The sequence below is a fragment of the Paenibacillus sp. FSL H3-0310 genome (assembly GCF_038002785.1).
Classification (GTDB): domain Bacteria; phylum Bacillota; class Bacilli; order Paenibacillales; family Paenibacillaceae; genus Paenibacillus_AQ; species Paenibacillus_AQ odorifer.
In genome coordinates this window covers 56,964-172,306 of record NZ_JBBODC010000001.1, presented here as the reverse complement: position 1 = coordinate 172,306, position 115,343 = coordinate 56,964, and the positions used below count along the sequence as shown (strand labels likewise).

Genomic DNA, 115,343 nt, shown 5'->3' with positions numbered 1-115,343 from the left:
CACCATAGATGCTCTGTTCGTTACTAAAAAGAATTCTTCCATCATAAGGACCCGCCGCGTAGGATAACTTATCTCCGATGGATTCATACGAATAATTATCTCGTGTTACGGCAGCTGGATCAACATTTACTGGGTAGCCATAGACTCCTTTTTGTCCCCCAATATATATCCTGTCCCCAATGATCCAGGCTCTGCCTCCGCTAGTCATATATTCTTCTTCTGGTTTCGGATGATTAGGATCTATATGAGCGGGGTTATACTCTACAGCCTTTACAAGCTTACCTGTCTTCACATCCAAATGATCGAGTGTCGTCAAAGGAAGAGGGTCTACCAATGTAGCTTCCCGTTGTGAGATAAGCGTAGTCCCCTCTGCTGCAATCGGAAGACTATGATTACCACTATTCCAAAGCTCTTTACCTGTTGTTCGATCAAACGCATGTAAAATGTCATAAGTATATGCTCCGGATTCTGAGTTTTGAGCTAGCACCAGATTCCCCTCAACCATAAATGGTTCAAACAGCATTTCGCTGAAATTATCGCGCCACTGCAACTTGCCATCTTTCAGATTGTAGGCTTGAATATCGCCATTAGCAGCGAATAGCTGCTCTTTATCAATTAACAATTTACTGACACCTTTACTGGTTGCCGATGAGCTCCATTTATTTTTGCCCGTAGCCGCGTTAACTGCATAGATCGTACCTGCCTCCGAAGTGACGTAAGCCACGCCATCCTGATAGAGCAGCGGCGTTGTTAATTTGGAGCCGTATTTCCACATTACTTTTCCAGTCTGGACGTTAATCGCTAAAAGCTGACCCTTTTGAAGGATAAAAGCTTTGCCCGCTCCGACTGCAACAACACCCTTACCCATGATATAATCCGACGGCACATCTTTCAAAGCTGGCAAATCCATTGTTGTTGACCATTCAACCTTCGCAGCAGGCAGGTTTGCATAGTAATCATCACCATTCGAGCCTATAAAAGAGGTGTGTGGATCAACCGCAGCTGCTTGTACCGGATTTACCATAAGCAATACCCCTAAACCAATAACTGCAGTACGAAGATAAGATTTCAATATTGTTCCTCTCACCACCAAACTCCTCCTCATATAAGTAACTGCCTCATTTGGATAGCTTGTTAAAATCAAATATAATAATATTGGACGAGCAGGACACAATCCTTATGGATTATTATTCCATTTTGTCAAAAACAACAGAAGAAATCAAAACATTTACTCACAAACTTACATTTTGTAAGTCATTGTGTTATAATAATCACATTCCTCCATACACGGACAGGCTTTAGCAAATATATGAATAACAAGGGGTTTGTGAGCATGAGTAACGAAGCAACCGCAGCACCAGCATCCGATTTTGAATTTGGTATCTATACCTTAGGAGACATCGTAGCGGATTGTCATACAGGGAAGAAGATCAGTCCAAAACAACGTCTCGACGAAGTTGTAGCTGCAGCTAAGCTGGCAGATGAGGCGGGACTTGATGTATTTGGTGTAGGTGAGCATCATCGTCTTGATTTTGTAATTTCTTCGGTGCCAGTGGTGCTGGCTGCCATTTCTCAGGTTACTAACAGAATTAAACTAACGAGCGCAACAACCGTATTAAGCACCATTGATCCTGTACGGGTGTTCGAGGATTTCGCCACACTTGATTTGCTGTCGAATGGACGTGCAGAGATTATTGCGGGGCGTGGTGCTTTTGTGGAGTCTTTTCCGCTCTTCGGGTATGAGCTTGAAGATTATCACCGTCTATTTTCCGAGAACATCAATTTACTCTTGGAGCTTAACAAACATGAAGTTATGAACTGGGAGGGCGCCTTCCGTTCATCGCTGAAGAATTCGGAGATTGCTCCACGTCCATTACAGGAGAATCTTCCGCTCTGGATTGGTGTAGGCGGTTCTCCAGAAAGCGCGGAGAAGGCCGGGATGCTCGGGACCGGAATGGCTATCGCCATCCTAAGCGGCAGTCCAGAGCCTTTTCAAGAGCTTGCCGCAACCTATCGGCGTGCCGGAATTCAAGCAGGACATCCACCTGAGGATCTAAAGATTGCGATCACTAGCCACGGTTACATTGCTGAAACCTCACAGCAGGCTTTGGATGAATATTACCCTTACTACTATAGTTACCGTAACTCTATCAGTCCAAAACCGGGTCAAGAGTACAAGGTGTCTCGTGATGACTTTGGGCGATATGTATCTGCTGATAACACGATGGCTGTGGGCAGCCCGCAGCAAATTATCGAAAAAATTCTCTATCAGCATGAGCTGTTCGGTCATAGCCGCTTTATGACTCAGCTCGATATCGGCGGCCTTCCTTACGCTCAGGTAGCCAAAGCCATTGAACTTTTGGCAACAGAGGTTGCACCTGTAGTACGGCGTGAGATCGCCAAGAAGAACAGCCGTTAGAATGGAATACCAAAAAGGGGCCCTCAAGCCAACGGCTGAGGCCCCCTTTTTATAAAAAAAATCACGCAAAGGATGGTTTATTATTATCTACTTTTCCGCTGATAAGCTTCTTATATTCGTCGTCTCCGCCGTCCAAAGAAGGTGCAGTATAAATCTGAGCTGAAGCTGGCTGCTGAGCAGAATGACTCGAGCCCGCTTTTCTTTTGGTGCTTTTGTCATCGCCGCCTGCACTCCTGCTCCCACCACTCGCAGATCGGAGAACAGCATCGGATAAGCTGTTAATACCTTTTATTCTCTTCATGCTGAATCCTCTCCTACTAAATGATTGATGGTACGGAATAAATCCTGATTATTCCCAACTACCGCCTTAAGATCATCTGCAGATAATCCATCACTTCCTGAGAAATGAACGGAAAGAACATACTTCTTACCTAGAGGATAGCATAGGATATATACCTCTGCAACTTCCGTGCGTTGAAAAAAAGTCCATTTACTCGATAAAAATGCATCTACCACACTAGGCTGCTTCTCATTCCCTTTCGTTACAGACAAGGGATAGGAGTGACCGCGTCCGACATTCCCCCCCACCTGAACAAGTTGTTCCTTCTCTTGTGCCTGCCAGATGGCTGCACCGATTACACGACAATGCTTCGGAGGTAAAAAGGAATTGCGTATCGCCTCACTAAGTGCGTGATATTTATCTCCATTCTCGGAGATGGTCACATTACTATTATATTGCCAAAAAAAATGAAGGATACTTTCCTTGCGCCTTAAATCCATCTTTAGCTGCTCTAAATCTTTAAGCGGGTCACGGAATCTTCCACGTTCTTGAATACTATCAATAATCTTACCACAGCTCACATCCACAGCAGCCGTAGGATTATCGTGATGCACTTCATACTCTAAAGATGTAATTCCCGCTAAATCAGATAGCAGATGATATTCTTCTACATTTTCTCCAGGGATGAGATCATCACGCGCAGTTACCTGATCAGGCACTAGACAAAAAACACGGCTGCGCCGTAATCTAGCCCAAAACAAACCCATTTCAAACCCCGTATTATCGCGGGTCACATAATAATATTTACCACGGATTTTGGCGACATCATCTGGCGAGAACACAAATACGGCAAAATCGCTCTCATCCAAATTTCGCTCCAACGCCTCCATAGTGTATTCATTCGCCCGAAAAGCGTTGGCATACCAAGGATGCACTTCAGCATCCCTCTTCAGCTGCTCATGAATCGCTCTTGCATAACGTATAGACTCCCTGGAAGATCCAATGAATAGCTTTGGTTTAGTCACGGCAATGCTCCTTCATCCTCTTTCCCGATATGTAATAATTATACAAGTCTTTAGACCACCAGAAAAGAGGCCATATTCTCAAAAAATATTATTCTAAACCTCGTAAATTGGGTAAGGAATTACGACTACTCTCAAAAAGCGAGGATACTATGAACAAAATGATAGGTGTCACCCTGCTCACAGCTTGCCTTTTGGGTATAGCAGCGCCACAGTCTGCTGAAGCAAAGACAGCAGCGGGAAGTTATACCGCACAGGTATATGCGAGTTCTTTAAATGTACGCGATGAACCGGCTAAGAATGCAACTGTTGTAGGATCAATTAAGAATGGGGCTCGGGTTACTGTGACTGATGAGCAGCACGGATGGTTAATGGTTAAGGCGGGGAGCACCTCTGGCTGGGTAGCGGGTTATTACCTAAAAAAGGTGAACAGCAACTCCCTGCAATCCAGCGCTTCTGGAACGTCTATTGCTACTAAAACCAATACTGCCTCGTCAACATCAGCCAATACTTCTAGTAGAACTTCAAAGGCTACAGTCACGGCTGATTCTCTGCGCATCCGAAGTGGCCCAGGAACTCACTATAAGGTGCTCGGTTCTTTAAAAGCCAAGGATACAGTCACTCTCCTTCTTCATCAGAACGGCTGGGCTCGAATTCGCACAGTCAGCGGTGAAACTGGTTGGGTGGCAGAGCAGTATATCCGAAGTGGAAGCACATCAAGCAGTACAAGCAGTACAAGCAGCATAAGCACCGTCCAGCATAAAGGCGGACTACGAGGAAAGCTGATCGTCATCGATCCTGGTCATGGCGGCAGTGATCCGGGCATGCTTGGCACTACATATAACACCATGGAAAAAGATTTGAATCTGCATACTGCACTTTATGTCCGCGATGCTCTTGTTGCTAAAGGAGCACGGGTAGAGATGACGCGCACCCGAGACGATCAGAAGCCGACGTTAGCTCGTCGTGTTCAGATGAGCCAAGCCCTGCGTGCTGATGCTTTTGTAAGCGTTCATTATAATTCTTCACCTAAAAATGTGTCCGGAACGTTGACCTTCTTTTATTCAGAAGCGGATGATTTGAAGCTGGCGCGGGCGATTGAAACCCGGCTGGGGCAAGGCATCGGTCTGAAAAGCAACGGGTTGTCCTTTGGCGATTATCACATCCTAAGGGAGAATCGGATTCCAGCTACCTTGGTTGAGCTTGGATTCCTTACCAATCCTACAGACGAGTCCATTGTCCGCAAGGCCTCCTATCAGAAAAAAGCGGCTAAAGCCATCGCTGAAGGCGTTGCGGATTATTTTAAATAACTGGCTGGAACAACACTCCAAAAAAAGCCCGACCCATGTATCTCTCAGGTATGATCTGAGGAGATCTGTGGGTCGGGCTCTTTTGACTGCTTCCTTATACGAGCATTTGATAGACCAAGAACAAGTTCAACGATACAACCAGACCAGAGATAATCCAGCCCAGAGTGGCTGTCATTTTGCGATTCACTAACCCGCCCATAATCTGGCGATTGCTTGTAAACACAACCAGCGGAATCAACGCGAACGCAATCCCAAAGGACAGGATCACCTGACTGATCACGAGTGCTTTGGTTGGATTCACACCAAAACCAATGATCGCTAGTGGCGGAATGATGGTAATCGCACGGCGCAAGTACAGGTTAATTCTTTTGTTGATGAAGCCTTGCATAACCACATCGCCAGCCATAGTCCCTACGGAGGAACTCGACAGTCCCGCAATGAGTAGTCCCAACCCAAACGAGATCGCCGTTACTGGCCCAGCTAAGTGACCAAATTGTTGAAACGCGACATCCAGATCCTCAACCACGAGACCATTTTTGAAAAACAATGCCGCGGAGACAATAACCATAGCCAGATTTACTGCACCTGCGATAATCATCGCAATAATAATATCTATAAATTCCAATTTGAAAATCTGTTTTTTCTCCGATTCATTCACCCCGACGATACGGTTCTGTGTAAGTGATGAATGCAGGTAAATCGCATGTGGCATCACGGTTGCACCTAGAATTCCTGCGGCCAATAGGATGCTGTCCACCCCTTCAAACTTAGGTGTAAACATGCCTACGGCAACTGCTCCCATATCCGGTTTAGCTACAATAACTTGAAAAGCGAAGGCTAATACGACTATAAGGATCATCGCGGCAATCCCTGCCTCTAAGGAGCGGTATCCCCGGCGTTGCAGCTCTAAGATAGCAAATGAGCCCACCGCAGTAATCAGTGCTGCTGGCAGCATCGGAATATCAAATAAGAGATATAGTCCTAATGCCGCCCCGATAAACTCTGCCAGATCCGTAGCTATAATCACTAGCTCACTTTGAATCCATAAGAAGATCGATACACTCTTCGGAAAACGATCATGGGCGATCTCAGGCAAGTTCTTGCCTGTCGCAATCCCCAGCTTGGCGGATAACGCTTGGATTAGCACAGCCATTAGATTAGAGGCCACGATCACCCACAATAAGAGATATCCATATTTGGAGCCCGCCGTAATATTGGTGGCAAAATTACCTGGATCCAGATAAGCAACAGCAGCGATAAAAGCTGGGCCTAGAAAAGGAAGTAATCGTTTAATCCCTTTGATCTCCCCGTTAAGTACGGCTTGTGCTGAAATCGAGTTCTTATGTTGTTTTATATGTGGTTGTTCTACTAAAGTTTGTTCGAGCATTTCAATTCCTCCTCTTGCCCTGAAAAAGTTGTCTATATACACGAAAGTTTCCCCTGTGCAACTTATATTTAAAGTATATGCTTATTTCTGAAAAATGTAAACATGTTTCATATGGAATTTTCATTTGCTTGTTCACCAACGACTAGGCACAAAAAAAGCTGGACGATGATCAGGAATTACCCGATCTTCGCCCAGCTTAAGCTGCTTATGAATTTTTCTTCCATGTGTCCTTCAGCGGTACTATCCGGTTCAGCACCAGCTTATCTGCCGTGGTATACTTCTTATCCACGCAGAAAAATCCATGCCGGATCAATTGAAACTTATCCTCTGGTCTTGCGTTGCCCATCGATGGCTCCAGCAAACAATCCTTCAGGACCGTTAAGGAATCCGGATTAAGATACGCGTCCCAGCGCTCACCGTCTTCTTTAGGACCATCGTTATCTTTTAGCAGCCGCTCATATAGATGAACATCAGCCTTGATAGCCTGGTCTGCCGATACCCAGTGAATGGTTGCCTTAACCTTCCGTTCATTAAACCCGCTTCCGCTCTTCGTTCTCGGATCATAGGTGCAGCGAAGCTCTAGGATTTCTCCTGTAACTTCATCCTTGATTACTTCATTGCACTTTATGAAATAAGCACCCTTCAGCCTTACTTCGTTCCCCATAGTCAGCCTGTGATACCCTTTTGGCGGCTCCTCCATGAAATCTTCTTGTTCAATATAAAGGATCCGTGAAAAAGGAACCTCTCTTTCTCCCAGTGACTTATCTTCACTGTTATTCTCAATCGTCAGCCCTTCGTTATGATCTTCAGGATAATTAGTAATGACCACTTTTAAAGGCTTAAGAACAGCCATCACACTTGGAACCTTTGCCTTCAAATCTTGTCTAAGCGCATGCTCTAACATGGCAATATCCACAATGGTGCTATTTCTGACAAAGCCAATTTCCTTCACAAAATTCCGGATACTCTCCGGCGTAAAACCTCTTCTGCGTAAACCGCGAAGCGTAGGAAGTCTCGGGTCATCCCAGCCATCCACATAATGGCCTGTAACCAGTTGTCTGATATACCGTTTACTCGTCACAACTCCGGTGATGTTCACCCGTCCAAACTCTCTTTGCTTAGGAGCCTCAGGGATATCCAGCTCCTTCAATACCCACTCATAGAGCGGCCGATGATCCTTAAATTCAATCGAGCATAAGGAATACGTAATCCCTTCGATAGCATCTTGTATAGGATGGGCAAAATCATACATCGGATAGATACACCATTCGTTACCCGTTCTATAATGCTCCGCATGAATGATTCTGTAAATCACCGGATCACGTAAGTTGATATTAGGTGAGCTCATATCTATTTTAGCCCGCAACACTCTGGCTCCCGTTGGATAATCTCCAGCTTTCATCTCCGTAAATAACCGCAAATTCTCTTCCACAGAACGCTCCCGGAACGGGCTGTTTTTTCCCGGCTCCGTAAGCGTCCCTCTATAGGCTGTCACCTCTTCAGGTGATAAATCACAGACATACGCCTTTCCTTTTCGGATTAACGTAACTGCGCTATTGTATATTTTCTCAGAATAGTCTGATCCATAAAAAATATAGTCCGGTGGATAGCCCATCCATTGAATATCTTCGATGATGGCATTTACATACTCCAGATCCTCTTTTAAAGGATTGGTGTCATCAAAGCGCAAATGGAACTTCCCGCCATACTTTTTCGCAGTCGTATAGTTCGTATGAATAGCATACGCACTGCCAATATGCAGATACCCGTTAGGCTCCGGTGGGAATCTCGTGCAAATATCTCTACTGTAAGTCCCTGCTTCCAGCTCTTCTTGAATCAATCTGTCGATGTAACTCTCTGCTAATACTTCCGGTTCCTCGTTCATTGGTGTTACCTCCTGTTTATAAGTGATATCCGCCTGCTTAATCTGCAAAATAAAAAGAACCTCACCTCCAAGACTTATGGTCTTGGGGACGAAATTCTCGCGGTACCACCCCAGGTTCATTAATATGTCGCCATATTAATCTCATCAAGTACGGCAAAACATCTTACGCAGTGCTTATACTCTAGCTCTATAACAGGAGCTCCCGTCATACCATCCCCTTAATCCGGTTCCGATATGCCGCTCAGAGGCTTGTTTCGATAAAATCCCCCTTACCCTGTTCTCATCATCCAGGGCTCTCTGTGAAGGAATGATTTCATGTACTCTTCTCGTCATCGCGTTTGATTATTTTGTATAGGATACCAAAAAGATAACCCTATGTAAATGTGCTTATTCCCCGCTCAGCGCCGCTAGAAGTTCCAATACTACTTCATTGTCAGGCTCTGCAGCCAAAGCTCTACGCGCGTATTCCAATGCAGCAGCTTCAGCTCCTAGCTCGTAGTTACAAATTGCCATGCTATAAAGCACTGATGCCAATGGTTCTTCCGTGATCGCATGCATGGAGCGTTCTAAGTAACCCAATGCTTCCGCGAATTTATCCATTTCATACAGCAGCAACCCCGCATCTAGCGACAGATCATAACTCTGTTCCATCGGATAATAGCCCGTCCACATCAACTGTATACCTCGCTGTAGATCCAGCATTTCTTCATCACTGGCACCCGGCAGCAGCTCCGAAATTTGTTCAGCGCTATGGATAAACCATTCAGCATCATACCCACCCAAACGCCAAAAGGCCAAAATTTGCTGCAGCCCCATCGTATCTAATTGCTGATCCATCCATTCCTTCATACTAAAGAAATCATCCGGGCCAAAACGTTCTATAAACCGCTTGTAACCCAGCCGAGTGTTTGTATAGCTCAGCGGTGTTGGTAGCATAAGAATACAGCCGATGTTCAGGTTTTTATAATGATGACTGGTGAATATTGAATGCGCCCCTTTTTGTTTCAGCACATGCTCTATCGCATGATAATTCGCGGTCAAAGAGAAGCTTCCGTGATGAATCAGCAATGGAGGTTCTGCAAATTCCCAGTTCTCTAAGCGATGGTCACCCTTATCCGCTGTAAGCAGCACGAATCCCTCTGTAGAGAGCCGCGCAAGCCGCTCCAGACAAGTAAGCCCCACCACCGGAAAGAGTATATGTGAATCCTCCAGCTTCTGCTGATAAAGCGTTATAACGTCATGATAGGGATAAGTCTCCTCTTCATAACTAGCCGCACGCCGATAATGGTACTGCGGGATGATTTTGCCGAGCGCATCGGAGGGGTTATCCGGATCAACTTCCGCCGAATACTGGATCGAAACCTCACATTCATATATTTTTCCTTCATCCACATAAATTAATTCTTGCGGAATGCTGTCAAAAAAGTAATTTGCCACAATCACCAATGGCTGCTGTAAATCACCCGGCCGAATGCTGAGCTTAGCGTGTACTAAATGTAGTTCTACATCCTGCACAGCATCAAAACGAGCGAAGTCCAAAATACCCTGCTCTACGTAAGGAAGTAGGCTCGGGTGCTGCTGCCAGCTGGATATATTTTTGGAAGGCAAATCACTCATCACATAACGAAAAGGAGGAAGAGGAATATCTGCGTAGTCTACGATTTCACATAACTTTTTAAGCACATGGAAGGCTAACCGGCCTGCTCCCGCTCCAAGTTCTAGAATCGTAACGGTCTCTGAGAGATGCCCTTGTCCAGCCCGGTCTTGCAGAAATCCAAAGATCATCTCTGCGTATGCTGTCGCAATCATAGGGTTACTCGTGATGTACTGCGGGACCTGATCATTATTCCAAGCCTTTAATCCCTGCTCTTCATAATATGTTCGTTGCAATTCCCAAATCGGTGCTTCGCTGAAGCGATATTGCTGCTCTTTGTTACCTGTCATCTGTTTCTTTACCCGCTCTCTGTCTAGCTTGTTGGAATAATCTATAGCAATTGCCTTATTGCGCTCTCAATGTGCGTGACCTGAAAATGACGTATTCAGCCTCTGTTGGAATGGTAACGGAAAATGATAATAATGCCGCCTTGGAGGTTGAGGAATCAGGTCCTTTCAACGTTTGATAAAAAGAATTCCCTTTACTGTCCACACTCACCAGCTCTAATTCCGCGTTTCCTTTAGGGATGATGAATCCGGAGGTATTTTGCACGCCTAAGGTCAATCTATATTCTTTCCCGGATTGAGCCTGCGTTAGCATAGTAGGATATAACGGATACGGATGTGCTGTCGTTTCGAGTGGATAAGGAGCAAGCGCACGATCTGCCTCAGGCTTCACCCATTCCTCCCCTTTTCTGGCTCCAATGCCAAGGGTTAATTTATTCACATTATTAAATTGCAATTCCCAGCGAAAAGACTTAAGCCCTTCTAAAATGGGGGACGCCGGAACAAACAGAGTGCCATCCTTTATCTCTGGAGCAACGCCTAATGAATCTACGGTCTCCCCATTAAAATCTGCCTCTAGCTGCCCTGCTTTAATATTTCCTACCGATCGGTCCAGCAGTGAAACAGTAATACTCTTGCTCAGAGCGTCATAGAGCAAATCTGCGCCAATCGCATTGGAGAAGGCTCGAATCGGCACCATTAATTTACCTGCTTTGAAATAAGGGGCGAGTTTACCTGGAAAAAGCACGTAATATCCCCCGTATGACAGTGGCATTACCTGTGTCCCTAACTGGACAGCTGCCGACACCGATGTAGGTGTAACCGCAGATCCCGCGGCGAACATAATCACTAATAGACCTATTACGTAAGCTTTTATTTTCCCTAATCGTTGTAAGGACTCCTTGATGTGAATCATCACAAACCCCTCTCCAGTTCATCTAGAACCTTAGCCTCTATTAGTAATAATCAATGATGACCCTACACATGTCAACTTGTACCACTTCTGCTATCCATCATAAAAGACAGCATTCCGCATATATTTTCATTGAACTCTTAAGGAACAAGAAAGGAGAACATCTTATGACTTCTGCTGGACAGGATTCGGCAAACAAAACAAACATCCCCCAGCCCATCCGAAGCGATGGCACAGGGGGATTAGATAAAGGACCCCGCGATGTTATGCGGGATCTTGAGAATCCGGATATGTTCGTACCTCCGGTGACTGATGCGGGCCTGGTTCCCAATTTGAAATTTTCTTTCTCCGACGCGCATATGCAGCTTAATCATGGTGGCTGGTCCAGAGAAGTAACCGTCAGAGAACTCCCTATCGCAACTACACTGGCAGGTGTGAATATGAGCCTGACCCCCGGTGGAGTACGAGAGCTTCACTGGCATCAGCAAGCGGAATGGTCTTATATGCTGTTAGGCCGCGCCCGGATTACTGCTGTGGATCAGAATGGACGGAACTTTATAGCAGATGTAGGACCTGGTGATCTATGGTATTTTCCGCCGGGTATTCCTCACTCTATACAAGGTCTTGAAGAAGGCTGCGAATTTCTCCTTGTCTTCGACGACGGAAGCTTCTCTGATCTGAATACCTTGTCTATTTCCGATTGGTTCGCCCATACGCCCAAAGAGGTACTTTCAGCTAACTTTGGAATACCTGCCGAGGCCTTCGACTCCATCCCCACTGAACAGGTTTACATTTATCAGGATCAAGTTCCCGGCTCATTACAAAGCCAAAAGGTGCAATCGCCATATGGAGAAATTCCACAGAGCTTCAAACATTCGCTGTTGGCACAGCCTCCATTAAAGACTCCTGGCGGGAGCGTCAGAATCGTTGACTCCAGCAACTTTCCGGTCTCCAAGACCGTGGCTGCTGCACTGGTAGAGATTGAACCTGGAGGAATGAGAGAACTCCACTGGCACCCCAACAACGATGAGTGGCAATATTATCTTACCGGAAAAGGACGGATGACTGTGTTTGCCGGAAACGGTGCAGCACGTACCTTTAATTACAGGGCTGGCGATGTTGGGTATGTTCCTTTTGCATTTGGACATTATATTCAGAATACAGGAGAAGAATCGTTGTGGTTCCTCGAAATGTTCAAAAGTGACCGTTTTGCCGACGTCTCTCTGAACCAATGGATGGCTCTCACTCCCCATGAATTGGTTCAAAGTAATTTGAACGTTGGGCCCGAAGTGATCAATGCCTTACGGAAAGTGAAATGGCCAGTGGTGAAATACCCTAAGTTAAAGGAATAGGTTACTTTCTCCCTTTGCTTATTCACCAGTCTCCGCAAATTGTTTGATTCTTTCACCAATCTGGTCACGCACATGCTGGAACACTGCCCACTTCTCTTCATCACTCCCTTGCGCTTTTGCCGGATCATCGAAGCCCCAGTGTTCCCGTTTGACCTGCGGAGGGGTCATTGGACATTTATCCGCAGCATCTCCACATAAGGTAATGACCAGATTCGCATTATTCAGCAGATTAGCATCAATAATATCCGAAGTATGGCCGGAAATATCTATGCCTACTTCGCTCATCGCTTGTACAGCTTTTGGATTTAGACCGTGAGCTTCAATACCTGCACTGTACACACTCCATTCTTCTCCTAGATATTGCTTAGCCCAGCCTTCAGCCATCTGACTTCTGCAGGAATTCCCTGTACATAAAAAATATATCGTTCTCTTGTTCATCTTGATCTTCCCCTGTCCAAATTAGTTAATCAACAACCACATATAAAGACCTAAAAGCGTAATAAATAACGTTGGAATGGTTAAAATAATACCTGTCTTAAAATACGTTCCCCAAGAAATCTTCACGCCTTTAGCCGAAAGTACATGTAGCCACAGTAGTGTGGCGAGTGAGCCAATTGGAGTGATCTTCGGTCCTAAGTCCGAACCTATAACATTCGCATATATTAAAGCCTCTCTAATGATTCCAGTGGTATGCGTCGCATCAATGGCAAGCGCGTCAATCAGAACGGTAGGCAGATTATTCATCAGCGATGAGATCAATGCAGCTATGAAGCCCATACCCATCGTTGCGGCAAATAAGCCCTGATCAGCAATAGACCCAATCATCTTAGCAAGTAAATCCGTCAGCCCAACATTTCGAAGTCCATATACTACGACATACATTCCGATAGAAAAGAACACAATCGCCCAAGGCGCTCCGGTAATCACTTCTTTCACCTTGACGTAAGGGCTTCTTCTCGCGAGAAGCAGGAACAAAATAGCTATGATCCCCGCAACCACAGATACCGGAATACCCAAAAATTCGCTGACAAAATACCCTACCAAAAGAACAGCCAATACAATCCATGACAGCTGGAACATTTTTTTGTCTTTAATCGCCTCATGCGGATCTTTTAGCTGTGAATCGTTAAAATGCTTGGGAATACTTTTGCGAAAAAAGAAATAGAGCACCACGATGCTCGCAACAAGGGAGAACAACGTAGGTATAATCATCTTGCCTGCATACTCCATAAACGTAATTCCGAAAAAATCCGCTGATACGATATTGACCAGATTGCTGACCACGAGCGGCAGTGAGGTGGTATCGGCAATAAAACCGCTGGCGATAATAAACGGAAAGACTTTTTTCTCATCAAAATGCAATGCCCTTACCATCGCAAGCACAATAGGCGTAAGAATCAGAGCCGCTCCATCATTCGCAAAAAATGCAGACACTAACGCACCAAGAACGATGACATACACAAACATTCGTCTGCCATTCCCGCGGGCAGCCCGCGCCATATGTAAAGCAGCCCATTCAAAAAATCCGATTCGATCCAGAATTAAAGAAATCAGAATAATAGCCACAAACGCTAAAGTAGCATTCCACACGATCTGCGTTACATCCAGAACATCATTAAAGCTGACTACCCCAGCTAGCAAAGCTATGATCGCGCCACCGCAGGCTGACCATCCAATCGATAAATTACGGGGCTGCCAGATTACAAGGATTAAAGTTACTAAAAATATAAGGATAGCTACAATAGCCAAAGTGCCATCCTCCTTTTACTGCAAATCCACATCTTTTTCAACACTCCTATATAAGCATGTGACTTCAATCCAACATCATTATATAACTATATGATTATATATAAATCAAAAAAATCCTTACCTGAAATTTAGTCGCAGCATGGCTCTTTAGCCTCTTTATTCAGTTCAGCCAATATCGATTTGGAACTAGGCATCTGTTGAAGAACAGCTTTAAGATGTGGTTTATCCTCGACATTTAACGAATAATGTACCCACTGTCCCCGCTTGCTTTCCCTAACGATTCCTCTACTTTTCAATTTCCGTAAATGCTGGCTAATCGCCGGCTGGGAAATGTCAAAGATATCAACGAATTCACACACGCACCATTCCCGCTCTTTCAGAAGAGAAAGCATTGCCAATCGTGTCTTATCTCCGAACAGCTTCAAGTCTTCAGCAATTTCCATTAGTGTCTGCATTTCCTTCTCTCCTCCTCTCGAAAGTATATAAGCTAATACTTATATTCTAGTGAACTTACCAATCGGAAGCAAGAGTTAATTTTTAGCGGGCTACCGTCCACTCATGCTCCAACATACTGAACATCAAAGAATCCCGCCATCCATCTTTAATAAGCAAAGCATCTCTTAATCTTCCCTCATAAGTCATACCTATCTTGGTGAGTACCTTGGATGATCCGCTATTTCTAGGGTCACAGGTCGCATATATTCGATGTAGTTGCAGTTCTTCAAAGCCAAATTTCAACATTCGTCTGGCCGCTGCTGTAGCGACTCCCTGTCCCCAGGCATCAGGATGGACAATATAGCCGATTTCGCCGCTTCTGTCCGTATGGCTTCTAATATTTAATTCAATCATGCCGATCAAATGTTCAGTTCCTACTGCAACTATGGCTTGCGCGAACCGAGTTCTGGGAACTTTTTGAGAGTCTTCTATTGCTTGGTTCACAAATGAAAGGGTCTGCGTTTGCCTTAAGCTTCAGCCCGTTAACTATTCATAGGGTTGAGAGACAGGGATCCAGACGATAAACTGGGTTCCTTCCCCAACCTTGCTCTCCACTTCTATTTTACAATCATGCATTTTTAGAATTTTTAAAACAATGGATAATCCAAGTCCATTCCCTTTATGAACGCTGCTCCGCGCTTTATCCACCATATAAAAACGATCAAAAATGCGGGGCAATGCTGCCTCTGGTATGCCTTGACCAGAATCTTTAATAGAAACCTTCACAAACGCTATAGAACGCTCGATTTCGACATGAATGATACCCTCTTGGCTTGTATATTTTATAGCATTATTGATAAGGTTTTGCCAGACTTGATCAAACAAATCTTTATCCACCGTAATTTCGCAGGGCAATAAATCTAATTCTATCTGAATGTTTTTCTGTGCCCATTGTGGCTCCGCCAGAACGATCGCTCTTCTTAACTGTTCATCCAGCTGAAAAGTGGTGAGATTAACCGGATGATGTTCTGAATCAAGCGAGGCTAATCTAAGCAGATTGTCACTTAGGCGGGATAAGCGCAGCGTTTCCTGATAAATAATATCCAGATGTTCTTTTTGCTCTTCTACTGGAACGACACCATCTTGCAGCGCTCTAGTAAACCCTCTAATGGACGTAAGCGGAGACTGCATTTCATGAGAGACATTGCTGACAAAATCATCACGAACAGAGTCTATCTTTTGCAGCTCACTAGCCATATGATTAAAGCTTTCCATCAGTTCCCCGAACTCATCTTGATTTTTATGCGTCAAGCGCACAGATAAATCGCCTGATGCCATTTTTTTAGCTGCTTCCGTCAGACGTTTGATAGGCTTAACAATGAATCCGGACATCAAGAGAATCAGTAAACTTCCAATGACTAAAACCGTTAGAAGTGTAAAAAACACGTTGCGTCTGAATGTGATCAAGCTCGACGAAAAATCAATTTTAATGATGAGCGCAGCTTTCTCCTTATCTACGATGGGAATGCCAACAATAGCAACACCAGACTTATCATTAAGCATCACTGCGTCTGTGGAATCTGGCTTAAATAGAGCGGCAACCTTCTCCTTATCCACTGAAAAAACAGCATCACTCCACTCATTCACTCTCACTTTCGCAATATCGACCCCATATTTATTGAGCAGTTTAGTAAATGCCTGTGCTTTTTCCGGATCATCGATTAGGGTAAGCACTTTGGCTACGTCTCCAGCTACTCTAATGAAGATATGGTTTGGGGTCACATTATTTTCGGAAAACCGTACATTTAGCAAAAAAGAGATCATTAAGCTGACGATCACAATCCCAATGAACGTAATGACAATACGCAGACGCAGGCTTTTTTTCAACATTTAGGCCAACTCCAGACGGTATCCAAGTCCTCTTACCGTAGAAATAATTAGCTCGGGAATCGATTCAAGTTTTTCTCTCAGACGTTTGATATGCACATCTACCGTACGCTCGTCGCCTTCATAATCGACACCCCAAATATTTTCTATGAGCTGAGAACGCGTGAATATTTGCCCTGGCGAACCCGCCAGAGCAAATAACAACTCACATTCCTTTTTCTTCAACTCCACCGTTCTCTGAGCCGTAACAACGTTCAAATTCCCCAGATCAATCATCACTGCGCCTAGTTGAATCACACTCGAGGAGGTTAAATGATATCTTTTTAATAGTGATTTTACCCTCAGGACCAATTCAATGGGATCAAACGGTTTGACTAAATAATCATCTGATCCGGCATTAAATCCTCTGACTTTGTCCTTAGATTCTCCTCTAGCTGTAACCATCAGAATTGGAATATCGATATAAGATCGGATATCTTCGGTCAATTCAATACCATCTACATTTGGCATCATCACATCTACAATCACCAAATCGATCTTTGTATGCGCTAGAATGTCTAATGCCTCTTGACCGTCTGCTGCTTCCACTACGTAAAATTGGTTTTTTTCAAGATATAATCGTATTAATCTACGGATATGAGAATCATCATCCGCCACTAGAATCGTGTTCATCTCTCAATTTTCCTCTCCGCTAACCTATTTATTCATATCGTAGAGATTCCATTGGATCCAGTTTGGCAGCCTTAGAGGATGGCATCAAACCGGCGATAATACTAATCAGGGTACTCACAACGATCCCAAATAACACATAATAACCGGATAGATTAATAAGTTTCACTCCAAAAGCATTGTCCAAGAGAATATTTAACACATAACTAATGACAATGGCAAAGAGTACCGCAAAGATACCGCTGAATACACCTAATAAAGCTGATTCAGAAAAGAATATACGTTTGATATCTTTTTTCCTTGCGCCAATTGCCCGAAGAATCCCAATTTCCTTAGTCCGTTCCACTACACTGATATATAGCACAACCAATATCATGATCCCTGATACGAGAAGTGAAATCCCGGCAATACCAGAGAGAACTATAGTAGCCATATTCACATAAGTTGTGATTCGCTCCATGATTTTTGCCGATTGAGAACCTGAGAATCCAGCATCAACAGCGGCTGCATTAATATCATTCACATATTTCATATCGGTTGCAAAAGCATTAACTTGAATTGGACCTATTGTAATCCCCTTGTCAACATACATTTGCTCCAAAGTCTGCGCTGGAAGATAACCCGTGGGTTGCATTTGCGCTCTTGGATCAGTGCTTTCATAAATACCAGAGATAGTGACTTCTTGTTCCAATGTGATCGGTTTATGCTTAGCATCCATTTCATTAATATATAGATAAATCGATTTCCCTACTAAAGACTCTGGACTGTCATTTCCGCTTAATTTACTTGCCGTTTTCACGGGTAATAATATCTCTTTGCCCTCTGGAAAAGCCCCTGCGGTAATCGTCTCTTTAGCAAAAGCATCCGTTAAGGTTGTTAATTGTGTAAGACTAACCGTCTGATCTGCATAAACCATAGTAGATTTGCCCGAAATGGAAGTGATGGTTTCTACATAATCAACATTTGGAATATTTCGGATGGTTTCAATATCGGCAGCCGTAAACGTTTCGCCGGGCAACATCATTGCCTCTGGACCTTGCATGCCTTTAGCTTCTTCACTGGGTTTAGTTATATCCACGAGTAAAGGATCCATACTTGAATTAATTTCGTCATTCATATAGTTCGTAATTCCATTCCCTAAGGAAAGCATCAACAGTACGCTTAAAATACCAATAGACCCACCCAAAGCTACCAATACATTACGTTTGGCGTTGAGTTTCATGTTCTGCAGAGCCATTTTAAAAGATGCAAATAAACTGAGATTCCGGGATGACCCCTCTCCTCCATCGTAACTAATCAAAGAGCGGTCCTTTAACTGAATATCATCTTTAATCCGTCCTTCTTCCACCTTTACGATACGGGTACCAGAGTCGGCTACTTTCTGTGAGTGGGTCACGGTAATGACCAATATCCCTCTTTTGGCTATGCTGTCCAATAAGGCTAAAATTTGATCGCCGGTATCCTTGTCCAAGGCCCCTGTAGGTTCATCTGCCAAAATAATATCAGGATTATTCGCTAGCGCGCGGGCGATGGACACTCTTTGCTTCTGTCCACCGGACAGCTGATTGGGACGTTTTTTCAGGTGCTCTTTCAAGCCTACCTCAGTCAAAATATCTATAGCACGTTTATTACGGTCCTTCTCACTGGTATCCGTCATCTGCATCGCCACTGTAACATTCTCCAAAACTGATAGATGCGGGATCAGATTGAAATTTTGAAAAACGAAACCAATATTGTTCTTACGATAATCATCCATTTCCTTTTCGGTCATCGTGCTTAAATTCTTTCCGCGGACAAGGACCTCGCCCTCATAATCGGAGTCCATTCCCCCAATGATGTTCATCAGTGTGGACTTTCCGCAGCCAGACTCACCTAGAATAGAGACGAATTCACCTGTCTCAAAGCTTAGATTCACATCATGGAGTACTGGTACCTTTTCTTTACCATACAAAGTATATGATTTCTTTACATGTTTAACTTCTAATATTTTCATTTGTTTCTCTTCCTCTCCTGGTCATGCTCTATATCTCTTTTGATGTTTCATATCCTAACAAATTTGTGTGAACTGATAATGAACTGGATAGCCACATGGAAGAGTCAGAGCTACAGCAAATATTTAGGTTAAGCAATATAAAAAGGCGAATTCACACTCAAAATGAGTGGAACTCGCCTTTTCTATTCGACTTATTTTCAAAAGAAATTAGTGCATGAGGTGATAAGCTAATCCTCCAACTTGTTTTCCGGCGTAATAAACGATGTCTATAATCACCACTGTTAATATAAATTTCGAGAGCAGCGGATATTTCTTAAATAAAGGCTTTATATTTTTCTCTATGTACTCCATTCGCGCGCGCCTCCTTTCTTAAGCTAGTGCTCTTTTTCGGATCAGCCTAATCTGGCCTCTATGATTGATTTCATCCTCAAAAACGTGAAACCACATAAAATAGTAGTTCGCAGGTTTGTTATGCCAGAATTCCTCTTCAGTATATAACCAATTATCATCGACGGTTGCGAATAATTCATAAGTCTTTTGTCTAACTTCATTTAGGCGATCTAAATAATAGCTCAGGTCATTCCCCTTAATATTGGCTCGTCCTTCGTCTCCTAAATTTAATGCTGGCCCCCATCTCGTTAGCTCTTCTTCAGACAAATCTCTTTGCTCAAACGTTGCCACTTGATATGCATATTCTACAGCAGCGTAGTGCAATAATAACGCTCCAATAGAGTTACTCTGAGCATCCAATAAATAATCCAGTTGTTCCACAGTTAGACCCTTAACGGCTTCTAATGTTGTATATCTTGCATAGTTCATCATGGATAAAAGTCGGCTGATTTGCGGGGAGTAACCTGGGATATCTGTAATCAAAAATATTTGGTTCATGTCAATCATATGGATGTTCCTCCTTAATTTCTTCAGAATAATACTCTAAATACCTGAATGGTTCAGAATTATGAATTACAGGTAATGACGATCAAGATGCAAAAGTGAGGTGCTTAACACCATGAATAAAACTAACAAAACTATGTATTGGGTTGTATGGGCTTCAACTTAGAAAGTCTCCATCCTAACAAGACCTAGTCGCTTCCCTTCCACTATAGCTTCGGATCTGGAATGTACACTAAGCTTCTCAAAGATTCTCGTCAGGTTATACTCTACAGTCCTTTGTGACATTAAAAGCTTGCTGGCTATGTCTTTATTGCTTTTTCCACTAGCTACTTCTTGGAGTATTTCCTGTTCTCTTTGATTAATGGACACTTCTTCAAACAGCCGATTATCCCGGTGATTAGAAATCTTGATATCATTTCTTCGTAGCTGTTTAAGTAAAGACACCGGAATGACCGCCTCATTCCTTAGTGCACAACGAATGGTATTTAACAACTGTTCTCGGGAAGCTGTTTTAGAGATAAATCCTATGACCCCTGACTCCATCAAAAGATTATAATGAGCACTGATCTCATATCCGGTATAAATCACCACTTTAGATTCAGGATCACGTTGAACGGCTCTTTTGGCGAATTCAAGTCCGCTGATCGTAGGCATGTTGAGGTCGCATAAGATCACATCAAATTCTTGTTGCTCCAGCCTATCCAAAGCTTCCATCGCTGACAAAACAAAAGTAACCTCCATATCCGCGTCCTGCTCAATCATAGTTTTGGTTCCTTCTCCGACAGAAGGATGATCATCAACCAACAAGATACGTATCATCGTCATCGCCTCCTCTGTGCTTTTCTTCTACAAAAGCCATTGTCGGTAAATAAATAATAACCTCCAGTCCCTTCCCTTTCTCCGAGTTAAAAGTGCATTGCCCCTCTAAGCTCGCAACACGTTCTTTGATGCCGGACAGGCCCATATGCTGAAAAGATTCCCTGATATCAACTATATTCATGCCAATCCCATCATCCTTATATCGAAAATAGAGATGCTCTTGCTGGTCCAGCTCAATTTCAATCTGATTCGCCTTGGCATGTTTCCCGGCATTCCGCAGGAGCTCCTGTACTATTCGATACAACGCAATCACCAGGTCATCACTTAGCTCACCAATCGGACTGGATGTAAAAGTGATAATGTAGTTGGACTGCAGCTGGGCATACTCAAACAATAGTTCCAGTGCCTTCACAATTCCGGTCTCTCTTAGCAGCGGTGGACGCAGTTCATTGCAGGTCTCCCTAATCTGATATATCACATCCAGAAGTCCCTCTTTAATCTGAAGCAGCTCTGGCAAAATATCCGCCTCAATATCATGATCGGAGATCAGTGTTTCCAGCTTGCGAAGCCAAATAAGCTGATCCTGAAGAGCAGAATCATGTAAATCCGCCGCCAGCTTTCTGCGTTCTTTCTCTGATAAGTTAAAGATCAGGCGTAGAACCCATGGTGCTGCATGTAGCTCTTTTTTCATCTCTGCTTCAAGGTCTTCAATCAAGCCTTCAATAAGATATAAATTCTCATAGACAATACTCGCATAATTTGCGAGGGTATTTAACCAGTTAAGCTCATCCGAATTAAGCTTTGTATGGTTCTTCTTATGATCAATCCAGAGGAGATGAAATTTTTTTTGGTGACGTCCGATTACGAGTAAGATCCCCTGTTTGAGTTGAACTACTTCTCCTACCTTAAAAACTGGAGATTTCGATACAAATTCTATGTTGATCTCTTGGCCCGAATTGTCGACTATTTGTTCGAGGTTACTCATATCCTCATCTCTCTCAAAAAAAGCAGACCGACTAACCGGTAAAATCTCATTGATTTCCTTGTGAATTGCAGCCTCCAAATCAGCCCGCTTCATAACCTTGGAGATTTGCTTCGAGAATCGCTCCAGACTACCTTGATAATGATAAAGCTCACGGAACAGTTTAGGCCGGAAATAATAATCTATTTTCTCCTTAAAGAATAAAAAGATTGTAATAGATAAATATACAACCAAAAACATCTGAATCCATTTGATCCAATCATACTCTTGCCTGCTCTGAATGATCGCAAGTACGGCTACAATCATTAGTGCGGGAAAAAAAGCAATTAATAAATAATATTTAAACCGATTAAAAGCGAAATCAATATCAAATAGTTGCCTAGCCGTCAGCAGATAAAAATAAGTAACTGGCATCAAAAACAAAAAGATCGTAGTAATTTCGTAAGGAATCAGGTTGACCCCAACAGCAATGGGTGCAGCTGAGAAGAGAACAAACGGTGTAAATGCAAGGATTTGTCCGGTAAGCATAATTTTAAACATCGATTTAAGCGCTGTGCTTCGATAAGTAATGTATAAATATAGCAGCTTAAATATGCTGTAAAAAATCCCGAAAACAAAGAACCCAATAATAATTAACCTTACAAAGGAATACAAGGATCTATCCCAGGAGTAAACCATTAGACTGGAGGTGGAAAATAGGCTTAGTAAAATGACCAGGCCATAGTATATTTTGATTACAGTAGTAGATAGAACTAATACATCAAATCGTTTCAGATATATTTGGAGAAAGTGAATAAAAACCAGTGGAATTAAAGGCAACACGCAACCCATCGCGATTCTACCAATAAGATCAGATCTACTTGAGGCATATCCCGCAAAGTAAGTTATTCCGACTAATAAAAAGAATAAAATCAGCAGCTCTACTGAGCGATCCCCACTTCTCCTGCGGTATAATAGAAGGCTTAACACTGCCAGAAAAACAAATGTCGCTCCAGGGACTACAAGCTGGGTAAACGTATGATAGATGGAGGATTTATTCTCAATATCATAATGCAAAGCAAGTGAAGTCCCCCCTTTGGAGTTACGAAGAAGGTCAACGGATTGAACCTGAGTTAAGCTTCCATATCTCACAGCTTCATCCACTTTATCAATCGGTTTCCCATTAACCCGTAATAAGATATCCCCTTCCCTTAGATTCTGTTTATACCCTTCGCTTGAAACGTCTGCCTCAGCAATATAATATTGCCCTTCTTCATTCTGCTCCAGACCAACGCCAAGCAAGATGTTAGAGTGAATGACCCACACAAAATGAATAATAAGAAAAACAAAAAGGCAAAGTAACCCTGATATGAATAACTGGCGGAGTTTTACTGTCATTTCAAATCCCCCGAACGAACAAAATTATACATATCTCTATTCTTATTTGGTATTCCCCTACCATTTTATATGAATCACACAGGAAATTATATACTTTTATGCATGATATTCCTTCTCCCCTAAATATCCGCATTGAATTATAGCTCTATCCTGGCTTTTTGCTGGTTCACTCTGTGGTTTCGATTCAGAATCCATATAGCTGCGCAGCCATATAAAATCACTGGAACCCAACCACTCTCCCCGCCTACATACTCCAACATAGGTGAAGAACTGACAGTAATATTGTGCAAAACACTATCTACAGCATTATTAGTTCCGTGTAAAAGCACTGCCGGCCAAATACTACCGGAGATCAGACGCAGTTCATTTATAATGATGCCCGCAAACATAACAGATAAGGTAAAGAGCACCACCACGAGCCAGCGGCTTCCAGAGGAATGATAAGCACGCGGCCCAAGAATCGCCGGATAATGCCATATAGCCCAGATTAAGCCCATTGTTACACTAGAACTTACTCTTCCCATCCATTGAAAACGCGGGAGCAGCCAACCCCTCCAACCGATCTCTTCCCCCAAAGCAGATAATGAACCAAGAACAATGTAAACGAGCAAATATATAGCAGTCTTGATCCATGAATCTGGAGAAATTAAGCTTGAGTTCCATCCCATCCAATAGACAGCATATCCAGCTCCCAGTGAACCTAAGGGAATAACTAAAGCCAATATGTATTCTTTGCCTCCCCTAAATTTGAAGCCCAACCTTCTCCATCCCTCAGCACTGTATCCATCTCTCACAATCAGAAACATCATGATACATACTGTGAAAAAAGGAGTAAATCCATACAGACCTTGCGCCGATTCCGGAAGCAGCAACATCCCTAACGCCATTGCCCATACGATAATAATAAATAGAAGAGATTGTTTCTTGTCTGAGAGCAATATTATCACCTACCCTTTTTAGATATAAGGAACTATATCTTCCTATTTAATCCAATTGTATATAACCAGGCAGGACGTTTCACCGAAAACAACGTTCGTTAAAACCACAATTCTTTTGCGGTACTACTTATCTGTATGCCGCAAAGTCTTCAGTAAGGTTGTCCTAAAAATAGTGAAATGGTGAGCGATGTGCGATGTGCGATGTGCGATGTGCGATGTGCGATGTGCAGCGTAAGTGTAAACTAATTAGGGAAATACTCCCTGAAAATAGCCGATTTTGGCTCTAAAAGGACGGAATCAGGGAATTCCTCCCTAATAATCAGGGGGATTTCTTTATTAGTTACTGAATCGGCCAAAATTAAGGGAAGTTTTCCCTAATTATAAGTCTGATGAACAGAAATCTCTGAATTTTAGGGAGAAATTCCCCAATTGCTGTATAAGTGCTTCACTTATTGCATCCTTTGGAGCATCAATAGGTACGCCCCTTGATTCAATTGGTTATCAAATAAAGGATGCTCCACCGTAACATTAGAGATCAGGTGGCTTTACTTTTGCCCCTAATCTACTGAAACAAACAGTAGTTGACCAAAAATGCAAAACAGCGATTCTCCAATATTAGGAGAATCGCTGTTCTGTTTGACTTTTATGGTTTTGGGCATGAACGTTTTGGGGACAGCCTTTTTCTAACTATACGTTATCTTAATAGGTCCACCAGTTACCAGACATAACGATCATCGAAAACAGCTTGATGCTGTCTTCATAGTAATCTTCTGCAGCACTGCTTGCTGTGTGGCTCCAGAGAGAATTCAACCAGCTTTGGTAAGTTGATGAGGTCATCGCACTGACTCCAAATGGAGCATAGAAGGCACCGCTATTGTAACTTCCAAATACGGTTCCGTTTAGCTTATACCCATCTTTTATACTACCAGGTGTACTGCTTACTTTAGTCTTAATCCAGCTATTCATCTTATTGAGCTGCGTAAGCGCCCTGCTGTCTCCAGTAATCAAATAATCTGTTGCGATCCGCCATGGGGTACGACAAGAATTGTAATTGTAATTCCCGTCATTGGCATCCTCAAGGAAATTCGCCGCAGCAGGTTTATACACACCCCCAGAGTAAACTACGAAATCAGGCAACAGCCCAGTGCTAGAGCTATAACCCGTATAAAGGCTATTTATAATCGTGTACGTTTTATCGATAACATTCGTCCAGCGGGTATCTCCTGTAGCCTGTTGGAATGCTTTTAAATGATTTAGCATGAAATCAGAAGGTCTAGTTGCCGTATTATACGAGCCGCTATTCGCCCAGTCACCTAGACGGATCGTCCACTGTGTCTGGTTAATCTCATTGTCCATAATCGCATTAATGATATCTTTTGCAGCTTGTAAATAATTGATCGTACCACTACTTCCCCACTGCTTGTCCGCAAGCAGCAATGAGAACGCTATATCCATATCTCCATCTGTAGCAGAGTCCTCGCCTTCAATATTTTGAAAGCTGCTGTTTTGCTTCCAGGACATCAAATAAGGGTTAATTGCACTTGGGTGAGCCTTGTAATAATTATATAAGCCGTCAAAATAAGTCTGAGCATTGCTGTCATAACCAGCCATCAAAACTGTGAACAACATCCCGTAACCATGTGCTTCAGATACCGTTTCTCCATCTGAATTATACTTAACGTAATATTTGCCAGTGCCAGCTGGTTTGAGATAGGCCGTTTTCCACGCATCCCATTTGGTCTTCACTGAATTATCCATACTGGTCTGGGTTACATTGTTTGGCTTGATAGATCCACTCGTGTAGGTGGAATGTTGCGGAAAAGGTTTGTTCACTGCTGCAAACGCGGAACCGGCAGGAAGAATACTAATTACCAAGCATACGACAATAAGGCTTTTCCAACTCAACCTAAGCTTTGCATCCTTCTTCATCATTCATTGCCTCCTCTTCAATTGTGGTAATAAATTTGAAAGAAAACAGCAAGCTAATTCGTATTCGCTATCATTGTAATACAGAATATGGAATTAATATATAAGCAATTCCATTAATAGATCATTAGTACTATATACCTGAGACTTAGATTTGTTCTCACTCCTCAACTAAAAAAAGGATGGTTCCACAACCAACTTCATTCATGGCTGTGCAAACATCCTTTAGATAAAAATCCATTCGCTATTCTCGTAATTTATTCAATTTGAATCGATACGCAATGTATGGAAGACCCGGAAAGACCAACATACAAAGTGTGACCACTACTAACACCAGGCTGATATTCCTCACGATCTCAGGTAACCATCCATTAACGCCCAAGATCGCTAGGAAGATAAAAGCAATCAAAGCTATAAGCAATGGCAAGGCTACTTTGCCCATCGTTTTCTTTTCACGTTCATATTTGTCAATGAGGGTCCCTGTGTCCGAGTAGATAGGCGCCGTACCTGCAGCTGCCCGAAAGATATGAAACCCATTTCCGGCAGAACAGACATAAGTCCATCCGGCATCTTCAAAAATCAAATAATACTCCTCATCGACATTTGTGTGATAATCTACACTGTACTCAAGATTCTGGGGATCTCCCTTTCTTAACTTATAACCCAAAGGTGCAAAGCTCTCCAGGAGCCAGCCCCCTTTGGCATACTTACTCAATTTCTGCATATCTCCTTTTTCAGTAAAAGCTAAGCCCCCGCTGGTCACATATTTTGTATTCTTCATGCCTATTCCCCACCTTTTATTTGAGAATTTGTTCTGCATGTCTAATCATTTCTTTTCGGCGCTCTACTTCTTTTCTTAGCAATCCAATTCCTTTTTCCGTTGCAATATACGTTTTTCGTTTGTCGTCCTCTTCTTCTTTATACAGCTCAATAAATTCAGCCGCTAACAGCTTCTTAATGGTTGTATACATGGAAGCAGGCCCAATTGAAAATTGATTGTTCGTCATCGTTTCGATTGATTTCATAATCAGATATCCGTGTTTGGCTTCGACTAAAGACAAGAGAATATAAAATGCAGTGTCTGTGAGCTCTCCCATTTCCAATGAGTCCGTTCTTGACACTTAATCACCTCCTCATATGTATCATTAAAAGATATATCATTAAATGAACTATATCTTTTAATGATACACTTGTCAACTGCTGGCATAAAATTCAAACTACCTTCTCATACTAGGTGAAGAATATGGAGGTGAATGTCATGCCCAAAAATAGTGCCAATCCCAAAGAAGCTCCAGGAAAACATCAACCAAGTAAGAAAAACAATGCGGAGAATAACAACAATTTCAATGAAGCCGCTCAGATGGTGAACATCGATAAGGCTGCTGATTATGTGCCCAGCTTAAACGGTGTCTCCAAAACTGATGTTTAAGCTATACCGCTAATAACTTCTTCAATCAAAAAACACTCCTCAGAATTTTCTGAAGGAGTGTTTCAATCCGTGGCAGCTTCATTTCAAGTTCTCTAACTCAGCAGTCACTTTTTCAATTAAGTTCACGAAGGAAGCCAGCTCTTGAGAGCTTTTGACCTGATCCTTGGAATACATGGAGTTATGTTCCGATTCTTTTTTCACCTTGGAAAGGGTGGCATTGATATTGTCGAGTTTCTGGTCAATGGTTACCAGTGAATCCTTTGAGCGACGGGCTAGCTTACGAACTTCATTAGCCACAACTTCAAAACCTCTTCCAAACTCCCCAGCTCTGGCTGCTTCAATAGCCGCATTCAGGCCTAAAAGATGCGTATGATCAGCCACTTCTCTAATCATCGTACCCACTTGATGAATAGACTCCACCTCTTTGTCCAAATATAATACCGTTTGATGCGTTTTCTCTTGATAATCAGCATTTTTACTAGCTAAACTTTCTATCGATTCACTGCTATCCTTTAATTGAACCATCAAAGATACCAGCTCCTGAACGGCTGAACTCACTCCTGTAAGCAGGTGATTTTGCTTCTCCAGCAAGTTTTCTATTTTTGCTTTTTCATCCACTTCATAGGCTTCAAGAACGAGCTGTGAATCGAGATTAAACATCTTGGTTAAGGCATGGATAACAGGCTTCCATTCGTTTGGTAATATCCGTTCAAAATAAGCAGTAGCCAAATCCAGATATAATATGTACGTCCCCAAATACCAATTCGTTGTTAATCCAATACGGGAATGGATTTTCCCGATAAGCAAACGTCTTTCAATAAATGCTTCATCGATCACACCAGCGGCCATAGATAAAAAATACCACTGCTGTGTTTCTTTCAATCGATCCAGTGTACTGTGCTGCTCAATGATGTGGAGCAGCTCTGGCTCCATCGTCATCTGTTTATACAGCTCCTCAACCAATGAGCTAACGATTAAGTTGAATTCTTTCTCCTTGCTTTTTAATAATTCTAAATCAGCCTCAGTAATCCCTATATAGCTAACTTGCTGGAGTCGTTCTGGACTAAGATTGATCATACCGTCGTTAACATCCCTCTCATAACTGTTTATTTTTCTCAGCCATCCCCTATGGCATCTATATCTCTTGATTATAAAGGTATTATTTCAATAAATTTTAACACTATATTTACCTATATTGCTTAATAATTTTACAAAACCTCACTAGTTGCCCTTAGATTTGGCTTCCTATTCATGAATAAAGGGCTGCCGCAGCAGCCCTTTCAGTTTCAAGCTTTAAATTACGCCGCCATTTCACGGCAAACTTTTGCACAAGCTAAGCAAGCTTCTGCACATTGCTGGCAATGTTCATGATCATGCTTTTGGCATTCGTTGCCGCAGGCTTCACAAGCTTCTGCACAAGCTAAACAAATCTCTTTTGCATATTTACTGTTCATCGACATGGCATGAGCTGCAAACTCGCATATATCTGCACATTCACGATCCAGGCGAATGCACTCCTTCATCATCCCCACATGATCCTCATCCAAACAAGCTGAGTAACAGTGATTGCAAGCTATCATACATTTTAAACACTCATCGATACACTCTTTGTAGTTTTGATGTGCCATAACACATTCTCCTCTCAATTCATTAATTAGGATAGTCCCCTACTCTATATATACCCAATTTGAGCAAATAAAAAAGGATTCCGGGGAATCCTTCCGATTGATCAATTATCTAATTAATTTATTGATGGTAACTAATAGTTCATCCAGTACCTCGTTCTCACCTTCCTGGATACGTTCCACTACACAACTTTTCATATGATGCTCCAGCAAAAGCTTGCCCACGCCGTTCAATGCAGATTGGACCGAGGAGATTTGATGCAGCACATCATCACAATAGGTGTCTTTTTCAATTAACCCTTTTAGCCCTCTAACTTGACCTTCAATTCTATTGAGCCGGCTAATCAAATTCTTTTTAGTTTTATCTGAGTGATGACTTTTCCGCTCATCCGTACTGCATGATTCATGCTCGTGAGTCAGATTATCCATGCACCGATCACCCCTTTCCTCGTATTTTTATTATACTATAGCCCCCCTATTCTATTCAAAAAATAAATCATTGATTAGATTTTCAATTCTTCATGAACTATAGCTGAAGTTTCAACCTGAATGGTTGTATGTTGAATTTTGAAATGATCGGCAATTAACCGAATCGCTTGCTGCAAAATGCGTTGGTCATCTGCTTCCTCTTCAATTAAGATATGACAGCTGAGTGAATCTAATCCCGAAGTTATGGTCCAGATATGCAGGTCATGGACATTTTTAACCCCCTCAATGCTTTCGAGGATTTCCTTTACTTCAGCTGGATTAATTGTAATCGGGGTGCCTTCCATAAGGACGTGAACGGTATGTTTGATAATTCCCCATGCCCCTCTAAGAATCAATAGAGCAACCAGTACGCTTATGATTGGATCAGCAACATACCAGCCAAAAATCATCATGATTAAACCGGCAATAATTGCCCCTACTGAACCTAAAGCATCACCAAGCACATGGAGATAAGCACTACGGAGATTAATGTTATTTTTCACATCCCCTTTTCTCATAAGCGACCATGCACTAGCCACATTGGCTAAAAGACCAATACTTGCGATCAGCATCATAGATCCGCTGGCAACTGTCGGCGGCTCAAAAAACCGCCCATAAGCTTCTACAATGATAAATCCAGCAACTACAAATAAAGTAACTCCGTTTAAGAGTGCCGCCAAAATTTCAAATCGATGAAAACCATACGTTTTGTTCGGAGAAGCAGGTTTAGTTGCAAACCAGACCGCTACTAGGCTTAATGCTAGAGAGCTTGCATCGTTTAGCATATGCCCACTGTCCGATAACAGGGCTAAGCTGTTAGTAATCAACCCACCAAAAAACTCCAAAAACATAATTCCAACCGTAATGATCAACGCAATCAAAAGCCCTTTTTTATTTCCACTAGGATCAAAATGTTGATGCCCGTGAGAGCCATGGGAGTGACTGTGTCCTTCATGAGCGTGACTGTGTCCTTCATGAGCGTGGTCGTGGTTACTGTGATCGTGATTGGACTGTTGCCCGTGTACATTCTCGACCTGATGATTGCGTTTGTTCTTCTTGTTCATCATGCTTAACCTCCTATTACCTTCAGCTAGATAGTATTCGTAGCCCTGCGCAGTTACATTCAAAAGCTCCAGTTAATAATAACATATGAGCATGTGTTCATATGTTATTATTAACTGGATTTTTCTTCTTGTCAATAAAAAAGCAACAAATGATTGTCTCTGACCTAATAAAATAAAGAGGACCCTCCGCAGCTCTTCCTGCATGAAGGATCCTCTCGAATCAGAACCGTGTATTAAATCAAATCTGATTGTTGCAGCAATCTTTGGATGATAGCCGCAACTTCTGCTCTCGTAATGAAGGCTTGTGGGGCAAGTACATTTCCGCTTCTGCCCGTGATGATTCCTGCTTGCAGGCTGTCTGCGATGCCACTCTTCGCCCAGTCTGATGCTTCATTCGCATCCGTGTAAATGCTCAGCAGCTCGCTTGCTTCTTTGGCCGGAAGATTTGTCTTCAAATCGGTAATCACCATAGCTTTAGCAATAATACTCATCGCCTGTTCCCGAGTAATCTTGTCTGTTGGATGGAACGTTCCATCTTCAAAACCGTTGATTAGCTTATAGGAGTAAGCTGTCTGCACAGCATCATTATACCAATCTGAGACCTTTACATCCGTAAAGGATGTTGTCCCGCTTTCCAACTTCAATCCCAATCCACGTACGATAATCGCCGCAAATTCTGCACGTGTAATCTCCAGATTAGGGTTAAACAAATCGTCGCCGACTCCATTAATAACCTTACGGGAAGCCATCTCATTGACAATGTCCTTAGCCCAGTGGGTGGCGACATCCTTGAAGTTCTGTGGATCTTGAACTACAAAATACGTACTGTTCGTTAAACTGTGTATTTTCGCAAAGTGTTTGCCATCAATGGCAACAATCTGTGTGGGTACATGGCGGAACGTCCCCCCCGCTTCAAGCACTAGCCCAGTCGTGATCTTCTTAAGGTCTACACCATCTGCTAGAGGAATAGTTCTTTCCACATAGGTATTAAACTTAGTGAGTTCAACAGTTTTCCCAGCGTAAGTAACCTTCACCGTGAAATCTAATGGCTGAGCTACCAACGTTAGCTTTTCATTGGCTGCCAACATTTCTATTCTTTTCAGTGCATCCGCAGTCGGAACAGAAATTGAAATTTGCACCTTCACATCTTGTAGAGCAATGTCTGTGCCAAACTGTTTTGAAATTGCACTGATATCAATCTGTGCTGCTGATATTGTATAAGTACCTTTTGGAGTACGAATGATTAGCAGCGCCTGCTTCTGCTCCATATCTTTGATGATTTGGCCATTAAGCTCGCCAATAATCACATCTGAAGTCGCAGTCACAGGGATAGTTATAATTGCATTCTGGTCTTCCTTTTCGATACGTTGCTCTATTTTTGCCTGATCTACAACAATCGTGGTAACCGTCTGCCCGTTATACTCAGATATCGTTGCTGTTCCGGCATTTTCAACCTTACCGTTCACCAATACCTCAACCATGCTGCTAGATGGTGTAGCTGTAGCTGTAGCAGTGGATCCTGCTGTTGCAGTTGGTGCAGTTGTTGAAGGTGGTGCAGTCGGTGTTGATGTCGGTGATTCTGTTGGCGTTGGCGTTGGTGTTGGCGGTGTAGGTGTAACCTCAACCTCCGTTGATGACTTCGGTGTCACGGAGTTCGAAACTTCAGAAGCTACACTACTACCAGCGCTATTAATCGCTTTAACTGTAAACGAATAAGTGGTTCCATTCGCTAGACCAGTTACCTTTATTGGACTTGTTGCCCCAACCGTTACGATATTACCCGGAGAAGCAGTTACCTCATAATTCGTAATTGGAGTTCCCCCGTTCGAATCAGGAACTGCAAATGTCACAGTCACCTCGCCATCTCCCGCTACCGCTATTAAGTCCGTAGGTGCAGATGGTGATGTTCTTGGTTTCGTGCTGACTTCGTTAGAAGCTGCACTCTCCCCGCCCGGATTAGATGCCTTAACTACGAAATAATAAGATTGGCCATTAGTTAACCCTGTCACATCATAGTTGTAGACAGATTCGCTTACTGTAGCCACTTGGGTCTCATAGATTCCAGAAGTGATACCTTGATATATAGTGTATCCAATCGCACCCTTCACCGGATCCCATGTTAAGCCGATGAGGCCATTACTTGCCACAGGTGAATGAAGTATTGGCGCGCCCGGCGCTGGAACCTGAGGCGTTCTAGTTACTTCATTGGAAGCCGCACTGATACCATCAGGATTAACAGCTTTAACAATAAAATAATAAGCAGTTCCATTAATTAATCCTACAGCATCGTAACTGTTCTCAGAGCCACTTATAGTAGCTACCTCAGCTCCATAAACACCTGAAGCTGTAGACTGATATACAGCGTAACTATCGGTACCATATACGGGACTCCAAGTAATACGAATATGTCCGTTTCCTGCTGTTACAGACTCAATACTTGGCGCAGCAAGTTCAGGCCAGGTAAGGTCAATAACTGCACTAGTGATCTCTGTAAGACCTGTCGCATCAAATACCAGTTGCGCTCCGGTGATTCCAGCTGCATTCGTAGCTCCCAGATCCGTAAAGGAAATGACACCCGCTACTGCCATCAACATCGTATTCCCCGTCAACGTCCAGCTTCCAGTGTCCTTCTTCGACACAGTAACAACCGTACTGTTGTCGCCAAGGTTTACATTCCCAAACTGATCCAGCAAAGTAATTACTGGCTGCTGCGCGAAGCTACCGCCATTGGCTTGCGGGGCACTTACGCCCGTGGTCAGCTTCATTATCGCTGTGCTACCTGCGACAGGTGTAACGTTCAGCGCCGTTGCCGCTGGCGTGGCTATGCCTGCTTGGCTGAACACAACCGCTTGCGCGCCAGCTTTGTTCAGCTTCAGGTTCACCTGTGCTACACCCTCAACGAAATCAACGTTGATCTTGCTCGGTGAAGCTGCCAAAGCGGTACTTCCTAAGCTTCCGTACGTTCCGTCCGGCGCAACATCATAACCCGCTACCGTCACTTCTTTCGTTCCGGTGAACGTTGCATCCGTATCGCCCAGCGAATTTTTCACAGTCAGCGTAATGCCATTATCTACACCTACGACAGGTGTCAACGTCGCCGCTGAGGCAGTGATGCTTTGCGCTCCCTGTGGCTCTGGAAGATTCAACGCTACACTAGTGATCTGTGGAAGTCCTGTCGCATCAAATGCCAGTTGGGCTCCGGTGATTCCAGTGGCATTCGTAGCTCCTAGATCCGTAAAGGAAATGACACCTGCTACTGCCGTCAACGTCGTATTCCCCGTCAACGTCCAGCTTCCTGTGTCCTTCTTCGACACAGTAACAACCGTACTGTTGTCGCCAATGTTTACATTCCCAAACTGATCCAGCAAAGTAATTACTGGTTGCTGCGCGAAGCTGCCGCCATTAGCTTGCGGAGCACTTACGCCTGTGGTCAGCTTCATTGTCGCTGTGCTGCCTGCGACAGGTGTAATGTTCAGCGCTGTTGCTGCTGGCGTGGCTACGCCTGCTTGGCTGAACACAACCGCTTGCGCGCCAGCTTTGTTCAGCTTCAGGTTCACCTGAGCTACACCCGCAACGAAATCAACGTTGATCTTGCTCGGTGAAGCTACCAAAGCGTTGATTCCTAAGCTTCCGTACGTTCCGTCCGGCGCAACATCATAACCCGCTACCGTCACTTCTTTCGTTCCGGTGAACGTTGCATCCGTATCGCCCAGCGAATTTTTCACGGTCAGCGTAATGCCATTATCTACACCTACGACAGGTGTCAACGTCGCCGCTGAGGCGGTGATGATTTGGGCTCCCTGTGGCTCTGGAAGATTCAACGCTACACTAGTGATCTGTGGAAGTCCTGTCGCATCAAATGCCAGTTGGGCTCCGGTGATTCCAGCTGCATTCGTAGCTCCCAGATCCGTAAAGGAAATGACACCCGCTACTGCCGTCAACGTCGTATTCCCCGTCAACATCCAGCTTCCTGCATCCTTCTTCGAAACAGTAACAATCGTACTGTTGTCGCCAAGGTTTACATTCCCAAACTGATCCAGTAAAGCAATTACTGGCTGCTGCGCGAAGCTGCCGCCATTGGCTTGCGGGGCACTTACGCCCGTGGTCAGCTTCATTGTCGCTGTGCTGCCTGCGACAGGTGTAATGTTCAGCGCTGTTGCTGCTGGCGTGGCTACGCCTGCTTGGCTGAACACAACCGCTTGCGCGCCAGCTTTGTTCAGCTTCAGGTTCACCTGAGCTACACCCGCAACGAAATCAACGTTGATCTTGCTCGCTGAAGCCGCTAAAGCGGTACTTCCTAAGCTTCCGTACGTTCCGTCCGGCGCAACACCATAACCCGTTACCGTCACTTCTTTTGATCCGGTGAACGTTGTATCCGTATCGCCCAGCGAATTTTTCACGGTCAGCGTAATCCCATTATCTACACCTACGACAGGTGTCAACGTCGCCGCTGAGGCGGTGATGCTTTGTGCTCCCTGTGGCTGTGGAAGATTCACGGTAGCGCTAGTGATCTGTGGAAGACCTGTCGCATCAAATGCCAGTTGCGCTCCGGTGATTCCAGTGGCATTCGTTGCTCCCAGATCCGTAAAGGAAATAAAGCCCGCTACTGCCGTCAACGTCGTATTCCCCGTCAACGTCCAGCTTCCAGTGTCCTTCTTCGACACAGTAACAACCGTACTGTTGTCGCCAAGGTTTACATTCCCAAACTGATCCAGCAAAGTAATTACTGGTTGCTGCGCGAAGCTGCCGCCGTTAGCCTGCGGCGCACTTACGCCCGTAGTCAGCTTCATTGTCGCTGTGCTACCTGCGACAGGTGCAATGTTCAGCGCCGTTGCCGCTGGCGTGGCTATGCCTGCTTGGCTGAACACAACCGCTTGCGCGCCAGCTTTGTTCAGCTTCAGGTTCACCTGTACTACACCCGCAACGAAATCAACGTTGATCTTGCTCGCTGAAGCCGCTAAAGCGGTACTTCCTAAGCTTCCGTACGTTCCGTCCGGCGCAACATCATAACCCGCTACCGTCACTTCTTTCGTTCCGGTGAACGTTGCATCCGTATCGCCCAGCGAGTTCTTCACAGTCAGCGTAATGCCATTATCTACACCTACGACAGGTGTCAACGTCGCCGCTGAAGCGGTGATGCTATATGCAAGAGTAGGTCCTAGGTTCAGGGTCATTTTAGTGAAATAATCCCCCACGACCTTAAAGTTAGTACCATCGTAAATAATGCCATTAAGATTAGAGGTAAGATCAGATGTTTCCTGAGTCCACGTGGATCCGTCTGCCGAAGAGAATAACTCCCCCTTCAATCCAACAGCCAGAAAACTCCCATTACCAAAGCTGATATTATTTAGTGCGCTAGCTGATATTGTAACCTTCGTAAAAGTTACCAAATCTTCTGTGGTTAGAATTACTGCCTGCTGGCTAAGTGTATCTTCTCCAACCAGAATATAAGCTCTACCATCATAGGCAATTCCCTTTAAAGAAGTATTGGGGAACCCAATCTCTAAGGGCACATTCCACTGTATTCCATCTGATGATTTTGCGATAACAACGCTCTCTTGCTCATAAGTAGTACTATTGTATTTCATCCCAAGAGCTACAAATTGATTATTCAAGTAAGCTACTGTATTAAATGCAAAATCCCCATTTTTAAATCTCTCTGTCCATGAGGTTCCGTTAACTGAAGAATAAATTCCGCCATAATCGGAAACAGCAACGTACTGATTTGTGCCAAAAGCAACGCCAGTCAGATTGTCCTGCACTCCGGTATCTGTCATAGTCCAAGTATCACCGTTGGTCGAGGTCACCACTTTGGCGTTAAGATTGTAGTTTTCTTTATCTGTAACCGCAATAAACTTCCCTGCTCCATAAGTGACCGCATTCATTCCCGGCAGCTTGGAGGGTGTGACATCGTTCCATACTGCGGAGCTATTAGATTTGTAAATAGAGCCATATTCCCCGGATGAGACGGCAACATAATTGCCATTACCATCCTTAGCAATACTTTTCAGATTACCGCTGACATTACTCCACGCCGATAGGTCAGAAGAAACCAGTAAGCCGTTGCCCCCTGAAGCAACATATTTTCCAATTCCGTAAACCATATTGTTCATCATCATTGTTGTATGGGTATCCGAAGATGTCCACTGGGTGCTGTCCAGCGGAGCCGCAGAAGATTTATAAATTACACCCTGCCCAAACAACAAATAGCTCCCATTTAAAGAACCTCCCCCATAAAATTGCTTGTTATCCCATGAGGCATCAACGGTCCAATTAGCACCGTCTGTAGAGGTGAATACTTTTTTAGCATACGGAGTCACGATATAACTAAAGAAACGATTATTTAAATAGATTACATTCGTAACATAAGGCCAACTAGAGTTATAGTGGTTGATCACAAGATCGGTTAAGGTGACCGTTGTCCAATTGATCAGATTCGTTGAGGTATAATAGACAGCATTGTTAGCAGAGACGACATATTTGTTGTTGCCATAAGCAATATCCGTTAAGCTTTGCATTCCGAATATTGCATTGGTAGAAGTGATTCCTGTGTCTGTCCAGTTAATGCCATCCGAGGATTGTAGTAGAGTTACATCATAAGAAGGTGGATTGGTGCCAGGTTTATATACTGACTGCCATACAAAGAACTTTTCATTGACCGCTTTCAACCTTTCCGGTGTGATAGCTAACGTTTTTTTTGTCCAATTTTCACCATCGAGTGAATTGTAAACTGCCTTTTCGCTACCATCAATAGCTAAGAACAGCCCATTAGCGAACACAATAGAAGTTAGTTTGGGGTTCCCCGCCTTTTTTGAGATAGACCAATCTACGCCATTTGATGATGTAGATATCCCTCCTTGGCCCACCGCTACAAAAACATTGTTACCAAAAGCAACACTGCTCAAATTTCCAGCTGATGTGGAGCTTTGATCTATGATATTGCTATTGCTATTGCTGGGTGCTGCATAAATTACTGCAGGCATAAACAGAGAACTGACGATAGAGAATACTAAACTTATTGCTAATAAAAGATTGCCACTCCGCTTAATCACAATTTTCCCCCTTTGGCATTACACCAAAATATAAATACTTCCACCATATGGAGATTAGATGTCTTTTCTAAGATTTGTAGCCATTTGGTTTGATTTTTATATCGGTATAATCCGAGAGAATTATTACGAATTTAACATTAAATTTTGATTAAAAACAACAATAATTTACACGCTTCACCTATCCATTTCCACAACCTTACAAATGAGAAAAAAACCTATTAAATATCAGGACTTAATCCTGAATTTAATAGGCTTTCAAGCTTTTTCTCGTAGAACTTTTTAAGCTGCTTAATCTTTTTTATTAAATAGAAATCGCTGCTTCTAAAGCTACTTCCATCATGCCGTTGAAAGAATTTTGTCTTTCTTCTGCCGTGGTTACAGCATGAGTAACTAACGAATCGGAAATGGTAAGAATACATGCAGCTTGTTTACCTAACACTTTCGCATTATGGAACAACGCATAACTCTCCATTTCTACACAAACACAGCCATGTTCATTGTAAAATTCATTAACTCCAGGCACATTGTCTTCATGATAGAATACATCGCTGGAATGAATTCTCGCCGTCAGAACTGGCTTGTTAATACGTGTAGCCGCTGCTTCAATGACTTCGTTCAATTCTTTACTTGGCAGCTGGATATCTCCTTCTACACCGCTTTGCACATAGGCATATGTAGATTCACTCCACGCGCTATCCGCCAACACCACGTCAAATAAATTCAATTTATCAGTATATGCTCCAGCACTACCGATACGAATGATGTTTTCCACACCATAGTTTTTGTATAGTTCATAAGAATAAATACCGATACTTGGCATTCCCATTCCCGAACCCATTACCGAAACCTCTTTGCCTTTATAAGTTCCTGTATATCCAAACATATTACGTACCGTATTAAATTGGGTTGGGTTCTCCAAATAGGTTTCTGCAATATACTTCGCTCTCAAAGGATCTCCTGGCATTAATACTGTTTTGGCGATTTCACCATTTTGTGCTGCATTGTGCGGCGTTGACATAATTTATTCCTCCTATGTTGATTACTCATTACTATCTTACTATACCATTCATGATTTTAAATATACGTTTAAAATTTTCTTTTATTGCGACAAAAATACTGCTACTGAATCTCTTTTTATAATTTATTAGCAAACTCGTTAAGTTTTTGGGACATTATCTTTATTTCCTCAATAAATGTAGAAGTATGCTGAACAGATGCCGCCTGTTCTTGGCCGATAGCTGCTATCTTCTCTATCGAATTAGCCATTTGATTCGTAATTCCCTTAATCTGTAACATGGTTTTATTTATGTTTTGCGTCGAGGCGACGGTTTCCCTTGAAAATTTCCGGATTTCCTTGGCTACGACTTCAAAACTTCTACCTTTCTCACCTGCATGCGCTGCTTCTATTGCAGCATTCAGCCCAAGTAAATTCGTTTGATCAGCAACCCTGTTTATAATGGATAGGACTTCTGTTGTATTCTCCACATCTTTTCCAGCCTGCTGAGATTGAATGAGTAGTTCCTGAGAGTGATCGGAAAGTGAACTTACGCCATAGGAAATATTATTAATTTGCTCATTGGCTTGGGATAATGATTCCGAGATTTGTTCTACAATGGCTTTTAATTCACTTTGTCTTCGAATCTGAACTGCAATCCCGCCAATGACTTGTCCCGTTTGATCGTGAAGAGGTGTTGCTGTACCTGTAAACTCAAATCCATAAAAGTGGGCTGGAACATCGGACTTCAAGGTACGATTCTCTTGTATCGCTAAGTAAAGTGGTTCTTCTTTGTGTAAAGGTTGTCCTTCGTTAATGTTTAAATTTATGGTGTCGCCAGGAAAATAAGCAACGAACCGTTCCAAATCACATATCGCTATTGATAAATCAGCGGGGATAGATAATTTTATAATTGGTATAAGTGAGATAAATTTGTCTAACGATTCAATGTTGTTAATCACAGAAATATAGTCTCCATTCCAGCAAAACGTTATTTATAGCGCACCAAGTCTAACCAGATCATGCCTTACATACATGCATTTAATCTAAACCCTTAATTTTGCTTAATTCATATTTTAGATATGTATTCGCGAAAATCTTCATAAAATCCTCCAAAAAAGTTTACAAACACCCATTTCTCTCTCACAAAAGATAAAAAAAGCCCCCACTTTGTGAAAAGTGAGGGCTTTCGTTCTCTTGCTGTTACTAACAATATCGATTAGTTACGGATCAGATAATCAAATGCTCCTAGCGCTGCAGTTGCACCGGATCCCATCGAGATAATGATTTGTTTATAAGCACTATTAGTGCAGTCACCAGCAGCAAATACTCCTGGTAAGCTAGTAGCACCATGGCTATCTACAACAATCTCACCTACGCGAGTACGTTCAACTGTGTCACCTAGCCATTCTGTATTTGGAACCAGACCAATCTGTACAAATACACCCTGCAATTCAACATGGTGAGTCTCTTCTGTCGCACGATCAACATAAGAAATACCATTTACCTTATCAGTTCCGGTAATCTCTTTAGTTTGCACGTTTTTAAGAACAGTAACGTTAGGAAGGCTATAGAGACGATCTTGCAGTACAGCATCAGCTTTGAGCTCTGGAGCAAATTCCAGAACCGTTACATGCTTCACTATACCTGCAAGGTCAATAGCTGCCTCAATACCTGAGTTACCGCCGCCAACAACTGCAACATCTTTGCCTGCAAACAAAGGACCATCACAGTGTGGGCAGTAGGCTACACCTTTGTTCTTGAATTCAGCTTCACCAGGCACGCCCATATTCCGCCAACGAGCACCTGTAGACAGAATGACCGTCTTACTCTTTAGAACAGCACCGTTCTCAAGTTCAACTTCAATTAAGTCATTTTTGTCTAGACGTCTGACACGCTGCAATTTCATCACATCAATGCCATACTCTTTTACTTGCTCTTCAAGTTTAGCTACGAGTTGAGGACCTTCAGTGTACTTCACACTAATAAAGTTCTCGATACCAAGCGTGTCGTTAACCTGTCCGCCAAAGCGTTCAGCAACAATACCTGTACGAATACCTTTACGTGCCGCATAAATGGCTGCACTTGCACCAGCTGGGCCGCTGCCGACAACAAGCACATCATATGGAGCTTTATTGTCAAACTCAGATGCGTCCACACTGCTGCCCATTTTAGCTAAAATTTCTTCAACCGTCATACGACCACTTTCGAAAAATTCACCATTAAGGTAGACGCTTGGAACAGACATAATTTCTTTGCTTTCTACCTCTTCTTTGAATACTCCACCGTCAATCATCGTATGGGTAATGCCCGGATTAAAGATACTCATAAGATTCAGTGCTTGTACAACATCAGGGCAATTATGACAGCTCAGGCTAACATAAGTTTCAAACTTATATTCACCACTAATGCCTTTGATCTGATCAATTACACTTTGCTCAACCTTAGGAGCTCTTCCGCTAACCTGCAACAGAGCCAATACTAATGAAGTAAATTCGTGTCCAAGCGGAGTTCCGGCAAAGGTTACGCCTGTATCTTCACCCACACGATTTACACTAAAGCTTGGGGTTCTAGACAGTTCGGTTCTTTCCACCGTAATCCTAGGTGACATTTTGGCAATTTCATCAACTAGTTCGGTCATCTCTTGTGATGCCTCGTCAGCGCCTGCACTGAGTTTCAGTACTACATCGCCTTCCAAGAGTTCTAGGTATTGCGCTAGTTGAGCTTTTATTTCTTGATCTAGTTTCATTTAGCTTTCGCTCCTTAAATCTTACCTACAAGATCGAGACTTGGTTTAAGAGTTTCTGCACCTTCCGACCATTTCGCTGGGCAAACTTCACCTGGATGATTGCGTACATATTGCGCTGCTTTAATTTTGTTAACAAGAGCGCTAGCATCACGGCCGATACCACCAGCATTAATCTCAACAGTTTGAATAACACCGTCTGGATCAATGATGAATGTACCACGATCAGCAAGACCGTCAGCTTCGATCAATACATCAAAGTTGCGGGAAACCACATGGGAAGGATCGCCGATCATAATGTATTTCACCTTGCCAATTGCTGCGGAGCTTTCATGCCATGCTTTATGTGTAAAGTGTGTGTCAGTAGAAACGGAATATACTTCAACACCTAGTTGTTTGAGGGTTTCATATTGGTTCTGCAAATCTTCTAGTTCAGTTGGGCATACGAATGTGAAGTCAGCTGGGTAAAAGCAAACTACACTCCATTTACCTTTGAAGTTTTCTTCTGTAACATCGATAAATTTCCCATCTTGAAATGCGCTTGCTTTGAATGGTAGTACTTCTGTTCCGATTAATGACATATTGTTTAATCTCCTTTGGGTTTAATTTATGAATAGAGTGGATACTATTTATAATTATTATAATTAACCAAATTAAGGCCTGTCAAGTTATTTATAATAATTCTAATATGATAATCGTTGTCAGTCGCTAAATGTTCATACAAATTCCTTTCTTTCGGATTTAAATACAACACTTTATCATCTGACTGATGCTCATTCGTGCTTATTGACTATTATGGTTTAGTTTACATGTTTTATGTAGTTCAATTTCTACAATTCGATGTCTTCTACTATTAGATTGATAATATTCAAGGATTCTTCCGCTACTGTTGGGTTAGAATAATATCGATTTCCATTATAGGTGATCAGTGCTTTCCATAAAGCCCACCCTCTTGCTCTATTCCACGTTTGTGCATCCATGTTTAATACCTTTTTAAAGATCCTTCTACTAGCCTGATCAAAAAAAGTCCACGCCATTGCAGCATCACAAGCAGGATCACCCACCCCTAATATGCCAAAATCAATGACTGCACAAAGCTGTCCGTCTTTGACTAATATATTTCCAGGTGCGACATCACCATGAACCCAAACTGGTTCTGACTCCCATTCAGAGTCTAATGCCAGTTCCCAGATCTTTTTCAATAGACCTTCATTAAAAATATCTTTATTATGCTCAATCGCATTTCTAGATTCCTCATCATATACAGCTAAGGACCCACATCTATAAAAATTATGCTCTCCGGCTAAAGGTCCCCCACTAGCATCAATAGACTGTAATTCAATTAAAAAGCTTCCCAAGTCTCTCGCAAATTGATTGAGATCATTAATGTTCTCATGGGATAAAGTCTCTCCCTTTAGCCAATTATTAATAGACCAAGGCCAGGGATATTCTTTGGTAGGTGTCCCTTTCGCTAATGGTGTTGAAATAGGTAACGTCAGTCCTTTCTTTAAAAAAGGTAACCATTGTTGTTCTTTCTCCACTTGAGGAACATAAGCGACTGCACTTGGTAATCGCACACTCATCTGTTCACCTAAATGAAAAGTCCGATTATCATGCCCACTGAATTTCACAGGTCTGATCTCTAAATCGGACCATTCAGGAAATTGTTCATTTATTAATCTTGCTACTAAATCGACGTCTATAGTATTCATAAATATCTCCAATCATGATTTACAAGCATTATTTGGTTGTCTTAAATATTTTCTAGTGACATATGGTATGTGTAAGCTTTATATATTAGTTATAAAGTACAAAGAGAATATACTTTTTTTATAGCTCGATATATATCAGAAGGAGATCTTTGTATATGGAATATGATAGCCTTATCAATGAAATTAAACACTCCTATCAAATAAATATAGAGAATATCAGCCTTCATCGTGAGATGATCGGTAGGGTGTATTTTTTGCAGAACCAAGAGAAAAAGTATATGTTCAAAATATTTCGTAGCTTTAAAACGGATGATGCTCTGCAGACGGTTCGCATCCTCGATTATTTATAAGCTAACTCATATCCAGCAGTTTCTGTGATTAGAACTGTACAGAATGATAGCCACATTATACTCAGTAGTCAGGCTGGCAGCTGCGTTGGAATACTATACGATTATGTCGAGGGAGCAACACCCGATGGTAAAATCGAGGCGAAGAGCATCGGGACACAGATCGGGAAACTCCATAACTTAATGGAGCGATACCCCGAGAAGCTTATCCGTAGAACAAAATTCGATTACATCGATGGTTATATCTCCAATATGCAAGATCTCCAATTTGACCCAGGAAAAATCCTTGAACTAAATCATTACGGCAATGAATTATGGGAACGTATCACAAGGCTTCCCAAAAGCTTTTGTCACGGTGACCTTCACACAGGAAATATGCTCAGAAATGAGTGCGGTGAATATATTCTTTTGGACTTCGATGATGCTTCGGGTGATTATCCGAGTATGGATGTTGCATACATGTGTGATGCTACCGATTTTAATCACTCAAATGAATCGATGTATGATCAAACCATGCGTTTGTACGAACGTTTCTATTCGGGTTATAGTACAACACGTACAATAAGCAGTAATGAGTTTAAGGCTCTTTTCGATTTTATTGCGATCAGACATTTTCAAATCATCTCAAGAATAGTGCAGTGTCAAGGATTGCAAAGTATATCCAAAGAATTCTGCGATGAACAATATAGTTGGCTTATGAAATGGCAAGAACTTTGCATTAAACACGGGTAAAAATACTGACGTTTCAATCTGTACTATATAAAAACAACCTCAGTACGGGTTCATCCCGAACTGAGGCTATTTCTGTTAACTTATATAGGTCCTACTTCAAATAGGTTCCTGACTCTCCGATTCCACCACTACCGTTCAATACATACACCCGTGCATTTCCTTTACCGGAGCAGTTGATTGTGATCACACCGTTGGTAACGGTTTTGGTATCACCAGTCACTGCATCCACATAAGTTCCGTTAGGAATTCCAGTGAATGTTGCATTTCCTGAGATTGTAACCAAAGCAAAGCTATCGATTCCTTTGCTACTATCAGTGTATCTTCTTTTAAATGCCAAATCACCTGATACATTTTCTGTAGAATATTGGCCTTTTTGCAAAGCAGGAACAGCTCTTCTAATTAAATTAAGTTGTCTGATATGTTTCGCCAGAGGATAATTTAACGAGTCTGCAAGTGTGCCAGTAGCATTGGTATATTTACCGTAATCTTGAACAGTAACACTACCCTCAATATGATCGCCAAAGTAAGCACGGCCTGTTGTACTTAACGGGGCATTTGGACCTACATCGATGACTGATCCTTTTTTGAACTCAATTTCAGAACCATAATAGATCGCAGGTATTCCTCGGAAGGTGAACATCAGCGCGAGATTCTCAGCCCAAGTGTCCTGTGTGCCGGCAAATCTTTGATTTTCTGGTGCTTGGTCAGGTGCATAGTCATGAGAGTCAATATAAGTTACATTCCAGGTAGCATCATTATAGAATTGATCACCGCTTCTCATACTAAATGCTTCCTGAGCAGTCTTGAAGGCCCAGTGCATTGGAAAATCAATAACATCCATACCCGATTTCTTCGAATAATCAGGCGTATGATAAGTATTTCCTGTTAAAAAAGCATTGTTCGAGGTAGGTTGTCCTGCTGTAGTAGAGTTATCTGCCCACTCTTGTTCCACCGATAGCTTATTGGAAGCGTAGTCATTTTGACCGTCACCTGGATAGGGTTTTGAGCTTTTCCAAGTATAAAATGGTGTTGATATCGCCGGAATTCCACTGTTCCACACATCTCTGTACCGAGTAGCCACTTCCCCAAAGACAAAGAAGTCTGAGCCCCCTCTTGTTTTCCATGCCGGCACAAAATATTTGTTAAAAATATACCGGCTTACATGCTTTACAGTATCGACCCGGAAAGCATCCACACCCATATCAATATATTGATTATAGCTGTCGATTAGATACTGATTCACTAGAGGATTCTCTGTGTTTAAGTCCACACAGTCTCCCGCAATCTGTCCTGTCTGGACGGTGTAAGACTCCCAAGAAAGACTTTTTTCCGTATGGTAAATATTATTGTTAGTCTCCGCAGTCTTCATTAAGGCAAGTCTTGCCTGATATTGCTGATCCGGGGTCATGGAATCATAGTTAGCTGGCAGCTTATCCGTAATTTTGAGCATGTTACTCACGGTGTCCGCCGCCGTTGGATCTTTTTTGAACATCGGGAACAGATTTTCTTCTCCAAAATTACCGGTATGATTGACGACAATATCTTGAATAACCTTTATCCCTCTAGCGTGTGCTGCATTGATCAAATCCTGATAAGATGCCCCTGCGGATTCATATCTTGGATCTACTTTTGCAAAATTTATTGCATGGTACCCATGATAATCATAACCGCTGGCATTCTGCACCACAGGTGTAATCCAGATGGCACTGAAGCCTAGTGCTTTAATGTAATCGAGCTTTTGAATCAGTCCTTTAAAATCCCCTCGCCAAGCTGGATCAGAGTCCGGATTTCCTGCCTTGGCATCCTCCCATGCATGTTCGTTGTTACTCGGATCACCGTCATAAAACCGGGAAGTGATTACAAAATAAATCGTATCTTCACGAAAATCGCCCTTATTACCAATGTTATAAACAAAACTCTGTTTAGTTTCATTTCCGGCACCATCGATCACAAGGAATTTTAAGGTTGTCGTCTTGTTAATCAAGATAGACGGTCCGGTAAGAGATGTCAGTGCATTGCCTGAAATATAGACTTTTGAACTCGTTGTTGGTTCCGTACCATTATCTGTGTAATATGCTGTGGTCGTTGCCGCCTTGTTGTCTTTTATATTAAAAGATACGGAAACCGCTGAGCTCGAATTCCCAACAGGCAGATTCGCAGTGATAATCGGAGCTTGCAAATCGGCATTCAGATCAATCACATAAGCAAAAGAGCCTACATTACCCGCTTGCCCTATAGAGTTAACGCCGAATGCTTTGATAGTCAAAGAAGAAGGTACTTGGATTGGAGTCGTATACAATGTTGAGGTTGTCGTAGGTGTTGATCCGTCGGTCGTATAATAAATTTTATCGCCGCTATTTGTACTGGATAGGGTCACCGTTTGGGCAGAATCATAGGTTTTGGGCACAGGAGAGACGGATATCACCGGAACCTTAGGAACGTCTGGATTGGCGTCATACCATACGTTATCTGAGTTATACCAGCCCTCTTTTACGCTGCGAGATAAGTCAGCCGTCTGTTTGCCATTGCCGTCATTAAAGATCAGGCTTGCCCCTGTAGCATTTGGAACAGTATAGCTATACCAATCGTTCCCGTCCGATTTCATCAGTATCCCCGGCCATGCTCCACTAGTCGGAACGGTTGCCGGATTCAGATTCCAGTAATGGATGCGGATCGCTGCATTCCAGCTTGCTGGTTTCTTAAAGTGAACGGTTAGCCCCGCTGAAGTAGGTGTAGGTGTTGGCGTCACTGTTGGCGTTGGTGTGGGTGTTATGGTAGGTGTTGGCGTCACTGTTGGTGTAGGAGTTACCGTAGGTGTTGGCGTCACTGTTGGTGTAGGAGTTACCGTAGGTGTTGGCGTCACTGTTGGGGTAGGAGTTACCGTAGGTGTTGGTGTCACTGTTGGGGTAGGAGTTATCGTTGGTGTTGGTGTAGCTCCGGCCGAAAGGGTCACATAGTCGATATTAATATTCCCGCTATCATCCGAGTCATATTTATAAGCAAGCGTGTTATTTCCTGCCTGTAAAGAGAGTGTTTCTGTTTGGTCTGCCCATGTATCCCAGTTGGTCAGGTTGGCTAATGTTGTCTGTGTAACCTTTATTCCATTGACATAAATGGACACTTTTTTAGCACTGCCGGATGCATTAGCATAGTGAAGCGTGGCATTATAGGACCCTGCTGCGGAAGCCTGGACGTTAAAAGTGGTGGCTGCTCCTGTAGTTGTATATCCATCAACAAAACCAGTGCCCGAATATCCGGTGTGATTCGTATTTACTTTTGCACCACCAGACAGGGATGCACTCTCTGCTTCGTATTTTCCGGCGACCGGAATAACAACCGTCCAGTTCTTCCCGCCGTTATTGTCCCAACTATCCGTTGGAGCCGTGATGTGATAACAATAAATTAGGGTGGCACCTTCCTGAACGTTGAGGTTGGCGATGAACGTGGTTCCATTTTTGGTCATCACCGTGTCCGTAGTATTAGCCCAGTTATTCGTAGTCCAATGTAAGGTCACAGCTGCCGCTGTAGGATTGGTATAGGTGACTGTATGATCCGTATTGCTGGCCGATGCTCCACCCGATAAACCAAATAAACTAAAAATGAGTGAAAAAATAATTAACCACGAAATATAACGCCTGGATTGTTTGGATACCAAGTAAATAACCTCCTCATAATTTTAAGTGCAGCTTACGATTTTAAGCCCATCGTGATGTGCAAACGTTTGCAAAAATGAGAAAAAAAGAAATACTTAATAGGTTTGATCTCCTCCTTCAATGATTAATAAGGAAAAAACTCATTGTATGCGTTTACAAAAAGCTCTATATCTGATGGATTTTCCTTGTTAAGATTATAGGCGCCAAACTTTTGCTGGTCAATGCATCTTTTAGGCTATAATTCAATCGTTTTCACTATAAGTTCCCTAAGATACCAGGTAAATTGTTCAGGTTCTTAGCCAGCCAATTCATTTCTTTTGCAAAACGTTTTGGAGGTACACTATGTTTGTCCATCGCGGCATTAATCCACCACGGGCTTTCCATATACCACAACAACTGCAATGATTTTGTTAAATACCCCTGCTCCACCGTTCGTTCCTCACGATATCCGTCAATAAATGCTGAAGCTAGTGCTCCATCTAAATCTTCATCTAAAGCACATGACATCACTGCTCGCGCTACATCAAGCTGCGGATAATCATATTTGAACCGATCAAAATCTAGAATTGCAGACAATTGGCTATCTTGAAATAAAAGATTATCAACCCATAAATCACGATGTGCCCATCCAGCTACAAGTCCTTCGAATATTTCCGGATCTATTTCTTCAGTCGCTCTCAGTTGTATCTCTAGGTCAGTGATGAGTGAAGTTTTGCCCATTTCCTTTGATTGTTGTAGGAGTACATTCCAATGTTCTAAACGTTCCTCAGGGCTTTGGGGAATAAATTGTGGGGTTCTTTTCAAACTAAGGGTCCCATCATTTAATAAACGATGCATTTTACCTGTGGCACGACCCAAATCAAACATTTGAAGGATGTTAATTTTGCCCGGCTCTATGACACGCCCTTCACAATATTCCATAACCATAAACGTCTCTCCCATATCTGATTCCAGTAAAACTTTATGGTTATAAGCCAACAATTCGGGACATGGGAGTCCCTGTAGATACAATCTTTTCTGTTGAGAAAAGGCGAAGCTCAGCTCTTCTGGGTTATACAATTTATATCTTTTTTTGTTGTATTGTTTAAGTAGAAATGGTCCTGAATCCGTTATGATTTTCCATTTAAGATTTAACCAGCCACGTTTTATTGGGGTAGCATGAAGGACTTTCAATCCAAAAAAATGATAGAAACTATTACTTAAATCCTCTAAAATGGCTTCCTCTGAACGAATCGCTTCCAATTCATCAACTCCTATCTATTCAAAGTATAAAAGAAGAAGCCGCCAATGACGACTTCTTTTAGATATTTCTTTTTAGCAGAAAAAGTTATCTATAAATGAGGCTCCCGCCTTGGAGAAACTCTTGCGCCTTCTCTTGCATTCCTGATTCAATTCTCGTCGTATTCCGGATATTATGAGAGATCTTCATACTGCAAAATTTCGGCCCGCACATGGAACAGAAATGAGCTGTTTTAGCGCCTTCCGCAGGCAATGTCTCATCATGATATTCGAGCGCTCGCTCAGGATCTAACGATAAATGAAATTGATCACGCCAACGAAATTCAAAACGGGCTTTCGAAAGAGCATTATCCCGGTCTTGTGCTCCTTTATGCCCTTTCGCCAAATCTGCGGCATGAGCCGCTATTTTATAAGTAATGACCCCTATACGTACATCTTCCTTATTAGGCAGGCCAAGATGTTCCTTCGGAGTTACGTAACATAACATAGCTGTACCGAACCAACCAATCATCGCTGCACCTATAGCAGAGGTAATATGATCATAACCAGGCGCAATATCTGTAGTCAGTGGACCTAATGTATAAAAAGGGGCTTCGTTACAGGTTTCAATTTGCTTATCCATATTCTCTTTAATCAAGTGCATCGGCACATGTCCTGGACCCTCTACCATCACCTGTACATCATGACTCCAAGCTATAGCTGTTAATTCACCTAACGTCTCTAACTCGGCAAATTGTGCTTCATCATTCGCATCAGCAATCGAACCCGGACGTAATCCATCGCCTAGGGAAAAAGAAACATCGTACAGCTTCATGACTTCACATATCTCTTCAAAATGTGTATATAAAAAGTTCTCTTGATGATGCGCAAGACACCATGCCGCCATGATGGAGCCACCTCTTGAAACAATGCCTGTCATACGTTGTACCGTCAACGGGATATAACGAAGCAGAACCCCCGCATGAATGGTAAAATAATCAACCCCTTGCTCCGCTTGCTCAATGAGCGTATCACGGTACACTTCCCATGTTAAATCTTCCGCTTTCCCATTCACTTTTTCCAACGCTTGATAGATAGGCACCGTTCCAATAGGAACAGGAGAATTACGGATGATCCACTCGCGTGTCGTATGGATGTTTTTACCTGTGGAGAGATCCATTATATTATCTGCACCCCAGCGGGTGGCCCATCTCATCTTCTCTACCTCTTCTTCTATGGATGAGGATACTGCGGAATTTCCTATATTGGCATTGATCTTCACTAAAAAATTGCGTCCAATAATCATTGGTTCACTCTCTGGATGATTGATATTCGCTGGAATGATGGCGCGGCCGCGGGCTACTTCATCTCTTACAAATTCCGGTGTCACATTCTCACGAATCGCAACGTATTCCATTTCCGAAGTAATAATCCCTTTGCGTGCATAATGCATTTGAGAGACATTACGCCCCTTTTTCGCTCGCAAAGGTTTTCTATGGAGCGCTGGAAACACTTCCGCCACAGCTTTTCCCGTTGCATTCCCGTTATCTTCAGGCTTCACGGTTCTTCCTTCGTACGCTTCTGCATCCCCTCGTTCCTCAATCCAGCTTAGACGATTGGGCTCTAACCCCTGACGAATATCAGTATGAATATTAGCATCCGTGTAAGCCCCGCTTGTGTCATAGACATGAATTGGGGCATTCTCCTCTTCGCCGTCTATGCCCGCAGTTGGACTAAGTGAGATCTCCCGCATAGGCACCTGAATATCAGGCCGTGAACCCTTTACATACACTTTTTGACTTGCTGGAAAAGCTGATAGATTGATTGGATCGTTGTTCAATTCGCTTGTCATCTCAATCCCTCCTATAAGGTGATTTGATCAAGCGGAGACGGTCTACTCCCCACACATAGAAAAGGCCACATCTGTATAAGATGCGGCCTTAGAGTAGACAAATAGAAATAGAGCTCCATTTCCTCCGCTGGCATTATCCAGATCAGGTTTGACGGTCGATAGTTATAACTATCCTCTCAGCCTGGTTCCACCAAGCTCCCGTGACTATATAATTGCTACTTCAAAGTATAACCGAAAAGAGAGAATTATCCAAATCTACTCAAATGTGAGATCAATGTATACGTTAGTTTAACACCAATACCCCAAATCCTTCCAGAATCACCTCGCCCGACAATGTTGTGCCGCTCAGTAAATCTGTTTTGGTCTCACGAAGATGGATCGTGACAGGAGTCTCACTATAATTAAGCAAAAAAGCATAACTGGAAGAAGCTCCGGTACGGACTTGCAGCTCTACCTCTTCTGGGAGCTCCAGCCAATCTGCTGGCGATTGTAGATCAATTAAATTTATGATCTCAGCCGCTGCCTGTTCATTAAATACGGCTCCGTAATACCAAACCTCACCCTTGCCGCGACGATTTTTAGTTACCGCCGGTTTTCCCGCATAATAATCAGAGGCGTAAACCGCCATCACTTCAACCGAAGCTTCCTCTATTTTGAGAATATCATTAAAGTCATCTGCTCCTGTAACGACTTCGGTCACGCCCGACCAGCTAATTGTTGTTGGCTGACGACTGCCCTTAACCATTGTGAATTCTTCAACTGTGATCCCGCATAGATCCTTAGCAGCACCTGGGAAAGGACGCATATAACATTGACCGCGCTCATCCTTATAGCCGGTTCTACAGCCGAAGATCAGTTTGCCGCCTTGCTGAACATATTCATCCAGCAGTGCTGCTGTCTCATCTGTCATAATCGCTGGGTGAGGATAGATAAGCACGTCGTACCTTGCAAGCTCCTCCAGCGTTGTTTTTTTGCGTAAATAGAGTACGTCATTCGGGATATGCTTCCGCTGAAGCGCCTTGTACCACTCCTTATTGCTCTTCCACATAAACGGGCCATGCCAAACATCGTATTCTCCATCCCACTCATTGTCATAATCACGTACAATAGCAATGTTAGCCTGATTACGAGTACCGACAAACGCATGACCTGCTGCTGCCAGCTCCTGACCGATCTGCCCCGCTTCCCGCACTCTCCGGTTAGGCTGATTATGATAGTCATTGATTCCATGCCAATAAATTTCATTGCCCATCGTAGCTGTCCGCCAGCGGAAATATAACACCATATCTGCTCCATGAGCGATCGACTGATAAGTCCATAACCGCATCTGACCCGGCTTTGGAGAAGGCATATCCATCCGGTTCACCCAGCCACCCGGGCCCGACTGCTGCTCCATAATACAGAAATTCGGGGATATCGAACGAACAACAGATAACGACAGTCCCCAGCCTCTATCATTCAGCGGATTCCGCTCATTCGGGTCATAAAAAATAGTAGAGAACTGAGGATAGGAATCATAGCTGAAGAAATCCAACAGTTCATCCGTCATTTCATGGCTATCGAGATGCCCGAACAGACCGTTCGTGGTTACCCACTGCTTAGGGGCAAGTTTACGGATGATATCCGCTTGGTTTTTGGCAAAAGAAATTGTATTGTCCGAAATAAACCGTTTTTCATCCAATGCCTGATGAGGATTGGGTTGCTTCGGTACTGGAGTCGGACGTGGAAGATAGACCTGAGACCAGTCACTATAGCTTTGATTCCAAAAAACAGCTCCCCAAGCCTCGTTCAAATGCTCAAGTGTAACATATTTCTGCTGTAGCCATTCCCGGAAAGCCTTATGGTCACTCTCCGAATAAAATTCACTGATCTCACAGTTGAGCTCATTATCAATTTGCCAGCCAACTACACCCGGATGATTGCCGTAATGTTCAGCCATTTGTTCTGCAATACGTGCACACAGTTCCCGGTATTTAGGACTGCTGTAATTATAATGACGGCGCATGCCATGCTGAAGTGTAACACCTTCGTAGGTTACATTTAAAACTTCGGGATACTTATCAGTCAACCAAGCTGGAGGCGTCGCCGTCGGAGTACCAAGTACAACCTGAAGACCATATTTATGTGCTAGATCAATCGCCCGATCAAAGAGCCCGAACTGAAACTGCCCTTCTGCCGGTTCAAAAATAGACCAAGCAAACTCCCCCATCCGAATGATCGTAAAGCCGAGTTCACGCATCCGGCGATAATCGTCCTCCCACATGTTTTCTGGCCAGTGCTCCGGATAATAACAGACGCCAAGCTCGAATTTTTCAGTTGCGACAGGTTTCTTCATCATTACCTCCAAAGTATTAAAAATATGCTTTCAATATTATATAATTCTATTGTAGTATCAATGATAAGAGGTCTTATATAACAAAATATTGCTATCATATAACAATCTTGCGTTCATTGCCTTAATCCAACTTGCGCTCTGTTGCGCTACAGAAATGGGTGCTGCCAAACATGAAGAAACAATGGTATTTGCCGACACCGGCTTTTTCAAAATATGTCTGTTATCCTGAATTTTTGGGACATTACACTCACTTTCCACAACATACAGAGAGAAGAAGCGAAGGGTTTCTGGGGAGTTATAACCTGCATTTGATCTTTGGTGGGGAGGGTTATGTATTCCATGAGGGCGAACGTATTCCGATGAGTAGAGGACGAGGTTTTCTGTACCCCAAAGGGGCTTATCAGCAATACGGCTCTGACCCAGGCGAGCCTTGGGATGTCCGCTGGGTTCATTTTAACACTGAAATTGTCCTTCCCTTATTAGAAGAAGTGGACCAGTCTCGTGCATACCTGTTCACTTTTGATTTGGATGCTAAGCTGGACGAACTATTCGAGGAAATGTATATACTAAGCGCTTCCTACGTGACCCGTAGCGAGCCAAGACTATCTGCTCTGCTGTATGAGCTTCTAGTAAAATTGCTGCAGAACTCCGAGCCGCTTCACGGCTCAGTACCGCACGAGGTTAGGCAGTCCATCCGCAGTGCTGCAGATATCATCCATGTCGAATGTGCCAGCCCTTGGTCTCTGGAATCGATGGCAAGATTGACCGGGTACAGCAGCTATCATTTTCTAAGGCTGTTCCGGGTGGTTATGGGTAAAACACCTAACCGTTATTTAACCGATTGTCGGCTGGCTAAAGCCAAGCTTTTACTGGTGTCCACAGGACTCTCCATTGCTCAGGTTGCTACTCAGTCCGGTTTTGCCCAGTCCAGCTATTTCATTAAAGTGTTCAGAAGGTTTGAAGGCATGTCTCCTGTGAAGTACCGGCAGGCTTTTGGGGCGTAGAGGATCTTCCTTCAGTCCGTAGAGATTCAATCTTAGTCTCTTGGATTTATCACCCTTAAAGATCATCCTTAAGAGAAATTTCACTCTCAATATCTAGACTTATTGTTTCGGAATGAAGCTCCCCTTCATTATCATTCCATGTAATAGATAAAGTGGTATTTTCATAATTTTGTCTATTTTTATTTAATTCGTCATATAAATATGGACCAGTTATAGACCCGATATCAGTGTTACTTAATATTGAAACGGGTCCATCCGTTGACCTAGCTTCATTTACAAGAACTGTTTCATCCTTATTATTATTGTTTTTTTCATTGACTTCATACTTATAATAGCTACTATTCACTAAAGCGCTTGGGTCTCCCTTGAACACTAACTTCCCGTGTCCTCGTAAAATTTTGTTAGATGAAATTATTACTTTGTAATCTAAAACATCCCATGTATCCCCTGTACCCTTAAGCGTATATACTTGAACACCAGTGTTTAAATTTGTTTCGACCTCTTTATTGAAATATAAATAACTCCATATCGCATTCGAAATAATAACCACAGCTACAAGTACTAGGATTAGTTTTTTCATATCTGCTCCTTTATAAATACTCCCCAGCCATTATTTATATCTTAAATTCCACTCCTTAGACCATTTCGGGAAAGCTTCTCCGGTCAATTCTTCGAGTGTATTCCCATCAATGGTATAAACCCAGCCCATATGTAATTCAGCGAAATCAGGAAAACTATAGCCTCCTATCACTTCATCGTCTGCTTCTAGCAGAAAAATCAGGGTTTGTTTTTTTGTATTATCCTTCTCATTATCTAAGGGGTGGTTTTTAACGATGAACTTACTTGTAGTTATTTCCTTGCCTATATAATTGATTGGATCAACACTTTGAACACTCCAATATTGTATGTATGGCATTTCCGTCAGCAGTTTTTTATCTAATAAATATTCAGAAACAATTCCTTCATTACTAATGATCAGATAGCCCATATCGGTAATAAATTGTTCAGCTTTGCTATATTCTTTTTTTGAATTATCGCTAATTTGCTCCTTACTACATCCCAATAAAAAGATTAAGAATAACGGAACTATGATTGCCCTTAATTTGTTCATAGGTTCCTCTCCTTGGAGTGTTTATTATCTCCTTAATAGTCTCATAGATTAATCTTATTGTATGAATTTAGTATCATCAAACTCTTTAGCGTCTTATAGGCTCTCCATTCCACGCTGCTCTTCTAATTATTATACCGTCTGACTTCATAAAATAAGTTTTAAACTGACCCTAGAAATTGAAACAGCGACAGCAATGGACGAGAAAATAAAGTCCTAAACTGTCGCTGTTTCATTGAACTAAAGTTCCCCATTACATAATATTCCTTAACTTATTTGCTTTCTTAATCAGGATTCGTTACATATTGTTAACAATAGACATCTGTCAAATATTATACATTGATTTAAGAGCCTAACTTATTATTCTGCCAACTTCTTTTTTATTTTACTCCAAAAGCCGTCATTCCTTCGATTAATATGCTTCTCATTGTAGATCAGCAGACTATAGGAGGACAACAAAGTAGATGTTCTAATAATTACATATGTGCCTATAGCAATCAAAATGACGCAAATAGGATAATAAGGGATTAACACGCCTTTGGAGATCCCCTTTCTCTCTAGCAAAAAGCCCATTCCACCTACCGCCAACATGCCAGCACCCACAATGATCACAGTTGCGTACCTACTCTTCAATCTATTCAAACGTTCTGTTAATTGCTTCACATAACCTTGATCCAGCATAAGAGCCTCTTTATCCAGCACATGGTACCTTTCCTCGTCTTTCAGTATGGCGGACACAAGAACAACGACACCCGCTGCCGCCAACAAAATGATAATAAGAAAAGAATAAATGACTTGTTCCTTCCGAAGCATCAAATACGGCAAAAAAGACATAATTAGAAGGCACACACCTGTCGCAATGCGATTGGATGACTTTCGCTGATGAATCAAATACCCTTCCGCCATCTCTTGGCTGACATAATACCCACGCTCTTCAACGCCGCCCTTTACCTCGCCCTCCTTTAGCAAATAATCAATGGACACCTCGAACAGGTTTCCAATCATTAGCAATTTTTCGGTTTCGGGGAACCCCTGTCCGTTTTCCCACTTGCTGACTGCCTGTCTGGTTGTGCACAGTTTTTCGGCCAGCACTTCCTGGGAATAACCTTTTTCTTTTCTAAGTTGCAACAATTTTTCACTGAAAGACATTTGCTTGCTCTCCTTTGCTATATCTTGCCTTAATTATAGAAAAACAATAGAGTCTATGCTATATGATTGAGGTTGCGTTTACGACACTTGCAGTTGCAAATGCGTAATACATTTTCTTCTGACATCTAGAATCGCAGCAATACCCTGACCTCTTAAACGTTTCCGCGTTCAGGAATACTAGTGGCTTAAGGCGTTCCAGCACCGGGTCGTAGTCTCCTCGGATTGTCTGCCTGCTCCGCATAACAGGTTGAACTAACGTGTATAAATTCGCTTTCAACATTCCATCCACCTTCCAAAATATTGAATATTTCGTGCTGAGAATTCTAATAAAAAAGACAAATCACATATTAAAAGTGACTTGTCCTCTGGTGCTTCCACTTATAAATTTGCTAAAAATGAATTGAACGCTAAATAATATGTTTTATTTCCTCCAAAAAGTTGAACAGTCTGCCTTATCCAAAATATTAAACTCGATCATTTTTTCAAGTAATGAGAAATCAACTGGACTTTCCCACCGGATGCGTAACAACTGCTTGGTGTGATCATAACCTGCCTGCACAATTTCATCAGAAAAACGATTAATTCCTGCAATTTCAGGGGCAACCGCCAAATGATGTTTGGATACACTAAAACCAATAATAAAAGTATCGTGATCGGTAAACATAGGCTGATTCCACGCAACTTTTGGCTTTAAATCAGTAAATTTTCCAGCTACCCAAGCTAAAACCTCTTCCATTCTTTCCCGATGTTGCAGGTTATCAATCTGCGCTAAATATTCTGCAAATACTTCCATGTCATTCTCTCCTAACAAAATATTTTCGAATATTCTAATTGATGTTACGTCATTCCAATTACATTCTCTTAGCATAATAATTAAACAGGAAGATTCCTAAGGAGATTTGAAAAACAAAAACACCACATAACACAGTGACTATAGTTTGATCTACTCCCATTAAACTAAATACAACAGTTAGAGCCATTAGGATGTAAAAGTTAACAATATTAGTTTTCCAACCCGCTTTTTCTCTTATTCTTATTTTCCGTTCATCATTAGCCTCAATTTTACTCATTCTAACTTTCTCATCATTCTTTATTTTGTTCTGGGGCTTATTAAGCCATAACGAATACACCATATTTCCTACTCCAAGCACTGCAAGGACTGAACCCACACCAATGAGCAAACCGGAAATTCCTTTTAGCTTCTCGTCAGTTAAAATAAATCCACCCATATAAACCATAATAGCACCTGCAATTGTTAAGAGCACCCATTTACTTGCCGTTTTCATTACCCAGCTCCTCCTCGTAAATGAAAATATCTTCAATACTCATTTCAAAAAATCGCGCAATCTTAAATGCAAGAATGATGGATGGGTTATACCGGCCATTTTCAAGTGAACCAATCGTTTGCCTGGATACTTCCAATTTATCCGCTAGTTCTTCTTGTTTAATGCCCTTTTCTTTTCTAATCTCTTCAAGCCTGTTTTTCAATATCTTACCTCCTGAAGCAATTATGGAAAGTTAACTTTCCGTAAGAATAACACATTGAAGTGTGTATGTAAAGCTAACTTTCCATTAGCTTGAAATTGATTGCAATTTAACCCGTGATCTTTATAGGTGTAATGATTTAGGGCACGCCTTGTTGATACTACATCTGTAGAATTGGGCATGAAAAAACGCCACCCGCTAACTCCCTAATAGGAGTACGGGTGACGTTGTGTGTTTCACGGGCGACAACTTATGAAAAAAAAAACTTCAGTTAGCTTAGTCTGCCTCAAGAATATACCCTCCTAAATTTTGCCTTTTGGATAAAAAAGTGTCATTGTCAGCAGAAAATAAAATATTAAGACTGTCTCTGTTTCATTGAACAAAAGTCTCCTGTTAGCTTAAACGACATTACGCACCGAGTTTAGCCTTGCAGGGTTGTCTGCTGGCGTAGATATGATTTAAAAAGCTGTCGGCAGCTTCTTCGACTATACTTTCAAATTCTTCTCTTACTGACTATGATTTATTAAATGAGCAATTTCTTTAACTCTCTCCATTGTAATTCCTTCTCTTTGTTCAACTGCAAGTGGATGATTCGTTTGTTCTAATTCTATTAACGGAACAGCACCAACCTCTTGTGTATGCACCATTGTCTTTAACGATAATGTAGTTATTGGATATATGGAAAGTTCAGTCGATAACCAACCAAAATAAGGTTCTTCCGTCTCCCTTCCTTCTACGTGCAATAATTCATTAGACTTCAGAAAGTTTTCTTGACTAAGAGAAACCCACACACTCCATATAAATTTCTCTTTGCTATCAATTATTGGTATTTCAATATGTCCTCTAATAAAGAAATGCTGTTCATCAATTACACAAAAATCTCTAATTAATTCTGTTCTTTTCTCTTCTGGTACAGTGTAAAAATAATATGGCGCTTCACTTCCGTAACATAAAGGAAGTTCACTTAATTCGTTGTTACAGTGAGGGCATTTCATGTTTTCTGCTCCTTATAGTTTCTCGCCGATTTCTTATACCTCTTATTCGGGAACTTCGTGATAATTCCATCTGTTGAGTATTCGCGAAATTACTTAGTTATCCTGCCCTTTTAATTCAATAAAAACGGCAGCTGATCCTCTGACCCTCTGATCGGCTGAAAAACTGATCAAGAAACCCTGTCACATTTTTTGCAGTCTGAAGCGTTATATATATATTAATGCAATCAGGATGCAGGGAGACTTGAACATTGAAACTAAACAAACTGAAACTAAAAAAATATTATATCCTCGTTATTTTATCGCTAATGGTCTGCTTGTCTACTCTTCTTACGTATAAAACTATGTCTAAGCTGGAAATCACCAGTGTTGACGGATACAAGATCACAACAGATGCCTATGTTCTGAATCCGGATCATGAATTTATGCTTGCTAAAGACGTAGCTGAGCAGGTTCTTAATGCCCGTATCGGCTGGGAGAAGCAGAATCCACTTCCCGAGGGCATTTACTACAAAGATCAGGTGGCGGTACTCATGTACCATCATCTCACAGAAGAATCGTTATCGCTTTATCCCGGTGTATTATCTGCAGAACAGTTTGATGAACAAATGCGGCTGCTGAAGCAGGAGGGCTTTCAGGTCATTACGATGGAGCAATACCGGCAGTTTATGCTGGAGAATGCTCCGGTTCCCGATAATGCAGTTCTGCTGACTTTTGATGATGGTTATGAGAGCTTTTATAAGCTGGCGTTTCCTATTCTGCAAAAGCATGGCTACACCGCAATTAACTTCATCATTGTTTCTGATGTTGATAACCCGGATGGGCGGAAGGTACCAAAACTGACCTGGGAGCAGATGAGGGAGATGAAACGTGCCGGAATGGGCTTCTATAATCATACGTACAATCTGCATTATTATGGCGTTGTCGATGCAGAAGGAGGTACCCGTCCGTCGGCGATTGCCTTGCTGTACATTGATGATGAGAACCGCAATGAGCTGAATGAAGAATACTACAGAAGGGTAACCGGGGACCTGGCTCTGGCGGAACGCAGGCTAAAGGAAGAGCTAGGCAATACGGATTCAGCTATTGCTTTTCCCTACGGTTCCTATAATGAAAGGCTGCTGGATGCGAGCGATTCACTCGGAATCAAATTGAAATTCAATACCCGGGAGGGCTTAAGCTCCAGAACGACTCTGAACGCACCGCGGATTAACGAAGGGGACGAAACCCTTACCGCGACTTTATCCATAGAACAACTGAAGGATACTGAGCCGCTGATGGAGTTGACTGTGAATTCCAGAAAGGTGCCTCTTATCGGGACTCAGCCGCAGTTGAGGAATGGGAAATTGATGGTTCCGTTAGGCCCGCTAAGCAGATCACTGGGGATAGAGATGCATTACGACCGCCGCAGCCGGACATTGAAACTGACACACAGCAGCTTGAACAAGACTTGAGTGATAACTCAAATTTCGCACCATAGATATCAGAGGGAATAACTGGTTTTGACTGTCTCAAAGCCCAGCGTGGTGCGGATCTTCCTGGCAAAGATGTCGTCTACCGTTTATTAAATACAAACTCCCTTTTCTTGGTGTCGCTTTTTGCAGACCTTAGTCTTTGCATCGTGCGCGATGTTGAATCTCTCGTTTCCTCGAATCGGGTGCGAGTATTCATTTTGGACGATTGTGTTCAGCGGTTACTTGGCGGTGGAATACGAACGGCATCAAGCGAGTGATAATCGGACGCATGTAGGACTCATTTACCCACGTGGCTGAAATCGTCAGATTCATAAAAAATAAGTATTAGACTGCCGCTGTTGTTGTTCAATTATCGTGTCCCGTTAGTTTAATCATATCAACTCTGAGATAAACATTGGTGTAGCTCCATCCTCTGTATTAAAGGCAAATTTATTATAGAAGTCCACTGCATGAGGATAAGAAATTAATACCTTTGTTTTACACCCTTTATATCTATCAAGCATTATATTCATCATTTCCTTACCTATACCTATACTCTGAAAACTCGGATTAATAAGCATATAATGAAAATATACCGTTAAAACACCATCTGACAAAGCATTTATTAAACCGACAAGCTTTCCTCCTTCCCAAGCGGTAACAATTGAATGAGACCCTCCGATTGCTTGTAAAAGTTCGTTTGGATACTTGCCAGACTCCCATTCTACCGAAAGAAATAACTCTTGGAGTGCATCCTTAGTGATATCCTCTTTGCTTGAAGCGTAATAAATACTCACCCCTATACCTTCCTTTCATAAAACTAACTACGGCACACATCTGTTTTAAACTCCCATATTTCGATGGTTTTGCAATCCTTACGAAGCCATAAAATAATACCGACAAAGCAATTTCGGATTTATCAAAGTGAATAATCACTTTATTTACCTCAATATACTATTAAAAATATGTATAGAAAATGGATTAACTGCAGTGGAATTTGTATTTATTCACATTAGAGAATTCATGCGAATACTTTTTTCACTTAAGCATACTATTCCTAAGACTTATAGCGTTAATCTGCCAGTTAGCTAAATAGATAACATTGAACTATAGTTAAATATTTAGCTAATCGGCGAAGTATAACGTTCTTGTCCTCAGCCTGGGGCAAGAAACGTGCTTCCTTAATCAAAAAAAGCCGCTAAAATTAGCGACTTTTAATCAAATAATTTTCTTTTCCTAAACCCTTTCCTTTGTATTTAATCTAACATGTGCGTTTCTTAATGAACAGTTGTATCTGATAATCCCACTGCAATATTCCAGTCACAATAATGTTATGAAGAACAAAATCTGGACACACATCGTATTCCGTCTTTGCCCTTTCAAGTAAATTTTGTAATACAGCATTCTTATTCTCTTCGGTACAGTTTGCACACAGATAGTCCCCTTCTGGTAGCACAGTTAACCCCTCTAAAGACGGATATTTCAAGCAAACAGCAAATAACCGTGTTATTCCTTCAGTCGTGAACATTCCCGCCATATCTTCAAACAGAAATTGTGAATGCAGAGAAGTCTCAATTTGTTGATAGAAATGTCTGTGATAGTCCCATAAATTCTTAAGTGTGGGGCTTTCCATTTTATTCGAAAGCATAATTACCCTTTCCTCTATGTTTCTAACAAAGTAATTTTCACTTTGACTATAACCGTTGTGGAACTTATTTTCATAATGTAGATAGGCACGTTTAATTTTCGATTTTGCATACTGCAGACGAGCAATTTTATCGTCTGCTCTTTTTTCTGCCTGTTTTAGAAATTCAATTACTTTAGAGAGATCATTCTGCTGCAATATATCTTTAATATCCATTAAAGTAAGATCCATTGCTTTGAGCAGTTCAATGGTTTGCAGCTTTACGAGCTCCTGCTCGGAATAGTATCGATATCCCGACAATTCATCTTTATGGCATGGCTTGACTAATCCAATACGATCATAGTGCCGCAAGGTCTCACTGGTCGTCTCTACGATCTCTGCTGCTTGCTTAATTGTAAAATAGTTGTTCATATCTACCCTCTTGACCTTTTTGTAACACAAAAGTTTATGATGATTAAAACATATGCGACTGATAAACGCAATGAAATACAAAAATGGATTTATTACTTTTTCAAGATCATTATGTTCAACTCTAATACTTTGTTGCATATAGCAATTTTTTTTGCAGAGCAGCTTAGGATTGGTATTCGTAGGACTGGCTATATTAAAAAGAAAAATGATTTAACAAAGGAGCATTTTATAATGAAAAGTACTGCAAAAAAATTACTAACTACTATAGGCATATTGGTGACACTATTGATAGCATTGGCAGGATGCTCCTCCCACTCCACTTCCATGGAAGAAAAAAATTACATCATCCCTGCCCAAAAGATTGATACCTTAACAATTGATGTAAAGGACAAAAAAATAACTATCCTCCAATCTAAAGATGAACAAATTCATATTGTTTACTATGAAAGTGAGAAAGATTTTTACAAGATTGATCTATCTGATGATAAAGAACTGTCAATGGTAAGTGACAGTAATAAGGAATGGAATGACTATATCGGAGGAAAAGGCTCGCAAGTAACCAGAACTATTCAGGTATGGATACCTGACGCAACTTTAAAAAATTTGACTTTAAAAACATCGAATGAAAGTATTGTATTACCAACAATCGCGTTTTTGGGGACAGTGGAAGTAAACATAAATAACGGAAATATCCAATTGGACAAATTGAATGTAGGGACGGCTATAACCCTTGAAACAAAAAACGGAAATATTAGCGGTTCAATTCTAGGGTCATATGATGATTTCGCGATCTTAAGCAATGTAAAGAAAGGAGATAGCAATTTGCCTGCCAATAAAGAGAATGGTTCAAAAAAATTATCTGCTTATACAAATAACGGCGATATTACCTTACAATTTTCTGAGTAGCCAGTAGTTAAATATTAGCGCGTATGAAGTCAGATACAATATTGAAAGGGATAACCCCTGTTTCACTTTTGAAACTTCTGGTCCTACCTCTTCGACTATTCCACCGGCCTATAACCGATAAAATATCCGTCTTGTAATGGAAAATCACCTTGATAAAGTTGTTGATCCGACCCGTAAATCGATTATCTTATGATGTACCCGAAGGCCAAAATATATAAGCTTGATAGTGAATTCCATCAAAATAAGGTATAAGCCGCATTACAGCGGCTTATACCTTCATGATTTTGTTTGACTGTTTTGAACCATCCTTTGTAACTCAATGTATCCGATGCATATAAAAAGTACTACTATCGATATAATTAATATAATACCGTATATTGGATATTCAAACTATCCTGCCAGTTAGCTTAATGAAGCATCGTCAGTCTAATCGGTTTTCATCTGTTTCATTTAAGGTTTCATTTAAGATCAACGAATTGGGATACGATTTAAGAAATGTTGATTCATCTACTTTTAAAAAAAACTCGCCTTCAAAAATTAGTTGATTCGTATTAGGCCCGATTTGATCTAAATTTCTTGCTATCTCCGATTCCTTAAAGATACTTTGTTTATCTGCTCGCAAGAACATGCCATGAGGTGTATATAGTTGACTATAATACCCTTTTGCGATTTTTGATTCTACGGATTCTACGTTTTTTACTGATTCTACGGATTCTACGGATTTTACGTTATTTGTTGAAAAATTAGTGTTAACAGGATTTTCAACTGTCTTATTTACGGTTTCCATTTCTGGATAGGTGTCTGCTTTTGAATTTGATATTAATGCCACTCCTGAAATAATAGTCACTGCAAAGGCTATTAAATATATTTTTTTAAACATATTATCCCGCCCTTTCTATACCAATAAATTATTTCCTACTTTAAAACATTATATTCACTTAAATGTTGAACGAATGGATAAGGTCCGTAAAGGAAAATATTAAACTATAAAATGTATTATTTTCCTTATTTTATTATACTACCTTTTAAAGTGCATGTGAACATCAGTTTACTATAATATTAATTTCCTTACGCAATAATCTCCAATTCTCCTCTATGTAATATTATGTTCTAATAAGTCTTTTAATGTGTAGTCTACATGGACACAGATCAATCCACTTACAAAGAGTAGCCGAAGTATGGTGAACAGTAATGATGGTTATATTCCTAAAAACTTGGTTATTAAATTCCAAAATCTAAATGTATAGTTTAGTATTTGGCATTGTATTAAAGTTACTGCAAACAAATCAAGAAATTTCACCCTAAATAACTTGAACTCATAAATTGGAGAAGCGCTAACTTTAATCTACACTTCACATCTTTAATGTCACTGGACAAGGATGAAACAGAATTTTTGGCACAAAAGCTCTCTTTTGCCAAACGCATCACCGGCACCGGCTATCCGTTTGAAAAGGATTCTTATCGGGCGCTCATTCTGGAGGAAATCCAGCGAGACTACGACCCGACCCAAGCAGTGTCGGACGACAAATTGCTGCTATGACTGTCGCTGGCGACCGTCGTCCGCAGCTTGTGATCCCCTGATCCTACCGGAGTGTGGCGAAAACACGGCTACTGCTATCCCTGGAGCCGAGCTAATGTTGGTGGACGGTATTGGACACAACATTCCGCGGCAACTGTACAAAGTAATCGCTGATGGCATAGAGCGAACGGCTCATCGCAATTGATACGTGCTTCCTGAATAGTAATCAGCCGGAGTCCTGCGGCGTCCAATAGGACTGAGTAGACCCAGGGGCAGGGTTGTTAATCAGTATAATACAAGCGGTACTCTTGGAACAGTTGTTATACCAGATCCATATCATCAATTAATTAGGCTTCCTAATATAGACTCCATTTAAACGTATATGTGGTATCGATCGAAAAAGCGCCGGTTTCACGATAACATCATGAGCCGGCGCTTTTTTTCGTGGAGATTTTCCAAACAGAAGATGATCAGATTCAGAATCGAATTATTCAAGTAATCGTCACGATAGTTGAAAAAATTATTGAAGAGCAGGTGCTTCGGTATCCTGTCCTTTGTTAAACTATTCTCCCTCTATGAGGAATCACTTTTCTCTTGAATGCTCGTAATATCTTAGGTTTCTGATTTTATTCGTTCAGTGCAGACGACTTCATGGTGGAATCAAGTTGAAATCGAAGAAAATGTTGGGACGAGGAAAAGCGCAAATGAACATCTCCTTAACCACAGTCTGAAGAAAGTGGTTACCTAGGAAAAGTATGGTTGCACTTATGGATCTCCTCATTCCTTCATTCAACCTGTCCATGAGGTGGAGGTCAGATATGCTGCCCGACAGGATCTTCGTCCGTATGATAGTTTCGTTCCGACTCATCCGTGCTTCAGTTGTCTGTATCTCACTGTTTTGGTTCGAACGCTAATGAACTACTGTTTCGTTATGCTACCGTACTTAAAACATTGAATTGAGGGATATCCTGCCCGTTAGTTTAATAAAAAGAACGCTCCCGCTCCTTCGCTTGGGCTGCGTCCTCCTCATTATATTCCATTTCCAATTACCTATTAAAGAACGTACGCGGGTAGCACACCATCAACATATTAACAAAATTAAATATCCTCGTCGAATAACCAGTTTAAATCAACATTAAATTCTTTCCTTAATTCTTTTAGAGTTTCGGCAGAGGGTTTAGTCTTTCCCTGCTCAATTTCACTAAGTCGGCCTTGTGAGATCATCTTCCCCCATATAAAAAAAAGATAAAGCCGCCCTGTATTTTCAGGACGGCTCTAGATGTCATTGTTGCTGTTCCACGCTCATTTTTGTCTTAAGCTTTTCAAAACACAACTTTATTGCAATTTTGTTACTCAAAACAATACTTTAATGTTCAGAACAACAAATTAATGTAATTAGTCAATCTATACTTTTATATCACCAATCCTACTCCACAGTAACACTCTTCGCCAAGTTACGTGGTTTATCCACATCATGACCCAGCGCAAGAGAAGCATAATAGGACAATAATTGCAGAGGCACTACGGACAAAGCTGCTGTCAGCATTGGAAGTGTTTTAGGAATCACGAACACTTGATCAACTGATCTAAGCAGGTCAGTTAAATGCTCTTGGTGAGTGATTGCCAGCACGTCTGCGCCGCGAGCTTTCACTTCTTTGATGTTGCTGACGGTCTTCTCAAGTACAGCTTCCTGAGTTGCCAGGGCAATAACTGGAACGCCTTCTTCGATCAGAGCCAATGTACCGTGTTTCAATTCCCCTGCAGCATAAGCTTCGGAGTGAATATAAGAAATTTCTTTCAGCTTCAAGGATCCTTCTTGAGCAACAGCGTAGTCTACGCCGCGGCCGATGAAGAACAAGTTTTTGTGCTCAGAAATTTGTTCAGCATAACCTTTGATCGCTTCTTTTTGAGCTAGGATCTCTTCGACTTGTTCTGGCAGAGATTGCATAGCTGCAAGAATCTTAGTAACTTGTGCTTCGGTTTGTGTACCACGAACTTCAGCCAAGTAAAGAGCAAACAATCCAAATGCGATCAATTGTGAAGTGTAAGCTTTGGTCGAAGCTACTGCAATTTCTGGACCTGCCAAGGTTACCAACACATCATTTGCTTCGCGAGCGATAGAACTGCCCACAACGTTAGTGATCGCCAATACATGTGCCCCGTTAGCTTGTGCTTCACGCAGAGCTGCCAAAGTATCTGCAGTCTCACCGGATTGGCTGACTACGATAACCAAAGTTTCTGGAGTCACGATTGGTGAACGGTAACGATATTCCGAAGCGATATCATTCTCAACCGGAATACGAACCAAAGATTCGATCATAGTACGTCCTACCACACCAGCGTTGTATGCCGTTCCGCAAGCAACGACTTGAATGTTACGAATGTTCTTGATTTGTTCTTCAGTCATGTTCAGTTCAGGCAATACAACCTTGTTACCTTCGGCATTGATACGACCACGCATGGTGTCGCGGTAAGCCTTAGGTTGCTCGTGTATTTCTTTCAGCATGAAATGCTCGTAGCCGCCTTTTTCTGCGGTAACTGCATCCCAATCGACAGTAATCATTTCCCGAGAAATAAAATTGCCTTCAATCGTCATCAATTCGACAGCATCTCTTGTCAGCACAGCCATTTCGCCGTCGTTCAAAATATATACGTTACGGGTATATTCAAGCAGTGCCGGAATATCTGACCCGATAAAATTTTCTCCTTCGCCAAGACCGATAATGAGCGGGCTAGCTTGACGCACAGCCACCAGTTTATCTGGCTCATATTCAGTCAGGACACCTAATGCAAACGCACCGCGCATGAACGTAATCGCTTTTTGTACAGCCTTCACGATATCTCCGTCATATTCGCGAGCAATCAGATGTGAAATAACTTCTGTATCGGTTTCAGAGACAAAGTGGCATCCGCCAGCGATCAGCTCTTCTTTCAGATCCAGATAGTTTTCGACAATACCGTTATGAACTACCGAGAACTTCATGCTGTTATCCGTATGTGGATGTGAATTCTCATCGGATGGTTTACCGTGAGTCGCCCAGCGTGTGTGTCCGATACCTGCGCTACCTGCCAGCGGGCTGTCTTCGAGCTTCGACTGCAGATTCGCCAAACGGCCTTGAGCTTTCACTACTTGCAGTCCTTCTTGGGTGAATACAGCAATACCAGCGGAATCATATCCACGATATTCCAATTTCTTCAAACCCTCAACCAAGATCCCCTGCGAATTCTGATTACCAATATATCCTACAATACCACACATTATAATTTCCCCCGTCCGAGTTATCGTAATGTGGCGGCATAAGGAAAGAAACGTGCCGTGCGGCATGTTTTTGAGAAAAAGCAAATATTCTGTTGTATTTTAGGATCAACAAAATAAACTGTCACTTACATTCTAATGTTCATGAAATGCACAGCCTTCTCCTCTGCCGTGGCAGAAATAACGTGTTTCCTTCTGATGCGCGCACACATGAATAATATAATTTGTTGCACCCATGAAAACGTTGTGTGAAAGGTCGCCCTTTCATTTTCCGTATCCATTTACGGCTCTGGTGCATCACCGGGAGGTCCCCGCCGAACATTTCGAACACCTCCACCTCGTCAGCTTACGTCTGCCGTGATCCGTTCAAGCCATAGCCTACATAACAAGTAAGCAGCTTTCCCTTCTCCCCCGCGCTAGACCAAGCTCTGGCGCTTGCTATTGCTAACCTCACAATCCCCGCTTTCCTTCTAGAATGACACTTAATCTATTATATGCACCTTGTAGTACTTTGGCAATGGCGCACCAACCTAAATTTTACAAAACCAGTTCAAACGATCCAATCCTAAAATAAAATAACACTGGTGCAACGAGTCCGAATCGCTCTCGCTCACTGCACCAGCCTTATAGTTAAGGTAATGGATTATACCAATTCGCGTTGAACTACTTCCACAATTTGATTCACATAAAGATCTAAATCTGCCTTATCCGGTCCCTCTGCCATAACGCGGATTAGAGATTCCGTACCTGACGGACGTACAAGCACACGGCCATTGTCGCCTAGTTTGCCTTCTACTTCTGCGATAGCCGCTTCTATAGCCGGGTTATTAGGGTAGTTAGTCTTATCCTGTACACGAACATTAACCAGCACCTGCGGGTATTTAGTCATCATACTCTTAACTTCGCTAAGCTGTTTGCCTGTAGCCTTAAGCGTGTCTACCAGCTGAATAGCTGTAAGAATACCATCACCAGTTGTATTGTAATCCAGGAAAATAACATGTCCAGACTGTTCTCCGCCTAGATTAAAGCCCCCACGACGCATTTCTTCCATAACATAACGATCCCCTACAGCTGTCTTAGCAGTATTCAGGGATAATTTCTCGGTAGCTTTATAGAATCCGATGTTACTCATAACGGTTGATACAATCGTGCTATCCTTCAGCTTACCTGCACGGTTCATGGCATCACCACAAATACAAAGGATAAAGTCACCATCGACTTCATCACCGTTATTATCAATAGCGATCAGGCGGTCAGCATCTCCGTCAAAAGCAAGTCCCAAATCGGCTCCTTGACGCAAGACTTCTTCACGCAAAGTCTCTGGATGTGTCGAACCAAATCCATCATTAATATTCAATCCATCTGGCTCAGCCCCGATAGAAATAACCTCAGCGCCAAGCTCTCTGAACAGTCTTGGAGCAAGCTCATACGCTGCGCCATGCGCACAGTCCAGTACAACCTTGATTCCTTTAAAGTCCTGAGAAATGGTGGTTTTCAAATACTCCAGATAAAGATACTTAGCATCATTATCTACGGTAACCATACCTAAACCCGAACCGATAGGACGTGGCAATTCATCTACCTCAGCATCCATAAGCTCTTCAATGCGCAGTTCAGTTTCATCTGTAAGCTTGAAGCCGTCCCCACCAAAGAACTTAATGCCGTTATCCTCTACAGGATTGTGAGAAGCTGAAATCATGACGCCTGCGTCTGCTTTTAACAATCTCGTAATATAAGCAACAGCAGGGGTACTCACTACGCCTATACGGATTACATCGGCTCCAATAGACAATAAGCCCGCTATCAGCGCGGATTCCAATAAAGGACCGGAAATACGTGTATCCATTCCGATAACAACCTTCGGTTTATCCAAGTTACCCGCTAGTACATATCCTCCACAACGGCCAATACTATAAGCCATTTCTGCAGTCAATTCACGGTTTGCTACTCCCCGCACACCGTCAGTTCCAAAATACTTCCCCATTATTTTTCTCCTTTGAATACGCTACGTTAGCTTAATGTACTATCATATGAATTGCATACTATTTTGGTGTACCTCTGGGCTCAAAAGATTACGTCCCGCCTGTACCTACAGGATTCTCGGAATTCGTACTTGTGTTAGCTGTGCCGTTATTCTCCGGATTGCTATCCGTCGGGACAGGCGTTGGTGTTGCTCCACCAGCCTCTCCACTATGCGTGGGCTTCTCCGTAGGTTCCACATCGCCTATAACAGGTTCAGAACTCGGTTCAGGAGTAGTTACACTCCCCGTATCTGGATGAGGCGTAGGGACTGGTGCTGCAGGCGATAGCAGTTGCACGGTCACAGTAAGTGGCACCCCTGCATTGGCTAGTGCGATGAACTTGGGTAATGATACCCGCAAAGAAACCTCGTGAGTTCCAGCTGAAAGTCCGCTAACATCAGCCACAACCCCTATATTTTTCTTATCAAGTTGATCAAGTAAAGCAGGTGCACCCTTTAAGGTAAGCGCAATTTCCTTGCTTGAAGGATTAACGATACTTCCTTCCAATTCATCCCCCACGCCTTGAAGCTTGATAGGTACCGCCTCAATCGTCCGCTCAGCAATTTCTGAGATGGTTAATGAAACGTTTACGGCTTCGGGCATAACTTTCTCCGTTCCAGCCGGAGCCTTCAGATCCACCTTTACTTGTTTCGTCCCCGCAGAATCTATTGCACTAAGGTCGACTGTAGCTTCATAAGCAGATAAAGCTTTTAAAGCCTCTGCTTGTCCATACACTACGACCGTTTCCTGCTCAGGGGTCACTTTGGATAATACGAGTGAATCTGGAAGTTGCCCAGTAAAGCCAATCTCCAGCGGCACACTCTTAAAAGGTAAGGTAATCGGCAATTCCACTGATACAGTAGAAGGCTCAATTACAGCATTTTTAATTTCATTTCCATTATTATCATAAGCGTGTAGCTTCAGCTTTTTTTCTACAAAGGTTTCGTTCTCACCGTTAAGCTCAATAGTCCCTTGTATCTTGGCTACCTTGCTTAGTTCATTATCCGCAAGTGTCACTTTTACAGTATCTGTAGGCTGCAAGACAGGCGTGCCTATTTGATAACCCGCTGCAGGTTTTCCCTTTGTAACCAATGTTATGGGAAAAGACTTCGTGTTTCGCGGTTCTACATGTACAGTAACCTCTTTAGGATTCATTCTTACCAGAGATACACCTTTGGGTAGTTTATAGTAAAGTGGCAACGTGGTGTCCCCAGGTTCAACCTTACTCAGATCAAGCATCACTTTATAGTCATCCGAGAACTGAAAGGAGATATCGGAATTTTTACCCGCTACCTCCAGACTGACACTATCGACAGCCAAGGGTTCAAGGACATATTTGTCCTCGTCAAGGCCGGTCACTTCAATCTTCACATTCTCAATAGTTTTTGTTTTAATATCCACTGTTGTCTGTCCAGAAGGCGCAGTATCGACATGAACCATCGTAAACAAAATGATCCCAAACACAAGGGCTAGAATCTTATTGAAATTGTTATTGTTCATCCACTTATCCATGATTCTTGTCCCCCTTCCGTTTCCAGAAAGTTGAACCCTTCTCCTTCAGCGATGAACTTACACTAAGCTCTTGATGGAGCTTCGATATCATGGATTCTTCCTTAATGTCTCTAACGATCTGGCCATTGATGGCAAGGGAAATCTGCCCTGTCTCCTCCGAGACAATGACAGACACCGAGTCTGCAACCTCACTTATTCCTATAGCAGCCCGATGCCGGGTTCCCAGTTCTTTGCTGATAAAAGGATTCTCGGACAAAGGCAAGTAACAAGCAGCCGCAGCAATCTGATTTCCCTGCATAATAAGGGCTCCGTCATGCAGAGGTGTATTGGGAATAAAGATGTTAATAAGCAATTCGGAGCTTACCAGGGAACGCATGGGTATACCTGACTCTGTATATTCGTTTAGCCCCGTCTCCCGCTCAAAAACGATTAACGCCCCTATTTTTCTGCGAGATAAATAATTCACGGCTTTAATCACTTCGCCGATTAACTTACTGATCTCTTCGTCACTTTCTCCAGCCCGTCCGAAAAATCTGCCCCGTCCAAGCTGCTCCAGTCCCCTTCGTAGTTCCGGCTGAAAAATGATAAAGACAGCTAAGACCCCGAAAGTAAACATTTGATTCATTAGCCATTTAAGTGTATACAAGTCCAAGATTGTGCTTACCGCCCAAATCAAGACCAGAACCAGTATCCCTTTTAAAAGCTGAATCGCCCGCGTCCCGCGTACCATATTAAGCACTTTATAAATAATGTAACTGACGATTAGGATATCAATTATATCTTTAATGGAATCTTTCCATGTTAGCTCAGTAAAATAACTCATTGCCTAAAACCCCCGTCATTTCAAATTAGCTGGGTTTATGTAAAATGTCTGTTAGCTCTGTATCATATCTAGGTTATAACGTTCGGGCTTCAGTTGCAAGTTTAGTCCCTCAATCCTTTCCGAAACCACCCAATTTAAGGAAACAAAAAAGCGCCATCTTTCCGGAAAAAGAGGCGCTAATTAATATTCCTGCTCAAGGTAACCACTGCCCGCATTAACGGTAGGCAACTTCAGAGAACATGTTCGTCACTTTATACCAGAACCAGCTTACTGCCTGGTCTATGCTTTTGACTTGCCCAGAAATATGAGCTGTTGAAGCCTGATATAGAGATCCGTCAATGACTGTCACGTTGCCGTTCACTTCTCCATATACCTGTGCTTTACCGTTCTCTATGGTAAGGTCCCCGGTAATTATTTTGCCGGAAGGTACAATTACAGTATCCCCTTTGATGACCACTTGATCCAAATCAACACCTCTAACTACAAGTTGTCGGTCTGGACTCCAAAAAGTTACGGTGCTCATCAGCATAACGACAAGGAATAGAGATGCCGCTGTAAGTGCAGGGTGTCTCTTGATCCAGGTAATAAAGGCTTTTTCTTTCTTAGTCTTTGGCAATGAACTCATTATCCGGCTCACAAGATCATCTGAAGCTACAGGATTCTGATGCATTAGGGAGAACATCAACATATCTGTCTGTTCCAATTCTTTAAACTTTGCACGGCAATCTGGACAGGATAGAAGATGCTCCTTCAATTCCCTCTGCTGCTGTTCGGGCAAGTCGTCATCCAAGTAGTCATGCATCATAGAGACGGCCAGTTTGCATTCCATAGGAGCCAATCCTTTCATGAGTGCTATTTAATTATCCTAAGACAAAGGGTCAGGACACATAAGACTTGCTTAACTTACATACGTCGCTCTCGAAAAGATGTTTCATAAATAAAATCTATTTTTACATTTTTGGGCCTAATTTTTTACGCAAAAATTCACGGCCTCGATGTACACGCGTCTTAATCGTGGTCACGGGCATATCCAGGACATCACTAATCTCCTGAAGGGACAGATCCTGCAGGTATCTCAGAATCATCACCGACCTGTATTTCACAGGCAGACTGTCAATCGCTTCATAGATTAGCCCCTGCGTCTCAGAGAGCAATAGTTCGGTCTCAGGTGTCACATTGTCGCTCGGAATCAACGAATAGCCATCAAGGCCCTCCTGATCGTTCATTTCAGCATCCAGTGAATAGGTTGGTTTTCGTTTACGCAATCTATCAATACAGAGGTTCGTTCCAATCCGGTAAATCCATGTGGAGAACTTCTGTTTATCATCATAACGATCCAAATTCCTATACACACGCAAAAAGGTCTCCTGAACAATATCCTCCGCCTCATGGCGATTGTTCAACATCCTGTAAGCTAAATGATATATTTTGTCTTTATATAGTTCCACAAGCTCGGCAAATGCCCTTTGGTCGCCCTTCAAGGCGAGCTTTGTCAATCTGCCTTCCAAATTCTCCACCTGTTAACTCCCCCAGACTTGCCGCCCTTGGTATTTCTTCGCAAATATCCACGGTACAAGCAATTAAATCGTAATTCAAGTTTGTGTAAAAATCAAGGATTGTATTGTAACCTTCTATGTAAACTGAGTTAATTTTTAGGAATAAAACACGGTGTGAATACGATAGCATTCCAAAGAATGTTGGACTTTCGGTCGCTGTTATCCTCTGATTTCCTGATTAGAAACCGCATATAGCGGTCGAAATCTGAGGATAAAGGCGAACGCTGGCGCTCCTACAGTTCCAAATATTCTCTACGCTGCTCCATCACCGAAGTAATAAGTGCCACGTTATTTACCTACGTTTACAACTCGGTTACTTGGGTAGGGCAATAAAGAACTATCGGGTATGACTCTCCAATATTTAGAAACAAGTAATGTTCACAGCAGCAATATACAGTTTATGATCACAACACTTGTATTAGGCAAAAAAAGTCCGCCCCAAATAGGGCGGACTTTTTGTTGTTAAGACTATATCAGCCGGTATTCCGAAGACCGGCGGCAATGCCGTTGATGGTAAGCAATACTTCGCGAAGCAGCTCGCTATCATCTCCATCAATTTCACGGAGCGCTCTAAGCTCAGATAGCAATTGAACCTGCAGGTAGCTAAGCGGATCAACGTATGGATTGCGGAGTCTGATCGACTCTTGAATCACAGGAACGTTATCCAGAATATCCTGCTGGCCTGTAATCTTCAGGATCAGCTCAGAGGTCAGATTAAATTCATCTTCAATCTGGCCAAAGATCCGTTGACGTGCTTCCTCGTTCTTGCCCATGCTGGCGTATTCCTTAGCAATGATCAAGTCCGCTTTTGAAATAGCCATTTGCAGCGTATCTATCAGTGTAGTAAAGAATGAGAAGTTCTCATACATATGTTGCATTATCTTCAGATTCTCTTCCTTACCCTCATAGAAACTCTGCAGTCCGGTTCCAGCAGCGTACCAGGCTGGGAGCAAATAACGGCTTTGTGTCCATGCAAATACCCAAGGAATTGCACGCAGATCTTCAAAACGGTCGCTGTTCTTCCGTTTGGAAGGACGGGAACCGATATTAAGCTCTCCAACCTCAGGCAGAGGTGTTGATTCTTTGAAATAAGTCAGGAAATCCGGATCACGGAAGATCAAATCCTGATATTTGTTCAGCGAGACCTCAGAAATACGGGCAACAATCTCTTCCCATTTCTCTTCATAAAGATCCGCTTGTGGCACTCTCGCACTAATTGCTGCTGTTACAAGCGCAGATGTCGCTTGCTCCAGACTGCGGTAAGCAATTCCTTGCATGGAGTAACGGGAGGAGATTACTTCTCCCTGCTCGGTAATCTTAATCCCGCCGCCAATTGTCGAAGCAGGCTGAGCAAGAATACTGCGGTTAAGTGGCATACCCCCGCGGCCGAGCGCTCCACCACGACCATGGAAGAACTTCAGCTTGATTCCGAACTTATCCGCTGTCGCTGTAATTTCTTTTAGGGCAACACGCAGTTCCCAGTTAGCAGTAACCACGCCGCCATCTTTATTACTATCTGAATATCCAAGCATGATTTCCTGCAAATCATTCATTGCTCTTACCGCATCACGGTAGATCGGCATATTGAGCAGTGTGTTCATAATTTGCGGTGCTTCATGCAAGTCATCAATCGTTTCAAAAAGTGGCACAGCTTGCAGGGTACATACAACTGTACCGTCGTTATCCTTGCGGAATAGTCCTACCTCTTTGGCGAAGACCATAACCTCCAGAATATCACTCGCAGCTTCAGCCATACTGATCAGATAACTGGTGATACATTGTTTGCCGTACTCTTCCTGCGATGCGAAGATCGTCCGGTAAACCGCCAGACACTCCTCTGTACTTTCAGTATACGTCTGGTAAGAAGAGGTCAACGGACGTGGATCATTCAGCAATTTCTCCAGCAGATCAATCTTCTCGATCTCCGTCAACTTAGAGTAGTCCGGCGAAATGTTCATCTTCGCCAAAATTTCTGTCATGGCATTCTCATGTTCTTGACTGTGTTGACGCACGTCAAGAGTTGCCGTATGGAATCCGAACAGCTCCACTTGGCGGATTAGCTTTTTAATATAAGTATCGGCCACATAGTCGGCGTAGTGATGCCGTAGACTGCGGTCAATGACATTCAAATCATCTATGAACTCCTCAGGTGTAGCATAACGCTCAGGAGTATCTTTTTTCTCATCATCTAAAACATTTTGTGTCTTAGAGATCATGTAGCTAAGCTTGATACGGTAAGGTTCATTGTCATTGCGCCATTCTTCCATCTTGCCTAGGTTAATGATCTGACGATCAGCTTCGATGGATTCTACTAGCTCAGGCGTCACTTTAACAATACTTGTGCTAAAGCTTAGATATTTCATGAGTTCACGCATAATACGCTGATATTCACGAATGGCCAGCTTACGCTGCATGCGTAAAGTCTGCGCAGTGACTGTTGAGGTTACCGAAGGGTTACCATCACGGTCTCCGCCAATCCATGATCCAAAACGCAAGTAGGTTGGCACATGCCAATTCTGTCCTGGATAATATTTGCTCAGACAGCGTTCAAGCTCTTGATACACGTCAGGCAATACATGGAAAATCGTCTCATGAAAATAGTACATTCCATTACGCACTTCATCGAGTACTGTAGGCTTGCGGTCACGCAGCTCATCCGTTTGCCAAAGCGTAATCACTTCATTCAATAACTTCTCGCGAAGCTGTTCACGTTCACGGAAAGTTAAAGTAGGGTTATCAAGACCCATAACATCATCGGATATCCGTTTATGAATATCGAGAATCGCACGGCGCATAGCTTCCGTTGGATGTGCCGTCATTACAAGTTCCAGAGACAATCCTTCAATAATCTCGTTGACTTCCTCATGAGAGAAATCACGTTCACGAAGCTCTTGAATAGCGCTTTCTATAGAACCGGGTTGTACTGTCTCCCCAGCTGAACGTTCATAGTCACGTTTACGGCGAATCCGGTGGTTCTGTTCGGCAATATTCACCAATTGAAAATAAATGGCGAACGCTCTTATTACCTGATGACGGTTCTCCGGATCCAAAGAATTGATTAACTCCTTAAATTCACTATGCAGTTCAGGTAAAAATAGTGAGCGTAGCGATTTACTGGTCTCGCGGATCTTCTCCACGATCTCTAGCAGTTCGTTACCGCCTTGGTGAACCAAGACCTCTCCTAAAATGTTCCCCAAGAACCGTACGTCCCGTCGCAGCAGATTGTTAGAGTTGCTTTTGCTGACGGTAGTCGTAAGTTCGGTCATGCTGCTCCCCCCATTCTCTTCCGGATCAATGTGTTAAGTTTGTCTGTCTAAATATCGTCTATTAAAGCTTCCTCATATCATACAATAAAACCGTTTGAAAATCTGCAACTTTTTTGTGCTGTAAAGCGACACAGCACCTAAGATTATACACCAATTTCTGAATTTATACAGTCCTTATATTTTATGTATTCTTTCATATATATAATGGCTCTATCGTATATTCTCTATGTATGCTTATATTCGGATTGTACGGAGCTGATCAATGAACAGTCCAATTAAAGGAGAATAATGGCGATCACGGTTATACGAATAATAAATATGTCTTTCAAAATTATAATCCGGAATGGCTCGCATTAGCAATCTTCCTCTGGCTACCTCGTCCTCCACAGCAAGGCGTGAAATAAATGAAACATGTTGTCCACTCATGAGCGATTGCTTAATTGCCTCCAGTGAATCGAGCAAAATATGCGGTTTTGATTCTTTTCCCTCTCGTTCAAACCATTTATCCGTCAACTGGCGTGTGCTTGATTCCTTGTCATGTAAAATAAAGCTCGCTGAAGCAATCATCGCTGAGTTTAAATTAGAAAATCCGGCAAAATCATGTGTAGGTGCAAAAACAAGGACAAGCTCATCCTCACATAAGGCTTGAGTATGCAGATCAGGCAGATAAAAAGATTCCGTAGACAAAATACCAAGATCAATCTCATGACTGGCAAGCATTTCTTTGATCACCGGTGAAGGCTTAACCGATAAAGAAATGGTAATCCCCGGATGCTGTTCGCCAAACTGCCCCAATATTTGTGGAAGAATATAAGTAGCTGGAACATAACTGGCGCCAATTTTCAGTGTCCCCCGACCTGCCTGACTGAACTCTTTTACCACCCGCTCCGCTTCCGCAGCAAGCGCATTGATTTTGATCGCATAATGAAGAAAAGCTTTGCCACTCTCCGTAAGAATCATTTTATCCATTCTGGATTCAAATAACTTCTCCCCCAATTGCTGCTCTAAATTCTTCAAATGATACGTAACGGTGGGCTGCTTTAGTCCGAGTTTATCTGCTACCGTGGTAATTTTTTTATGTTTATTCAGCAGTTCTACAATTTCCAGCTTCATTAGATTAAGGTTCATTCTCTTCCACTCCCTCGCCTTTTCCTAAACGGTAACATAGAAGAATTCTATGAATGTTAAAATAAATCGGCAAAAAAGTTAATATCACAGTTACATTCAGCAAATATAGCGGGAATTCTTTACCTTTACACTAAGAACAAGCTTAAGAACAGGCAGGTAGATAGAATGAAGGAAATTACAATCCACAGATTGGAAAAGAAATTCGGAGATGTGCATGCCTTGAAGGCTGCAGATCTGAAGATTCCCGCTGGAAGCTTTACGACATTACTCGGTCCTTCAGGTTGTGGAAAGACGACACTACTCCGTCTGATTGCTGGGCTGGAAACACCGGATGCAGGAGAAATTCTGATCGATGATGAGTTTATTTTTTCAGGCAGCAAAAGAATTAGCCACCCCATTCATCGCCGTAACTTTGGCATGGTTTTTCAAGATTTCGCCCTCTGGCCGCATCTGACTGTGTTCGAGAATGTAGCCTTCGGACTTCGAGCTTCCAAACAAAAAAAGAATTTACGGGTTCGGGTACAGGAGGCGCTTCGATCGGTCAAGCTGGAGGGGCTGGAGCTGCGTTTTCCACATCAGCTGTCCGGTGGACAACAGCAGCGGGTTGCTTTTGCCAGAGCCGTAGTCATGCGCCCTCAGCTTGTATTATTCGATGAACCATTAAGTGCGCTGGATGCGGTCCTGCGAGATGAAATGAGGCTGGAGTTAATCTCCTTGGTAAAAAACATGGGCATTACAGCCCTGTATGTGACGCATGATCAAACCGAGGCGATGTCTATGTCAGATGAAGTAGTTGTAATGCAAGGTGGCACTATTTTACAGAGTGGATCTCCTGAGGACATTTATCGTAAACCGAGTCATCCTTTTGTAGCCCACTTTATTGGAAAATCCAACTGGATCGTTCCGGATAAACAGATGCTGCGTCCAGAACATTTACGCTGGTCTCAGGAGAATGCTTCCTCTCTTCCTTTTACAGGGACTATTCAGCATGTGAGTTATATGGGGGATCGCTATGAGATCATTCTGGACATGGAGCACAATGGGACTTGGACCGCTTATCATGAGCGGCGCCTACCTGTAGGGGAAAAGATCCAGCTGTACGCTTCAGAGCACCAAATCCATCATCTGAATTAAGCGTCCACTGCATGGAATGGCTCTATATGATGCTGTTCCATGCAGCAAGATGCACACAACAATATTAGGGAGGCAATAACATTGAATCAAATGAAAAAGACAAAAGGGTTAAGTTCACTTCTTCTAACAACTTCACTTGGTATTACTTTAGTGGGCTGCGGCTCCTCGAACACCCCTGCGGCTAACGCAAGCAACAACCAAACCGATACTGCGGCGGCGACGCAAACTGAAGCCCCACAACCAACAGAAAAGACACTAAGCGGCAATCTTGTCGTTTACAGTGCAGGCCCTGAAGGTTTAGCCAATAAAATCAAAGACGGGTTTGAAGCCAAAACCGGCGTTAAGGTTGAAATGTTCCAAGGCACTACAGGAAAAATACTTGCCCGCATGGAAGCAGAAAAATCCAACCCGGTCGTTGATGTTGTTGTCCTCGCCTCTCTTCCGTCCATGCAAGGAATGAAAAACGACGGATTATTACTTCCATATAAAGAAGCGATTAATGCAGACAAGCTGGTTAGCGATTGGTCAGATATAGATGAAGGTAACTATTTCAGTTACAGTGCATCCGCACTCGGTATTGTCTACAATACCAAAAAAGTAAGCTCACCGCCGACCTCCTGGGATGACCTCAGCAAAGCGGAATGGAAGGGTGCAGTCAATATCCCCGATCCTTCACTTTCCGGCTCGGCTCTTGATTTCATGACTGGGTATTTAAGTGCTAAGGGGGACAGTGGCTGGGATCTTTTTAAACAATATAAAAGCAATGAAGTAGCTATGGCAGGCGCCAATCAAGAGGCACTTGATCCGGTGATTACCGGTGCTAAATCCGTCGTTGCTGCTGGCGTAGATTACATGGCTTATAAAGCAAAAGCTGACGGAGAACCTGTAGATATCGTCTATCCTGCTGAAGGAACAGTGATCAGCCCCCGCCCAGCTGCGATCATTAAGACAAGCCCAAATGTAGATAACGCTAAGGCTTTTATCGACTACCTTCTCTCCGATGAAGCGCAAGCCCTTGTTGCCAAAGCCTATTTGCTGCCAGGCAGAACTGACGTGAAGGCAGAAAATCGTGCCAATCTTGAAGAAATCAAAACATTTGATGTGAATTGGGAATGGATGAATGAGCACAGCGATGAAGTTTCCTCGACCTTCACACAAATTTTTAAATAAGCGTAATGAATACTAACTCTTTGCGCTCATTTAAATGGGTGAGCGGTGGACTGGCTTTATTTATACTAACCGTGCTCGTGCTGCTGCCACTCCTGCTCATTTTCTGGACCAGTATTTATCCAGAGGGGCATCTCGACATAGCCGCACCACTACGAACCATTATGGCGAGCAATGACCTAGTAGAGGTGCTGCTGAATTCTATCGGGCTTGGGGTAAGCGTTATTCTGCTAACTACGTTGTTTGCGCTGCCTCTAGCCTGGATTATGGCAAAAACCGACTTAGGGCGCCACAACTGGCTGGATGTCGTGCTGTTAATTCCATTTATGACGCCGCCTTACATTGGTTCTATGGGCTGGATGTTGTTTATGCAGACGGGTGGGTATATGGAGCAGTTTCTGCCCTCCTCCTCCGTGTTGACACCGTATTTCTTTAGTTATGGGGGTATGGTGCTGATCATGAGCCTTCATCTGTTCCCTTTCTTGTATTTGCTGCTGCGCAATGCGCTTTTGCAGATCGGGGGCAATCTGGAGGAAGCAGCCTCGGTTCACGGCGCCCCCTTCTTTTACAGATTTAAAAGAGTGATTATTCCTTTACTGCTCTCTAGCTATGGGCTTGGAGCACTGCTCATCTTCGTCAAAACAATTGCTGAATTCGGTACCCCTGCGACCTTTGGCCGCAGGATCGGCTTTTACGTGCTGACCTCTGAGATCCATAAATATATCTCCAGTTGGCCGATTGATTTTGGTAAGGCTACTTCACTAGCCTCCTTGCTGCTCGGAGTTTGTCTTGTCATGTGGTACATCCAAACTATAATTAGCAGCCGCTACTCTTACCGTCTGATCGGTGGAAAAGGAACTCGTACTAAACGTTATAAGAGTACAGGCATCGTAGGGTTTCTTAGCTGGGGTTATGTTCTTCTATTGCTTCTGGCATCCATCGGCATTCCTTATTTCTCTATCATAACAGCCTCATTATTGAAGCTTCGGGGAGAAGGTGTATCCTGGAGCAATCTAACCTTAAAACATTATGCAGAGCTGTTATCCCCGGGTTCGCAAGGACTTGAGGCCTTATTAAATAGCTTCACATTAGCTATCGTTGCTTCCAGTATCGCTGTTATTCTGGGGACTTGGTTTGCCTTAACGGTAGGAAAAGGGGCTACATTCAAGCAGAAAATTACAGATTTATTCAGCTTGCTTCCAAATACAGTCCCTGGAATTGTAATTGTAGTAGGGCTAATTCTGCTGTGGAATGCCCGCTGGATGCCTATCCCGCTCTATAATACCTACTGGATGGTTGTACTGACTTATGTCGTACTTTTCCTTCCTTATACTGTTCAGTATGTAAAAGCAAGCTATGGGCAAATCGATTCCTCTCTGATGCAAGCGGGACAAGTATTCGGAGGTAGTAAGCTGTATGTGTTCCGCCGTATCCTGCTTCCCCTCATCCTTCCGGGGATGGTGGCTGGCTGGATGATGACCTTCACCATTTCCAATCGGGAACTGGTAGCCTCATTACTCATTCTTCCGCCTTCAATGCAGACCTCGGCAACCTATATTTTTGCCCAGTTTGAACAAGGTGCGGTAGCGATGGGGATGGCCATGGCTGTAATTTCAGTAGGTATCACCACCATACTACTATTAGTCTTAGAATATTTAAGCCCAGATAGAAAGCGGAGACAACAATGAGCAGACTAACGATTTGGGGAGGGGCCGGAGAACATGGCCGTTCCTCCTATCTTTTGCAGGGCAAGGATTCACGAAATGGCATCCTGCTCGATTGTGGCGTAAAAAAAGAAGGCCCAGGGGAATACCCCCTACTTGATAAGGATATTATTCCACATTTGCAGGCAGTATTTCTGTCTCATGCTCATGAGGATCATTCCATAGCGCTGCCCTTACTTTATAAACACGGATACAGAGGTAAGGTATGGACTACTAGATCCACCTCATTACAGCTTCCTGATTATTTCGAGGCCTGGGATAAATATGTGGCGGCTCAATCCGCCCCGCTCCCCTATGAGGAAACGGATAAAGAAGCTATTCAATTCAAGTATTTAGAGGAGCATGTCTCCCCTCAAACTTGGCTGACGCTTGCGCCTAACCTTCGAGTTCAATGGGGACGTAGCGGGCATTTAGCAGGTTCGGTTTGGCTGGTTATCCAATGGGACGGAAAATTCATATATTTCTCGGGGGATTATACAGAGGAGTCGCAGCTGCTCACGGCAGACACCCCAGCAATTATGGAAGCCGAAGCTAAAAATGTGGCTGATCTGTCCATTATCGATGCCGCTTATGGGGCTGATCCTGATGAGCAGCTTGTAAAATTACAGCAATTAGAGATAGCCATCCATAACACCTTGCAAAAAGGGGGCTCAGTCCTCCTTCCTGTGCCTATCCATGGCAGAAGCCAGGAATTGGTCGTATGGGCAAATGAATGTTTTCCAGATCATCAATTGATCGTTGAAGAAGTACTCGTCGCTCCTTTACGAGCATTAAGCGACAAGGTGGAATGGCTGAAAGAGGACGCTATTCAGCGCGTAAATGCGCTTTTTAACAGAAAAAACTTGTGTGTTGTATCTAATTCGGACGAACGCGCGAAGGCAATGTTGAATCTTAAGGGAGCTATCGTATTCACCAATGACGGGATGATGCAGTCAGCAAAAGCACAAGAATACTTTCAGCAACTCTCTGTTTCTCCTGACAACCATGTGATTTTTACGGGACATTTAGCGGCCGGAAGCTTTGGACATCGTCTTGTTGAGCAAGCTATGATCGGAGAATCTAGCAGCGTACGCTGTACAGTCTCACTTATCCGCTATAAAGTCCATCAAGGTTTGCCGGACATTCGCAAAATGCTCCAAACGATTCCCAGCCACCGGACAGTGCTCGTCCATGCTCCCAAACCACATATCGACCAAGTAGCTTCTATATTAAAAGGAGAAGGTTTCACAGGACTATATTCTTTACAACCCGGCAGCACGCTTTCGTTCTGAAACTTATTTATGTAATATCATGAGAAAAACAATGGGGCTCTTCCTTAGGTCTTTTTCAGACTTTTTGGAACAGCCCTTTTTATAATTCGTACCTATTATCCACTTACCCTTTCGTCGTGCCCGGGCGATCCTTAAAAGCTAGCTCAAACAACCCGGTTGCAGATAAGCCTGCAAGACCCCCAGCCCAAAGGCGAAGCACTAAATCAAGTTCAGTAAAAGGATACGCTACTACGCCGATGAACAAACCTATCAATAGTCCGATAATCGGTACTGCATTACGCGGGATGTTGATACTATTTTTGACCAACTGAACCAGTGCCAGTACGAATACTGCTAATATAGAGGCGAACGCCATAACATCATCTAAAATTGTTCCAGTTTCCATCCTTTTCCCTCCTTAGTGGCTACTTATAATCTCAACCGTTCGAGTCGCAGAATCATAACCTACCTGAGCACCCAGCGCTTCTGCAATAACACGTACAGGGACGTAGGTGATGCCTTTTTCAAGCACTCCATCTGCAACCTTAACCCCGTTAACCTTTACGACAGCAATAACATCACTCTTCAATTCTTCCTCCTCCTTCCGATTGATGACCTTATACGCTGACTCCACCGCAGATGTTGAGGGCTTTGTCCCTGCTCGTAACTGTGTGAGTGTTAACCCAAACGCCATTTGAAAATGGGGGTAATCCTTGAAGCTTGTCCAGTCGCCACCCCACTCGAAGCCCAGCCCTTTTGCCTCCTTCACAACCTCCTGCCAATCTGCGATCTGGTTGTTATTGCCGTCCCGGCACATATCCCATGACACACTCGATCCATTCGGCAGCAAAAGAACAAAATCTACGGCCAATCCAAAATTGTGATAGCTATACCCGCCTCGCGCATTGGTTACAATCGCTCCGGGCTTGGTGCGGCCTTGTGCATATAGAGCATCCTGCTCGGCAATTGTGCGAAGTCCCTGCGTAATGAGAATGGGGATGTTGAGTTTGTAACAGCGTTCGATTAGAGCAGTAGCAGCGGAACGGACTACGGGATGTAGGCCTGTTAGGCGTTTACTTGATTTTTCTTTGATTTGGGACAAAGTGAGCATCTATACCCCTCCTTTAAATAAAAAGGCAATAATAGCAAAGATAGTTCCCGCCAGAACGTATTTAAGTAAATCGATAAACACTTTTCGTTCGCTCTTGCTGTCCGTCTGGGATTGTTGCAATAGCTGGAACACACGTGAGTCCAAAGTATCCCAACGCCGCATAATCTCGTTGAATTGAATTTTCATTTCTATCGTTGATTGTTTAATTTGCTTCACATCTTCCTCATGACGTGATTGTTTTTCTTTTAATAATACAAGCTCATTGTTAAAACTTAGATATTCTGTTTCAAATCTAAAGATCTCGTCTTGGATGACTACTAGTCTATTTTCAACATCTTCTAAACGGTGCTCAATGGGCGCTGCTTCAGCATCGCCTCCTCCTGAGTTCACTCCCACAATGGTCATATAACAGCCCCCTTCTAAAGTGATAAATAAAACAGCCCTCGTAGCAGATACGAGGGCAAAATAAAAACGCCTACTATGCGGCGCTATCTGTAATCTCTTCAGCTTGTTCAACCGTTATCTTTTTAGAGGTAACAAAAACCTGTACCTGCTCCGCAGTATACAATCCTGCTTCAAAGTATCGCTTAACCAGTGCGTACCAGTGCATTTACAGTACATCTCCTTCCACAAGGCTTAGAAGTAGATTCGCCTGTTCTTGCTCAGCTTGATCCAATCGAGATTGAGTCGTTGCTAGTTCGAATCCTATGCCAGCACTCTCTAATTCAAGTTTTTTTACCTTTCGGTTAAAGGCTCTTGATACACAGGCTCTTGTGGGTGCTCAGGCTCGGTGTTAGGGTCAGGATAACTGAACTCTAATTTCTTAGTATTAACGTTTACGCGGTATCCGTTGCATTCTGCAAAATCTTGCTTATATTCTTCATACTCTAGTTGAAGAATTCCAACCGTTTCAGGTACGCGTTCACTCAGCGCACGATATGCAGCAAAATCCTGATCTATAGTTGTCTCAATAACATCACCGGATCTCTCTCCGGTATCTTGAACAACATAACCTGTTGTTAGTTCATAAAATATTTTTCGTCCAATTTGCATTGTATTACCTTCCTCCCTCTTAATTCCACGCCGCCCATACATATTCCTGATAAGGCATTGTGTTTGGATTATACTGTTTATCTACCGAAAATGAACCTTCATAAAACGATATAATCAACGGAACGTCTTGCCCCATAATATACATCGCTTGTATTCCCATTCCAATAACAGGGTCTAAATAATAGATAAACATCGAACTCCAACCAAGACCACTATCAGGGTTATGTTTCATTGCGATCCCTGTTGGTCTGAACCCTAAACCACTCACATTAACAACCCCCCCCGTAACTAGTGAGCCAGAAGCAAATTGTTTCGGTTGCAACGTGCCTTGCACCCCATACACCCATGTTCCGTTTCGAATATTAGATGCAATTATATTACTATCTGCCCTAGCCTGTGCAGCATTCACTACTATTTCGGGTACTCCTGTGCCCCCATTATTTAAATACGCGCCTCTTGGAATGCGAACCCATAAATTAATTCCGTCCCATGTCGTACTTACTGATGAAGCGCTGGCCGGTTGCTGCACAATCGCACCGTCAACGCCAAATATCGTCTTGCCTTGTAGAATGTTAGAAGGTACAAAATTAGGGTCACTTGCAATAATAGCACCAAAACCACCTGAATTTAATCCGCTTTTATAGTATCCGGTTTCAGGCTCTAGTACTAGACTACCAGACCAATCACCTTTCGCACTTTTTGCGGCTTTATAGCCACTCGCAGGGGCTGAAGAAAAGTCGGGAATAGCTCCATCTACGCCAAATATCGACTTGCCTCGTAACCAGTTAGCTGTGTTATAGTTAGCGTCTTTAATATTTATCACAGTAGTTCCGTCGTTATATGCCTTAACCGGAGTAACGTCCAGATTTCCGTTGTAGCCCACTACTTTAGCAGGTGCCGCCCCTGCTGCCGCTGTGGGTATCGTCCCCGTCACTAGTCCGTTATCTTGTCCTACTGTGTAAGGCGCTAGCACCTGGGCTGCTGTTGCTGTTCCATATTCACCCCCTTCACCCTGTAAGATAAAAGCCGTGCCATCATATACAACCGTGTAAACTCCGTTCAGGGCAAGTGTTGCCGCATTTCCATTGGGTTTCTTGATTGCTTTGGCCCCTAATGTATTAGGATTGAGTGTAGGATTAGCTCCGCTATCAATGTGTGTTTTGAAACTAAATTTCAGTCCTGCTATCAGCGCCGTAGGTGCTGGGCTAAGTGTAAGAGTATATGCGGTAGCTGCACCAGCCGTAGTACCAAATCCAGTGTTGTTATTCAGTAGTGTCTTGTCCACAGCAGACATCAAGCCATTTGTAGAAGTTGTAGCTACGGCTGTACCAGCTTTTGCATTCCACGCCGTCTTTTCAGCATCCGTAACAAACCGATTACTCGCGTCTTGAGCAATAATAGCTGGTGGGTGGGTAACTGGGTGAGTATAATTATTCGCTCCCGTCGCAATCCCCGCCAGCTTTGTTTTCTCAGCTGCGGTGTAGTCATTCGTAGATAGCTGTTTGCCTGTTACTTTATCGACCTTGCCATTCACTGCATTGTCCAAAATGTCCATATTCCCGTTCAAATCGGCAATATCAACGATATCTGTTCCCTCTGGCTTCTTTAAGCCCAAATTTCCTGTGGTTTGCATATGTCACTCTCCTATCTATAAGTTCTTAATTCGTTCCATGTTTTACTGTGAGCACTCTCCCAAGTCAAAGCCTTAACAGATTCCCACCAGGTATAGCTGAACACAAATTCATAAGCTAAATGCGCAGGTTTAATCTCTTCGATGATTTGAATCAACCCTGCCATATTTGGAGGAATCCCCAGTGTACTCACAAAATGAATCTCAAAACGGTACTCCTCAGGCACTTCCTTTACTTCAACCACTCCACCTGAAAAAGCTGACGCCGTCCGCTGAATCATCTCCGGTGTGGTCGTCCCATTTCCACGCAGCTTTGCCTTAATCATCTCTCGGCGTGTGGCATATGACTTGGATGAATCGATATTTAGTCCAAGCTCAGCTTCCCATCGTCCAAGGCTCACCGTTGCCGTTTCAACAAAAGCCTGATCCAGTACGTCTATAGTGCCCAGCTTCAGTCCACCAATTTCTAGCCCGATGGTCTCCTGAAGCTTCTCCATTTCGCGGACATCCTTATAATAGTCCGGCAAATACTGCATTAGATCAGGCGCCTCGACTTCACCCGGATGGCTCGAATCTTTATCTGCGGAATATTGCAATTCGCTGTATAAAGAGCTGCCGTAACTCATCCTCTACACCCCCTTCAGTTGATTCCAGGTTAGGGGGCCTTTGGGCAAATAATCATGTGTATGCGCCGCCGGAGGAAATACCACTGGTTTACCTGCTACCCCCGCCCAAGCTACACTATCCGCTTGTTGCGCAAAATCCACCTTGCCATTGTTATTCGTATCGTAAATGCTTTTCAGCATATCCCCGGTACTCTGCGCGGCTACCAGCAAGACATTACCAGCGGCAGAACCAATGTACAGCTTGCCACTGTCTGTACAATACCCAAGCTCACCAATAGCCAGCGCTCCAATGGCGCTTTCCAAGCCGCGGCGTATTTGAATCAATGTTTTTAGAGCCATTGTCCCGCCCCCTAGAATGTTCCGCCATCAATACTGGCTACGGTAAGTCTATTGCCATTCGCTGCATCATAAATGATGCTGCTTCCATCCACACTTACAACTACACCGGATCCATCTACGGTGATCCCTTTTCCTGCCGTAACCGCAATCGCGTCTGCAGTAACCGTGATTCCATTGCCTGCACCAATATTGAGTGTCACAGCATCGGCCTGACCCCCACCAATTAGCCCGTTCCCAGCTGTAATGGTCTGTAGTGCACCACCCGTGCGTACCCATGCGCTGCCGTTCCAGCTATAAATCTTCTGCTCATCATCGACGTAAGCGGTCCAACCGACGGCAGGAACATAAAATACCCAAGCGACAGATTGGTATTCAACAATTTGATTCGTTTTCCCCGCCCATGCCCCGGTTGCTCCCGCTGGAATAATGTATCGATCACCCTCAACCGGACTGGCAGGTGGAGCCAGCAGGTTCTGGTCTTTTACCGATGCTTGCGGTTCGATGTTATGCTTGGCCAACTCAATTTCATTTTTAATCTTCTGTGCAGACCACAAGTCTGTAATCGTAGTCCCTGTATCATTGATTGTCCGGTGCTTGGCCACATCATCAATGTGAGTCTTGATCTCAGCGGCAGTCTTTACGTTTGTGCCATCCGATACTTTATTGATATGTCCCGCACTAATATCCGCTTTAAGCACCTTCGCATAGGTTGCTCCATCAGCGATATCATCAATTGTACCTGTCAGATCGGTAAGCTTCTGCACATTCACCCGCCGCCAAGCTGCCCCATCATCAAAATATAAATATCCGCTATTCGAACCCGTAGTCACGTAATACAAATGACCAACGGATCCTGCAACCGGACGCGAAGCTTCTGGCCCTGACAGCGCCCTGCCGACCATGGAATTGGACGTGCCGTCACCAATATAAACTTCCTTAGTATCACTGCAAAAACCAAGCTCACCTGCCTTTAACACGCCATAACTCGTTAGCTCAGCCTTTGTACCCCGCTTTATTTGTATGGTCTGTGCCATTTTACACCTCTCTTCTAAATGATCCCCCGTCAATCTGGCCTTTGCTCTTATAACGCTCTATTTCAGTTTGGACAGCGGTAAGACTCACCTGCAAACCGTTAATATCCTCTGCTTCAACCGTATCGCCGGGGGTTTCGTAAGTCACATATACCTCAGGCACATCGGCAAAAACCTTAATCAACCGCCGCCAGGGCGCCTCATCCGGAAAAGACACAGTGAAATTGCGTAGCTCGATCCCGGAATACTGTGACCCCGTGTACACCGCAATGGTCTGATTATTAATATTGTCATGCGCTAGAAGACCACTGTAAACGCCATTTACAAGCGGTAATCTCTCTTCGATAACGTAGCTGCTACCGTTTGCTTTTTTATTAAGTTTTTCTTGAAAAATATCAATTTGCTCTGGATAACCCATGCTACACCTCCAGTAGAACGTTACCGAACAACGGTACTTCTTCTTCGTTCAACATCACATTGCCCGCTCCACTGTTCAACTTCAGCTCTGTGTAATCCGCAACTCCTTCAGTAGCAAGCAATAATGCCCCGATGACAGACTGACTGATATAGGTTGCTGAAAAAGCCTTCTCCTTGCGATATTTCTCAAGCATCACTTGAAAGCCTTGGTTTACAGCTTGCAGTGCATAGCCAGAAGCAAGGGTTACCTTGGCGTTTATACTGATGTTTTTGCCCGCAGCCGGCGCCACGGTCACCACAGCCCCTACCGGTGCTTGTCCCTCACCCGCTCCTGAGACCGGATCAATGTATTGCTGCACCTGAGCCGCCAACAGCTCGGATGCTGGTTTTTTTTCGGCGTCCACAATAATCACCTTCACAGTTTTAGGACCTTTCCATAATGGAAAAACACGTGCGCCTCCCACACCCGGAACTTGTAGTGCCCACTCCATATAGTGATATTTATTTCCGCTAGTAGCTGGGCGTCTGGCTGAATCCAAATAACGCTGGCGTAGTGCATCATCCGTTTCAATGTCCTCCCCAGGGATCAGAAGAGAAGCTATTTCTCCGCGCGCTAGGTCTGAGATATAATCCACTGGCAGTAAAGAGCCAAAATATCGATTTCCTTCTTCTCCAGCGGTTTCACTTTCCAAGCGATACACTCCAGGAGATAACTTCTCCACAGCCGTATAATTCAGCATTTCGAGTGAGAAGCGGCTGCCGAGTGGAACATCTAACAATCCTCCATCCGCCTTATAAAAAATCCCTTTCAGCTGCGCCTTGCTAGCTTCACGTCTTACAATGCCTAACCAGGAGATACTTCGCTCTAAGTACTCTCCGGTAGCCGTATCTGCAAAATACAGATTATTATTCACATCCAGCTCAATATACATCTGTGCCAACTCAGCGGCTGCTGGAGCCAACGCGTCATAAATGATGCTGCCCTCGCGTTTATCCAATCCTGATGGAATCCGGTCCAGCATCCGCTCCAAAAGAGCCTCATACGTCTGATCCTCATACATCCTCATTCCACTCCTTTCTCAGCTGAAAATTTCCGTAACGTGTGACGACCTTGCAGTCAAAAGTTAGATTATCTCCGGTAAACGAAACAACAATATTCTCTAAGCTAAGTATTCGTTCATCCTGAAGTAGTGCCTCACTTACGATACGTCTGATTTCAGCTCTAACCAGCAGCCGATCCTTGCCAAGCACCAACCGCCACTCTGTTCCGTAATCAGAACTGTAAATCAGATGTTCAAACCGATCGGTTCGCAATATTTTAGCCGCCGCCTGTTGAACAGCTTCTAGTCCATCCGTTTGGCCTGTAATCCTTTTTCTCTCCCAATCCATCCGGTACGTAAGACTAGGACTTTCCCCACGCTCAAGGTTGACCTCCCCCTCAAGCAGGGCCGTTATCGGTCCAGCTTTTCCAATCGCAGGGATCATATCGGGCTCACCAGCCGATCCAGAACAATGTAGCTTTGTCCGCCCTGCATTCGAACCATTAATACGCGGTCCCCACTCGCTAGTCCTCGCCGAAGTATTACTTCTTTGCCCTCGATGTCGATCTTGCTTTCCATTACCGATTCAGGCAGCACTAACGCATTCCCCGATAAAATAAACCGCTGATCCACCTGGATCTGCAAAGGAGCTGCCTCCGTTACCGTTCCATAAGAAAAAGCCACGGGATTTGTACTTCCCACGGCTCCTAGACTTGCTTTTTTAATAATATCTAACATTATTTCTACACCACCTTAATATCGAGGGACATGGTATGCTCCCCTCCAGAAATCTTATGGCTGCATTGGTCCACCAGAAACAATTGAGTCTCGAATTCATCCAATAGGACATAAATGAAATTGCCTGCTCTTACGCGCATATCACCAATCGCCTGTACGGAGAGACTGAGCTTTTCACGGTTGTGCATTTTCAGTAAATTGTTTGCCTTCTCCTGAATTTGGGCAGCATTCGCTTTGTCATCAGCCTTCTGATACAAGTGCAGGATACCCCAGCGTTTCACATTGTCCTTGTCACTAACCGGATAGAAATCGCGTTTGCCCGATGCCTCGTTATCCTTGTACAGAAAAATCGTGTTGTACGTATCGTCATCAATACTTTTTTTGAGCGAATAATCGTACAGATAATGACCCGCTCCGAGCACCAGGTTAAGCAGCATAGAATCCGGTTTACGCAGCGTCAGCTTCCCAAAATCATCGTAAAAAGCCATCAACCGCCCCTTATACTGAAGCTCACTGCCGATGGCTCCCATAATGATGTCTAACAGCTTTTTGTCATCTTCAATTAAAGAAGGAATCCGGTACTCTGTCTCCTCCAGCACACCTGTCTTTAATCCGTAGTCCGTTGTTATTTTCTTGATAACATCACTAGCCGTAACATCCTGCAAAACATAACTACCATTGCCCAGCAAATAACGAATCTGATCATAGGCTGTCAGCTTAATCTCCTGATCCGAGCCCGTATCAATGCTGAACACAAATCCGTAAAATACATCCACATTATCTTTACTGAACTGAATAATATCACCATTGCTGATCCCGAACTTGGGGAGCTGATAGATTCCGCTGTCCACAAGCGTTAACTCTAGCGTTGACGGTTTACCTGACCGTGCGGTTTTCCAAGAAATATCTGAGACGATGCCAGAAATATCCCATAGATTCCCTTCTTTATTCTTCACTAGCAGTTCCATAACACCCTCCTACGGCAGCTTGATGACTTTACCGATGGGCAGCTTTTTCAGCTCACTATCCGGAATGCCATTAAGCTTCTGAATGACTTTGTACTTCGAGCCATCTCCTAGGTTTTTTTGAGCGATGCTCCATAGACTGTCTCCAGCTTTTAAGGTATAGGTAGTAGGCTTTGCTTTTTCATTGGCCCGCTTCTGCTCCGCCTTCACTTCACCTTTGACAACCTTCACAGCTACCGCCTGATAGAATACGTATTTTTTGAGAGATAACGAATATTCAATATCCCCTGACGTACCCGCACTAAGCTTCCAAGTGAAACCTTCAATGCTCATAGCCATATTCACAGCAAAATCAATTTCTAAAGATCTATCCTCACTAATTGAAGATTCCTCTAGCCATTTCTGCGGTTTGTTTAACTTCTTCTCATCCTTTTTCGTATCATCGGGATACCTCACACCGGAGAACACAAACCGAATAGGCCGACGACTCTTCATCCATTTCTTAATAAGTTCCACATATTCAAAAGGCCTTTTCAATCCATCCTCTTGCACCAATACGAACGGATACCTTTGTGCCGGGAAAATACTTTCAATTGTGATCTCCGTAAGCTTCGGATAAGCAATCGTATTGATCTCACCCAGATCGATAATGGTATAGCTTTTTCCATCTCCACTCTCCTTGATTTCCAAGGTCTCTGGATTGACTGGCAGCCGGATTGCATCCTCCTGATTATTAAAGCCCAAAAAAATCCCGTACTCTTCCACGTTACGTATACACCCCCTGCGCCGTAGAGACAAACTCCTCGTTCAGCTTTTGCCCGATCTTGTTGATAATCGTATCAATGTCTCCGGCATTGTTAATATTCCCGGTCGTCACCTGCACCGTCGGCGTAAGCTCCACAAAATTCTGGATCGCCTGAATCTCGGCCAGCTCGCGCAGCATTTTCAGATCATCACTGGAGATGTCTACGGTGTCGTTGATGGAGCCGAGCTCGTTCACACGGTTGACGGTGTTCAGATTATTGCCCTGAGTAGCTAGTAGACCTGTTGAATCCAGTGCTTTTGTACTGCTGATCGGATTCAACATATCCTTCACTTTTTCAGTAGCATCGCGCCCTTTGTCCATCAACTTGTTCGTGGCATTCTTTCCTTTTTGACTGGCGCTATTAAAACTATCTTCAAGATTAACGTACTCGATCTTAGCAGTCTTTTGCTCTGGAAAATTATCAGCGGTAGGAGCAAACGCCTTAAAATTTTGCCGGTATTTATCGATCATATCGCTTGCCGCATGAGGAATTTCCGGCTCCTTCCTCTCAACTTTTAGTTCACTTATCCCCAATTCGTCGAAGAATGGAATATGACTTAAAGCCTCAATCATGGAATTGAATTTGTCTAGTACCCAATTGATTGCTTTTGCCATTACCTTCATGAATCCCCCGGCAAAGCCCTCTGCTCCAACTGTCATATTGTAAAGAACATTAAGGGCACCCATACCCAAATCATATAGCAGCTGCTTCATAAAATTGACCGCTTCATGAAATTTATTCACTATATAATCCCATGCAGAGATAGCTGCATTCTGTATAAAAATCCAAATGTTATCCATCACTGCGCTTAACCATCCAAATGCTCCCACTATAGCTCCAACGACATCCCCCGCAGAAATACCTAACATTTGAAAAATATAAATAAGAACAGCTATAACAGCGATAACCACTAAAATAGGCCAGTTTACTACCAACCATGCTGCTGCAAGCTGATAAGCGGCTGCTACAAGTAGAGCCACTTGTACGATCATAGCTACGAGATAGACAATGGCTATCGCTTCAAGAATCGGTTTAATCCAAGACCAGTTCTCCTGCACCACTCCAACCAACCATAATAAGCCATCCACTACCATGCCAATCACATTAGCAATGATCAGAAAGCCGTTAGCCATAGCATCTATAATCGGCATAAATTGGCTTGAAGTCAGCGCCTCGTTCAATGTATCCATCACTGGCCTCAAGGCTCCCATTGCTTTCTCACCGATTTTCCCAAGTGCAGCATCTGTATTGTCATTCAGCTTATTCCAGTCAGCGATATCTCCTGGTTGTGCCGCAGCTTTTACAGCTTTCTCCCCAAAAGACTTCACGGCATTAAATGGCTTTACCACATCAACTGTCTTGAGAAACTTCATAATTCTCGAGTCAGGAGTTGGTGGGGATGGTGGAACCGGAGGTTCCTTTTTCAGATTAATTTTGGGCTTGGGGACCGGATCAGCCTTAACCTCCGGCTTTTTCTCCTCTTCTTTCTTTTTCTCCTTCGCTTTTAGCCCTTTCCACCACTCTACCTTTTTCGCCTCTTCTTCTTCAGCCTTACCTTTTTGCACACTTGGGGAGCTATTTAATGTTCGAAGCGCTAACTGTTGTGATTGCCCTGCTTGTTGGCTTTGCTCGATAACTATATCTCTAGAAACTATGACCTTAGGAGGAAGTCTCTTAAAGCCTTCAAGCAGCGTATCATTGATATCCTGCAAAGATTGGTTCACTAGATTCAGAGAACGGCTCATCTCATCGCTTGATCGCTTAACAACTACCTGCACTCCCTTGACCAATCGATTAACGATATCCAGATTGCTGTTCACACGAACACATTGTTTATTAACACTCTTCCAAATTCCCAGAGATTTCATCGGTAGCATTACGGCTTTAGATGCGTCTATCTTCATTCTCTCACCCCCTAACTATCTCTTCCTCGCCTTACTCCGTGCCTGATCGCGCTTCTCCTTCTCCACACGAACAGCAATCATCGCATATATTGCGGCGCGTTCGCGGGAAGACAGCTTCATCAGCTCATGGGGTAAAATGTGCAGCTCATGGAGGGCGTAATAAGCAAAATTGGCTTCACTATCGCCCTCGTTGATTAGTTTTTTACTTCATCCACCAGCTCGTTCATATCCGTGCCAAAACCATTTAAGGCCTGCACCCGCTCACCCAACGCCGCGAATTCACCTGGTAGCAGCATTTTACGCAGCAGTGTCTCAGCGCCAAGTACGCCATAAGAACGCTGCAATTCAGCATTTTTCAGATCCGGATGCACTACACTTGAGGTCATCAGCTTCGCCATATAATCGTTAGGCTCAATTTCGGAGGTATACACTCCGTTTTTACCTTTGACTTTACGGGTTGCGGCCTTGCGGCATTCCTGATTCTCATCCTCAGTCATACTGCGCAGCTTCCAAGCTACCGCATTTCCTTCCTTATCCTTAAAACGCTGGGATACTACAAACTCCTCGGTCGTGTCACATGCTACATTTTGGGCAAAAAACAAACTTAATTCGCTCATTGTCTTCCTCCTAGAATTATTTATTAGATACTTCTCCTGCTACTAGCTGCCAATAGACAGAGAAGAGACCCGCCGCTCATTCTACGTTCGGGTCTTGCTTGCTCCAATCTATCTAGTTGTCTTAATTAAAGCCCGGAACCTGCCGGAGCACCAAAAGCTTGCACAATCTGCACATCTTCAAAGGTAAAGCTAACTTCTTCTTCCAGAGCATCTGACTCTGTATCAAGTGAGGCCATGATGACACTATCAAGGTTCACGCCTTTTAAAATAATACGTTGTGCTCCCACGCTGGACGATGGATCTTCGTTCGTAACCTCAATATCGAAGTACTGATCAACACCCGTATTCATATAATCGAGCATCATCTGGCGGAAACGACTAGTCATATAAAAAATCGTCATTGAACCGCTGCCCGACCATCCAGTCGCTTTATGCTGAACACCCCGGCGGCCCAGTGTTTTCACCTCTGCCTTTGTTTTTTCTACTGTAGCTTCAAGAGTTTTCACATAGAACATCTCTTCGGTTTGCGTACCAATCACAGCATAAGCACGGCCCTCCTGGCCGGAAATCGTATCACTAGCTTTTAAAAATGCCATCTTAAACCACCTTCACTTTCATATATACTTTTTCTACGGAATCTACCGGTTTCACAGCCACATCCAGCACGATACTATCACTATCTGCACCAGCCACAACTACAACATCTGTCTGCGCGTTAAAGCCCTCAATCGCACCCATATCCTGCAAATCATTCATATAAGTCGCACACTGTGACCAGAAAAGAGCACGGCCATCTTCATTATTCGCGACCTTACCGATATAGTAGTTCTCAAAAATACGCTTCATATCATTTGCAATTCCATCCAGCACGCGCAGTACACGATTTTTGGAGAATGCTTTGCCTTTGTCCGGTGAAAACGCGGTAAATGTATTGATATCCTGTTCCACCACAGCCCGTCCGCCACTGTAAGTAAAGATAAGCTCTCCTTTTAGCAACGCAGCTGTAGTCTCAGAATGGCTAAGTCTTACATCAGCATCCACCGAATCATCATAACCCTGATAAGTCAGCGATTCATTAACAGCAGCTGCTGCTGTAGCACCAGCTACCCAAGCAACGGCATTGACGTTATCAATCGTAGTTCCGTCGCTCAGTACTACCCCATTATTCACGCTAATCACACCTTCATGACCTGCAGCCGCATAATCGGATAGTACAGCCTGTACCTTTTTCCCTTCTGTATCCCGAAGCCGTCTCACAAAAGAACTGTAGAGTGCCTTCAGAGCACTATCCTGCGATACTAGACCCACTGTTTGGAATTCCTGCACCTCAAGAGCAGACAGGAAGTCACTATGTGCTCCATTCGTCACGGTTCCGTTAGCCCCCCCTGTAAGCGGCATGCCTGCAATTAGCTTCAAGCCTTCTGCACCATTTTTCTGGAATTGAACATAATCGTTCGCGACCAACTCTTCAGCCGTTCCGACCGTTTGCTTGTTCAGTTCGGTTCCATTAAGCAACGTCTTTACATCAAAAAGAGCAGCATTCTCTATATTTTTCTCAATCACAATCAAAAGATCATTTCCGCGTACACCGCCATATTTAGCTGTTACCTGAAGGCCGTTATTCGTGACTGCCGCTTTAACGCCTTCATTCAATCGATAGAGCAGCAAGGTTCCCGCCCGTTTCAGCGCTTCACGCACTGGCAGTAGAGTTGGATGTTCCAAATCCACTCCTAGCAGCTTATTCACATCATCCTGCGGGGTAATCTTCATGATTACTCCCGGCTCTCCCCAAGATAGGGCAAGCGCCAATGCCGTAATCCCGCGTTCTCCCATTTTGCCGATGGCACCTTGATTTGATGCTACATTTACGTACACCCCAGGGCGCACCTTATTTTGCGTTGTCCATGTTCCGCCTGCCATTAGTTCATTACCTCCTTATTTTTGAACAATCCCATAGATTGCTTTGCTTCTTCGAGCGTATAGTTCTTGGCATCCTGCAAAATAACGTTCAATATATCCTTTTCCCTCGGCGTAAAAAGTGAGTAATTCACAATCTGTTCCTTACTGAACCCATTCCCGTTACTCCCTTTAGTACTCATTTCAATCGTTCTCCTCCAATCATTTGTCCCATCTTAATGCTGTCAGGCTTGTCGTTTTGCAAATACAACATATAGTCAACTGTAAACAGCGGCCCATGCCCTTCAGTTCCAGCTTCCCAAGCTTGCCTAACTACACGAAAAGCTCCACCATCCTGCTCCATTCCTGCCATCGCCTCACTCAGCTTATCTGCCATTCTCTCAGCTTCCAGCAAATTGCCTTGCTCATAACGGATGCCAAAACGGTAGACCGCTAAATATCTGCCCTCCCGCTGCCGATCCAGTGTTGCTGAGATCAATCCGGGATGAAAATAAGCGGTTTGAGGTTTTTCTCCTTCTACATATACAGGCACATCAGGAAAATACCGTTCAAGTGTACTTGTAATGTGTTCTCGCAATTGTTGTACCGACATCACTCCATTCCTTTCTGATCTGCGACCGTTCGTCGATCCTTGATGGTGTTAACCTTCAACTGCATGAACATTAAGCAGACACCCCCTCAACTAGATTTAAGAAAAAAGGATACTATCCGAGGTTGGATAATATCCCTTCTTCATTAGGCAAATGCGAGAAGAATCTTTCACCGCTAGGTTGTTCTCATCACCCTTAGGGCGGAACTATTAGCAGAGCATTCATGCTCTTGCGGTGTTCTTTTGCTTCATTTGCCATGTTATAATCATACCCCCATATTATCCTTGCGGAGAGGGTAAACGGACGAGGTTTTGGCTAGCTTTGGGATGGTATAGAGCGTTTTTTTGGAGGTACACAATTGAAGACAAGCTAAAGAGCTTTCGACCCTCCTTTTATGGACGGCAAGCATTTGTGCGAGGATTATAAGGATAAAGTACACCCTGAAACTTATACTTTCTTATAATTCAAAAAAAGACCGCATCATCCGCTCGGACGATACAGTCTTCTTTACTAATCAAACTATTCTACTTCTATTAAGTAATACTCATTTTCTCTTTCTTTACCCTAGGCGCTGTTGTTACTAAAGTTTGCAGAGACAGTAAGCCGAGATCCGTTAACGCTAATGCCATCTTGTAAAAAGCCTTCGAGCGTATCTTCACGTAAGTGTCCTTACTTACCGGTGGATCAAACACATGATTGTAAATCGTATAATCGTACATCTCGTCTCTTCTCATATACCTTTCCCGTACCAGCTGCTGTTCTCTCGTATCGAGTCTCTCTACCACAGAGTCTATTGCGGAACAATAAGCTCTCCTTGCGGCGGGGATGTCCACATTATAAGAAGCTATCGCAGCAGTCTGATCAGTTACAGTGTTAGTAGGACCATGAAATCTTTCTGTGTATGAATAAGTTGTGCTTGCTTCCTTAGCTTCAAATGTAACGGTCTTAAAAATACGGTATTTCTCCAACATGCTCTCTATAGCGACCTGGGTTCGGCGACGGTCCAACTCTGGTAAAGTTGATATGTTCATCATTTATGCACTCCTTTTGGGTTTAACTGAATGAGATTTAATTTGCGGAATTTTCCAGCCCAATGTGATAAAATAAATCTTGTTCGTATTCTGTTCGTATTTTTCTATAATATACCACTTCTTTACCAATCTCGTAAAACCCCGTTTTAGGCTGTTTTTATCGAAAAAGAGCGTATATCCCTCCATTATCTTGCCTTTTGGCAATTATATACGCTTTGTTGTTTACCTATTGGCAAAAATGGCTTATATTATTATCATAAGGTTACAGCCAATAAGGAGTGAGTTGAGATGAAACAGGAATTCGGGGATTATATGAAGCATCTTCGGGAAACAAAGGGACTCACCATTAATCAATTAGCAGTAGCTGCCGGAATCAGCGGTTCGCAAATTTCCCGGATTGAGAATGGATTAAGAGGGGTTCCTAAACCAACCACGTTACGCAAAATTGCTGAGGCCACTGGCGTCCCCTACGAGGAGCTAATGGATCAAGCAGGGTATTTGCAGGACCAGACTCTTTCAAGCGATGAGGCTGTCCCAGATTGGGCCACAAGCAAAGATAAAAGAGACTTTCGAAAAATGCTAGAGGATGATGGAGAGCTGATGTTTGACGGAATTCCATTAGACAAAGAAGATAAACAGAGGATAAAAGATGTACTAACCGGATTGTTCTGGGAAGCCAAACAGATGAATAAGAGAAAAAAATCCAAAGACACTAAATAACTATACTAACATGCTGCAGGTGAAGAACATGGATGAACTGATCAATAGTCTGATTAAAAAATATAAAACCAACTGCCCGTTCGAGCTTGCCGCAGCACTAGGCATTCAAATTCGTTTCATGAATCTGGGGACTGGCACAAAGGGATTATATTATCGAAAATTAAGAAGAAGGTTTATCGTCATTCATAATGAGTTGCCTGTAGAATGGCAGCGCTTCGTTTGTGCGCATGAATTAGGACATGATCGGCTTCACAAGGGGATCAATCGCTTTTTTCTGGAGGAAAGCTCCTATTTCTCTCCTGGGAAGCTTGAACGTCAAGCTAATGTATTTGCTGTAAAATTATTATCTTCAGGCAGAAGCCCCGAACAAGAGGAATCATGGAGAAACTATTATCTACGGATTGGAATTCCACCGGAAGTCCGATTTTTTTTGGAGGAATAATAGAACATACGTTCTTAGAATGTATTTATATGTATATTCAATACATAACAAAAAAGCCCTTACCGAAGTAAGAGCTTTTGAGCAGCGATTAAGCTGAGTATCGGGATGACACGATTTGAACATGCGACCCCCTGGTCCCAAACCAGGTGCTCTACCAAGCTGAGCTACATCCCGTTACTATAAAATTATGGAGCGGGTGATGGGAATCGAACCCACGCTATCAGCTTGGAAGGCTGAAGTTCTACCATTGAACTACACCCGCAAAGGTGAAAATCGGGATGACACGATTTGAACATGCGACCCCCTGGTCCCAAACCAGGTGCTCTACCAAGCTGAGCTACATCCCGTTATAAATACTATAATTGCTTAATAATAAAATGGCGCGCCCTGAGAGATTCGAACTCCCGGCCTTTTGATTCGTAGTCAAACGCTCTATCCAGCTGAGCTAAGGGCGCAAAATTATGGAGCGGACGACGGGAATCGAACCCGCGACCCTCGCCTTGGCAAGGCGATGCTCTACCGCTGAGCCACGTCCGCAATAAGTGGTGCGCGTGAAGGGACTTGAACCCCCACGTCGTGAAACGCCAGATCCTAAGTCTGGTGCGTCTGCCATTCCGCCACACGCGCATATAATAATAAAAGTGAGCCATGAAGGACTCGAACCTTCGACACCCTGATTAAAAGTCAGGTGCTCTACCAACTGAGCTAATGGCTCGCACTTGGCTGGGGATATAGGATTCGAACCTATGAGTGACGGAGTCAAAGTCCGTTGCCTTACCGCTTGGCTAATCCCCATTGATGGTACCTCTATGTTGCCCATAATCTCTTAGGAAGATTATGGTGGAGGCTGAGGGGATCGAACCCCCGACCCTCTGCTTGTAAGGCAGATGCTCTCCCAGCTGAGCTAAGCCTCCATATCTATGGGACCCTCTAAGGGTAAGTACAAGTAAAAGTTGGTGACCCGTATGGGATTCGAACCCATGTTACCTCCGTGAAAGGGAGGTGTCTTAACCCCTTGACCAACGGGCCTTGCAAATCTGTGGAGCTCTCAACCGGATTCGAACCGGTGACCTCTTCCTTACCATGGAAGCACTCTACCTGCTGAGCTATGAGAGCATGGCTCCCCGAACAGGACTCGAACCTGTGACAACTCGATTAACAGTCGAGTGCTCTACCAACTGAGCTATCAGGGAATATCCGCTTGGCAACGTCCTACTCTCCCAGGACCCTTCGGTCCAAGTACCATCGGCGCTGGAGGGCTTAACGGTCGTGTTCGGGATGGGTACGTGTGGAACCCCTCCGCTATCGCCACCAAACGGGCATTTACAGCGTAAATGCTCAGGCTTAATCGCCTGAAAACTGAATCCGAAACGAATCTGCATTCTACGTATAGGATAAGCCCTCGACCGATTAGTATTGGTCAGCTCCATGCATTGCTGCACTTCCACCTCCAACCTATCTACCTCGTCGTCTTCAAGGGGTCTTACTAATTGGGAAATCTCATCTTGAGGGGGGCTTCACGCTTAGATGCTTTCAGCGCTTATCCCGTCCGTACGTAGCTACCCAGCCATGCTCCTGGCGGAACAACTGGTGCACCAGCGGTACGTCCATCCCGGTCCTCTCGTACTAAGGACAGCTCCTCTCAAATTTCCTGCGCCCACGACAGATAGGGACCGAACTGTCTCACGACGTTCTGAACCCAGCTCGCGTACCGCTTTAATGGGCGAACAGCCCAACCCTTGGGACCTACTTCAGCCCCAGGATGCGATGAGCCGACATCGAGGTGCCAAACCTCCCCGTCGATGTGGACTCTTGGGGGAGATAAGCCTGTTATCCCCAGGGTAGCTTTTATCCGTTGAGCGATGGCCCTTCCATGCGGTACCACCGGATCACTAAGTCCGACTTTCGTCCCTGCTCGACTTGTAGGTCTCGCAGTCAAGCTCCCTTATGCCTTTGCACTCTGCGAATGATTTCCAACCATTCTGAGGGAACCTTGGAACGCCTCCGTTACTCTTTAGGAGGCGACCGCCCCAGTCAAACTGCCCGCCTGACACGGTCCCCGTACCCGATAAGGGTACTAGGTTAGAACCTAGATACGATCAGGGTGGTATCCCAACGGCGCCTCCACCGAAGCTTGCGCTCCGATTTCTACGGCTCCCACCTATCCTGTACAGATCGTACCCAAATTCAATATCAAGCTGCAGTAAAGCTCCATGGGGTCTTTCCGTCTTGTCGCGGGTAACCTGCATCTTCACAGGTATTAAAATTTCACCGGATCTCTCGTTGAGACAGCGCCCAAGTCGTTACGCCATTCGTGCGGGTCAGAATTTACCTGACAAGGAATTTCGCTACCTTAGGACCGTTATAGTTACGGCCGCCGTTTACTGGGGCTTCGGTTCATAGCTTCGGGTTACCCCTAACCACTCCCCTTAACCTTCCAGCACCGGGCAGGCGTCAGCCCGTATACTTCGCCTTGCGGCTTCGCACAGACCTGTGTTTTTGCTAAACAGTCGCTTGGGCCTTTTCACTGCGGCCCCCTCGTGCTATTCACACTACCGGGGCACCCCTTCTCCCGAAGTTACGGGGTCATTTTGCCGAGTTCCTTAACGAGAGTTCTTCCGCGCGCCTTAGAATTCTCTTCTCGCCTACCTGTGTCGGTTTGCGGTACGGGCACCTTCTCCTGGCTAGAGGCTTTTCTTGGCAGTGTGAGATCATGACCTTCGCTACTACAATTTTCGCTCCCCATCACAGCCCAGCCTTAATGATGTGCGGATTTGCCTACACATCAGCCTCACTGCTTAGACGGACATCCATCAGTCCGCGTCACTACCCTCCTGCGTCACCCCATCGCTCATAGCGGATTACGGTGGTACAGTAATTTCAAACTGTTGTCCTTCGACTACGCCTTTCGGCCTCGCCTTAGGTCCCGACTTACCCTGAGCGGACGAGCCTTCCTCAGGAAACCTTGGGCTTTCGGCGGATCAGATTCTCACTGATCTTTTCGTTACTCATACCGGCATTCTCACTTGTGTAGTGTCCAGCGCTCTTTTCAGTACACCTTCAACCCCTACACAACGCTCCCCTACCCCAGATACATAGTATCTAGCCATAGCTTCGGTGGTGTGTTTAGCCCCGTTACATTTTCGGCGCAGAGTCACTCGACCAGTGAGCTATTACGCACTCTTTCAATGGTGGCTGCTTCTAAGCCAACATCCTGGTTGTCTGTGCAACTCCACATCCTTTCCCACTTAACACACACTTGGGGACCTTAGCTGATGGTCTGGGCTGTTTCCCTTTTGACAATGGATCTTAGCACTCACTGTCTGACTCCCGGCAATAAGTATATGGCATTCGGAGTTTGACTGAGCTTGGTAATCCTTGCGGACCCCGCACCCAATCAGTGCTCTACCTCCACTACTCTTATACCGAGGCTAGCCCTAAAGCTATTTCGGGGAGAACCAGCTATCTCCGAGTTCGATTGGAATTTCTCCGCTACCCCCACCTCATCCCCGCACTTTTCAACGTACGTGGGTTCGGGCCTCCAGTGCGTGTTACCGCACCTTCACCCTGGACAGGGGTAGATCACACGGTTTCGGGTCTACGTCCACATACTCATTCGCCCTATTCAGACTCGCTTTCGCTGCGGCTCCACCTTCTCGGCTTAACCTTGCATGTTAAACGTAACTCGCCGGTTCATTCTACAAAAGGCACGCCATCACCCATTAATAGGGCTCTGACTTTTTGTAAGCACACGGTTTCAGGTTCTATTTCACTCCCCTTCCGGGGTGCTTTTCACCTTTCCCTCACGGTACTGTTTCACTATCGGTCGCCAGGTAGTATTTAGCCTTAGCAGATGGTCCTGCTGGATTCATACGGGGTTTCACGTGCCCCGCACTACTCGGGATCCGTCTCGGAGAGAACACAGTTTAGGTTACAGGGCTTTTACCTCTATCGCGGGCCTTTCCAGACCTCTTCACCTACCATATTCCTTTGTAACTCCATGTGAGACGTCCCACAACCCCTAAGAGCAAGCTCTTAGGTTTAGGCTGTTCCGCGTTCGCTCGCCGCTACTGACGGAATCACTATTGTTTTCTCTTCCTCAGGGTACTTAGATGTTTCAGTTCCCCTGGTCTGCCTCTACATTTCCTATGTATTCAGAAATGAGTAACTGCGAATTACCACAGCTGGGTTTCCCCATTCGGACACCCCCGGATCAAAGCTTGCTTACAGCTCCCCGAGGCAGTTTCGTTGTTCGCCACGTCCTTCGTCGGCTCCTGGCGCCTAGGCATCCTCCGTGTGCTCTTATTAGCTTAACCTTGATTCTTCCGAAGAAAAATCTCACTAATAACATTTACTTGTTTGCACAAGTTGCTAAAAGATGTTCTAAAACGCAAATTCGTTTCGGTATCCAGTTTTCAAGGATCAAGTTAAAAAAGTTATTCATTTAAAAATTTATGGTGGAGCCAAGCGGGATCGAACCGCTGACCTCCTGCTTGCAAGGCAGGCGCTCTCCCAGCTGAGCTATGGCCCCATAAAATCACTCTATAATGTTATATGGTGGGCCTTGGTGGACTCGAACCACCGACCTCACCCTTATCAGAGGTGCGCTCTAACCAACTGAGCTAAAAGCCCATATAACATATATAACATTGTGAATCAACCAATGAATTGGTTGTCCGCTTGGCAACGTCCTACTCTCCCAGGACCCTTCGGTCCAAGTACCATCGGCGCTGGAGGGCTTAACGGTCGTGTTCGGGATGGGTACGTGTGGAACCCCTCCGCTATCGCCACCAAACGCATACGAAAGAGACTTGCTCTTTCAAAACTGAACACGAGTGAGTGTTCGAACCCGAAGGTTCTATTGTGGAAGTTAAACTTCCGATTTGAATGTCTTCATTGCAGAAGACGATTCTCCATAGAAAGGAGGTGATCCAGCCGCACCTTCCGATACGGCTACCTTGTTACGACTTCACCCCAATCATCTACCCCACCTTCGGCGGCTGGCTCCCTTGCGGGTTACCCCACCGACTTCGGGTGTTGTAAACTCTCGTGGTGTGACGGGCGGTGTGTACAAGACCCGGGAACGTATTCACCGCGGCATGCTGATCCGCGATTACTAGCAATTCCGACTTCATGCAGGCGAGTTGCAGCCTGCAATCCGAACTGAGACCGGCTTTGATGGGATTGGCTCCACCTCGCGGCTTCGCTTCCCGTTGTACCGGCCATTGTAGTACGTGTGTAGCCCAGGTCATAAGGGGCATGATGATTTGACGTCATCCCCACCTTCCTCCGGTTTGTCACCGGCAGTCACTCTAGAGTGCCCAGCATTACCTGCTGGCAACTAAAGTTAAGGGTTGCGCTCGTTGCGGGACTTAACCCAACATCTCACGACACGAGCTGACGACAACCATGCACCACCTGTCTCCTCTGTCCCGAAGGCCACCACTATCTCTAGTGGATTCAGAGGGATGTCAAGACCTGGTAAGGTTCTTCGCGTTGCTTCGAATTAAACCACATACTCCACTGCTTGTGCGGGTCCCCGTCAATTCCTTTGAGTTTCAGTCTTGCGACCGTACTCCCCAGGCGGAGTGCTTACTGTGTTAACTTCGGCACCAAGGGTATCGAAACCCCTAACACCTAGCACTCATCGTTTACGGCGTGGACTACCAGGGTATCTAATCCTGTTTGCTCCCCACGCTTTCGCGCCTCAGCGTCAGTTACAGCCCAGAAAGTCGCCTTCGCCACTGGTGTTCCTCCACATATCTACGCATTTCACCGCTACACGTGGAATTCCACTTTCCTCTTCTGTACTCAAGCCACCCAGTTTCCAGTGCGACCTCAGGTTGAGCCCAAGGTTTAAACACCAGACTTAAATAGCCGCCTGCGCGCGCTTTACGCCCAATAATTCCGGACAACGCTTGCCCCCTACGTATTACCGCGGCTGCTGGCACGTAGTTAGCCGGGGCTTTCTTCTCAGGTACCGTCACTCCGGTAGCAGTTACTCTACCGGACGTTCTTCCCTGGCAACAGAGCTTTACGATCCGAAAACCTTCATCACTCACGCGGCGTTGCTCCGTCAGGCTTTCGCCCATTGCGGAAGATTCCCTACTGCTGCCTCCCGTAGGAGTCTGGGCCGTGTCTCAGTCCCAGTGTGGCCGTTCACCCTCTCAGGTCGGCTACGCATCGTCGCCTTGGTGGGCCGTTACCCCACCAACTAGCTAATGCGCCGCAGGCCCATCCCTCAGTGACAGATTGCTCCGTCTTTCATTCTTCTCTCAGGAGAAAAAAGAAATTATCCGGTATTAGCTACCGTTTCCGGTAGTTATCCCAGTCTGAAGGGCAGGTTGCCTACGTGTTACTCACCCGTCCGCCGCTAAGTTACTTTGAAAGCAAGCTTTCAAAGTAACTCCGCTCGACTTGCATGTATTAGGCACGCCGCCAGCGTTCGTCCTGAGCCAGGATCAAACTCTCCAATTAGTATTGAAAAGAGCGATATGCTCATTTTGGAACATCTGACGAGAAAATTAATTCTCTAATTTGGATTTCACTTACGTGATTTCCCACTCACTCGTTGTTCAGTTTTCAAAGATCAATGTCTCTCATTTCGTCGTCGTTGTTTATCAGCGGCGACCTTTATAATATATCACAGTGTTAAGCTGTTTGGCAAGTCTTTTTTTTTGAAAAATCTTTTTTTCAATTTTTCTTGCCTTCCGCTTCCCTTTTACACAAGCAAAAGGAGCGCGAGATATAATTTATCATGAGCACTCCTTTTTAGTCAAGCTATTTTATTAAATAATCTGAAAACTTTATAAAACTGTAGCAATTCTCGTATATCTTCAGTGTTTATACTGAGAAGAACGCCCACCCCATGCATACTTGGAAAGCTCTTTCTGAGGAGCGAAGCGAGCATACATCCGGAATACAGTCTTATATCTATTAGCGATGGCGTGCCTGATATTTTGGTCCAAGCGCTGATCACTCAAATCTAACAGCATCTCATCTAGTTCTTTTCTCAAAACATAATCCAGTTCCTTGCATTCCTTTTCGTTAAACAACATTCCCAACATATGCTTGGCCTCCTTCATGAAGTTGCAATTAACACCTTCTCTAAACCCCCAAAACCTTTTTGCATAATCAGTAAGTACATCTCATGGAGAAAGCTGCCTTAAGATCCTCTTACACTAGATTAACCGGAGTCCTCTTTTTATAACCATAATTATTAAAAATTCCCTTTATGGTTTCGTCTCGATTATATACTCCTTACCTTTAGGCAATCCTTGGATGAACGCCCTTAATGTTATGCTCTATTCCCGGAAGTTTTATGATAAAAGTGAAAAAGTAATTGTACTTTCAATAATGGCTGCAACAAATAACAGGATTACAGTCCATATGGAAGCCGTAAGTGTTTGACGCATGAATGCAGACCAGTCTGCGCTTCTTTCCTCTTTTCTATCTGTAGATCGAAATAAACTTGAAATCACTTTCCCGCCAAAATGCAGTCCAAAGGCACAAGCGATAATGATTGCCGGAATCTCTATAATCCCGTGTGGCAGCAATCCTTTTACGATTAAATCGAACAAATCCTGCCCTTGCAGTGCGGATAAATGTATCAAGTAGCCAATTACCGCTCCGTTTATAAATAAGAATATAGCTGGCAATATGCCGAACAACGCTCCCAGGAAAATAATAACCACTCCCTTGATGGCGTTATTCAGAAATATAAATACAAAGAAGTTCCATTGCGGATTAGAGGTATCTCTTAAGTTCCCACTGATCTCACTTAGCCCTTCCAATTGCTGAACCAATAGTTTTTCCAGACTACTTGTCGCTACCCAGCCAACAACCGCTCCTATTACGAAGAGCAGACAGGATAGCAGCAAAGCCTTGCGGATCGATTTAATATCTTTAACAAACGTGAAGAACGACAACATAAATACCTCCTGAAATTGTGATCTCTGTTTCTTAGGTCATAACCGTGCGGTACGAGCATACATTTAGAACAAACAAGCATTTCGCATGGGAGAGGAGCGCTGTCATTAATGAATTCTTTTTATGTATTCAGCGGCAAAAAGATCAAAAGGTTCATCTATATCTTCGCCGCTGTGCTTCTTGCTGCTGGAGTTGTCTATGTCGAGAGGGGTAATATCACCGTTTTTTCTGAGGCTGGACCTTCTGCCATTTACAGTGTGCCAACAGAGAAGAAGCTGATTGCCCTAACCTTCGATATTAGCTGGGGGGAAAAGAGACCCGAGCCAATTTTGAAGGTACTTGAAGACAAGAAAGTGGACAAAGCCACCTTCTTCCTATCGTCACCATGGAGTAAGACTCACCCGGATATTGTAACAAGCATTAAAAACGCAGGATTCGAAATTGGCAGTCATGGCCATAAACACGTCAATTACAGCACTCTAAGTAACGAAGAGATTCGCACTCAGATCACAACGGCTCACACTGTGCTTACAGAATTAACCGGTAAAGAACCAAATTTAATTCGTATGCCTAATGGTGATTTTGACAAAAGAGTTCTGCAAGTGGCCAATGATCTTGGTTACAAAGTCATTCAGTGGGACACAGACTCTCTGGACTGGAAGAACATAGGTGTAGACAATATCGTGAAGCGTGTAACGACTAAAGCACATCCTGGTGATATCGTTCTACTACATGCCAGTGATTCCTGCAAACAAACTCACGAAGCTCTTCCGCAAATTATCGATGAGCTCCGCAGACAAGGTTATGAATTCGTTACCGTCTCTGAGCTGATCAGCCAAAGCAATGCAGAGGGTAAAGAGGTTCGTGACTCGGCCTCACTAAATAGTGCCTTAGAGGATGCTGCTGGGCTGTAACGCTCCTCCCAATCTTAGGTACCGCAATAGATGTTGGTCTTATCCAAATATTAATGACGCGGGGAAATGAGCTCCGATATGTCGGGTGTGGGGGTATTCAGCTTCGGATAGCTCAGATCCAGACTCTCCAGTGTCTTTACAACGATGGATAAGGCCAAATAGTTGCGGTACCATTGATGATTGGCTGGTATCCAGTACCAGGGTGCTTTATCAATACTAGACTCCTTAAAAACATCTACATATGCCTCTTGGTAATCATCCCAAAACTCCCGCTCCTGTAGATCACTTGCGTCGAATTTCCAGTGTTTTTTGGGATCTTCAAGCCGTTCTTTTATTTTCTTAAGCTGCTTTTCTTTTGAAATATGCAGAAAAAGCTTGATAATTGTCGTTCCCTCTTCCACCAGCATCTCCTCAAACTGCCGTATGTAACGAAAGCGGCGCTTCAAATCATCCTTTTTCAATCCCCCATGTACCCGCGGTACCAATACATCTTCATAGTGTGAGCGGTTAAATGCAGAGATGTAGCCTTTAGGGGGTGTCTTTTGATGCACTCTCCATAAGAAATCGTGAGCTTCTTCCTCCAGAGAAGGTTTCTTGAAGCTGGTCACTATAAAGCCTTGTGGATTAATCCCTGAAAAAATGTGTTTAACCGTTCCATCCTTACCGCTGGAATCCATCCCTTGCAGAATTACTAGCAGTGAATGCTTTTTCTGTGCAAAAAGAATATCTTGAAGCTCTGCCAACCGTTCCTTTAACTGCTCTGTTTTGGCTTCTGCTTCTTTTTTTGATTTAAAATTACCTGTATCGTCCGGGTCCAGCTTGTTAAGCTGGATTTCATTTGTGTCTTTTATCATATAGCGCTTGATGTCCATATATTCCCCTCCTAAAAGTTTTGTGAGCGTTGCTACGCTTGTATTACTACGTACAAAACTCGCTTCGGAAGCATACGCTTAGTTTTGTAAAGCATATGCATCATTGAAAACTTCGTACAAAACTCACTTCGGAAGCATCTACTTAGTTTTGTGAGCGTTGCTACACACAAAGAACCCGCTCTATTGTTCTTTAAGATTAACCTCCTCCAGCGGATTTTAATCGTTAGGATACATTCTAGAGCAAAAAACCCCGTCTTCTGAAGGCCAGAGCACGGGGTTCATGATTTGCTGAATTCGCCCCAGCCTTTATCCGGCTGCCGGCTTGAGAATACGGTGAAGCATCAAAATTTGGAATGCATTACAGGCGATGAGCGGAACAACAATAAACACTGTCGCACTATCAACACCTATACGGAGCACGCCGATAATTTCCACAATTGAAATAGCTGTCATAAAAAAGAGGGTTGGAATCCAAGCTGAGATGTTTGTACTTTTCACTTTGAAATAAGACACAATAATGGCAGCTAACAAAATAAAGATTCCTAGTATTAGATCAGACAAGACACTTCTTTCCCCGCCAACGACGGTACGCAAAAAAATCAGTTCAAGCAATGCGAGCACAGAAAGCACCAGTTGTATGTATTTCCAAATTTTTGGTGGGAAAACACCGTTGCCCATGTAATTCAAAATTAGATAAGCAAAAAAACCAAGTTGCGCATAAACACTGACAAGCATACCGTAGCCGAATAGTATCAGCGGGTATAAAAAGAAATCAGCGACACTTTTGAAATCAATTCGACCGTTCACGAATTGCAGTGCCAGACCTGCGATTACTGCTCCGCCTGCTCCTATTAGAAGGGTTGTCCAAAATAAATAAAACCATTTTTTTATACTCAGCCACTTCACCTCCCCTATGTCAGATTTATTTTACCAAGGATACCGACAAAACACCATTACATCAGCAACATAAATGTGTGTTAATGCGGCATAATACAACTGGAGAATCCTAATAAAGGAGGGCAGCGCCAATGAAATGGAGATTTATCGGATCTGTGGGTTTGGCTTTAAGCTTTGTTATGGCCTTAACGGCTTGCGGAAGTGAGCAGAGCAGTTCTTCTTCTGGTCAGGGCAGTTATAAAGAAATGAAGACCATGGTTATTGATATATTAAAAAGTGAAGATGGGAAAAAAGCGGTTGAGGAATCATTATCAAATTCCAGTTCTGGAGGCACCAGCGGAATGAGTATGAAAATGATGCCACTTCAAACAACAGAGGATATAAAAACCGCTGTTAAAGATACCCTCACTGCACCGGAATATCAAAAGGAAATCGAGAAAATTATGACTGATCCCAAGTTCGCAGGCGATTTTGCTAAAGCCATTCAATCACAAAGCAAAGAATTACACCTGCAACTAATTAAAGATCCCACATATCAAAAATCCGTCGAAGAAATCATGAAGTCTCCAGAAATGATGACCATGTTTCTTAATCTCACCAAAACACCTGACTACCGAAAGCAATCCATGAAGACCATCCAGGAATCTATGCAGACTCCATTATTCCGGATGGAGGTATTGAATTTACTTAAAAAGGTCGTTCAGGACGAGCTCGAACCGAAGGAACAGAAAAAGGGCGGCGAAAGCGGCGATAAACAGGAAGGCAGCGGCAGCGGTGGTGAAAGTGGCAGCGGTAGCGGCGATGATTCAAGCACATAACAAAAAAGAGGCCTTATCCCACCTAACAAAGTGGGACGGCCTCTTTTTATGCACAATAATTAGTGCTCATATTTCGCAATCAGCTTATCGGCGATATCAGCAAACAACAACGCAGTAGCTGTGTCTTCCTTGTATACGGAAGGTGAGAAATCCGGTTCAGAAATATGGTTGTCCGGTGCGCCCAATGGAACTTGTGCAAGCAGCTCGGTATGGAGTGTCTCCGCAAGCCGAGCGCCTCCGCCTCTGCCAAAAATATAATCTTTTTTACCGCAGTCTTTACACTCATAATAAGCCATGTTCTCAATGACCCCAATAATCTCATGTTCTGTCTGCAGAGCCATAGAGCCCGCTCTAGCCGCCACAAACGCTGCGGTAGCATGAGGGGTAGTAACAATAATCTCTTTGCTGTGAGGGAGCATCTGATGTACGTCAAGCGCCACATCACCTGTACCTGGAGGAAGATCAAGCAGCATATAATCAAGTTCTCCCCAGCCCACATCACCGAAGAATTGGCGCAGCATTTTGCCAAGCATAGGTCCCCGCCAAATTACCGGACTATTCTCACGGATAAAGAAGCCCATAGACATGACCTTCACTCCGAAACGTTCCACAGGAATAATGATTCCCTCTTCTACAACGGGTCCCTCTTCGATTCCCATCATATCAGGGATGCTAAACCCATAAATGTCCGCATCAATCAATCCAACCTTTTTACCTTTTCTAGCCAAAGCTACTGCCAAATTCACAGTAACTGTAGACTTTCCAACACCGCCTTTACCACTGGCAATGGCGATAAAGTTAACACCAGAGTTCTCATTGATTAATTCATGATCGTCAAGGCCAGCTGCATGTCCCTTAAGTTTCCCCGGTTCATCAACCAACGGCTCTTCCCCGGCACTCTCTCCGCGAAGCAGAGCACGTTCATAATCGGTTGCATCACGCAGCCGGATATGCACATTAGTGACTCCACCTGCTTCAAGCAACTCACGAACCCGTTGTTCTAGATCCATGCGACTTTGCTCTTCAGGATCCAGACATACGATTGATAAAGATATACGATCTTCTTTAATCATAATGTCACGGATCAGCTGTAGTTCCACAAGGCTTTTTCCGGTTTCCGGGTCTGTTATTGACTGCAGTATTTCCTGGATATGTTCCCTAGTCAGCATGGAAAGCACCTCTGTTTCCTTTCCGGAGGAGAATTCTTCCGGAGTTTTTGTCTATTATAGCATTACCCATCTCCTGATGAGTAGTCCCGGCTACTCGGAAGCATAACGAAGAATGCCACGATATATGCTAGTCGCTACCTTGCGTTGATAAACATCATCTCCGAGTAGAACTGATTCCTGAGGGTGCGACAAAAAACCGACCTCTACAAGGATCGCAGGTATTTTTAATGCTTTTAGTAGATAAACAGTATTTACAGTCTTAGCTACACGATCAGTATTCTCCAGTGTAGTCTTCAGCTCACTCTGTACAAACTCTGCGATAGCTTTATTATCCTTGTGATTGGGATAGTAAAAGGTCTGCGCCCCGCTCCATCGGTTTGAAGGCACACTGTTCATGTGAACGCTTATAAAAAGATCTGCGCCCTTCTCTTCAATGCTTCTTACTCTTTGCTTAAGATCTTCAGTCTTGCGCTTAGAATAGCCCTTAGTGCCCTCCTGAGCCAAATCATAATCCCCTTCACGGGTCATTACAACAATAGCCCCTGCCTGTTGCAGGTAATCACGTAAATAAAGAGAGACCGCAAGATTAATGTCTTTCTCAATTAGCCCTTCCCGGCTAACTGCCCCTCCATCTGCTCCCCCATGTCCAGCGTCGATAGCGATCACTTTACCAGACAAAGGCAGACTCCAATAATTTAACGTTTTGGCAGTAGGCATGTCATACGCTATAATGCCGATCATTATAGCCAGCAGTGTCGCGCCCAGCATACATTTTTTGATACTGCTCCATGAGATCCAGACCGAGACTTTACTGTGTTTTCGGCCAGACATAACAAAGACCCCCTCGTCCCGATAGATAATACTCATCTATATGGGACAAGAAGGCCAAATAGTACTAGCTAACGATGATTAAGCTGTTACTTCTTGAGTCATGCCTTCAATTAGAATCTGCGCAACCTCAGGTCGCGTAAATTCAGGAGGCGGACATTGACCCTCCCGAAGCAAAGCCCGTACCTTTGTACCCGACAAAGTCATATGATCGTCGCCAGGATGTGGGCAGGTTTTACTGGAAGCCATATTTCCGCATTTTTTACAGAAGAAGCTGTGTTCAAAAAATAATGGAGTAATATCAAGTTCCTCAGCGGTGAAATTCGCAAAAATTTCTTGCGCTTCATAAGTTCCGTAGTAATCACCTACGCCCGCATGGTCACGTCCGACAATAAAATGGGTGCAGCCGTAATTTTTGCGAACCATAGCATGAAAAATCGCTTCTCTCGGACCAGCATAACGCATGGCCGCCGGGAAAACACCTAGAAAGGTACGATCCTCAGGATAATAATTCTCCAAAAGCGCCAGGTAGCTCTTCATTCGTACATTTGCCGGTACATCATCAGACTTCGTCTCACCCACTAGCGGGTTTAAGAACAGAGCGTCTACAACCTCCATAGCGCATTTTTGAATATATTCATGTGCACGATGAACTGGGTTACGCGTCTGGAAGCCTACAACTGTTCTCCAGCTCTTGTCTGCAAATATCTTACGTGTAGCTGAAGGGTCAAAATAAAATTCTCCGAACTTTTCTGGCTGTGGTCTATTCAGCACTGTAATTGGTCCTCCTACATAGATAGCCGGGCGGGCCAACAGCTTACTTACTCCTGGATGTTCAGGGTCTGTTGTTTTGAATACATTTTGCGCTTCAAGGTTTTGATCAACCGTATAAATACTCTCAATATCCAATAAACCGTAGATCTCGCCATCCTCTTCACCGATTAGAGATACCTTGTCTCCAATAGCTAAACCAGAGGCCACATCCTCTTCTACAGCAAGTGTTATTGGAATGCTCCACACTGTGCCA

At 43.6% G+C, this 115,343-nt stretch carries 102 protein-coding genes, 14 tRNA genes, 4 rRNA genes, 1 riboswitch and 1 other annotated feature (2 of these 122 cut by a window edge); of the genes, 18 read left to right on the top strand and 102 right to left on the bottom strand.

Annotated elements, in window-relative coordinates; all coding sequences use genetic code 11:
- Positions 1–1,087 carry the 5' portion of an outer membrane protein assembly factor BamB family protein gene (locus MHH63_RS00950; protein ID WP_076128760.1) on the bottom strand. The gene continues 266 nt to the left of window position 1, outside the view, so only the first 1,087 of its 1,353 coding nucleotides appear in the window; it begins with the start codon at positions 1,085–1,087; the stop codon falls past the left edge of the window.
- A gap of 246 nt (positions 1,088–1,333) precedes the next feature.
- Between MHH63_RS00950 and MHH63_RS00945 the strand changes: the two genes are divergently transcribed.
- A complete protein-coding gene (locus MHH63_RS00945; RefSeq protein ID WP_076128762.1) occupies positions 1,334–2,419 on the top strand; it encodes an LLM class flavin-dependent oxidoreductase in 1,086 nt (361 codons plus the stop codon).
- A 61-nt stretch (positions 2,420–2,480) separates the two neighbouring features.
- Here MHH63_RS00945 and MHH63_RS00940 read toward each other — a convergent pair whose 3' ends face one another.
- On the bottom strand, positions 2,481–2,720 hold the full coding sequence (locus tag MHH63_RS00940) for a hypothetical protein (protein ID WP_036680302.1): 240 nt from the start codon (positions 2,718–2,720) through the stop codon (positions 2,481–2,483).
- Entirely contained in the window at positions 2,717–3,724 is a 1,008-nt protein-coding gene (locus tag MHH63_RS00935; protein WP_175617364.1) for a TIR domain-containing protein, read from the bottom strand. Before MHH63_RS00935 ends, MHH63_RS00940 begins: the two co-directional genes overlap by 4 nt.
- A 149-nt stretch (positions 3,725–3,873) precedes the next feature.
- On the opposite strand from MHH63_RS00935, the gene MHH63_RS00930 reads away from it, so the two are divergent.
- Complete coding sequence (locus tag MHH63_RS00930; RefSeq protein WP_312151008.1) at positions 3,874–5,031, top strand: N-acetylmuramoyl-L-alanine amidase; 1,158 nt, start codon at positions 3,874–3,876, stop codon at positions 5,029–5,031.
- 94 nt (positions 5,032–5,125) lie between these two features.
- On the opposite strand, the gene MHH63_RS00925 is transcribed toward MHH63_RS00930, so the two are convergent.
- The 4 genes from MHH63_RS00925 to MHH63_RS00910 all read right to left on the bottom strand — a co-directional run bounded on the left by MHH63_RS00925 (position 5,126) and on the right by MHH63_RS00910 (position 11,157).
- Positions 5,126–6,418, bottom strand: coding sequence for an Nramp family divalent metal transporter (locus MHH63_RS00925; RefSeq protein ID WP_076219332.1), 1,293 nt, complete (start codon positions 6,416–6,418; stop codon positions 5,126–5,128).
- 205 nt (positions 6,419–6,623) lie between these two features.
- Positions 6,624–8,303, bottom strand: coding sequence for a glutamine--tRNA ligase/YqeY domain fusion protein (locus MHH63_RS00920; protein ID WP_341171131.1), 1,680 nt, complete (start codon positions 8,301–8,303; stop codon positions 6,624–6,626).
- An 81-nt stretch (positions 8,304–8,384) separates the two neighbouring features.
- Positions 8,385–8,645, bottom strand: a binding site (T-box leader).
- Positions 8,646–8,690: 45 nt separating this feature from the next.
- Positions 8,691–10,247, bottom strand: coding sequence for an SAM-dependent methyltransferase (locus MHH63_RS00915; protein WP_339188559.1), 1,557 nt, complete (start codon positions 10,245–10,247; stop codon positions 8,691–8,693).
- Positions 10,248–10,302: 55 nt separating this feature from the next.
- A complete protein-coding gene (locus MHH63_RS00910; protein WP_341171130.1) occupies positions 10,303–11,157 on the bottom strand; it encodes a copper amine oxidase N-terminal domain-containing protein in 855 nt (284 codons plus the stop codon).
- Between the two features lie 164 nt (positions 11,158–11,321).
- Here MHH63_RS00910 and MHH63_RS00905 point away from each other — a divergent pair, with 164 nt between their 5' ends.
- Positions 11,322–12,506 carry an oxalate decarboxylase family bicupin gene (locus MHH63_RS00905; RefSeq protein WP_076128773.1) on the top strand — a complete coding sequence of 395 codons (1,185 nt, stop codon included), beginning with the start codon at positions 11,322–11,324 and terminating at the stop codon, positions 12,504–12,506.
- A gap of 18 nt (positions 12,507–12,524) precedes the next feature.
- On the opposite strand, the gene arsC is transcribed toward MHH63_RS00905, so the two are convergent.
- The 15 genes from arsC to MHH63_RS00830 form a co-directional block, all read right to left on the bottom strand.
- A complete protein-coding gene (arsC, locus tag MHH63_RS00900) occupies positions 12,525–12,944 on the bottom strand; it encodes an arsenate reductase (thioredoxin) (protein WP_341171129.1) in 420 nt (139 codons plus the stop codon).
- Positions 12,945–12,965: 21 nt separating this feature from the next.
- Positions 12,966–14,255: an arsenic transporter gene (locus tag MHH63_RS00895; RefSeq protein WP_076128777.1), complete on the bottom strand. Its 1,290-nt coding sequence runs from the start codon at positions 14,253–14,255 to the stop codon at positions 12,966–12,968.
- Positions 14,256–14,383: 128 nt separating this feature from the next.
- Positions 14,384–14,710 (bottom strand): ArsR/SmtB family transcription factor, encoded by a 327-nt coding sequence (locus tag MHH63_RS00890; protein WP_076185465.1) that lies wholly within the window; start codon positions 14,708–14,710, stop codon positions 14,384–14,386.
- 82 nt (positions 14,711–14,792) lie between these two features.
- The gene (locus tag MHH63_RS00885; protein WP_339188563.1) at positions 14,793–15,194 is read right to left on the bottom strand and encodes a GNAT family N-acetyltransferase; all 402 of its coding nucleotides are present in this window, start codon (positions 15,192–15,194) and stop codon (positions 14,793–14,795) included.
- Positions 15,195–15,236: 42 nt separating this feature from the next.
- Positions 15,237–16,580, bottom strand: coding sequence for a sensor histidine kinase (locus MHH63_RS00880; protein ID WP_076219256.1), 1,344 nt, complete (start codon positions 16,578–16,580; stop codon positions 15,237–15,239).
- Positions 16,581–17,249, bottom strand: coding sequence for a response regulator transcription factor (locus MHH63_RS00875; protein ID WP_341171128.1), 669 nt, complete (start codon positions 17,247–17,249; stop codon positions 16,581–16,583).
- 28 nt (positions 17,250–17,277) lie between these two features.
- Positions 17,278–19,239 (bottom strand): ABC transporter ATP-binding protein/permease, encoded by a 1,962-nt coding sequence (locus MHH63_RS00870; protein WP_076128781.1) that lies wholly within the window; start codon positions 19,237–19,239, stop codon positions 17,278–17,280.
- Between the two features lie 207 nt (positions 19,240–19,446).
- Positions 19,447–19,590, bottom strand: a complete 144-nt coding sequence (locus MHH63_RS00865; RefSeq protein WP_175620025.1) for a hypothetical protein — start codon at positions 19,588–19,590, stop codon at positions 19,447–19,449.
- Between the two features lie 18 nt (positions 19,591–19,608).
- Complete coding sequence (locus tag MHH63_RS00860) at positions 19,609–20,127, bottom strand: DinB family protein (RefSeq protein WP_076128815.1); 519 nt, start codon at positions 20,125–20,127, stop codon at positions 19,609–19,611.
- Between the two features lie 168 nt (positions 20,128–20,295).
- Positions 20,296–20,952 carry a response regulator transcription factor gene (locus MHH63_RS00855; protein ID WP_341171127.1) on the bottom strand — a complete coding sequence of 219 codons (657 nt, stop codon included), beginning with the start codon at positions 20,950–20,952 and terminating at the stop codon, positions 20,296–20,298.
- Entirely contained in the window at positions 20,930–23,311 is a 2,382-nt protein-coding gene (locus MHH63_RS00850; RefSeq protein WP_341171126.1) for an ATP-binding protein, read from the bottom strand. Before MHH63_RS00850 ends, MHH63_RS00855 begins: the two co-directional genes overlap by 23 nt.
- Before the next feature lie 137 nt (positions 23,312–23,448).
- Positions 23,449–24,258, bottom strand: a complete 810-nt coding sequence (locus MHH63_RS00845) for a CPBP family intramembrane glutamic endopeptidase (RefSeq protein WP_341171125.1) — start codon at positions 24,256–24,258, stop codon at positions 23,449–23,451.
- Positions 24,259–24,948: 690 nt separating this feature from the next.
- A complete protein-coding gene (locus tag MHH63_RS00840) occupies positions 24,949–26,181 on the bottom strand; it encodes a glycosyl hydrolase family 8 (RefSeq protein WP_256717231.1) in 1,233 nt (410 codons plus the stop codon).
- A gap of 238 nt (positions 26,182–26,419) precedes the next feature.
- A complete protein-coding gene (locus MHH63_RS00835) occupies positions 26,420–26,956 on the bottom strand; it encodes a DUF2812 domain-containing protein (protein WP_076185471.1) in 537 nt (178 codons plus the stop codon).
- 16 nt (positions 26,957–26,972) lie between these two features.
- On the bottom strand, positions 26,973–27,296 hold the full coding sequence (locus tag MHH63_RS00830) for a PadR family transcriptional regulator (RefSeq protein ID WP_036681391.1): 324 nt from the start codon (positions 27,294–27,296) through the stop codon (positions 26,973–26,975).
- Between the two features lie 137 nt (positions 27,297–27,433).
- On the opposite strand from MHH63_RS00830, the gene MHH63_RS00825 reads away from it, so the two are divergent.
- On the top strand, positions 27,434–27,604 hold the full coding sequence (locus MHH63_RS00825) for a hypothetical protein (RefSeq protein WP_155288200.1): 171 nt from the start codon (positions 27,434–27,436) through the stop codon (positions 27,602–27,604).
- Between the two features lie 78 nt (positions 27,605–27,682).
- Here MHH63_RS00825 and MHH63_RS00820 read toward each other — a convergent pair whose 3' ends face one another.
- The 10 genes from MHH63_RS00820 to MHH63_RS00775 all read right to left on the bottom strand — a co-directional run bounded on the left by MHH63_RS00820 (position 27,683) and on the right by MHH63_RS00775 (position 43,265).
- A complete protein-coding gene (locus MHH63_RS00820) occupies positions 27,683–28,681 on the bottom strand; it encodes a globin-coupled sensor protein (protein ID WP_076128790.1) in 999 nt (332 codons plus the stop codon).
- 221 nt (positions 28,682–28,902) lie between these two features.
- Positions 28,903–29,232: a four-helix bundle copper-binding protein gene (locus tag MHH63_RS00815; RefSeq protein WP_076193614.1), complete on the bottom strand. Its 330-nt coding sequence runs from the start codon at positions 29,230–29,232 to the stop codon at positions 28,903–28,905.
- 105 nt (positions 29,233–29,337) lie between these two features.
- Complete coding sequence (locus tag MHH63_RS00810) at positions 29,338–29,658, bottom strand: metal-sensitive transcriptional regulator (protein WP_076128794.1); 321 nt, start codon at positions 29,656–29,658, stop codon at positions 29,338–29,340.
- A 74-nt stretch (positions 29,659–29,732) separates the two neighbouring features.
- Complete coding sequence (locus tag MHH63_RS00805) at positions 29,733–30,764, bottom strand: cation diffusion facilitator family transporter (RefSeq protein WP_081390592.1); 1,032 nt, start codon at positions 30,762–30,764, stop codon at positions 29,733–29,735.
- A gap of 230 nt (positions 30,765–30,994) precedes the next feature.
- On the bottom strand, positions 30,995–37,813 hold the full coding sequence (locus MHH63_RS00800; RefSeq protein ID WP_341171124.1) for an S-layer homology domain-containing protein: 6,819 nt from the start codon (positions 37,811–37,813) through the stop codon (positions 30,995–30,997).
- 301 nt (positions 37,814–38,114) lie between these two features.
- Positions 38,115–38,831 carry a purine-nucleoside phosphorylase gene (gene deoD, locus MHH63_RS00795; protein WP_036681380.1) on the bottom strand — a complete coding sequence of 239 codons (717 nt, stop codon included), beginning with the start codon at positions 38,829–38,831 and terminating at the stop codon, positions 38,115–38,117.
- 116 nt (positions 38,832–38,947) lie between these two features.
- Complete coding sequence (locus MHH63_RS00790) at positions 38,948–39,769, bottom strand: methyl-accepting chemotaxis protein (protein ID WP_076129804.1); 822 nt, start codon at positions 39,767–39,769, stop codon at positions 38,948–38,950.
- A 257-nt stretch (positions 39,770–40,026) separates the two neighbouring features.
- Positions 40,027–41,556 (bottom strand): alkyl hydroperoxide reductase subunit F, encoded by a 1,530-nt coding sequence (ahpF, locus tag MHH63_RS00785; RefSeq protein WP_076277814.1) that lies wholly within the window; start codon positions 41,554–41,556, stop codon positions 40,027–40,029.
- A gap of 14 nt (positions 41,557–41,570) precedes the next feature.
- A complete protein-coding gene (gene ahpC, locus MHH63_RS00780; protein WP_036681373.1) occupies positions 41,571–42,134 on the bottom strand; it encodes an alkyl hydroperoxide reductase subunit C in 564 nt (187 codons plus the stop codon).
- 249 nt (positions 42,135–42,383) lie between these two features.
- Positions 42,384–43,265, bottom strand: a complete 882-nt coding sequence (locus MHH63_RS00775; RefSeq protein ID WP_341171123.1) for an aminoglycoside phosphotransferase family protein — start codon at positions 43,263–43,265, stop codon at positions 42,384–42,386.
- A 155-nt stretch (positions 43,266–43,420) separates the two neighbouring features.
- Here MHH63_RS00775 and MHH63_RS00770 point away from each other — a divergent pair, with 155 nt between their 5' ends.
- Entirely contained in the window at positions 43,421–43,615 is a 195-nt protein-coding gene (locus tag MHH63_RS00770; RefSeq protein ID WP_341171122.1) for a hypothetical protein, read from the top strand.
- Between the two features lie 24 nt (positions 43,616–43,639).
- Positions 43,640–44,344 carry a phosphotransferase gene (locus MHH63_RS00765; protein WP_341171121.1) on the top strand — a complete coding sequence of 235 codons (705 nt, stop codon included), beginning with the start codon at positions 43,640–43,642 and terminating at the stop codon, positions 44,342–44,344.
- Positions 44,345–44,435: 91 nt separating this feature from the next.
- Here the strand turns inward: MHH63_RS00765 and MHH63_RS00760 are convergent, their stop codons facing one another.
- The 4 genes from MHH63_RS00760 to MHH63_RS00745 all read right to left on the bottom strand — a co-directional run bounded on the left by MHH63_RS00760 (position 44,436) and on the right by MHH63_RS00745 (position 53,402).
- On the bottom strand, positions 44,436–47,999 hold the full coding sequence (locus MHH63_RS00760; RefSeq protein ID WP_341171120.1) for an alpha-amylase family glycosyl hydrolase: 3,564 nt from the start codon (positions 47,997–47,999) through the stop codon (positions 44,436–44,438).
- A 253-nt stretch (positions 48,000–48,252) separates the two neighbouring features.
- Positions 48,253–49,239: a phosphotransferase gene (locus tag MHH63_RS00755; RefSeq protein WP_341030956.1), complete on the bottom strand. Its 987-nt coding sequence runs from the start codon at positions 49,237–49,239 to the stop codon at positions 48,253–48,255.
- A gap of 85 nt (positions 49,240–49,324) precedes the next feature.
- Positions 49,325–51,067, bottom strand: a complete 1,743-nt coding sequence (thiC, locus tag MHH63_RS00750; RefSeq protein ID WP_341171119.1) for a phosphomethylpyrimidine synthase ThiC — start codon at positions 51,065–51,067, stop codon at positions 49,325–49,327.
- A gap of 102 nt (positions 51,068–51,169) precedes the next feature.
- A riboswitch (TPP riboswitch) is annotated at positions 51,170–51,279 on the bottom strand.
- Between the two features lie 71 nt (positions 51,280–51,350).
- A complete protein-coding gene (locus tag MHH63_RS00745) occupies positions 51,351–53,402 on the bottom strand; it encodes a beta-galactosidase (RefSeq protein ID WP_341171118.1) in 2,052 nt (683 codons plus the stop codon).
- Between the two features lie 170 nt (positions 53,403–53,572).
- Between MHH63_RS00745 and MHH63_RS00740 the strand changes: the two genes are divergently transcribed.
- On the top strand, positions 53,573–54,406 hold the full coding sequence (locus MHH63_RS00740; RefSeq protein ID WP_076129799.1) for a helix-turn-helix transcriptional regulator: 834 nt from the start codon (positions 53,573–53,575) through the stop codon (positions 54,404–54,406).
- Positions 54,407–54,461: 55 nt separating this feature from the next.
- Here the strand turns inward: MHH63_RS00740 and MHH63_RS00735 are convergent, their stop codons facing one another.
- From MHH63_RS00735 to MHH63_RS00705, 7 genes are all read right to left on the bottom strand, one after another.
- Entirely contained in the window at positions 54,462–54,986 is a 525-nt protein-coding gene (locus MHH63_RS00735; protein WP_076186535.1) for a hypothetical protein, read from the bottom strand.
- A gap of 30 nt (positions 54,987–55,016) precedes the next feature.
- The gene (locus tag MHH63_RS00730) at positions 55,017–55,517 is read right to left on the bottom strand and encodes a hypothetical protein (protein ID WP_076186537.1); all 501 of its coding nucleotides are present in this window, start codon (positions 55,515–55,517) and stop codon (positions 55,017–55,019) included.
- 357 nt (positions 55,518–55,874) lie between these two features.
- The gene (locus tag MHH63_RS00725) at positions 55,875–56,663 is read right to left on the bottom strand and encodes a helix-turn-helix domain-containing protein (protein WP_248549682.1); all 789 of its coding nucleotides are present in this window, start codon (positions 56,661–56,663) and stop codon (positions 55,875–55,877) included.
- Between the two features lie 421 nt (positions 56,664–57,084).
- Complete coding sequence (locus MHH63_RS00720; protein ID WP_341171117.1) at positions 57,085–57,456, bottom strand: iron chaperone; 372 nt, start codon at positions 57,454–57,456, stop codon at positions 57,085–57,087.
- A gap of 58 nt (positions 57,457–57,514) precedes the next feature.
- Positions 57,515–57,949: a hypothetical protein gene (locus MHH63_RS00715; RefSeq protein ID WP_341171116.1), complete on the bottom strand. Its 435-nt coding sequence runs from the start codon at positions 57,947–57,949 to the stop codon at positions 57,515–57,517.
- Complete coding sequence (locus tag MHH63_RS00710; protein WP_036681352.1) at positions 57,933–58,151, bottom strand: helix-turn-helix transcriptional regulator; 219 nt, start codon at positions 58,149–58,151, stop codon at positions 57,933–57,935. The genes MHH63_RS00715 and MHH63_RS00710 overlap by 17 nt, the downstream gene beginning before the upstream one ends.
- A gap of 503 nt (positions 58,152–58,654) precedes the next feature.
- The gene (locus MHH63_RS00705) at positions 58,655–59,143 is read right to left on the bottom strand and encodes a DUF2199 domain-containing protein (RefSeq protein ID WP_076129793.1); all 489 of its coding nucleotides are present in this window, start codon (positions 59,141–59,143) and stop codon (positions 58,655–58,657) included.
- Positions 59,144–59,391: 248 nt separating this feature from the next.
- Between MHH63_RS00705 and MHH63_RS00700 the strand changes: the two genes are divergently transcribed.
- Positions 59,392–60,594: a polysaccharide deacetylase family protein gene (locus MHH63_RS00700; protein ID WP_341171115.1), complete on the top strand. Its 1,203-nt coding sequence runs from the start codon at positions 59,392–59,394 to the stop codon at positions 60,592–60,594.
- Positions 60,595–60,986: 392 nt separating this feature from the next.
- Here the strand turns inward: MHH63_RS00700 and MHH63_RS00695 are convergent, their stop codons facing one another.
- Positions 60,987–61,391, bottom strand: coding sequence for a GNAT family N-acetyltransferase (locus MHH63_RS00695; RefSeq protein WP_280753577.1), 405 nt, complete (start codon positions 61,389–61,391; stop codon positions 60,987–60,989).
- A 464-nt stretch (positions 61,392–61,855) separates the two neighbouring features.
- Positions 61,856–62,650 (bottom strand): MerR family transcriptional regulator, encoded by a 795-nt coding sequence (locus tag MHH63_RS00690; RefSeq protein WP_076129790.1) that lies wholly within the window; start codon positions 62,648–62,650, stop codon positions 61,856–61,858.
- 36 nt (positions 62,651–62,686) lie between these two features.
- Between MHH63_RS00690 and MHH63_RS00685 the strand changes: the two genes are divergently transcribed.
- The gene (locus MHH63_RS00685; protein ID WP_341171114.1) at positions 62,687–63,556 is read left to right on the top strand and encodes a DUF4097 family beta strand repeat-containing protein; all 870 of its coding nucleotides are present in this window, start codon (positions 62,687–62,689) and stop codon (positions 63,554–63,556) included.
- 421 nt (positions 63,557–63,977) lie between these two features.
- On the opposite strand, the gene MHH63_RS00675 is transcribed toward MHH63_RS00685, so the two are convergent.
- Positions 63,978–64,436, bottom strand: coding sequence for a hypothetical protein (locus MHH63_RS00675; RefSeq protein ID WP_341171113.1), 459 nt, complete (start codon positions 64,434–64,436; stop codon positions 63,978–63,980).
- A gap of 483 nt (positions 64,437–64,919) precedes the next feature.
- Here MHH63_RS00675 and MHH63_RS00670 point away from each other — a divergent pair, with 483 nt between their 5' ends.
- On the top strand, positions 64,920–65,096 hold the full coding sequence (locus tag MHH63_RS00670) for a hypothetical protein (RefSeq protein ID WP_341171112.1): 177 nt from the start codon (positions 64,920–64,922) through the stop codon (positions 65,094–65,096).
- A gap of 1,077 nt (positions 65,097–66,173) precedes the next feature.
- On the opposite strand, the gene MHH63_RS28545 is transcribed toward MHH63_RS00670, so the two are convergent.
- The 9 genes from MHH63_RS28545 to MHH63_RS00630 all read right to left on the bottom strand — a co-directional run bounded on the left by MHH63_RS28545 (position 66,174) and on the right by MHH63_RS00630 (position 78,637).
- Positions 66,174–66,299: a helix-turn-helix domain-containing protein gene (locus MHH63_RS28545; protein WP_081394076.1), complete on the bottom strand. Its 126-nt coding sequence runs from the start codon at positions 66,297–66,299 to the stop codon at positions 66,174–66,176.
- A gap of 202 nt (positions 66,300–66,501) precedes the next feature.
- A complete protein-coding gene (gene glmS, locus MHH63_RS00665; RefSeq protein ID WP_076129781.1) occupies positions 66,502–68,334 on the bottom strand; it encodes a glutamine--fructose-6-phosphate transaminase (isomerizing) in 1,833 nt (610 codons plus the stop codon).
- 640 nt (positions 68,335–68,974) lie between these two features.
- The gene (gene glmM, locus MHH63_RS00660) at positions 68,975–70,315 is read right to left on the bottom strand and encodes a phosphoglucosamine mutase (RefSeq protein WP_340011420.1); all 1,341 of its coding nucleotides are present in this window, start codon (positions 70,313–70,315) and stop codon (positions 68,975–68,977) included.
- Between the two features lie 88 nt (positions 70,316–70,403).
- Positions 70,404–71,864, bottom strand: a complete 1,461-nt coding sequence (locus tag MHH63_RS00655; protein WP_341171111.1) for a CdaR family protein — start codon at positions 71,862–71,864, stop codon at positions 70,404–70,406.
- Positions 71,857–72,687, bottom strand: a complete 831-nt coding sequence (cdaA, locus tag MHH63_RS00650) for a diadenylate cyclase CdaA (protein WP_036681290.1) — start codon at positions 72,685–72,687, stop codon at positions 71,857–71,859. The genes MHH63_RS00655 and cdaA overlap by 8 nt, the downstream gene beginning before the upstream one ends.
- Positions 72,688–72,901: 214 nt before the next feature.
- Positions 72,902–73,516, bottom strand: a complete 615-nt coding sequence (locus MHH63_RS00645; RefSeq protein ID WP_036681404.1) for a zf-HC2 domain-containing protein — start codon at positions 73,514–73,516, stop codon at positions 72,902–72,904.
- Positions 73,517–73,637: 121 nt separating this feature from the next.
- A complete protein-coding gene (gene sigW / locus MHH63_RS00640; protein ID WP_036681288.1) occupies positions 73,638–74,204 on the bottom strand; it encodes an RNA polymerase sigma factor SigW in 567 nt (188 codons plus the stop codon).
- A 512-nt stretch (positions 74,205–74,716) separates the two neighbouring features.
- Positions 74,717–77,509: a phosphoenolpyruvate carboxylase gene (gene ppc / locus MHH63_RS00635; protein ID WP_038573414.1), complete on the bottom strand. Its 2,793-nt coding sequence runs from the start codon at positions 77,507–77,509 to the stop codon at positions 74,717–74,719.
- A gap of 234 nt (positions 77,510–77,743) precedes the next feature.
- Positions 77,744–78,637, bottom strand: coding sequence for a LysR family transcriptional regulator (locus tag MHH63_RS00630; RefSeq protein WP_076129777.1), 894 nt, complete (start codon positions 78,635–78,637; stop codon positions 77,744–77,746).
- Positions 78,638–78,802: 165 nt separating this feature from the next.
- Between MHH63_RS00630 and MHH63_RS00625 the strand changes: the two genes are divergently transcribed.
- From MHH63_RS00625 to MHH63_RS00610, 4 genes are all read left to right on the top strand, one after another.
- Positions 78,803–79,771, top strand: coding sequence for an ABC transporter ATP-binding protein (locus MHH63_RS00625; protein ID WP_076219057.1), 969 nt, complete (start codon positions 78,803–78,805; stop codon positions 79,769–79,771).
- 90 nt (positions 79,772–79,861) lie between these two features.
- The gene (locus tag MHH63_RS00620; protein ID WP_076280180.1) at positions 79,862–80,941 is read left to right on the top strand and encodes an ABC transporter substrate-binding protein; all 1,080 of its coding nucleotides are present in this window, start codon (positions 79,862–79,864) and stop codon (positions 80,939–80,941) included.
- A 5-nt stretch (positions 80,942–80,946) separates the two neighbouring features.
- A complete protein-coding gene (locus tag MHH63_RS00615; protein WP_076274762.1) occupies positions 80,947–82,626 on the top strand; it encodes an ABC transporter permease in 1,680 nt (559 codons plus the stop codon).
- Positions 82,623–83,933, top strand: a complete 1,311-nt coding sequence (locus MHH63_RS00610) for an MBL fold metallo-hydrolase (RefSeq protein WP_076274761.1) — start codon at positions 82,623–82,625, stop codon at positions 83,931–83,933. Before MHH63_RS00615 ends, MHH63_RS00610 begins: the two co-directional genes overlap by 4 nt.
- A gap of 103 nt (positions 83,934–84,036) precedes the next feature.
- On the opposite strand, the gene MHH63_RS00605 is transcribed toward MHH63_RS00610, so the two are convergent.
- The 22 genes from MHH63_RS00605 to MHH63_RS00500 all read right to left on the bottom strand — a co-directional run bounded on the left by MHH63_RS00605 (position 84,037) and on the right by MHH63_RS00500 (position 99,727).
- Positions 84,037–84,318, bottom strand: coding sequence for a holin (locus tag MHH63_RS00605; RefSeq protein ID WP_076099882.1), 282 nt, complete (start codon positions 84,316–84,318; stop codon positions 84,037–84,039).
- Positions 84,319–84,330: 12 nt separating this feature from the next.
- Positions 84,331–85,023, bottom strand: a complete 693-nt coding sequence (locus tag MHH63_RS00600) for a M15 family metallopeptidase (RefSeq protein ID WP_076129772.1) — start codon at positions 85,021–85,023, stop codon at positions 84,331–84,333.
- Entirely contained in the window at positions 85,024–85,428 is a 405-nt protein-coding gene (locus MHH63_RS00595; RefSeq protein ID WP_076129771.1) for a hypothetical protein, read from the bottom strand.
- A gap of 73 nt (positions 85,429–85,501) precedes the next feature.
- Positions 85,502–85,633 (bottom strand): XkdX family protein, encoded by a 132-nt coding sequence (locus tag MHH63_RS00590; RefSeq protein ID WP_076129770.1) that lies wholly within the window; start codon positions 85,631–85,633, stop codon positions 85,502–85,504.
- Between the two features lie 125 nt (positions 85,634–85,758).
- Complete coding sequence (locus MHH63_RS00585; RefSeq protein WP_076099877.1) at positions 85,759–86,076, bottom strand: hypothetical protein; 318 nt, start codon at positions 86,074–86,076, stop codon at positions 85,759–85,761.
- A gap of 19 nt (positions 86,077–86,095) precedes the next feature.
- Positions 86,096–87,709 (bottom strand): hypothetical protein, encoded by a 1,614-nt coding sequence (locus MHH63_RS00580; RefSeq protein WP_076099875.1) that lies wholly within the window; start codon positions 87,707–87,709, stop codon positions 86,096–86,098.
- An 11-nt stretch (positions 87,710–87,720) separates the two neighbouring features.
- Complete coding sequence (locus tag MHH63_RS00575) at positions 87,721–88,332, bottom strand: putative phage tail protein (protein ID WP_076280154.1); 612 nt, start codon at positions 88,330–88,332, stop codon at positions 87,721–87,723.
- A 3-nt stretch (positions 88,333–88,335) separates the two neighbouring features.
- On the bottom strand, positions 88,336–88,671 hold the full coding sequence (locus MHH63_RS00570) for a hyaluronate lyase N-terminal domain-containing protein (RefSeq protein ID WP_076099872.1): 336 nt from the start codon (positions 88,669–88,671) through the stop codon (positions 88,336–88,338).
- Positions 88,672–88,682: 11 nt separating this feature from the next.
- The gene (locus MHH63_RS00565; RefSeq protein ID WP_341171110.1) at positions 88,683–89,705 is read right to left on the bottom strand and encodes a DUF2793 domain-containing protein; all 1,023 of its coding nucleotides are present in this window, start codon (positions 89,703–89,705) and stop codon (positions 88,683–88,685) included.
- Between the two features lies 1 nt (position 89,706).
- Entirely contained in the window at positions 89,707–90,120 is a 414-nt protein-coding gene (locus tag MHH63_RS00560; RefSeq protein WP_341171109.1) for a phosphoglucomutase, read from the bottom strand.
- A gap of 1 nt (position 90,121) precedes the next feature.
- Positions 90,122–91,180, bottom strand: coding sequence for a baseplate J/gp47 family protein (locus MHH63_RS00555; protein WP_341171108.1), 1,059 nt, complete (start codon positions 91,178–91,180; stop codon positions 90,122–90,124).
- A complete protein-coding gene (locus tag MHH63_RS00550; protein ID WP_076099869.1) occupies positions 91,173–91,604 on the bottom strand; it encodes a DUF2634 domain-containing protein in 432 nt (143 codons plus the stop codon). Before MHH63_RS00550 ends, MHH63_RS00555 begins: the two co-directional genes overlap by 8 nt.
- A complete protein-coding gene (locus MHH63_RS00545) occupies positions 91,601–91,897 on the bottom strand; it encodes a DUF2577 domain-containing protein (RefSeq protein ID WP_076099903.1) in 297 nt (98 codons plus the stop codon). Before MHH63_RS00545 ends, MHH63_RS00550 begins: the two co-directional genes overlap by 4 nt.
- Positions 91,898–91,902: 5 nt before the next feature.
- Positions 91,903–92,865: an XkdQ/YqbQ family protein gene (locus tag MHH63_RS00540; RefSeq protein ID WP_076099867.1), complete on the bottom strand. Its 963-nt coding sequence runs from the start codon at positions 92,863–92,865 to the stop codon at positions 91,903–91,905.
- Between the two features lie 9 nt (positions 92,866–92,874).
- Entirely contained in the window at positions 92,875–93,627 is a 753-nt protein-coding gene (locus tag MHH63_RS00535) for a LysM peptidoglycan-binding domain-containing protein (RefSeq protein ID WP_076186589.1), read from the bottom strand.
- 1 nt (position 93,628) lies between these two features.
- Positions 93,629–95,572: a hypothetical protein gene (locus tag MHH63_RS00530; RefSeq protein WP_341171107.1), complete on the bottom strand. Its 1,944-nt coding sequence runs from the start codon at positions 95,570–95,572 to the stop codon at positions 93,629–93,631.
- 194 nt (positions 95,573–95,766) lie between these two features.
- Positions 95,767–96,189: a phage tail assembly chaperone gene (locus tag MHH63_RS00525; RefSeq protein WP_076129761.1), complete on the bottom strand. Its 423-nt coding sequence runs from the start codon at positions 96,187–96,189 to the stop codon at positions 95,767–95,769.
- Between the two features lie 125 nt (positions 96,190–96,314).
- On the bottom strand, positions 96,315–96,785 hold the full coding sequence (locus MHH63_RS00520; RefSeq protein ID WP_036681245.1) for a phage tail tube protein: 471 nt from the start codon (positions 96,783–96,785) through the stop codon (positions 96,315–96,317).
- A gap of 1 nt (position 96,786) precedes the next feature.
- Positions 96,787–98,109, bottom strand: a complete 1,323-nt coding sequence (locus MHH63_RS00515) for a phage tail sheath family protein (protein WP_076193913.1) — start codon at positions 98,107–98,109, stop codon at positions 96,787–96,789.
- Entirely contained in the window at positions 98,109–98,288 is a 180-nt protein-coding gene (locus MHH63_RS00510) for a hypothetical protein (RefSeq protein ID WP_341171106.1), read from the bottom strand. Before MHH63_RS00510 ends, MHH63_RS00515 begins: the two co-directional genes overlap by 1 nt.
- Positions 98,285–98,698 carry a phage tail terminator family protein gene (locus tag MHH63_RS00505; protein ID WP_038573440.1) on the bottom strand — a complete coding sequence of 138 codons (414 nt, stop codon included), beginning with the start codon at positions 98,696–98,698 and terminating at the stop codon, positions 98,285–98,287. The genes MHH63_RS00510 and MHH63_RS00505 overlap by 4 nt, the downstream gene beginning before the upstream one ends.
- 531 nt (positions 98,699–99,229) lie before the next feature.
- A complete protein-coding gene (locus tag MHH63_RS00500; protein ID WP_038574900.1) occupies positions 99,230–99,727 on the bottom strand; it encodes an ArpU family phage packaging/lysis transcriptional regulator in 498 nt (165 codons plus the stop codon).
- A 288-nt stretch (positions 99,728–100,015) separates the two neighbouring features.
- On the opposite strand from MHH63_RS00500, the gene MHH63_RS00495 reads away from it, so the two are divergent.
- Together MHH63_RS00495 and MHH63_RS00490 are read left to right on the top strand one after the other, a co-directional pair.
- Positions 100,016–100,447, top strand: a complete 432-nt coding sequence (locus MHH63_RS00495) for a helix-turn-helix domain-containing protein (protein WP_076129758.1) — start codon at positions 100,016–100,018, stop codon at positions 100,445–100,447.
- Positions 100,448–100,475: 28 nt separating this feature from the next.
- The gene (locus MHH63_RS00490) at positions 100,476–100,889 is read left to right on the top strand and encodes an ImmA/IrrE family metallo-endopeptidase (RefSeq protein ID WP_036681396.1); all 414 of its coding nucleotides are present in this window, start codon (positions 100,476–100,478) and stop codon (positions 100,887–100,889) included.
- Positions 100,890–100,989: 100 nt separating this feature from the next.
- Here MHH63_RS00490 and MHH63_RS00485 read toward each other — a convergent pair.
- From MHH63_RS00485 to MHH63_RS00390, 20 genes are all read right to left on the bottom strand, one after another.
- Positions 100,990–101,063, bottom strand: a tRNA-Pro gene (locus MHH63_RS00485).
- Positions 101,064–101,077: 14 nt separating this feature from the next.
- Positions 101,078–101,151: transfer RNA gene (locus tag MHH63_RS00480), tRNA-Gly, on the bottom strand.
- Positions 101,152–101,162: 11 nt separating this feature from the next.
- Positions 101,163–101,236 (bottom strand) — tRNA-Pro (locus MHH63_RS00475).
- A 31-nt stretch (positions 101,237–101,267) separates the two neighbouring features.
- Positions 101,268–101,344, bottom strand: a tRNA-Arg gene (locus MHH63_RS00470).
- 7 nt (positions 101,345–101,351) lie between these two features.
- Positions 101,352–101,426: transfer RNA gene (locus MHH63_RS00465), tRNA-Gly, on the bottom strand.
- A gap of 6 nt (positions 101,427–101,432) precedes the next feature.
- Positions 101,433–101,516: transfer RNA gene (locus MHH63_RS00460), tRNA-Leu, on the bottom strand.
- 15 nt (positions 101,517–101,531) lie between these two features.
- Positions 101,532–101,604: transfer RNA gene (locus tag MHH63_RS00455), tRNA-Lys, on the bottom strand.
- Between the two features lie 5 nt (positions 101,605–101,609).
- Positions 101,610–101,684, bottom strand: a tRNA-Gln gene (locus MHH63_RS00450).
- 43 nt (positions 101,685–101,727) lie between these two features.
- Positions 101,728–101,803: transfer RNA gene (locus MHH63_RS00445), tRNA-Val, on the bottom strand.
- Positions 101,804–101,843: 40 nt separating this feature from the next.
- A tRNA-Glu gene (locus MHH63_RS00440) sits at positions 101,844–101,918 on the bottom strand.
- 11 nt (positions 101,919–101,929) lie between these two features.
- Positions 101,930–102,005, bottom strand: a tRNA-Thr gene (locus MHH63_RS00435).
- 1 nt (position 102,006) lies between these two features.
- Positions 102,007–102,082 (bottom strand) — tRNA-Asn (locus MHH63_RS00430).
- A gap of 6 nt (positions 102,083–102,088) precedes the next feature.
- Positions 102,089–102,205: ribosomal RNA gene (gene rrf, locus MHH63_RS00425) — 5S ribosomal RNA — on the bottom strand.
- A gap of 74 nt (positions 102,206–102,279) precedes the next feature.
- Positions 102,280–105,205, bottom strand: a 23S ribosomal RNA gene (locus tag MHH63_RS00420).
- Between the two features lie 139 nt (positions 105,206–105,344).
- A tRNA-Ala gene (locus MHH63_RS00415) sits at positions 105,345–105,420 on the bottom strand.
- A 24-nt stretch (positions 105,421–105,444) separates the two neighbouring features.
- Positions 105,445–105,521, bottom strand: a tRNA-Ile gene (locus MHH63_RS00410).
- A gap of 46 nt (positions 105,522–105,567) precedes the next feature.
- Positions 105,568–105,684: ribosomal RNA gene (rrf, locus tag MHH63_RS00405) — 5S ribosomal RNA — on the bottom strand.
- A 124-nt stretch (positions 105,685–105,808) separates the two neighbouring features.
- Positions 105,809–107,366, bottom strand: a 16S ribosomal RNA gene (locus MHH63_RS00400).
- The 16S, 23S and 5S rRNA genes sit together here with 14 tRNA genes alongside, the layout of an rRNA operon.
- Before the next feature lie 359 nt (positions 107,367–107,725).
- The gene (locus MHH63_RS00395) at positions 107,726–107,956 is read right to left on the bottom strand and encodes a hypothetical protein (protein WP_036680631.1); all 231 of its coding nucleotides are present in this window, start codon (positions 107,954–107,956) and stop codon (positions 107,726–107,728) included.
- A gap of 252 nt (positions 107,957–108,208) precedes the next feature.
- Entirely contained in the window at positions 108,209–108,820 is a 612-nt protein-coding gene (locus tag MHH63_RS00390) for a stage II sporulation protein M (RefSeq protein ID WP_036680630.1), read from the bottom strand.
- Between the two features lie 108 nt (positions 108,821–108,928).
- Here MHH63_RS00390 and pdaB point away from each other — a divergent pair, with 108 nt between their 5' ends.
- Positions 108,929–109,732 carry a polysaccharide deacetylase family sporulation protein PdaB gene (gene pdaB, locus MHH63_RS00385; RefSeq protein WP_036680629.1) on the top strand — a complete coding sequence of 268 codons (804 nt, stop codon included), beginning with the start codon at positions 108,929–108,931 and terminating at the stop codon, positions 109,730–109,732.
- 50 nt (positions 109,733–109,782) lie between these two features.
- Here pdaB and MHH63_RS00380 read toward each other — a convergent pair whose 3' ends face one another.
- Both MHH63_RS00380 and MHH63_RS00375 read right to left on the bottom strand, forming a co-directional pair.
- Positions 109,783–110,604, bottom strand: coding sequence for a PPK2 family polyphosphate kinase (locus MHH63_RS00380; protein WP_052097348.1), 822 nt, complete (start codon positions 110,602–110,604; stop codon positions 109,783–109,785).
- Positions 110,605–110,910: 306 nt separating this feature from the next.
- The gene (locus MHH63_RS00375; protein WP_038574906.1) at positions 110,911–111,501 is read right to left on the bottom strand and encodes a KinB-signaling pathway activation protein; all 591 of its coding nucleotides are present in this window, start codon (positions 111,499–111,501) and stop codon (positions 110,911–110,913) included.
- Between the two features lie 131 nt (positions 111,502–111,632).
- On the opposite strand from MHH63_RS00375, the gene gerD reads away from it, so the two are divergent.
- Positions 111,633–112,319, top strand: coding sequence for a spore germination lipoprotein GerD (gene gerD / locus MHH63_RS00370; protein WP_036680627.1), 687 nt, complete (start codon positions 111,633–111,635; stop codon positions 112,317–112,319).
- 59 nt (positions 112,320–112,378) lie between these two features.
- Here gerD and MHH63_RS00365 read toward each other — a convergent pair whose 3' ends face one another.
- From MHH63_RS00365 to sat, 3 genes are all read right to left on the bottom strand, one after another.
- On the bottom strand, positions 112,379–113,488 hold the full coding sequence (locus MHH63_RS00365; RefSeq protein ID WP_076130012.1) for an Mrp/NBP35 family ATP-binding protein: 1,110 nt from the start codon (positions 113,486–113,488) through the stop codon (positions 112,379–112,381).
- A gap of 90 nt (positions 113,489–113,578) precedes the next feature.
- On the bottom strand, positions 113,579–114,319 hold the full coding sequence (gene cwlD, locus MHH63_RS00360; protein ID WP_038573445.1) for an N-acetylmuramoyl-L-alanine amidase CwlD: 741 nt from the start codon (positions 114,317–114,319) through the stop codon (positions 113,579–113,581).
- Positions 114,320–114,397: 78 nt separating this feature from the next.
- Positions 114,398–115,343, bottom strand: partial view of a sulfate adenylyltransferase gene (gene sat / locus MHH63_RS00355; RefSeq protein WP_076305238.1) — the 3' portion only. It continues 224 nt past the right edge of the window; the window shows 946 of its 1,170 coding nt (coding positions 225–1,170); its start codon lies beyond the right edge, outside the window; the stop codon is at positions 114,398–114,400.

Excerpts from the sequence above, each read along its gene's own strand:
- MHH63_RS00945 (WP_076128762.1), top strand. The coding sequence starts at position 1,334 with ATGAGTAACGAAGCAACCGCAGCACCAGCATCCGATTTTGAATTTGGT.
- MHH63_RS00940 (WP_036680302.1), bottom strand. The coding sequence starts at position 2,720 with ATGAAGAGAATAAAAGGTATTAACAGCTTATCCGATGCTGTTCTCCGA.
- MHH63_RS00930 (WP_312151008.1), top strand. The coding sequence starts at position 3,874 with ATGAACAAAATGATAGGTGTCACCCTGCTCACAGCTTGCCTTTTGGGT.
- MHH63_RS00925 (WP_076219332.1), bottom strand. The coding sequence starts at position 6,418 with ATGCTCGAACAAACTTTAGTAGAACAACCACATATAAAACAACATAAG.
- MHH63_RS00920 (WP_341171131.1), bottom strand. The coding sequence starts at position 8,303 with ATGAACGAGGAACCGGAAGTATTAGCAGAGAGTTACATCGACAGATTG.
- MHH63_RS00915 (WP_339188559.1), bottom strand. The coding sequence starts at position 10,247 with ATGACAGGTAACAAAGAGCAGCAATATCGCTTCAGCGAAGCACCGATT.
- MHH63_RS00910 (WP_341171130.1), bottom strand. The coding sequence starts at position 11,157 with ATGATTCACATCAAGGAGTCCTTACAACGATTAGGGAAAATAAAAGCT.
- MHH63_RS00905 (WP_076128773.1), top strand. The coding sequence starts at position 11,322 with ATGACTTCTGCTGGACAGGATTCGGCAAACAAAACAAACATCCCCCAG.
- arsC (WP_341171129.1), bottom strand. The coding sequence starts at position 12,944 with ATGAACAAGAGAACGATATATTTTTTATGTACAGGGAATTCCTGCAGA.
- MHH63_RS00890 (WP_076185465.1), bottom strand. The coding sequence starts at position 14,710 with ATGCAGACACTAATGGAAATTGCTGAAGACTTGAAGCTGTTCGGAGAT.
- MHH63_RS00880 (WP_076219256.1), bottom strand. The coding sequence starts at position 16,580 with ATGTTGAAAAAAAGCCTGCGTCTGCGTATTGTCATTACGTTCATTGGG.
- MHH63_RS00875 (WP_341171128.1), bottom strand. The coding sequence starts at position 17,249 with ATGAACACGATTCTAGTGGCGGATGATGATTCTCATATCCGTAGATTA.
- MHH63_RS00870 (WP_076128781.1), bottom strand. The coding sequence starts at position 19,239 with ATGAAAATATTAGAAGTTAAACATGTAAAGAAATCATATACTTTGTAT.
- MHH63_RS00865 (WP_175620025.1), bottom strand. The coding sequence starts at position 19,590 with ATGGAGTACATAGAGAAAAATATAAAGCCTTTATTTAAGAAATATCCG.
- MHH63_RS00860 (WP_076128815.1), bottom strand. The coding sequence starts at position 20,127 with ATGAACCAAATATTTTTGATTACAGATATCCCAGGTTACTCCCCGCAA.
- MHH63_RS00855 (WP_341171127.1), bottom strand. The coding sequence starts at position 20,952 with ATGATACGTATCTTGTTGGTTGATGATCATCCTTCTGTCGGAGAAGGA.
- MHH63_RS00850 (WP_341171126.1), bottom strand. The coding sequence starts at position 23,311 with ATGACAGTAAAACTCCGCCAGTTATTCATATCAGGGTTACTTTGCCTT.
- MHH63_RS00840 (WP_256717231.1), bottom strand. The coding sequence starts at position 26,181 with ATGATGAAGAAGGATGCAAAGCTTAGGTTGAGTTGGAAAAGCCTTATT.
- MHH63_RS00835 (WP_076185471.1), bottom strand. The coding sequence starts at position 26,956 with ATGAAGAATACAAAATATGTGACCAGCGGGGGCTTAGCTTTTACTGAA.
- MHH63_RS00825 (WP_155288200.1), top strand. The coding sequence starts at position 27,434 with ATGCCCAAAAATAGTGCCAATCCCAAAGAAGCTCCAGGAAAACATCAA.
- MHH63_RS00820 (WP_076128790.1), bottom strand. The coding sequence starts at position 28,681 with ATGATCAATCTTAGTCCAGAACGACTCCAGCAAGTTAGCTATATAGGG.
- MHH63_RS00815 (WP_076193614.1), bottom strand. The coding sequence starts at position 29,232 with ATGGCACATCAAAACTACAAAGAGTGTATCGATGAGTGTTTAAAATGT.
- MHH63_RS00810 (WP_076128794.1), bottom strand. The coding sequence starts at position 29,658 with ATGGATAATCTGACTCACGAGCATGAATCATGCAGTACGGATGAGCGG.
- MHH63_RS00805 (WP_081390592.1), bottom strand. The coding sequence starts at position 30,764 with ATGATGAACAAGAAGAACAAACGCAATCATCAGGTCGAGAATGTACAC.
- deoD (WP_036681380.1), bottom strand. The coding sequence starts at position 38,831 with ATGTCAACGCCGCACAATGCAGCACAAAATGGTGAAATCGCCAAAACA.
- ahpF (WP_076277814.1), bottom strand. The coding sequence starts at position 41,556 with ATGAAACTAGATCAAGAAATAAAAGCTCAACTAGCGCAATACCTAGAA.
- ahpC (WP_036681373.1), bottom strand. The coding sequence starts at position 42,134 with ATGTCATTAATCGGAACAGAAGTACTACCATTCAAAGCAAGCGCATTT.
- MHH63_RS00775 (WP_341171123.1), bottom strand. The coding sequence starts at position 43,265 with ATGAATACTATAGACGTCGATTTAGTAGCAAGATTAATAAATGAACAA.
- MHH63_RS00770 (WP_341171122.1), top strand. The coding sequence starts at position 43,421 with ATGGAATATGATAGCCTTATCAATGAAATTAAACACTCCTATCAAATA.
- thiC (WP_341171119.1), bottom strand. The coding sequence starts at position 51,067 with ATGACAAGCGAATTGAACAACGATCCAATCAATCTATCAGCTTTTCCA.
- MHH63_RS00745 (WP_341171118.1), bottom strand. The coding sequence starts at position 53,402 with ATGAAGAAACCTGTCGCAACTGAAAAATTCGAGCTTGGCGTCTGTTAT.
- MHH63_RS00740 (WP_076129799.1), top strand. The coding sequence starts at position 53,573 with ATGAAGAAACAATGGTATTTGCCGACACCGGCTTTTTCAAAATATGTC.
- MHH63_RS00735 (WP_076186535.1), bottom strand. The coding sequence starts at position 54,986 with ATGAAAAAACTAATCCTAGTACTTGTAGCTGTGGTTATTATTTCGAAT.
- MHH63_RS00730 (WP_076186537.1), bottom strand. The coding sequence starts at position 55,517 with ATGAACAAATTAAGGGCAATCATAGTTCCGTTATTCTTAATCTTTTTA.
- MHH63_RS00725 (WP_248549682.1), bottom strand. The coding sequence starts at position 56,663 with ATGTCTTTCAGTGAAAAATTGTTGCAACTTAGAAAAGAAAAAGGTTAT.
- MHH63_RS00720 (WP_341171117.1), bottom strand. The coding sequence starts at position 57,456 with ATGGAAGTATTTGCAGAATATTTAGCGCAGATTGATAACCTGCAACAT.
- MHH63_RS00715 (WP_341171116.1), bottom strand. The coding sequence starts at position 57,949 with ATGAAAACGGCAAGTAAATGGGTGCTCTTAACAATTGCAGGTGCTATT.
- MHH63_RS00705 (WP_076129793.1), bottom strand. The coding sequence starts at position 59,143 with ATGAAATGCCCTCACTGTAACAACGAATTAAGTGAACTTCCTTTATGT.
- MHH63_RS00690 (WP_076129790.1), bottom strand. The coding sequence starts at position 62,650 with ATGAACAACTATTTTACAATTAAGCAAGCAGCAGAGATCGTAGAGACG.
- MHH63_RS00685 (WP_341171114.1), top strand. The coding sequence starts at position 62,687 with ATGATGATTAAAACATATGCGACTGATAAACGCAATGAAATACAAAAA.
- MHH63_RS00675 (WP_341171113.1), bottom strand. The coding sequence starts at position 64,436 with ATGTTTAAAAAAATATATTTAATAGCCTTTGCAGTGACTATTATTTCA.
- MHH63_RS00670 (WP_341171112.1), top strand. The coding sequence starts at position 64,920 with ATGTCACTGGACAAGGATGAAACAGAATTTTTGGCACAAAAGCTCTCT.
- MHH63_RS28545 (WP_081394076.1), bottom strand. The coding sequence starts at position 66,299 with ATGATCTCACAAGGCCGACTTAGTGAAATTGAGCAGGGAAAGACTAAA.
- glmS (WP_076129781.1), bottom strand. The coding sequence starts at position 68,334 with ATGTGTGGTATTGTAGGATATATTGGTAATCAGAATTCGCAGGGGATC.
- glmM (WP_340011420.1), bottom strand. The coding sequence starts at position 70,315 with ATGGGGAAGTATTTTGGAACTGACGGTGTGCGGGGAGTAGCAAACCGT.
- MHH63_RS00655 (WP_341171111.1), bottom strand. The coding sequence starts at position 71,864 with ATGGATAAGTGGATGAACAATAACAATTTCAATAAGATTCTAGCCCTT.
- cdaA (WP_036681290.1), bottom strand. The coding sequence starts at position 72,687 with ATGAGTTATTTTACTGAGCTAACATGGAAAGATTCCATTAAAGATATA.
- MHH63_RS00645 (WP_036681404.1), bottom strand. The coding sequence starts at position 73,516 with ATGGAATGCAAACTGGCCGTCTCTATGATGCATGACTACTTGGATGAC.
- ppc (WP_038573414.1), bottom strand. The coding sequence starts at position 77,509 with ATGACCGAACTTACGACTACCGTCAGCAAAAGCAACTCTAACAATCTG.
- MHH63_RS00630 (WP_076129777.1), bottom strand. The coding sequence starts at position 78,637 with ATGAACCTTAATCTAATGAAGCTGGAAATTGTAGAACTGCTGAATAAA.
- MHH63_RS00625 (WP_076219057.1), top strand. The coding sequence starts at position 78,803 with ATGAAGGAAATTACAATCCACAGATTGGAAAAGAAATTCGGAGATGTG.
- MHH63_RS00620 (WP_076280180.1), top strand. The coding sequence starts at position 79,862 with ATGAAAAAGACAAAAGGGTTAAGTTCACTTCTTCTAACAACTTCACTT.
- MHH63_RS00615 (WP_076274762.1), top strand. The coding sequence starts at position 80,947 with ATGAATACTAACTCTTTGCGCTCATTTAAATGGGTGAGCGGTGGACTG.
- MHH63_RS00610 (WP_076274761.1), top strand. The coding sequence starts at position 82,623 with ATGAGCAGACTAACGATTTGGGGAGGGGCCGGAGAACATGGCCGTTCC.
- MHH63_RS00605 (WP_076099882.1), bottom strand. The coding sequence starts at position 84,318 with ATGGAAACTGGAACAATTTTAGATGATGTTATGGCGTTCGCCTCTATA.
- MHH63_RS00600 (WP_076129772.1), bottom strand. The coding sequence starts at position 85,023 with ATGCTCACTTTGTCCCAAATCAAAGAAAAATCAAGTAAACGCCTAACA.
- MHH63_RS00595 (WP_076129771.1), bottom strand. The coding sequence starts at position 85,428 with ATGACCATTGTGGGAGTGAACTCAGGAGGAGGCGATGCTGAAGCAGCG.
- MHH63_RS00590 (WP_076129770.1), bottom strand. The coding sequence starts at position 85,633 with ATGCACTGGTACGCACTGGTTAAGCGATACTTTGAAGCAGGATTGTAT.
- MHH63_RS00585 (WP_076099877.1), bottom strand. The coding sequence starts at position 86,076 with ATGCAAATTGGACGAAAAATATTTTATGAACTAACAACAGGTTATGTT.
- MHH63_RS00580 (WP_076099875.1), bottom strand. The coding sequence starts at position 87,709 with ATGCAAACCACAGGAAATTTGGGCTTAAAGAAGCCAGAGGGAACAGAT.
- MHH63_RS00575 (WP_076280154.1), bottom strand. The coding sequence starts at position 88,332 with ATGAGTTACGGCAGCTCTTTATACAGCGAATTGCAATATTCCGCAGAT.
- MHH63_RS00570 (WP_076099872.1), bottom strand. The coding sequence starts at position 88,671 with ATGGCTCTAAAAACATTGATTCAAATACGCCGCGGCTTGGAAAGCGCC.
- MHH63_RS00565 (WP_341171110.1), bottom strand. The coding sequence starts at position 89,705 with ATGGCACAGACCATACAAATAAAGCGGGGTACAAAGGCTGAGCTAACG.
- MHH63_RS00560 (WP_341171109.1), bottom strand. The coding sequence starts at position 90,120 with ATGGGTTATCCAGAGCAAATTGATATTTTTCAAGAAAAACTTAATAAA.
- MHH63_RS00555 (WP_341171108.1), bottom strand. The coding sequence starts at position 91,180 with ATGTATGAGGATCAGACGTATGAGGCTCTTTTGGAGCGGATGCTGGAC.
- MHH63_RS00550 (WP_076099869.1), bottom strand. The coding sequence starts at position 91,604 with ATGATCCCTGCGATTGGAAAAGCTGGACCGATAACGGCCCTGCTTGAG.
- MHH63_RS00545 (WP_076099903.1), bottom strand. The coding sequence starts at position 91,897 with ATGTTAGATATTATTAAAAAAGCAAGTCTAGGAGCCGTGGGAAGTACA.
- MHH63_RS00540 (WP_076099867.1), bottom strand. The coding sequence starts at position 92,865 with ATGGAACTGCTAGTGAAGAATAAAGAAGGGAATCTATGGGATATTTCT.
- MHH63_RS00530 (WP_341171107.1), bottom strand. The coding sequence starts at position 95,572 with ATGAAGATAGACGCATCTAAAGCCGTAATGCTACCGATGAAATCTCTG.
- MHH63_RS00525 (WP_076129761.1), bottom strand. The coding sequence starts at position 96,189 with ATGAGCGAATTAAGTTTGTTTTTTGCCCAAAATGTAGCATGTGACACG.
- MHH63_RS00520 (WP_036681245.1), bottom strand. The coding sequence starts at position 96,785 with ATGGCATTTTTAAAAGCTAGTGATACGATTTCCGGCCAGGAGGGCCGT.
- MHH63_RS00515 (WP_076193913.1), bottom strand. The coding sequence starts at position 98,109 with ATGGCAGGCGGAACATGGACAACGCAAAATAAGGTGCGCCCTGGGGTG.
- MHH63_RS00510 (WP_341171106.1), bottom strand. The coding sequence starts at position 98,288 with ATGAGTACTAAAGGGAGTAACGGGAATGGGTTCAGTAAGGAACAGATT.
- MHH63_RS00505 (WP_038573440.1), bottom strand. The coding sequence starts at position 98,698 with ATGTCGGTACAACAATTGCGAGAACACATTACAAGTACACTTGAACGG.
- MHH63_RS00500 (WP_038574900.1), bottom strand. The coding sequence starts at position 99,727 with ATGAACATATCAACTTTACCAGAGTTGGACCGTCGCCGAACCCAGGTC.
- MHH63_RS00495 (WP_076129758.1), top strand. The coding sequence starts at position 100,016 with ATGAAACAGGAATTCGGGGATTATATGAAGCATCTTCGGGAAACAAAG.
- MHH63_RS00490 (WP_036681396.1), top strand. The coding sequence starts at position 100,476 with ATGGATGAACTGATCAATAGTCTGATTAAAAAATATAAAACCAACTGC.
- MHH63_RS00395 (WP_036680631.1), bottom strand. The coding sequence starts at position 107,956 with ATGTTGGGAATGTTGTTTAACGAAAAGGAATGCAAGGAACTGGATTAT.
- MHH63_RS00390 (WP_036680630.1), bottom strand. The coding sequence starts at position 108,820 with ATGTTGTCGTTCTTCACGTTTGTTAAAGATATTAAATCGATCCGCAAG.
- pdaB (WP_036680629.1), top strand. The coding sequence starts at position 108,929 with ATGAATTCTTTTTATGTATTCAGCGGCAAAAAGATCAAAAGGTTCATC.
- MHH63_RS00380 (WP_052097348.1), bottom strand. The coding sequence starts at position 110,604 with ATGGACATCAAGCGCTATATGATAAAAGACACAAATGAAATCCAGCTT.
- gerD (WP_036680627.1), top strand. The coding sequence starts at position 111,633 with ATGAAATGGAGATTTATCGGATCTGTGGGTTTGGCTTTAAGCTTTGTT.
- MHH63_RS00365 (WP_076130012.1), bottom strand. The coding sequence starts at position 113,488 with ATGCTGACTAGGGAACATATCCAGGAAATACTGCAGTCAATAACAGAC.
- cwlD (WP_038573445.1), bottom strand. The coding sequence starts at position 114,319 with ATGTCTGGCCGAAAACACAGTAAAGTCTCGGTCTGGATCTCATGGAGC.